Raw genomic sequence first — 102,204 nt, forward strand, 5'->3', positions numbered from 1 at the left:
ATTGCGCTCGCGCAAGGAGGCCAGCTGCTGGCGCAGGTTTTCCTGCGCGAAGCGCTGCAAAGGACCATCGAGCGTGCTGGCGACCTGCGCACCCGGCTGTTTCAGCAACTGCTGCGCCACTTGCGGCGCCGGCGCCAGCTCCGCGGCCAGCGCGTTGCGCTGCAAGGCCGTCTGCACGCGCTGGCCGATCAGCTGGCAGCTGCTGTCCATGCGCCACTCTTTCGCCAGCGCGCAAGCGCGCCGCGTGACGGTGGCCGGCGGCGCGTTCGGCGCGCGTACGAGGCTGGCCAGAATGATGGCGTCCGTCTGGTTCAGGCCGGACGGCGCCTTGCCGAACAGGCTGTACGAGGCGGACGCGATGCCCTGCAGCTCGCCGCGGAACGACACGAGGTTCAAATAGGCTTCAAAAATCTGCGCCTTGCTCCAGCTGTCTTCGATGGCCTGGGCCGCGCGCATCTGGTCCCACTTCTGGCGCAGGCTGCGCCCGCCCGAGGACGCCTGCAAGTCCGCATCGAGCTGGCCCGCCAGCTGCATGGTGATGGTCGAGGCGCCCCGGGCTTTCTTGGAAAACAGATTGTCCCAGGCAGCCGTGGCCAGCGCGGACACATCCACACCGCCATGCTGCATGAAGCGCTGGTCTTCCGCCAACAGCACGGCCTGTTGCACGGCCGGTGAAATATCGGCCAGCGGCACCCACGGCAGCCGCCGCACCTTCATGTCCACGCGCAAGGATTGCAGCGGCGCGCCGCTACGGTCCAGCAACTGCGCTTCCGAACTGCGGTAGGCCGCCTGCACCTGGGCCGGCGTCAGGACCGCCTCGGCGAAGACCGGGCTGGCCAGCAGGCAGCCTATCAGTAAAACCTTGCCTTTCACTGCCCCACCTTCACATTCGCGTTCGGCGACTCGCCAAACATTTCGGGCGAATACATGGCTTCGATGCGCGTGGCCGGCAGGCTGAAATCGCCAGCATTGTTCAGGCGCACCGTGTATTCCACGCTCCAGCTGCCCTTCGGCACAAACGCGTAATACGCGCGGAAGGCGTCGAACGCGCGTTCCTCGAACGTGGGCCAGACCCAGCCCGTGGATTTCTCGCCGGCCGTCATCAACTGCGAATCACGGCCCAGGCCGTTGCCCAGCACGGTGGCGCTGGCGGGGATCGGGTCGTCGACCACGACCCAGCTCATGTCCGCCTGCGCCGACAACTCCAGGCGCACGCGGTAGACGTCGCCGCGCGACCATGCGCCCGCCATCTTCTGTTCCACCGGCGTAACGGTTTTCTTGATCGTGTAGCCGCTGGACACGGGCGCCTTGAGCGGGATCGCCGCCAGGCTTTGCACGGTGGCCCACGGTTTGCCCGTGCCGCTGTGCGCCAGGCCCAGGGTGTCCGTGCCCTTCGGCCACGGTTGCAGCACGGGGCCCACTTTCGCCGCGCCGTTCCACACGAGCGCTTGCGTATCGCCGCCCAGCTTGACTGCGCTGGCGCCCGCCACCGGTGTGGATTCGAACTTGGCCGAGAACTTGTTAATGGCCAGGGTGCCCCAGGCGTTGGCTACCGTCGTATCCCAGCGGCCCTTCTTCTGGCGGCCCATGCTGCCGCGCACGAGGCGGCCGATGTCGTCTTTCCACGCCGGGTTGTCCATCACGGCCAGCAGCAGGCGGTTGGCGTTGACGTCGCCCGAGACCATCAGCCACCACCAGTTATCCTTGCGCTCGGTGGAAAAGCCCATGGTCGTGCCCTGGAAATTCAGGCGCGAACGCAGTATCTGCTGCGCCTCGGCCAGCAGCGCATCGCGGCGTGCCAGGTTTGGCGTGCGCTGCAGCAACAGGCTCCAGTCGATCACGGCCGAAGTCGGCCACAGGTTCGGGTTGATGCTGATGCTTTCCAGCGCATCGGGCGGCACTTTGTTCGAACGCGACAACGCTTCCAGTGCGGCGAGCTTGCGCACGGCCAGGTCCGTCGTATCCAGCGCGGAACGGCGCACGATGCGGCCCTGTACGAAGGCCGTCAAAGCCGCTTCCATGCGGTTTTTCGTCTGTTCGGGAATCGCATAGCCCGCTTCTTTCGTTGCCGACAACACGTAGGCCGTCAAGCTGTCGCTGCCTTGTTCCATGATGGGGAAGTATTTCAGCATGCCGTCGCCATCCAGGTAGGCGGGCAGGCTGGCGGCCAGCTTGTTCCACGCCTCCTGGTCTTGCAGCGCGATGGCCTTCGACGTGTTTTGCTCGAAGCAGGTGTACGGATACGCGGCCATGTACTCGCGCACACCTGGCAGCTCACCGCCGAGCTTGGCGACAAAGCTGGTCTGGATACCACCCCGGCCCGGCAAGGCGCCGACCGGCATTTGCACGGACATATTGATGGGCTTGTCGACTTGCTGCAAGGTGGCCTGGTAGGTGCGCACGGGCGTGGCCTGGCCTACCTTTTGCGTGATTTTCAGTTTATCGGTATGGTTGCCCGCTTTCGCAGCCACCTCCCACACGACCGTTTGCGCACCGAGCGGGACCTGGTAATCCCAGCCCGTTTCGCGCGCTTCGCCCGCCGCCAGGGTCAAGCTCTGGCGCGGCAAGGCCTTGCCGGCAGCGCTGGCGTTCAATTCCACATTCAGCGAGGCGGCCGAGGTGTTGCGCACGGTGAAACCGGCGCGCAACTGGTCGCCTTCGCGCACGAGGGTCGGCAAGCCCGACATCAGGATCAAGTCTTGCGAGCTGCGGATGTCCGTGCTGCCCGTGCCGAACAGTTCCTTGCCGGCGCTGGCGATGGCGACGATGCGGAACGCCGTCAATGAATCGTTGAGCGGCACTTGCACGGTCGCTTCGCCCTTGGCGTCGAGCTTGACCGTGCCCTTCCAGAACAGCAGGGTATCGAACAGCTCGCGGCTGGCGCCCTTGCCGCCGCCACCGCCGGCCGGGAAGGCCTTGCGGCCGAAGTGGCGCTTGCCGATCACCTGCATCTGCGCCGTCGCCGTTTCCACCTGCAGGCTGCGCTGCGCCATCATGGTGTCGAGCAATTTCCAGCTATCGTTGGGCATCAGTTCCAGCAAGCCCGTATCGACGGCCGCCAGCGCCACTTCGGCGCCGACTGGCAACGGTTTACCGTCGGCGCGGCGCACGCGCACGGACACCTCCGCCTTGTCACGCGTCTTGTACACCTCCTTGTCGGACACGACCATCACGTTCAGTTCATGCGCCTGCCACCCCACGTTCAGCGGTGCGATGCCCATCTTGTAGGCCGGCTTGCCCAGGTCCACCAAGGCCGTCGGTTGCACGCCATCGACCCTGCCCCGCACGACAAACACGGACACATACACATTCGGCGCGTAGTTCGATTTGACCGGGATATTCACCACCGGTTCCCGGCCATTGAGCTGGCGCACATAGGTGTCGAGGATGCCTTCGCGCTCGACCGTGATCAACGCAGTACCCGCGCGGAACGGCATGCGCACCTGTAAGCTTGCTTCCTGACCCGGTTCGTAGCGTTTCTTTTCAGGCAGCACATCGATGCGGTCATTGTCGCTGGCGTTGAACCACCAGTCGCCGCTGCCGGCCACCCACGTTTCGCGGTTGGCGACAGCCGCGTTGCCGGCACTGTCCTGCGTGCTGGCGCGCAGAACCAGATTGCCGCTGGCGGGCGCCTTCACGTCGCACATCAACAGGCCCTTGCCATCCGTCTTGCCCGAGCACGCCGGGCCCAGCTTGACCACTTCGCTGCTGTTTTCATATGCATAGAAGCCGCCAATCAGCCGACGGCGGTGCGAATAGCTGTTGCGCTGGAAGAAATCGACGGCGACCGGGGCATTCGCCACGGGCTTGCCATTGGTGCCGAGCACGGCCACGGTGAACTTGAAGGCATCCTTGCTCAAGGCCCAGGCGTCAGGCTTGATGCCGATCACATAGTTCGATGGCCACAGCGGGACGCGCGTGGCAACGGAAGCCGTCTCGCCATTCGCATCCTGGAACGCCATTTCCGCCACTAGGTCGCGCGGCGTGGACAGCTGCGGCAGCTGGTCGATGACGATGCGCGCGCCGCCCGCCTTGTCCAGGGTCAAGCTTTGCGTGCGCGCGGCCGCCGCGCCTGCACCGGCATGCCCGCCATTGCCCTCGTCCTGCCACCCACCCTCATCGTCGTCGTAGCCGGTGCCCTGTTTCACAAGACCTTCCTTCACGTCGCCATTGCTGAAACTGAAATCGGGATAATCGGCAAACGTCACGCTCTTGTCTTGCAGCACCGTGCGCAGCTTGACGGGCGCATTGGTGGCCGCGCCGCCGGCCAGATACGTGATTTGCGCATCGAGGGCCAGCTGCCTGGCCTGCACGGCGGGCGCTTTCGGTCCCTGCAGCACGGCTTTCATGGTCGGCACGCGGAACGCTTCCACGCGGAAACTGCCGGATGGTCGGCCCGCCATCGTCACGCTGTACTCGCCCTGCTTGGCGTCGGCGGGGATGACCCAGTCGCTTTCCGCCGTGCCGCTGGCGGACCAGCGCAGCGGCAATTGATAGTTCTGGTCGCTGCCCTGGTGCGTGATGACGACGGAGGTGGCGCTGCCGGGACCGTTGTTCTTCTCGACCAGGCTCATGCCTTCGCCCGTGTGCTTGCGGATGAAATGCTTCATGTGCACGGTTTCACCGGCGCGCAGCAAGGTGCGGTCAAATACCGTCGCCAGCAAGGTGTTGTCGGCGCGCGTGTCGTCCGTGGGCAAATTGAAACGCCACGCTTCGATGCCGCCCACCCAGTCCGACAGGGTGAACGTCATGTCGCCGCCGCTGCGCGCACTGATAAAGTAGCGGCCGTTGTTCTTGCAGCTGGAATTGGCCAGTTCGCCGGGAATGTGCGCCACGCCGTCCGCGCCCGTGGCGCCCTGCCACAGCAGCTTGCCGGCGCAGTCGCGCACGGCCACTTGCGCTTTCGCAACAGGCGCGCCCTTGTCGAGCGACGTCACCCACACGAGCGACGATTGCGCGCCATGCTTGAAGTGGGCCGCCAGATTCGTCACCAGCGCGGCCGTGCGGATATAGGCCGTCGTCGGTTTGCCCAGCAGCACTTTGCCGAGGATGGGGCTGGCCAGTTCGATCACGTAAAAGCCCGGCTTTTGCAGCGGAATGCCGATCACTTCAAAAGTTTTCTTGCCATCGGGACGGGGCAGGCTGATAGGACGCGTGCCGGCCGCGCCCGCCAAGACGGATTTGCTCATGTTGCCCGCATATTGCGCGTACGGCTGCCAGTATTCGCCCCCGTCGCCATTGCCGGCCAGGCGCTGCATCCACTCGATGATGAACTTGTCGTCATTGTCGGGCACGCGCAAGGTGGCTCCCGTGGCGGCTGCGGATGGCTGGGCGACTTCCTTGCCCGACAGCACGGGTTCGATATTGCGCACCGTCACGGGCAGCAAGCCGTCGCCCTTCGCTTCGATGATGCCGAACGGGGCCGGGAATTTGAGCAGCGGCGGCTGTTCGCCCGTACGCACCGTCATGGGGAAGCGCGCGCGATTGAGCAAGGCGCGGCCCGCGTCATCCGTCAGCTTCGGCGGCAGGCTCAAGACAAAACTCGCTTGCACGGGGAAGGGGCCGTTGAAGGCGGCGCTATACAGGAATTCCGCCTTTTCTTCCTCTTTTGAAATCGTCGGTACATACGTCTTGCCGCCGCCCTTCAGGGTCATGGCGCGCACCAGCGATGCTTTCACGGGCGCGGAAAACTGCACGCGCATGGGCAGGAAGGGTATGCATTGCTCCTTCGGGTTGCTGCGCTCGCAGCTGAATTTGGCCGTGAAGTCGGGACGCGTCTTGAACTGCAGGGTTTGCGCTTTCTCCGTGGCGATGCCGCTGGCACTGGCGATGCCCTCGCCCCACACGAGCGACACCTTGGCGTTGGCGGGGAAGCTGCGCTTGCATTGCAGCACGGTGACGGGCAACGGCGGCGCGCCCTTGCTGGCCACGGGCATGCCCACTTTCCATACGACGCCCCGCTTCTTGAAGTACACGGTCAGGTAGCGGTCGAGAAAGCCTTTGCGCAGGGCCAATACCTGCTCCAGTTCCTTGCCCTTGAACAGGCGCACGGGAATCTTTTCATTGATGCCATCGGCGCGGCAATACGCATTGACGGCCACGCTGGCCTCGTTCGGCGCGGCGTCCAGGCCCAGCACGAAGATCTGGTTTTCATCGATGTAGGGCTGGCCGTCATACGGTACGGCCTCGACGATGGCCGGGCCGCCCGTGGTGAAACGGTAGGACGTCGTCCCCTGCAAGGCCTGGCCCGCCTGGTCCTTCAGCCCCGGCTTCAAGGCGAAGCTGCAGGCCACGCCGGCCGGCAAGTCGCGCTCGAAATCGAAGTTCCAGTTGCGCTCGTCGGCCCAGCGCCCCGCGCCCGCCACGACGGCAGGCTCGGCCTTGCCGCAATCGATGGCGAACGGCGCGGGCAAGCCCATGTCGCCGAACGGCACCATCGGCGTGGCGAACTGCGCCCGTACCTGGCGTACGGCCTTGACCGTGCCGCTCGGTGAAAACACGGATACGCCGCTATCGGCCCAGGCTGGCGTCGCCGAGCCCAGCGACAGCAGCAGGCACAAGGCCCCCAGTTTGCCAGTCAGCGGGGAAGAAAAAATACGGGGCAGGTCAGGCACGGGTGACTCCTTGATGAAAAGTGGCGGAGCTGGCTGCGGCGCGCAAAAGTTGCTTGGCGGAAGCCTGGAAAAGCAACGGAACGCGGCAGGAATACAACATCAATGTAATATTAGTTATCAAGCTCATCATTGTTGCTAATATACAGTGGCATGCAGGTGACAAGTCGTACGATTGCCTCTTGCCGCGGCGCCAGGAAGTGGCGTGCTTGTAAAAGTTTCACCTAGCAAATTAGTTTTTTTCAACAGCAAAGTCGTTGTCGTGAATCTGCAACACCATTGATATACCGCAATGCTTTGTGCGCCAGCGCACCGACCACCTGAACCTGCAACCGTATTCTCTAGTCCAACAGCAGTGCATTTATCGCAAGAAAACGCACCTGGAAGTGTGGTCGATCTCTAGCAATAGCACGTGTAGCAAGATGTCGTTTTGATGCCGTAGAGAAAATCTCTTATCAACGTTGGGAGTTACTTGTGAATAATCTAAAAAAAATCGCCGTTGCCGCCGCAGTCCTGTGCTCTGCCCTCGGCGCACAGGCCCAGGAAATCAATCCCTCCTGGTATATTCAACCTAGCATCAACGCACTCAAGCCAGATTCCGACTTCGCCACGGATAAAACCGGCTATGGCGCAGGCTTGCGCTTCGGTAAGCCTGTTTCCCAGGACTGGGATATCCAGCTGGGCACCACGTATGCACGTTCCAAGGATGGCGGTCAGCGCTACCAGCAAAATACGCTGGGCGTAGACGGCTTGTACATGTTCTCGCGCAAAGCCTTCCGTCCCTTCCTGCTGGTCGGTGCCGGTATGCAACGCGACAAGGACACCAGCTTCGCCTTCGGTGAGCGCAGCAAGAGCTCGCCATACGCCAGCGTGGGCCTGGGTTTCCAGTCCAGCATCACCGATCAACTGTCCGTCCAGGCTGACGTGCGCAACGTCCACGGTTTCCTGCGCGGCAACACGTTCGACCCGAGCAGCAAGGCCAACAACTACTACGTCACCGTGGGCCTGAACTACGCATTCAACAAACCGCCTGCACCGCCGCCGCCACCGCCACCGCCGCCAGTGCGTGAAGAAGTGGTCGTGGTCGTGCCGCCGCCACCGCCGCCACCGCCACCAGCACGCTTTGAAAAAGTGACGATGTCGGCAACGGAACTGTTCGCGTTCGACAGCGCCAAGCTGGGTCCGACACAGACCAAGCTCGACGAAATCGCACGCGTGCTGACGGCAGCACCGGACGTCAACAACGTCGTCATCAGTGGTTATGCCGACCGCATCGGTTCGCCCAAGTACAACCTGAAACTGTCGCAGCAGCGCGCTGATGCAGTCAAGGAATACCTGGTCGCCCACGGTGTCGCCGCCAACCGCCTGACGGCCGAAGGCAAGGGCTCCACGAATCCTGTCGTCACGTGCAACAACAAGAAACGTGCCGACCTGATCAAGTGCCTGGAACCAAACCGCCGCGTTGAAGTGGAGCAAATCACCATCGAACGCCGCGTGCAGTAAGCTGAACAGTGGTACGCCACTTGTGAATTAAAAAAAAAGGGGCTCGCGCCCCTTTTTGCATTGAAAGCCACCATGAATTTCTCTACCCGCTATCCCAAACTGGCCAGCCTGGCGCCGTTCAGCAAGCAGATGCGCAGTGTCCTCTTCTGTTCCGTCACTGAATGGCTGGAACACCGCGCCTCGAGCAAGGGGGCCGCCCTCGCCTATTACACCCTGTTTTCCATCGCCCCCATCCTCGTGCTGGTGATCGCCATCGCCGGCTTTTTCTATGGCCCGGCCGCCGCGCGCGGCGAGCTGATGGGACAATTGCAGGGCTTGCTGGGCACGCAAGGCGCCGAAGCCATCCAGCTGGTGCTGGCCGGCGCGAAGAACCATGAACAGGGCCGCATCGCCACCCTCATCGCCAGCGCCCTGCTGCTGTTTGGCGCCACCAGCGTGTTTGCCGAGCTGAAAGCCAGCCTCGATGAAATCTGGCAAGTGCCGCCCTTGAAGGAAGCGGGCGCCTGGGACATGCTGCGCACGCGCTTGCTGTCGTTCGGCCTGGTGCTGGTACTGGCCTTCCTGCTGATGGTGTCGCTGGTGGTCAACGCGGCCATGGCCATCCTCGCCAACTTCTGGGAGGGCGTGTGGAAGGACACGGCCGTGCTGTTTACCATCCTGTCGAACCTGATCGGCTTTGCCGTCATCGCCAGCCTGTTTGCCGTCATCTATAAAATGCTGCCGCGCGTGCGCCTGTCCTGGCGCGACGTGCTGATCGGCGCCATCGGCACGGCTTTCATGTTTTCACTAGGGAAATATGCGATTGGCGTGTATATCGGCAACAGCGGCGTGGCCAGCAGCTATGGCGCGGCCGGCTCGCTGGTGGCGCTGCTGCTGTGGGTATATTACTCGGCACAAATCTTCTTCCTGGGCGCCGAATTCACGCGCCAGTTCGCCCTGCAACTGGGCAGCATGAAGGATATGCCGAAGACGGAAGACGGCGACCTGCAAGTGAAGATATTGAAACGCCACCAGTCGTAAGCGATCAGTCTGCATGCAACAACGGCGCCCGCGGGCGCCGTTTTTCTTATCCAGCCTCAACTTACTCGCCCAGCAATTCCGCTACCACTTCCATGCCCTGCACGCGCTCGGCCACGACCTTCACGATGACGATGATGGGTACGCCCAGCAGCAAGCCCCAGACGCCCCACAGCCAGCCCCAGAACAGCAGGCTGATGAAGACGGCCGTGGGGTTCATGCGGGCGATGCGCCCCGTCATCCACGTGGTGACAAAAGTGCCGACCAGGGTAGCGATGGCCATCGACGTGCCCGTCACCAGCAAGACCATTTCCAGCGATTCGAACTGCAAAAAGGCGACGAGCCCCGTGGCGATGGTGATGAGCAAGGGGCCGAAGTACGGCATGATGTGCAGCAAGCCGGCCACGATGGCCCAGGCGCCCGCGTTTTCCAGGCCGATCACGCGCAGGGCAATCCACATCAGGACGGCCAGCAAGCCATTCGTGACGAGCAGCATGAACATATAGTTCTGGATCGAGGTATTGATGTCTTCCAGGATGTGCACGGTGACCTTCTTGCGGCTCAGCGACGGTCCCGTCAGCTTGACGAGCTTGCGCTTGAAGGTGTCGCCCGACAGCAGCAGGAAAAACACGAGGAAGATGACCATGGTGGCCTGGCTGACAAAGCCCACCAGGCCCAGCGAGCCGGCCCAGACCCAATCCATGATCTTGAAATTGGGGCCTTCGGACGCTGCCGCGGCGCGGCGGTTGTTGCGGCGCGCTTCGGCGCCGGCGGCCACTTGCTCGATCTCATTGGCCACGGCCTGCATCTTCTGGAAGGTACTGTTCTTGCCACCCGTATTGGCGGCGATCAGGCGCGACAGTTTATGCGTGGCGGCTGGCAACTCTTCAACGATGGATTCGAATTCGCCCTGCACGCGCTCGACCACAACGATGGAGCCGAACAGGATCAGGGCCGTGACGACCGTGGCGCCGATGGCGCGCGGCAGGCGTAGCTTTTCCAGCCAGGCGACGACGGGATTGAGGGTGTAGGCAATGAAAATGCCGAAGATGACGGGAATGAGGAATTTCTGTGCCCACTGCAGCGCATAAATGAAGCTGACGGTGGCGATGATGCCCAGCGCCATGCCACGCGCATTGACATGCAGCGGCAAACGCAAGGATGCGTCCAAGTGCTCCACGGGCGTGCCGGGAGGTGGCCCGGCAGGCTCGGTGGAGGCAGCCGCCACCGGCTCGGGCGGGGTATCTGAAGGCTGGATATGCATGCGATTCCCGCGACGGTCGGTGGTGGGCCGCAGCGCCAGCCGTGGGGCTGGCCGCTGCGGCGGGTCAGGCCATTACTTGACGCGGATGTCGTTTTTCACCGACTTCACGCCCTTGACGCCACGGGCAACTTCACCCGCTTTGGCGGCATCGGCTGGCTGGGCAACGAAGCCGCTCAGCTGAACCACGCCCTTGAAGGTTTCCACGTTGATTTCCGTCGATTTCAGGGTAGGCTCATTGAAGATGCTCGCTTTCACTTTGGTGGTGATCGCGGCGTCGTCGATGTACTCGCCCGTGCCTTCCTTGGTTGGGGTCGAAGCGCAGCCTGCAACGGCGAACAGGGAAGCGACGAAAAGGCCAGTAGCGATAGATTTAGTGAATTTCATGGTTTTTTCCTTAGGAGTGGTCAATCAATGTGCTCACAATGAGCTTCTTATACCAGTGTGGTGACTGCGCGCCGGATGGAGCTCAGTAGCCAAACTGGGTTTTTGCAGCCTTGATACAGTCATCCTTGGCTGCGCCGGCTAATGCATCGCATTTTTCTGTCGCGACCTTGTACTCGGCTTTTCTTTTTGCTTCACGCGCATCGCTGCGCGCTTCGATGACTTTCTTGTCCGCCTTGGCATCGGCCAGGGCCGCCACCTTGGTGGACTTGGCCAGCTTGACGCAGACATCCTTGTCGTTGCCCGTCACCGCATTGCAGCGCGCCAGGTCGACGTCGTAATTGGCATCGGCAATCTTGATGCGGGCCTTGGTGTAGGCGCGCAGGGTATTCGTGTATTGCGCCTGGGCCACGGCTTCATCGTAGGTACGCACGGCCTTCGCTTCGGCGATGCAGACATCCTTCGGGTTGCCCGTGATTTTTTCGCACTCGGCATGCGCCAGCTTGTAGTTCAGGGCCGCCTGTTCATTGGCCGCCTTGTAGGCTGCTTTTGCTTCCGGCGTAGCGGCCACTGCCTGGCCGCCCCAGGCGGCGCATGCAAGGCTGACGACGATGGCGGTGAAAAGCTTATTCTTGTTCATATTGTATTTCTCCCTGGTGGTACCAAACATGTCTGCTTGGCATGACTACCGTTTTACGTGGATAGTCGCCGCTCTTCTGTACGCTGCCGTACACAAGTAATTTATTTTGAAAGCGAAAGGGATACAGGGAGAAATAACAACGTTTTCGTGGATCGCTACGGTAAAAAATACCATTTTTGGCAGCAAATAACTACGTGCGGCAGCGTACAGACCCGGGACGGGGGCATGACTAAGATGGCACTACACCCTCACCTCGTCAGGAGAATAAAATGAAAACCAACGCCACCTTGGCCGCACTGATGCTCGCCGCCACCGCCGTACTGAGCGGTTGTGCCACCGGCCCTTCCCAGTCACAACAGTATTACCCGGCCAACCAGCCTGAGTCCGCCATGTACGGCACCGTCGATTCCATCCAGATCGTGCAGGGTGGCGGCCAAACCAGCGGCGCCGGCGCCGTGGTCGGCGGCATCGCCGGCGCCCTGCTGGGCAATACCATCGGTTCGGGCAGCGGGCGCACGGCCGCTACCGTGGCGGGCGCCGTCGCCGGCGGCGTCGTGGGCAACCAGGTCGAAGGCCGCAAGCAGCAGGCACAGGCTTATCAGATCAGCGTGCGTCTCGACAACGGCGAATACCGTACCGTGGTGCAAGACAACGCCAATGATTTGCGCCCGGGCAACCGCGTGCGCGTCGTTGACGGCCGCGTCTACCGCTATTAATCCACTGGCCGGGCTTGCCAGCAAGCCTGCGCCGGACCATGCACCAACAAGGAGATACCATGGGCACCATCATTCTGATCATCTTGATCCTGGCCCTGGTCGGCGTCCTGCCCACCTGGCCGCATAGCCGCAACTGGGGTTACGGCCCCAGCGGCATCGCCGGCCTGGTCGTAGTGATACTGATCCTGCTATTACTGACAGGCAGGTTGTAGAAAAAGGCGCTACGGCGCCTTTTTTATTTCAAGGAGGAAATATCATGACTATCCACAACACACTCTTGGCGACCCTGTTCGCCTGCAGCCTGGCGCCGCTGGCACTGGCCCAGACAGCCACGCCGCAGCCAGGCGACCCGCAACGCTGGTACCAGGAAGACAGCACGGCGCAAGCCCAGCTGCGTACCCTGCGCAAGGAAATCGCCGCCGCCCTGGCCGAAGCCAAAAAAGCCTGCCGTACGGAACCGTCCGCCGCGCGCGCCACCTGCCTGAAGGATGCACAAGACACGTACCGGCAAGACATGGCGAATGCGGAAAAACTGCGTGCAGCGGCGCATACGCAGTGATGCAGCAATGCGCCGTACTCTTGCTCTGTACTCTTGCAACGCCTGGCAAAACCGACGCGCAGCAGGTTTTGACAGGCGTCACTAAGCAGCGTCGCGTTCGTAGGGTGGCAGTTCGTGCACCACGAGCGGCGTATCTTCCGTGACAAAAGCCAGCCAGCCGGCCGCCTTGATCGCGCGCAAGCCGTCCTGATAGCCCTGCTCCCAGCGCCATTCGATCGAGCCCTTGGAGAAATTGATATCCTTGGCCGCCATGTGCCAGTCGCGCCCCGCATACGGGAGGCGCACGATGTGCATGGTGCTGTCGCAACCGAGCGCCACCAGTTCTTCCGTCTGCTGGCGGTTGTGCTTGGTGTCGGGCAGGCCGGCATACAGTTCGCGCAATTTGCGCTGCAAGGTGTGCGTGTTCACATAATCGGCGATATGCCGCTTCGAGCGCGACGCGAAGGTGACATCCTTTTGCCGCGTCTGCACTTCATCGAGGGTGGTCGGTTCCGGCCCTTCCGAGCTCCACAGATCCACCATGAAGACCAGGGTGTCGACGTGGGGCGTGTCGTCGAGCACAGTTTCGAGCGGCGTATTCGAGTACAGGCCGCCATCCCAGTATAAATCGCCATCGACGCGCACGCCGGCAAAGCCGGGCGGCAAGGCGCCACTGGCGCGGATGTGATCGGCCGTCAGGGCTTGCTGCTGGCTGTCGAAACTGGTGAGGCTGCCGCATTTGACGCGCAGGGCGTTGACGGTCAGGCGCATGCCGCCCGGCTCGTTCAGATAATCGAAGTCGACCAGTTCCTCGAGGGTGCTGGCCAGTTCGCTGGTGTCATAAAAACTGGCCTCTTCCGGCTTGACGGCGATTCCGGCAGGAAACAGGCTGAAGGTGCGCGGCTTGAAGAAGCCGGGCACGCCGCGCAGCACCGTATCGAGCGTGGCCAGCCAGATGTTCGAGCGGCGCTGCTGGTCGGAGACCAGGTTCATGTCGATGCTGTCGCGGTGCGCAACGCGCTGCCAGAACTGTTTCAGGCGCACGAGCCGGTCTTCGTGCTTGTTGCCGGCCAGAATGGCGGCATTGATGGCGCCGATCGAGGTGCCCACCACCCAGTCGGGCGCCAGGCCATGTTCGTGCAGAGCGTGATAGACGCCGGCCTGGTAGGCGCCCAGTGCGCCGCCGCCCTGCAGCACCAGCACGATGCGCAGGCGCGAGGGATTTAACTGATTGATCGGTGTCTTCGAATGCGTCATCAAGATGGCCCCTCTGTCCGCCGCGCGGAATGCGGCGTGAATCATTGTAAGGGATTGCGTCAGTGCGCGCCGGACCTTGGGTGCAGGCAAAAAAAACGCCGTCAATGACGGCGTTCCTGTGCAACACGGCTGGCGTTCAGCGCTTGCGGCGCAGCCAGCTGGCGGCAACGGCGGCAACGGCCACGAGGACCAGGGCCGGCTTGACCAGCTTCTTGCGTCCGATAAACGATAGCGCCGTCAGCACATAGGGCATGGCGCCTTGCAGCCGCATGCCGCCCGGCGCCAGCAGGGACTCGACGCGGTGGCCGGCAAAGCCGACCGCCGTCTCGACCACGCCCTGCAGCATCGACTCGGGACGCAATGCATAGCCCACGTTGGCGCGCGCATGCACGATGCCCACGCGGTACATTTCGCCCTGGGCGATCAGCAGGCGCTTGCGGGCGGCTTGCGCCGCCAGTTTGTCGGTTTCCGACATGAATTCTCCTCGTGAGGCAGCTTACATCAGCATGTCGCGGTCGGCCTTCAATTCCGCCATGGTGGCCGGCATCGACAGCTTTCCTTGACGCAGCATGGCGCGCGCATACATGACCAGCGCGATGGCCAGCAGTACGAACACGACCGTCATGATCGCCAGGATCTTCCAGCCCAGGCTATCCCAGGCGAGAAAAACGATCAGCACGCTGCCGTAAGCGATGGCAAACAAGCCCGCCACCGTCGCCAGCGCGAAAATGACAATCAGCTGCAACATGTGATTGCGCACTTCCGACAATTCGATGGTGGCCAGTTCCAGCCGCGACAACATCAGTCCGACGGCGTTTTTGGCCAGGCCGGCGACCGAGCCGATCAATCCCGGCCCCTGGTGAGACGAAGCAGACTTGTCCATATCGCTCCTGTATGGGATTACTTGCGGCCCAGGATGAAGCCGACCAGCACGCCGACGCCAGCGGCAACGGCCACCGTGCGCCATGGGTTTTCCTTGACATAGCCGTCTGCCTGGGCAGCCATCTGCTTGGTGGCGACGATGGCCGACGCTTGCGCTTCATGCGCCTTGGCCAGGGCGGCGTCCAGGGTTTTCATGCCCTTGATGCGTACTTCATCGGCTTTTTCGCCAGTCAGGGCGGCAGCGGCGCTGAACAGGGCTTGTGCATCCTTGACCAGGGTTTTGACATCGTTATTAACGGTAGTGATATTATTTTCCAACATGGTTTAGCTCCTTAGCTGTGGATGAATGTAGTTACTATACCTACTTTACTCAAAAACACTATTCCATTAGATCGCGCATATCATCGGCGTGCTCTTCTTCAACAGCCATGATTTTGATCAACAAATGGCGTGTGGTCGGGTCTTTGTCGCCGATTTTCACGATCATCTGGCGATACGACTCGATCGCTACCCGCTCCGCGATCAGATTGGCACGCACCATGCTCTGCACGTCTTCGGAGTCATCATACTCGGCATGGCTACGCGCAAGCAATGTTGCAGGATTAAAATCTGGCTTGCCATTCAATTGCACGATGCGTTCGGCCAGCCAGTCCGCATGTTCCTGCTCCTGCTGCGCATGCTCGAGGAACTCGGCCTTGATGCTGCCATTGTCGCGTCCGCTTACGGTGTAGTAATGGCGTTTATAGCGTGCGATACACACCAGCTCGGTGGCCAGCGCCCCATTCAGCAGGGTAATTAACTCCTCGCGGTCGGCCTGGTAGCCGGCCGTCACGGCGCCATCGTCCAAATTTTTCGCGGCAGCGCGGATGGCCGCCGTATCGATGCCAGCTGGAATCTCAACAGATGTTGGTGTCATGATGCTTCCTTTCAATACTTGCGTGGGTATCCACCGGCCAGGTTGCGGCCGGTGCTGCCTTTGGCTTACAACGCCCCAAGGCGTTTAACGGCGGGCGGGAATCGCCGTGTTGTCCTCGGACAAGACGATTTCCACCCGGCGATTCAGTTGGCGGTTTGCCGCCGTGTCATTGCCGGCGGCCGGATAGGCGGCGCCATAGCCTTTCGTGGCGATGCGGTCGCGGCTGATGCCTTGCTCCAGCAGCGCATTGCGCACGGATTCGGCACGGCGTTGCGACAATTCCAGGTTGTGCGCGGAGCCGCCCGTGCTATCCGTGAAGCCTTCGATCAGCACGGTGCGCTGCGGGTTGTTTTTCAGCACATCAGCCAGCTTGCGCGCCGTATTCGCGCCATCGGCCGTCAGATTCGCCTTGTCCGTGCCAAACAGCACGTCGCCCAGGGTGATCACCATGCCGCGTTCGGTTTTCTTGGCGGCCAGGTCGGCCAGCTGCGCCTCGAGTCCGGCGGCGCGGGCTTGCGCATCGCGGGCCGACGCTTCGGCAGCTTGTGCCTGGGCCTTGGCCGCTTCCGCATCGGCCTGCGCCGACTGGGCGCGGGCCGTTGCCTGGTCAGCCTGCTGCGTGCGCGCATCGAGGCGCAATTGATCGCGCTGCTTGCCGGCGTTGGCGATATCGGCTTCTGCAGCTTTCTGCTTGGCGACTTCTTGCGCCGTGGCTATCTTTTGCTTGGCCAGGTAGGCCAGCTTGTCTACTTTTTCGCTATCTTCCTGGCGCGTGGCGGCCGCGTTCGCCGCTTCCAGGGCAGCGCTCGCTTCGCGGAATTCGCGTGGCGCATAGGTCGACACGATCGGGTTCGATTGCGCCGCCATGTAGTCGCCGCGGGTCTGGTCGAGCAGGCTGGTGGTGGTCGGTGCGGAGCTGCAGGCGGCGACAAAGGCGGCCATGGCCAGCAGGCCGGGAATGGTGGTGTAGGTAGCTTTTTTCATGATGGGGTCCTAGTTATTGTTATTAGTTATTGTTTTGGGGCTTGCTGATTGGCGCGGTCGAGCTCTTCGCGCATGACGCGAATGTTCTCGTTGATCTCGTCGGCGGCGCTGGTGGCCTTGGCCGAGTTGGCCTTGCTTTGCGCCAGCTTGGCATCGGCTTGCGCCTGGTCGGCCAGGTCGCGTGCCGTCTTGTAGTCGCGGTCTTTCAGCGCCTGGTTGGCCATGCGCATTTTTTCGCGGGCCGAACGCATTTCATCGGGCGCCAGGTCGGCGGCGCCGGCGCTGGCGGCGTTATCGACGGCGGCGCGCGACACGGCGACGTCGGCCGTGGCTGGCGTTTTCAGACTGGAACAGCCCGTCATCAGGACAACGGCGGTGGCGCAAGCGGCCAAGGCGGCCAACGGGGACATCTTGAAATCTCGGTTTGTCATTTTTCTTCTCCTGGAGAATGTAAGCAGTAAGGTTCATACGTCGGTGCATCTGGAATCAGGAACGGCGTTTGATGTAGACGTTATAGGCTCCGGCTCCCCGCATATCCGTTCGGTGCCGCACATAGGGTAGGAAATCGACAATACTTGCATGGGCAACGTGCGCTAGCGCACGTGCCCGACAGTAAAACCTGAAACAGCCCCGGCCTTAGGACGATTCCTGTAGCATCGCGACTACTTGTTCAGAAAGAATCCGCTCATGCCGCTCTCCCGCCGTCAGAAAATCGCCCTCGCCAGCACCGCCGTGCTCATCGCCCTGCCCGTCACGGCTTCCATCGTCCTGCTGAACATGGACTGGAACCGTGCCAAGCCCTGGCTCAATGCGCGCGCCAGCGAAGCGCTGGGCCGGCCGTTTGCCATCGAGGGCGACCTGGCGCTGACGTGGCAGCAGCCGACGGCTGGAGGGAAACAAGGCTGGCGCGACTATTTGCCGTGGCCGCACCTGCAGGCCAAGGATGTGCGCCTGGGCAACCCGAGCACCATGGCTGGGACGGATGACGAAGCGCAGCTGGCCAGCGTCAGCCAGCTGGCGTTCTCGCTCAATCCGCTGGCCCTGCTGGACAAGAAAATCATCATCCCGCAATTGCGCTTCGACACGCCGCAGGTGCGCTTGCTGCGCAACAAGGACGGCAAGAACAACTGGACCTTCGACAAGCAGGAACAGCCGTCGCCGTGGCAGCTGGAATTGCAAAGCGTGGTCTTCAGCAAGGGCACCGTGACCCTGGATGATGGCGTCAGCAAAACGGCCATGCGCGCCGATGTCGACACCATTGCGGGCGACGCGCGCTACGGCATCGCCTGGACGCTGTCCGGCAAATACCGTGGCGAAACCGTCAAGGGCGGCGGCAAGGCGGGCGGCGTACTGTCGCTGCAGCAGCAAGGCACGCCCTTCCCCATCCAGGCCGACATGCGCGCGGGCGGCAACAGCATGGCCATCGAAGGCACGCTCACGCGTCCGGCGAACCTGGCCGCGCTCGACGTGCGCCTGAAGCTGTCCGGCCCCAGCATGGCGCGCCTGTATCCCTTGACGGGCGTGCTGCTGCCGGAAACGCCGCATTTCAGTACAGAGGGCCATTTGACGGGCACCCTGGCGCCGCGCGGCGGCGAGTGGGTATACGACAAGTTCAGCGGCAAGGTAGGGTCAAGCGACATCAGCGGCAAGCTGGCTTTTTCCGCCAGCACGCCGCGCAAGCGCCTGACGGGCGAAGTCCACTCGCGCCTGCTGCAATTTTCCGACCTGGGTCCGCTGGTGGGCGCCGATTCCAGCGCCAGCAAGAAGGAACGGGGCGTGGCCTCGACGCAGCCGGCTGGCCGCGTGCTGCCGGTGGAAACGTTCAAGACAGAGCGCTGGACCAGCCTGGACGCCGACGTGCGCTACACGGCCGACAAGATCACGCGCGACGCCGAGCTGCCGATCAGCAAGCTCGACACGCATGTGGTGCTGACGGATGGCGTGCTGTCCCTGACGCCGCTCAACTTCAACGTGGCGGGCGGCACCCTGACGTCGCAGATCAAGCTAGACGGCAGCGGCAAGGTCATCGCCAACGGCATCGCCGCCGAACTCAAGGCAAGCGCGCGCCATTTGCACATCCAGCAACTGTTCCCCCGCCTGCCTGCCCTGCAGGCCAGCGTGGGCGAAATCAATGGCGACGCTTCGCTGTCGGCCACGGGCAATTCCGTCGCCACCCTGCTGGGCAGCTCGAACGGCGAAGTGCGCGCGCTGATCAATCGGGGCAGCATCAGCAAGCTGCTGCTGGAAGAAATGGGCTTGAATATCGGCAGCGTCGTGCTGGCCAAACTGTCTGGCGACAAGCAGGTCAAGCTGAACTGCATGGCCGCCGATTTCGCCGTCACCAAGGGACTGATGCGCACGCGGCAGTTCATCGTCGACACGGATGACGCCGTCCTGAATATCGACGGCACGGTGAACCTGGCCGATGAACGGCTGGACCTGACCCTGCGGCCGGACAGCAAGGGCTTGCGCGTCTTTTCGCTGCGCTCGCCCCTGTACGTGCATGGCACTTTCAGCAAGCCCGATGTGAGCGTCGACAAGGGCGTGCTGGCCCTGCGCGCCGGTGGCGCCCTGGCGCTGGCCGTGGTGGCGCCCGTGGCGGCGCTGCTGCCGCTGGTCAATGCCGGTCCCGTCGAGGATAGCGAATGCGCGGCACTGCTGGCCCAGGCGCGCGTGAAACCGGTGGCTCCCAAGCCGGGGAAAGCCGTACGCAAGGTGCGCTGAACGGGGCGTGGGTGCCTTTACAATTGTTACACACCTATGTGCGTTGCCGAACAGACCCTGCCTTGTCGCAATCCTATCCTGTAATCGTGCCTGAAACACACGGCGTCACGAAGTCATCCGGCCCATACCATGCCGGCGCCACGAGGTCCGAATTCATAGGAGAACTATCATGCAAATCATTAAAAAAATCGCCGCTACCACTTCCGTTGCTGCCCTTCTGCTGAGCCTGACGGCTTGCGCCAACATGTCCGGTCAGGATAAAAACACGGCCATCGGCGCCGGCGTCGGCGCCGTTGCCGGTTCCGTGCTGACGGGCGGCAGCGCTGTCGGCGCAGTCGGCGGTGCCGCTGTCGGCGGCGTGATCGGTAACCAGGTCAAGCCGAAGTAATCGATGATGAAAAAAGCGGGGTGGGTGCCCAGGCGCCCGCCCCGCTTTTTTGCGTCTGCGATATAAGCTTTAAAAAAACAGGAATCAGACGAAGACGTTGGCCATGCCGATGGTGCCGCTATCCTTGACCAGCTCGTAGCAGCGGCAGGAAACGGCTTCCAGGCCGGCCGAATCGAGGATCTCGATATTGCCGCGGCTGTAAGTGATGAGTTTTTGCTGTTGCAGCGCACTGGCCGCCTTGGTCACACCGACCCGCCGCACACCGAGGGTATGGGCGAGGAATTCATGCGTGAGGTGAAATTTTTCGGACTGCAAGCGGTCGCGCGTGATCAGCAGCGAACGGGCCAGGCGCGCCTCGAGCACGTGGAAGCGGCTGCACACGGCAATCTGGATGGCTTGTGCCAGCAGGGTGTCCGTGTAGCGGTACAGCAAACGCTGCAGGGACTCGAGCTGGGCGAACTCGGCGCAGAAATCGGCCCGCGCGATGCGGCTGGCCGTGCCGGAACGTTGCACGACTGCGCGCACTTGCGCCAGGTCATGACCGAGCGCGACGGAAGCGCCCAGGACGCCTTCGCGGCCGACGGAGCCCACTTCCAGGGTCATGCGGCCTTCCGCCACGGCCAGCAGCGAGATCAGGCAGTCGCCGGGGAAATAGATGTGGGCGATAGGCTGGCCAGGTTCGTACAGCACCTCGCCCACCTCGACGGTGACGGTATCGAACAGCGCCGTCAGGTGCCGCAAGTCGTGCTCGGGCAGGCTGGCCAGCAAGCGGTTGCCGGCGTCAGGCGCGCCCATGGGCGACCCCAGGCCGGATCGGCCTGTATCGCGGGACAGGGTCGTGCTGGCGTTCGTTAGTGGCATTGCTTTTCCTTGGTGTCGTTACAACTCGACATAATTTTTACCTAGCCTACGGTGCAGTACCGTCCCTGTATGTACGGTGACGCACGGAAGCGGGGCAAGCGGTACAGCACACTGGCCGCATGCACGGATAACACGCACTACCCATTTCATTATTTTAAAAACAAGGAGCCTTCCATGACCACCACCACCAAATCCCTCCATCCGCTGGTGCTTGCCGCCGCCGTCGCCGTCCTGCTGTTTTGCGGCGTCGGCACGGCGGCCCTGATGGGCTGGCTGCCTTCGTCCCAGGGCGATAGCCAGCCGCTGGCAGCCAGCACCTCGGCCGAGCAGATGGCCAGCCTGCAGGCGAACCAGCCGCCAGCGAACCTGCAGCCTGCCGGCGCACAGCCGCTGGCCGCCCTGCCGCCACAGCAACAGCAACAGCAGCAACCCGTGCGCCAGGCGCAACAGCAGCCACAGCAGCCACAGCAGCCACAGCAACAGTACGCGGCAGCCCCGGCGCCGCAAGTGTGCGGCAATTGCGGCGTGATCGAAGCCATCCATGAAGTCAATACGCGCGCCGAAGGCAGCGGCGTGGGCGCGGCCGGCGGCGCCGTCGTTGGCGGCTTGCTGGGCAACCAGGTAGGCGGCGGTCATGGCAAGCAACTGGCTACCGTGCTGGGTGCCGTTGGCGGCGCCGTGGCCGGCAACCAGATCGAAGGCAGCGTGCGCGCCACGCGCAGCTATAACATCGTCGTGCGCCTCGATAACGGCAAGACGCGCACCGTGCACCAGAGCGCCGCGCCGAACTGGCGCCAGGGCGACCGCGTGCGCATCGTCAACGGCGGCTTGCGCGCCATGGGCTAAGCGAACCGCGACGGCGCCGCTGCCGCGATTAGTTGCAAATTCAACACACGCCCGGCCCGTCCGGGCGTTTTCTTTTTGATAATGTTCGTTGGCGTACAGATGAGTTTGCCGTCCCGCGAGATGATGCATTCAAGAAAGTTCAACGGATGTCTTCAAGGAGATGCGATGGAAAACGACAAGACAGGCAGCCGCCGGATCTGGCTCGGCTTTATCGGTGGCGGCGCATTGGCCACCGCGCTGGGCTTCTGCGCGCTGGACCTGGCGCCCGTGCAAGCGAGCGCGCCCGTGTTTGGCGTGATGCTGTTGCTGACGGGCGGCATGGTCAGCTGCCTGGCCGGCGCCATCGGCCTGGCCGGCATGCTGGCCTGGATACCGGGCATGGATGGCGAACAGGAAACGCCACCGCTACGCGAGCGGAATTTGGCCAAATAAGCTGGCTAAATCAGGAATAAGTTGGGTAAATAAGGCTTGTGTACGGCACCGTACAGAAAATTTCAGAAACAAAGTAGACAATAAGTCATGGCATCAGCGTTCAGCGACCCAGTCGCCGCGCAATGACAAAAACCGATGACAGCGCCCGGCCAAGGCAGCCGCCGTCATCCACACATTACTCTCGGAGGACACATCATGCTGTATACAATCGCCGTCGTACTCATTATTCTTTGGCTGCTGGGCCTGGTAACTTCCTATACCATTGGCGGCTTCATTCACATTCTGCTGGTGGTCGCCGTGATCATGGTGCTGCTGCGTTTGATCAGCGGGCGCGGTTTATAGAGGCCGGCGCACTGGCCAGACAGGGCGGCGCGCGTGCAAACGGCGCCGCCTTTTTGCCGCCTTTTGCATACAGTGTGTGCGCACTGGCACGCCGCGGCATTTTGCAGTAACGTGTGCAGGTAATTCCTGGGTATGTCCCAATAACAAAACAAGGAGAAAATCCATGAAAGAAACATTCAAAAAAGGCCCTGGCGCCAAATCCCTGATCGGCATGCTGGTGATCGCATTGGCCGCCACCGGCTGTGCCGACATGTCCTCGACGCAGCGTGGCACGGCCACGGGCGCCGGCATCGGCGCGGGCCTGGGCGCCTTGATCGGCGGCACCACCGGTGGCGGCAGCAGTGGCCGCACGGCCGGCGGCGCCCTGATCGGTGCCGCAGCTGGCGCCGTGGTCGGCAATATCTGGTCGAACCGCATGGAAAACCAGAAGCGCGCGATGGAACAAGCGACACAGGGTACTGGTGTGCAAGTGTCGCAAACGGCCGATAACCGCCTGAAAATGGAAATCCCGAGCGACATTTCCTTCGATACCAACCGCGCCGACATCAAGGGCAACTTCCGCCCCATCCTCGACCGCTTTGCCGCCACCCTGAATGAAAACCCGAACACGACGGTCAGCATCATCGGCCACACGGACAGCACGGGCAGCGATTCCATCAATGAGCCGCTGTCGGTGGAACGCGCAGCCCACACGCGCGACTACCTGTCGATGCGCGGCGTCTCGCCGACCCGCGTCGTGACGGAAGGCCGCGGCGCCCGCGAGCCGATCGCCTCGAATGCCGATGCATCGGGACGCGCACGCAATCGCCGCGTGGAAATCTATGTAGCCGAGCTTGCCCCACGCTAAGCTGACACGCATCAATAAAAAACCCGCCGGCAAGGTAACTTGCCGGCGGGTTTTTTCCATGTAAAACAGCTTATTTCGACGTCGTTGCCTTGGCGCCGCTTTCACCCTCTTTCGCCACCTTGGCGAAGTCGCCCGCCACCACCACCGAGACGGCCGATGGCTTCAGGTATTCGCGCAGGCCCTGGTTCACTTGCGCCAAGGTCAAGGCCGCCACTTTCGCTTCCAGGTCCTTGTCGTACGCCATCGTGCGGTCCTGCGCCAGGTAGCCAGCCAGTTCGCGCGCCAGGCCCGCGTCCTGCGTGCGGCCCACTTCTTCCGATTGCAGCCAGCCTTTCTTCGCTTCAACCAGTTCGGCTTCCGTGAAGCCGTCGGCCAGCACCTTGGCGATTTCCTCGCGCAGGGCCGCTTCCACCTTGACCGTGTTTTGCGGCGCGCTGATCGCATACGCCATCCAGTAGCCGGCCGGCTCGCGCGACGGAATGCTCACTTGCGAACCGACGCCGTACGACAGGCCTTCCTTCTGGCGGATGCGGTCGGCCAGACGGCTGCGCAAGGCGCCGCCACCGAGCATGTGATTGGCCATCAGCAAGGCCGGATAGCTGGCGGCATCATCCTTGAGGGGAATCGGCTGGATGGCGAACAGCACGCTGTTGGCCTTGTCCGGCGTTTCCAGCGTGACTTTCTCGCCGCTGACAGGCTTGACGGCGTCAAGAATGCGTACATACGGCTGCTGCGCCTTCCAACTGCCGTACAGGCTGGCCACTTGCGCCTTCAGCGCGGCCGGATCGAAGTCGCCGACGGCGGCAAAGGTGGCGTTCGAGGCGCCATAGTAGGCGCCATGGAAGGCTTTCACATCGGCCACCTTGATGGCTTTCCATTGCGCCAGTTCCGCCGGCAAGGTGGCCACGTGGCGCACATGGCCTTCCGGCGTGGCGTCGAGCAGGCGGCGGAAGGCGTTCACGGCCAGCGGCTGCGGTTCAGGCAATTCCTGCTCCGCGCGGCCGACGCGCTCGCGCTGCAATTCCAGGAACTCCGTTTCGCTCAGGGCCGGCTTTTGCAGCACTTGCGCCAGCAGGTCCATGGCGGCCGGCAAGTTCTCGCGCTTGCCCGTCAGCATGGCGGTCACGCCCTCGGCGCCGCCCGTGATGGCCACTTGCGTACCCAGCTGGTCGAACTTGTCCTTCACTTCCTGGCGCGACAGTTTATCCGTGCCGCGCGACAGCAGATTGGCCGTGTAGCTGCCCACTTGCCCCTTGCCGCGCAAGCTCTCTTCGCTGCCGATCTGCAATTTCAACACGATGCTGACGGTATTGCCCTTGGTTTTCTTCGGCAGCAAGGCGCCCTTCAAGCCATTCGGCAAGGTAAAGCGCGTGGTGCGCGCTTCGATATTGTCGGGGCTCGGGTCGAACGCTTCGCCCTGCGCCACGACGGCGCGGCCCGTGTAGCCGGCCAATTGCGGCGCCACGTCGGCGTAGGCCGGCACGACGGTGCGGTCCGGCGCATCGGTAGGGATGAAACGGCCCAGGGTGCGGTTCGAGCTCTTCAGGTATTTCTCGGCCGCCGCCTGCACCTGCGCCGTCGTCAGCTTGTCGAGCTGGTCGCGCTGCAGGAAGAACAGACGCCAGTCGCCGGCCGCCAGCGATTCCGTCAGGGCGATCGTCATGCGCGCCGTGTTCGACGTGATCAGTTCGACCTGCTTGTTCAGCTGCTGTTTCACGCGCGCCACTTCCGCGTCCGTGACCGGCTGCGACTTCAAGTCTTCCAGCACTTTCAGCATGGCCGCTTGCGCCGCGTCGAGGTTGCCATCGACAGGCACCAGCGCGCCGAACAGGTTGTAGCCCGGCTCCAGGTTGCTTACCGAGTTGTATTCGATCTTGCTGGCCAGCTTGGTTTCCACCAGCGCCTTGTGCAGGCGGCCGGCCGGTGCATCCGTCAGCACGTGGCCGAGCACCTCGATGGCGACGGCGTCCGGATTGCCGGACGGCGCCACGTGGTAGCCGGCGCCGACGAACTGCGTGCCGCCGCTGCGGCGCACCGTCACGGCGCGCTCGCCATCCTGCACCGGTTCGGCCGTGTAGGTCGGTTCGATCACGCGCGTCGGTTTCGGGATTTTGCCGAACAGTTCATTGATCTGCTTCAAGACCTTCGCCTCATCGAAGCGGCCCGCCACCATCAGCACGGCGTTATCGGGCTGATAATATTTATGGTAAAACGCGCGCAGGCGGGGAATGTTCACCTGCTCGATGTCGGAACGGGCGCCGATGGTCGACTTGCCGTAGTTGTGCCAGTCGTAGGCGATGGCCTGGATGCGCTCGCTCGTCACGCCGATCGGGTCGCTCTCGCCCATCTCGAACTCGTTGCGCACGACCGTCATTTCACCCTTCTGTGTCTTCGGATTCCACAGGTCGTTCTGGTCGATGGCCGCGTTGACCATGCGGTCCGCTTCCATGGCCAGCATCTGGCGCAGGTTGTCGTCGTTGGCGGGGAAGGTGGCGTAGTAATTGGTGCGGTCGTACCAGGTGGTGCCGTTGAACTGCGCGCCCGTCGAGTTCAGGATCTCGACCGGGGTTTTCGTCCCCTTCTTGATGCCGAAGTTGGCGCTGGGCTTGAACAGCAAGTGCTCGAGCAAGTGGGCCATGCCCGTTTCGCCATAGTTTTCATGGCGCGAACCGACCAGGTAGACGATGTTGGTGGTCAGGGTCGGCTTGCTGGCATCGGGGAACAGCAGCACGCGCAAGCCATTGGCCAGCCGGTATTCGGTAATGCCTTCGACGGACGTGACCTTGACGGCGGCGGCGCGATTCGGCGCGGCCTTGCCGGTTTTCTGGGTCGGCGCCGCTTCAACGGGGGTGGCGGCCAGGATGAACGACGGCGACAGGATGCCGGCGGCAAGCAGGAGGGCGGTAATTGGTTTCAAGGCAGAGTCCTGGTAACACTACATGATTGGGCAAGGCGCAACAGCAAGCGCCATGGAATACATACTGAGTGCAAGAATGATCACGGAGCTTGCGCTGCGTCTTCGCCACTACGTGAAATTATTGCCATTTCACAATTTACGTCATGCTTGTCACTTGCGCAAGTCCCTGTCATCAAGCTGTTATCTGCCCGTGTTATACTCCACGGTTCCAGAACTATCTGCCTGTATATGAGACGAGCTCTCGTCCTGCTCTGCCTTTTTGTTTTCATCGCGTTACCCCAGGCGTTCGCCAGCATGGCTTACGCCAGCCCCTCCCCATTCCAGCACCTTGATGTCGCCGGCGTTACCGCCACGCCTGCCGCCGATTGCCACGATGCCGGCCAGCCCGGCGACAGCTGCGACGCCAACGAATGCGACAACGATCCCATCACGCTGTACCCGAGCTCGCGCCAGGCCGTACCGTTTTACGCCATCATTTGGCAAGCGGGACCGGGCGCACTTTCCGAAGCGGACGTGCGGCTGGCCACCCGGCCGCCGCGCGTCCGCCACTGAGACGAACACGGCAGCACCCATCACGCCCGGGGCGCCAGCCGCCAGGCAAGCTTGATACTTACTGACTTTACAAGGTTACACACATGGAATGGTTATTTGACCCGACAATCTGGGTCGGCCTGCTGACGCTGGTCGTACTGGAAATCGTACTGGGTATCGACAACCTGATTTTCATCGCCATCCTGGCCGAGAAGCTGCCGCCGCACCAGCGCGACAAAGCCCGGGTGCTGGGCCTGACCCTGGCCCTCGTCATGCGCCTGGGCCTGCTCTCGCTGATTTCCTGGCTGGTCACCCTGACGACGCCATTGTTTTCCATATGGACATTCTCGTTCTCGGGGCGCGACCTGATCCTGCTCCTCGGCGGCCTGTTCCTGCTGTTCAAGGCCACCAGCGAGCTGCACGAACGCCTCGAAGGCGTCACGCACGCCCAGACGGGCCCGAAAGTCTACGCCGGCTTCGGCCTCGTGGTGGCGCAGATCGTCGTGCTCGACGCCGTCTTTTCGCTCGACGCCGTCATCACGGCCGTCGGCATGGTGGAAAACCTGTACGTGATGATGGCGGCCGTCGTCATTTCCATCGTCGTCATGATGCTGGCCTCGAAAGTGCTGACGCGCTTCGTCAACGCCCATCCCACCGTCGTCGTGCTGTGCCTGAGCTTCCTGCTGATGATCGGCCTGTCGCTGGTGGCCGAAGGCCTGGGCTTCCACATTCCGAAAGGCTATCTGTACGCCGCCATCGGTTTCTCGATCGTCATCGAGTTCTTCAACCAGCTGGCGCGCCGCAACTTCCTCAAGCTGCAATCGAACGCCCCGCTGCGCGACCGCACGGCGCAAGCGGTGCTGAGCCTGCTGGGCGGGCGCAAGGGCCGCGAAACCGTCGAAGAGCACGAAGTCAAGGAATTGCCCGACGTCTCCGCCTTCGGCGTGGAAGAGCGCAACATGGTCAGCGGCGTGCTGACCCTGGCCGAGCGCTCGATCCGCTCCGTGATGACGCCGCGCGGCGACGTGTCGTGGGTCAACCTGAACGACAGCAGCGACAAGATGCTGCAGCTGCTGCGCGACACGCCGCACAGCATGATTCCTGTCTGCAATGACGACCTCGACAATGTGGTCGGCATCGCGCGCAGCAAGGACCTGATCGAGGACCTGGTGTCACACGGCAAGATCGACCCGGCCAGCATGCGCGAAGCCGTCGTCGTGCCGGAAGCGGCCGGCGTGCTGAAAGCCATGGAAACCCTGAAGCGCTCGCGCGGCCAGCTGGTGCTGGTGGTCGACGAGTTCGGCACCGTGCAAGGCGTGCTCACGCCGATCGACATCCTCGAAGCCATCGCCGGCGAATTCCCCGACGAGGACGAGCAGCCCGACGTGGAAGTGCTGGGCCCCGGCCACTGGCGCATCGACGGCGCGACGGACTTGCATTACCTGGAGCAAGTGTTCGAGACGGAAACCCTGGTCAGCGAAGACGGCGAATACAACTCGCTGGCCGGCTTCCTGCTGGCGCATTTCGAAAACATGCCGGCCGTGGGCGAAGTGCTGGAACTCGACGATCTGCGCTATGAAATCCTCGAGGCCGACGAGCGCCGCATCGCCAGCGTCGACGTGCGCCGCATCGAGCCTGATCACAGTTTGTAACACAATGGCAAGCGTGCCCCGCTTGCCATGCCGTATGCTGGGGTCTGCCTTTTTTGGAGACGCCAACATGAAACATTCTTTGCTACGCTTGAGTCTGCTGGCTTGCGCCGCCCTGGGCGGCCAGGCCAGCGCCCTGGCCGCCTCGCCATCCACCACCATCAAGCCGGGCCTGTGGCAAGTCGACAGCAAAATGGCATCGCCCGACGCCGCCACCGACAACGCCATGTCCATGGTGCTGCAGCAACTGGGCAACCTTCCTCCCGATCAACGCAAGCAGCTGGAAAGCATGGCGGCCAGCCGCGGCATGGCCATGCCCACCGTGGGCGCCGACGGCGCCGTGCGCGTGACGGCGTGCGTGACGCCGGAAATGGCCGCGCGCAAGCAAATTCCCACGGGCCAGCCCGGCGATTGCACCTCGAAGAACAAAGACATCGCGGGCGGCATGCAGGTGTCGTTTACATGCGCGAATCCGAAATCGAGCGGCGAAGGCAAGGTCTTGTTCAGCGGCGACCAGGCGTTCAACATGCAGCTGGCGGTGACGACCAGCGCGCGCGGCACGCCGGAACAGGTGAATGTGACGAGCAACGGCAAGTGGCTGGGAGCTAGCTGCCCGGCCCCTTCAACCGCTGCTGGTCAGAAACCGTGACGGAAGCCCATGTTGAAGGCGGCGTCGCCACGGCCCGCGTCGCTGGCATTGCCCACCGTGTAGCGGGCGCCATTCTTGTTGTGGATCTTCGCGTAGGACGCGTAGAAATCGCTGCGTTTTGACAACGAATACGTGAGGCCGACGGCCACCTGTTTGGCATCGCGGTTGGCCAGGTCGCGGTCATCCTTGCGCACGTACGAGGCCAGCAGCTTGAAGCCGCCCACGGGCACGGACACGCCCAGCAAGGTGTCGCGGCTGTCCGACGACGACATCGACAGGGCCAGCGAGCTGTAGGCATTGTTCGGGTCCCACGGCGAACTGCCATAGCCCTTGTTCACGCCCACGGCGGCAAAGGCGGTGGCCACTTTCAGGTCGATATTGGCCGCGATCAGGGTGTTGCGGGCCGACATGTCGATGGCGGGCAAGGTGCCCGAGGCGAGGATGAAGTTGTTCTTGCGCTGGTGCGACACGCTGACATTCACGGCGCCGGACGAATAGCCGAGGGTGGCGCCATACGCGCGGTTGTTGGCGCTGCTGTACGGCGACTCGCCGAAACTGTAGATGGCGCTGGCGGTCATGCCGCGCAAGGCTGGAGTGACGTATTTGACGGTATTGTCGTAGCGTTTCACGCTGTAGCCGGCCAGATTGCCGGCGCTGCCGGCCATGCCGCCCTTGAACGGGTCGGCCACGTCGGTCAGGGTCAGGTATTGCAGGTTGTACTGGCGCCCCAGAGTCAGTGCGCCCAGGCGGCTGTCGAGGCCCACGTAGGCCTGGCGGCCGAACAAACGGCCCTCTTCCGACTGGCCCGTGTCATTCTGGATGCCCGCTTCCAGGGTAAACACGGCGGAGACGTCATTGCCCAGCGCTTCGCGGCCCTGCACGCCCAGGCGCGAGCCGGACGCGACGCCGCCGGACACCTTGGCGCCGGCGCAATTGGCGGTGCAGCCGCGTTCGGCCACGATGCCCGCGTCGAGCACGCCGTACACGGCAACGTTACTGGATGCGGCACTGCCTGCGCCATCGGCAGCCTGGGCCGTCGCGCCCAGCGCGAAAGGCCCCATCCCTATCACAGCAAGCGCAAAATACGAGGTCTTCATGATAAATATCTCGGTAACGTGAGTTGAAACTTCCCGGTATTGATCAGGACATGCGCTGTGTGTCTGATCTCAGTGTTACCTTATCCCCGCTTTTTGTCCAGCCATCCGTGCGTTGTACAACAGAAACTTCAGCTTAGCCCCAAGAAATGCGTCGTACACTGACAACACGCAAGATTGACCATGATTGGTGGCAATTTGCGGCAAAATGGCGTGAATTGCAGGCCCTGCCGTAAAGCAATGTTCGGTGGCGAACGTTGCGCGATCTGACGCAGGCGGTACACTACTGGTTTTACCGACAGCGGCTCGCCCGTTTTTTCTGCATGCTAGCTATCCTCGAACGCATTGACCCCAACTCCAGCAATATCGACTTGCTGGTGGAATTATTCAACTCACTGCGTCCCAAGCGCTCCCACGACAGCGCTACCGCGATTGCCAACGTGCGCACCCTGCGCCAGCTACTCAAAGGTAACCCCGCGCAAGCGCGCGCCCTGCACGAATACGTGCTGCGCGTGCTGGCCGCGCGCCGCCACGCCAGCCTGTACACCGATATCGGCGTGCTGTCGAACAGCGGTTTTTTCACGGAATTGAAACGCCGCATCGCCTACCGCATGCTGCCGCCCGCCTTGGGCGACGAATACCTGAACGACGCGCTCGACCAAGTGCTGTACCTGAAGACCGATTATTTGTGGATCAGCAACGTGCCGGCCACGGACTGGCTGGAACTGTTCGACGTATTGACCAGCGACGATATCGAACTGGCCGTCGGCGATGGCAACATCATGCTGCCCGGCATGCTCGACGCCATCCGCACCCTGTCCTACCGCGTCTGCGCCATGGGGCTGGAACCGGAACTGACGCGTTTCCACAATGAAATCGAAGTGTTCCAGTCGCCGTTCATGGTGCAGAACACGGAAGTGAACGCCTACCTGGACGCCTACACGAGCCTGCTGCACGGCGAGATCGAGCACATCGAGGACGCGCGCCATTTGCTGGTGATGCTGGACCAGTGCGACGCCGTCATCGCCAAGATCCGCAAGAAGGCGCTGTACCAGGGCACCAGCATTCCCCTCACGTATCTATTGGTGGCCTTGGCGCAAAGCATCGAGCGCCTGCGCAAGCTGCTGTTCCTCGTCGACACGAGCGGCGAATTGCCCGCATCGAACAACGTGGACATCGCCGCCATCACGGTCGACGCCACGCAAGACTTGCTGCACCCGCAGCCCGTCAGCCGCCGCCGCGCGGGCGCCGTCGGGCTGGCGCTGGAACTGATACGCGCGCATAACCACAAGTACAAGGTCAGCGACCTGTTTTCCGACAATATCAACTTGCTGGCGCGCAATGTGACGGAAAACGCCAGCCGCACGGGCGAGCACTACATCGCGGAAAACCGCCGCGAGATGGGCGCCATGTTCCTCTCGTCCGCGGGCGCCGGCATCATCATCGGCTTCATGGCCCTGTTCAAGATACTGATGTCGTATCTGCGCTCGGCACCGCTGGTCGAAGCCTTCATGTTCAGCATGAATTACTCGATCGGCTTCATGTTCATCCACTTGCTGCACTTCACGGTGGCCACCAAGCAACCTGCCATGACAGCCTCGCGCATCGCCGCGGGCCTGCACAGCAAGGATGGCAGGAATATCGACCTCGACAGCATGGCCGAACTGATCAACAAGGTCTTCCGCACGCAAAACATGGCCGTGCTGGGCAACCTGGCCACCGCGATTCCCACGGCCTGGCTGATCGCGCTCGGCTACAAGGCGATCACGGGGCACAACCTGGTGACGCCCGAAAAGGCCATGCACTTGCTGCACGATATCGACCCCATCGGCAGCCCCGCCATCTTCTACGCCATGATCGCCGGCGTGTGCCTGTTCGTCGCGGGCCTGATTTCCGGCTACTATGACAACCAGGCCCTGTACACGCGCTGGGCGCAGCGCATCGCGCAATTGCGCGGTCTGGGCCGCGTGATCGGCCAGGAGCGCTTGCAACGGCTGGGTCTGTATCTGGAAAACAACCTGGGCGGGCTGATGGGTAACTTCTATTTCGGTATCTTGCTGGGCTCCATCGGCACCCTGGGCTTTTTGATCGGCTTGCCGATCGATATCCGCCACATCACCTTCTCGGCCGCCAACTTCGCCACGGCCCTGGTGGGCCTCGACCACAACATGAGCTGGCAACTGGCCGTCAAGTCGCTGTCGGGCATCTTCGCCATCGGCACGGCCAACCTGCTCGTCAGCTTCGGCCTAGCCCTGTGGGTGGCCCTGCGTTCGCGCCAGGTGCGCTTCAAGCACGGCATGCAATTATTGAAGATTCTGGGCAAGCGCTTCCTGCGCTCGCCCATCGTCTTTTTCTTCGGCTCGAAAAACCCGCCACCGCTGGCACTGGTCGACGAGTCGGCAAACCTGTCACTGACAAACAAGGCTCAAAAATGACCGCTAGGCGCATGCAACCCTGCCTCACCGCCCTACTGCTGTGCTGGACCCTAGCTGCATGCGCCTCGCTGCCCGATGTCAAGAACCTCAACACCACGCTGGAACCTGTGGCCAAGCCCAAAGTGATCACGGGCAAGGGGGCCGTGCTGAACGTCAACAGCCGCGCGGCCCTGCTCAACAAGCGCTGGGCCAAGTCCGGCATGGACTTGAAGACCCAGGCCGCGCTGGAAGAGGCGGCCACGGGCGTGCCTTTGATCAAAGGCAACAAGGTGACCCTGCTGTTTGACGGCCCGCAAACCATGGCCGCCATGTTCCAGGCCATCAGCGACGCGAAGACCAGCATCAACCTGGAAACGTATATCTTCGACCAGGATCCGCTGGGCCTCAAATTTGCCGACATGCTCATCGAAAAGCAAAAAGCGGGCGTGACGGTCAACATCATCTACGACAGCGTGGGCACCATCGGCGTGCCGCAAGCGTTCTTTGACCGCATGCGCGCGGCCGGCATCCACCTGGTGGCCTTCAACCCCGTCAACCCAGCCAAGCTCAAGGGCGACGACTGGAAGATCAACAACCGCGACCACCGCAAGGTGCTGATCGTCGATGGCAAGATGGCGTTTACGGGCGGCATCAATATCAGCGATACCTATGCGAAAAGCTCGCTGTTCCGCTCGAAATCGAAACCCACGGACAAGAAGGACGTAGGCTGGCGCGATACCCACGTGAAAGTGGAAGGCCCGGCCGTGGCCGCCTTCCAGTGGCTGTTCATCCGCACCTGGGCCCAGCAAGACCAGGCCGACCTGCCTGACGCCAATTATTTCCCCGTGCTGTCGGAAGTGGGCGACAAGCTGGTGCGCGTCGTGGCCAGCGAGCCCGAGGGCGGCTTTGAAATCTACAAGGCGTATATCCTGGCCATCCAGGAAGCAAAGAAATCGATCCACATCACGTCCGCCTACTTCGTGCCCGACCAGCAGACGGTCGACGCCCTGATCGCGGCAGCCAAGCGGGGCGTGGACGTGACCGTGGTGCTGCCCGGCGTGTCCGACAGCGGCCTCGTGTTCCATGCGGGACACGCGCTGTACGACCAGCTGCTGGCCGGCGGCATCCGCATCTTCCACTTGAAACTGGCCGTGCTGCACGCCAAGACGGCCGTCATCGACGGCGCCTGGTCGACCGTCGGCTCGACCAACATCGACATGCGCAGCTTCCTGCACAACAGCGAACTGAACGTGATCGTGCTCGGCGACAGCTTCGGCCGAGAGATGGAAAACGCCTTCCAGGAAGACTTGCGCGACTCGGAAGAAATCACCAAGGCGAAATGGGAAACGCGGCCGCTCTCCGACCGCATGAAGGAGTGGGCGGCGCGTTTCATGAATTACTGGCTGTAAGCACCGATGGGGCAACTGGATATTTGCATGGATATGCACTATATTGCACCAATAGTATGACAATCGTCGTGCTGCTCATCTCTGGAGTTGACTACCATGGCTACCGTGCGCAAGACCATTACCTTGACGGACCAGCAAGACGACTGGATCAAGGCGCAGATTGATGCGGGGCGCTATACCAACGACAGCGAATACATCCGCGACCTGATCCGGCGCGAACAGGAAGGCAGCGCCGAACTCGATGCGATCCGCGCGGCGCTGATGGAAGGAGAGGCAAGCGGCGAACCCCAGCCTTTCGACGCCAAGGCGTTCAAGCAGAGAATGCTGGCGGCGCATGGCTGAATACCGGCTGACGCCTGCCGCCGAGCATGACCTTGAGGCGATCTGGGCTTATACGGTACAGCGCTGGGGCGTACAGCAGGCCAGTCATTATCTTGACAGCATGACGGCGGCCTTTGATGACCTGGCAGGCGCGCCAGGGACCGCGCCGGCATGCGAGCAGATTCGGCCCGGCTACCGGCGCCGCAAAGTCGGACGGCACATGATTTATTTTGGCTCTGTCATCGGCAAGTAGGGGAATGTCGGAATTTTCCCTTGGCCATGCTGTCTGACTCTGCATATCAATCACGCAGGGAGCAGATCATGCGGCCAGCCGAATGGATCACCTTGATTGCGCAGTTTGCTCAGTTGAGTCAGCGTCAGCGGCAAGCAGGCATTGCCCTGCTACGTGGCAGCGTGCCACACGACGCGACCGTCGCGCTGCTGGAAAGTGTCGCGCAGCCGCGATTGGCCTGTCCCGCCTGCCATTCGGACCACTTGCACCGACATGGTCACGCGCACGGTCTGCAGCGCTACCGCTGCGCTCCCTGAGGGCGCACCTTCAATGCGCTCACCGGCACGCCGCTGGCGCGCTTGCGCCATAAATCGTTGTGGCTCGACTATGCCGATTGCCTGCTGGCATCGGATTCCGTGCGCAAGGCAGCGTCACAGCTAGGTGTGCACCGCAACACCACGTTTCGCTGGCGTCACCGGTTTCTATCGCTGGCCAAGACGGACCGGCCGCATGGCCTGCATGGCATCGCCGAGGCAGACGAGTTATATCTGCTGGAATCGGAAAAGGGATCCAGAACTATGACGCGTCCGCCCCGGCGCCGGGGCGGCCATGCCCATAAACGAGGCATATCGAACGAACAGGTCTGCATCCTGGTGGCGCGCGACCGCACGGGACAGACCCTCGATTTCGTCACGGGAAAAGGAGCGCTAACCAAAGCGCAGTTGCACCACTGTTTGTTGCCCATGATCGACAAGGATGTGCTGCTGGTCACCGACGGCCATGCTGCCTATCGGGCTTTTGCCAGGGAAGCGGGGATCAGCCACCAGGCCGTCAACTTGCGCGCCGGCATCCGCGTGCAGGGCGCCGCCCACGTGCAGAACGTCAACGCCTATCACAGCCGTTTGCGACAATGGATGGGGCCGTTTCACGGCGTGGCGACGCGCTACCTGCCGAACTATCTGGGATGGCGCTGGATACTCGACGCCAGGCGCATCCGCTCATCGGAAACATTATTGAAAGCAACTTTGGGCGCATTCCCACATCTAATGGTGACATAGCCTTTATTTTCGCATCACGAACTATGGCATTGCCATCGTGCGTATTCTGCATGACCGCATGGATGCGGCACGCCATCTTTAATGAAATCACCATCCGACGCGACGCGACGCCTCACAGCGGCCGCAAACTGGCCCACACGCCGCCCTGGCGCTCGAACGCTTCCGTGCTGACTTTTTCAAAGTCGGCGCGGTCTTCATTCCAGCTATAGCGCTCGACGCGGATACAACTGTTTTCCACGCGCAGCACGTTGAAGGAGTTCGACTCGCCCCTGCCCCGCGTGGACGTGGCCGTGCCCGCCTGCACCATCAGGGCCGCGTAGCCGGCGATCTTGTAGCGCTCGGCTGTGTTGCCCGCCACGCTCGCATGCAAATGACCCGCCAGCAATAAATCCACGCCGCATTCGGAAAACATCTGCAAGGCTTGCGGGGCGCGGTCGACCAGGTCGTCTTCATCGAAGTTTTCCGGCAAGTCGAATGGATGGTGGGTGACGATGATGCGCGTCAGGCCGGGCGGCAAACTGCCCAGGCGTTCACGCAGAAAATCGATCTGCTCGTGGCTGATGCGGCCATCCTTGAACGTAAGGGAACGGGCCGTGTTGATGCCCAGCACAGCGATTTCCTCGTCCACATATTCGGGCGACAAATCGTCCGTCACATGGCGCCGGTACTTCACCAGCGGCGTCAGGAAGCGGGAAACGACGTTGTACAGCGGCACGTCATGGTTGCCCGGCACCACGATCTGCGGCCCTGGCAAGCTGTCGAGAAATTGCCGCGCCTGCTGGAACTGAGCGCTGCGGGCGCGCTGCGTGAGGTCGCCCGAGACGACGACCACGTCCGGTTCCAGGCGTTCGATCAGCGCGCGCAAGGGCGCCAGCAGGTCCGCATCGACCCTGCCAAAATGCAAGTCGGACAAATGCACGATGGTACGCATGGCCTTACTCCCCAGAAAGTGCCGGCGCAGGCACCAGCACGGCCAGCGCGGCCTTGCGGATGCGGTACTGCAGCGGCGTATTCATGATCGTCACTTCGCCATCGGTGGCCACGCGCAGGCGGCGGTGGTGCGTGGCCACCTCCAGGTCGGTGGCCGTCAGCACATCAAAATCCTTGGCCTGCGACAACTTGCCGAACAGCGCGTGCAAGGCCAGCTTCAGCAAACCCAGGCGGCCAGGACGCTGCGCCACATACAAGCTCAGCTGGCCGCCATCGAGCCGTTCGCGCTCGCCGATATTCAAGCCTTCCATCATGTATTCATTATTACCGATGAAGACGAATGGCGTGCGCCGCGCATGCACGGCGTCGTTGAGTGTCAATTGCACGCTGAGGAAAGGATAGCGGCGCAAGGCCGCCAGCAGGGCCCAGCTGAAGGCCAGCCACTTGCCCCGTCCCAGCCGGCGCTGCTGCTTTTCGCGGTCGCGCACGATATCGGGATACAGGCCCAGGCTGGAATTGTTCAGGAAGATACGGCCATTGACTTCGCCCACGTCGACCTGGTGCGGCACGCCTTGCGCCACGTTGGCAATCGCCGCATCGAGTTCGAGCGGAATATTCAAATCCTTGGCGAAATGGTTCAAGGTACCCAGCGGCAAGACGCCGAACGGCGTGCCGCTGCCCACGACAACGGACGCGACGGCGTTGATGGTGCCGTCGCCGCCGCCGGCTACGACGATGGGCGCGCCATCGCGCAGGGCTTGTTCGGCCGTGGCGATCATCTCGGTGCCGCTTTGCGCCAGGGTAATGTCGGCGTCGAGGCCCACGGCGGCGAATTTCGCTTCGAGCTGCTGCGCCCAGTCGGGCGCATAGCCGCAACCAGCGCCTCCATTGATGATGACTGCAATTTTTCTCAGAACAGTTTCCCCTTATTTGGTTTGCCGGATATGCCGGCGCCGGCGCAAGGTCGACACGCCGGCGATGCAGATGGCCAGCCAGCCATAGCTTTCCGCCATGGCCGCCAGCACATCGCTCAGGTAATGCGCGCCCAGGTAGATGCGGCTGAAACCCACGAGCGCCGCCATCAGGAAAGCGCCCAGCGCGATGGCAATGCGCTTGCCCGAGGCGCCCGGCGCCGTCTGGCAAATCAGGTAGGCGGCCAGCAAGCCGTACAGGGCTGTCGAGGTGGCAGTATGGCCACTCGGAAAGCTGTAGGTGCTCAGGGCCGTCTGCAGGATGGGCTCGTCAAAGCTGGGCCGCGCGCGGACAAAAATGTACTTTAGCAGCAGGTTCAAAAACATGACGCCCGGCATGGTGATGACGAGGGTAAACAGCCAGTAATCGGCGCCCTTGCGGTGCAGATACCAGCCCAGCAAGACGGCCAGAGTAATGGCGCCGATCACGCCATGCATGTGCGTAACGACCAGCAGGCAAGTGGTGATCCACGGCACGGCATGCTGGTTGAACCACTGCGCCACCTGCAAGTCGATTACGGTAATTTGCTGCATGCCCATCACGGCTTCGGCGATCTCGTGGAAGACGACGATGGCCACCAGCATCAGGACCACGCCCACCGTCATATGCAGGCCCAGCTCGCCCTCGGGCGACAGGCGCGCCTCGACGAAGCGGCGCAGTTTCGTGGTCCAGCCCGTGGTCATGCCCATGTCATTTTTCTCTTGCAAACTCATCTCTCTTTCCTGTTCCCGGTGATGATCAAAAAAACCACACCAGTAAAAAAATACTGTTTATTCATACAGTAGCTGTGTATTCATACAGTAGTTATGCTATTCTGATGACTCGTTCAACACATCTCCCTCAAAGGAATTGTCATGGCAACATTGAATAGCGGTTTTGGCTCACGGTTCGGCCTGGAATACGCCCCAAGCTCTTTCCTCGTCCGCATGGGCAAGCGCGAAATCCTCGTCTGCCGCGACTTCCGCAAGCGCTACTACACCGTCAATCCCCTGATCGAGTGCGGTACGGGCATCGAGCCGGGCTATGTTGAAGTGCTGCTGATGCGCCGTTGGTTGCTCATTCTATCCAAGGCACATTAAGAATGACTTTAAAACAAGGTACTCGTACCCTGTTGTAAAGTCAGCTCCGTCCGGCCACGCCGGGAGCGCGCCAGTACCGGCCAGCGGCAACGCTGGCCGACCCCTCATTACTGTGTGCGTTCCGGTGCGGCCGGGCTGGCAGGTGTTTGCACTGGCAGCGTCGTGTCAAACACGTTCGCTTCGTACCACAAGGTCACGAACAACACCATCACGACGGGGCCGATGAACAAGCCCACGAGGCCCAGGGTTTCCACGCCACCCAAAATGCCGAACAGCACGGCCAGGAAAGGCAAGCGGGTGGCGTTGCCGATCATGCCGGGGCGTACGAAATGGTCGGCCACGAATAGCACCACGGTGCCCCACGCGGCTACGCCGATGGCGGCGCCCACACTGCCCTGGAAGACCAGCAAGGCGGCCGCGCACAGGTAAGCGAGCGGCGCGCCGAACGGGATGATGGCCAGGATGCCCGTGGCGAACGCCCACAGGGCCGGCGACGGCAAGCCGGCGATGGCGTAGGCGATGCCGATCAGCACGCCTTCGGCCAGGCCCACCAGCACCAGGCCGTTGACGGTCGCGCGGATGGCGGTGGGAATCTTTTGCGCATAGCGGGCCCACCGTTCGGGGCGCAGGAAATGGCTGCCGACGGCCGTGATCTGGCGCGTCAGCGCTTCGCCATCCTTATAGAAGAAAAACAGACATAAAAACGCCAGGCCGAAGTCGACCAGGCGGTGGAACACGTCCGCGCCCAGCACCTTGAGCATGTCGCGCGCGGAATGAAAGCCGCCCACGGCGCTGCCAGCAAAGAAGTGGCCGAGGCCGTGGGGCTGGCTCAAGGTCGCTTGCCACCAGTCGCCGATGGCGCTGCCGGCCAGCGGAATATGCGCCACCCAGTCCGGCACGGGCAAGCCGTCCGTATTCGCGTGCACGACGAAATTGGCCAGCACGGGCACTTCGCGCGCCGCCTGCGCCACGCCGAACAGCACGGGAATGATGAAGATGCAGGCGAACGCCAGGGTCAGCACGGCCGCCGCCACGATGGGGCGCTGGCCCAGCGCCGCGCGCACGCGCAAATACAGGGGCCAGGTCGCCACGCACAGGATGCCGGCCCACACGAGCGGCAAAAAGAAACGCTGCATGACGAACGCCGTCACGGCGATCAAGGCCAGGGAAAAGCCTGCGCTGACAATATCGCGCTGGGTATCGTTCATGCCACTCCATTCGTGCCCGGCGCCATAGAGCGCCAGTATTGGCTACGCGCCAGTTGCGCAGGCGTAGCGTAACACGGCGGCATTCCGCTTTAGACGAGGCCCAGTTCCGCAGGCTTGACGCCGGCAAACACGTGGTCAAGCTGCGCGGGGGTCAAGCCGAAGGTGCGGCGCAGCAAGCCGCCCAGCACGGCACGGTATTCGTTGAGTACGGGCATGTCGCGGTTCTGGAACAGCGTCGCCTGCGAAATCGCCACCTGTTCGCCCGCCACCTGCTTGCCTTTGATGCCGCCGCCCAACACCCAGAACACGCTGCCATGGCCATGGTCCGTGCCGCGGTTGCCGTTTTCGCGGAAGGTACGGCCAAATTCGCTGACCACGACGACGACGGTATTGCGCCACTCGCTGCCCATTTCCTGCGAGAACGCGGCCAAGCCACGCCCCAGCTCATCGAAACGCCCGGCCAGGTAGCCGTTGGCGCCGCCCTGCCCCACGTGCGTATCCCAGCCGCCCACGTCGACGAAGCCCAGGTTGTATTTATCCTTCATCAAGCGGGCGATACGCTGCGCCTCCAGTTCAAAGCCCTTGGTACTGATGGCGTTGCGGTTGGCAGCCTGCATCTCGCCCGTCAATTCCTTCGTCACATCGTCGCGCACGGCAAAGCCCGCGCTGACCGGTTGCTGCAGGGGCGTGCCACGGTACATGGCGGCGATGACCTGGCTTTGACGCGCATCAATGCCCGACTTGCCCACCGAGCGCAATCCCATGTTCGGCACTTGCACGCCGCCCTGGAAGATCAGCGGCAACTGGTCCGTGAAGGAAATGGCGTGGTTGCCTTGCTTGGCATTCAAGCTTTGCGCCAGCCGGTTCAAAAAGCCTGAGCGGAAATCGCGGCGCCCGCCGATCTCTTGCCCCAGTTCGATGCTGTCCTGCGTCTCGAAGTGGCTGCGCGTCAAATCCGTCGTGCCCGCAAACGGAATGAAGGCCGCCTCGCCACCCATAAACATGGGATAGATGGTTTCGCGCAAGGCCGGATGCAGGGCCCAGTCGGTCGTCAAGGCCAGCGCGCCGTTTTCCTCGCCCGGTTTCGCGATGGCGATATTCGGCCGCGAGGCATAGTAAAAATCGCTGCCGATGGGCACCAGCAGATTGTTTGCGTCATAGCCGCCGCGCAAAAAGACGAACAATAGCTTCGCATTCGTGGCGGGCGCGGCCAGCAAGCTGCCCGCATGCGACAACAACGGCGCGGCGGCCAGGGCTTTCAACAAGTCACGACGGTTCATGACAATTCCTTTCAGCGGTGCATCATTTCGGGCGACGAGAGCAGGAAGGTATTCCACTCCTGCGGCGAAGCGGCCTGCTCCAGGGCTTGCCGCGTGGCCGGGCTCAAGGTCGGCTGCAGCGACTGGTAATACAGGGCGCTGGCCAGCTGGGGAAACGCCACCTTTTCCTGCGGCTGCGGGCCATCCGTCTTGAACAGGCCGGCGCTGCCCGAGCCGATAGTGCGGGCGATATCGAAGCGCGTCGTCATCTGGCCGGGGCTGGCCCAGGAGGCGTCCGTCAGAGGATAACCGTCCGGCGTCTGGCGCCCGTACAGAGGCTGGCCCATGCGCGAGAGCCAGCTCAGCATGGGGCCCGCATTCAGGATGGGCTTGTCGTCATAGCTGAGGCGCACGGCCGACACCACGTAATGCATGGGGTCCTTGAATTTCTTGCCCAGCGACTGCTTGAATTCGGGACTGTTGAACATGGTTTGCAGCACGTCGGCGATCATGCCATCGCTCTGCTGGAAGGTGGCGGCCATGCGCGCCACCAGAGGCGCGGGCGGATTATCGCCGACGAAATACTGGGCCAGCTTGCCGCTGATGAAATGGGCGGTGGCGGGACTGCGGCTCAAACGATCCAGCGCTTCATCGAGCTCGGCCAGTCCCCTGCCCTTCACCGTTTGTCCTAGGAATTGCTTGTCACCGTAATCGTGGCGGTTCGGGTTGAATTCAAACAAGCCCCTGCGCACGTATTGCGACTGCAGCGCCGGTTTCACCTTTGGCGTATCCGGTCCCAGGTTCACGCCCACGCCTGTCAGGATGCGCGCCAGTTCCTGCACGTCCGTCTGGCTATAGCCGCCGTTCACGCCCAGCGTATGCAGTTCCATCAGCTCGCGCGCATAGTTTTCATTGATGCGCTTGGCGGCATTGGCTTCATTGTCCAGATAGCGCAGCATGGCCGGATGGTGGACGGTCGCGCCCAGCAAGTCGCGGAACTTTCCCAGCGCGTGCGGCGCGATGGCGTTCGCCTCGTAATCGCCAACCATGGCGCGCAAGTTGTGCTTGCCCTGGTGCACGCTGAAATGGTTGAGCCAGAACCAGCTCAGCTGCTGCTGCAGCTGATTCGGCGAATACACGTCCAGCAGCAAGGAGCGCGTGGCCGCTTCGCGCGCCAGGCGGTTGAGCTCCTGCTGGTAATCTTTTTGCGCCTGCTGCTTGGCCATGTCGTCCATGACGGCAGCCGACTCCTTGCGCTTTTGCTCCACGGACATGACGAGCTGATCGAGCGGCACCTGGCTGATCGTCATGGCGTCGATCTGGGCCTGCACGGCGGATGGCAGGCTGGCTTTACCCGGGTGCAATTGCGCCTGCAGATAACGCTGCCAGCCTTGCGCCTGCATCTGGCGCGCGCTGCCGGCGTTCACGCCCCAGCTAACCCTTTCCAGCAGGGCAATGTCCTGCGCGGAACTGGTCTGCGCGCGATGATCGGCCTGGACGGCAGGTCCGGTGGCGGCACAGCCGGCCAGCAACAGCAGGGAAATCAGGGTTGTCGGCAACAGTCGGTTGGGGGTCATGGCGGTCCTTCAAGCGGTTTCAACCAGAATGCCTGAGGGTACGCCCAGGTTGACCTGCGCATGATTGCCATTTGCAACGAGTTGTAATCAATAATGTTATTTATGCAATTCCGCGCACTTGTCGCGCAGGAAGTCGCGCAGCTGCAGCACCAGCGGCGTCACTTGCGCCCGGTGCATGCACAGCAGTTGCAAGGGCACGGCCTCGCCCGCCACCTCGGGCAGCAGCACGTGCAGGCGGCCGGCGGCCACGTCGCCGGACACATCGAGCCGCGATTTATAGGCGATGCCCAGGCCTGCCACGGCCCAGCGGCGCACCAGGTCGGCATCGTCGGCGCTGCGGTTGCCGCTCACATCTATCGTCACCTGCTCGCGCTGCGGCAGGCGGTAAAAGGTCCAGCGGTCGTGCAAGCCATCTTCCAGCGCGAAGCGCAGGCAATTGCGCTGCGACAAGTCTTCCAGCGCCAGCAGGGGACCATGTTCGCGCAGGTAGGCGGGCGACGCCACCAGCACCCGGTCGTTGGCGGGCGCGACCGGCATGGCGACCATGCTCGAATCGTCCTGCTGGCCATAGCGGATGGCCACATCAACTTGCTGGCGCACCATGTCGGCCACCCGGTCGCTGACGCTGAGCTGGTAATGCAGCTTCGGATGGCGCGACTGGAATTCATCGAGCCAGCCCAGCATCAGATTGCGACCCAGGTCGGAAGGCATGGCAATTTTCAAGGTTCCGCCGAAACTGTCCTTGCCGGCGAGCAGCGCATCGTGGCCGGCGCGCAGCAGGCGCAAGGCTTCGCGCGCGTGTTCCAGGTATTGCGTGCCTTCCGCCGTCAGGCTCAGCGAACGCGTCGTGCGGGCCAGCAGGCGCAAGCCCAGCTCCCCTTCCAGGCGCTTGACGGCGGCGCTGGCCAGCGCGGGCGAAATGCCGATCTCGCGCGCGGCCGCCGACAAACTGCCGCGGTCGGCCGTGCGCACAAACACCTGCAAGTCATCGAGTCGCAGCAATTTTCAGTATTCCTTTGAAAGTGTTTCGGTACGCGCCCCCTGTTTCCAGGGCGAGAAAATGGCCATGATACGTCAAGCCCGTATCGCCACGCCAACAATGGTGTCGGATTACGGTCCTTCGGACCTGATCCGACCTACCCCTAATCCATCACTGTTTTACCAAAGGAAGCACATGAAAGCCATCGCCTACCACCACAGCCTGCCCATCACGGATGCCGACGCCCTGCTCGACATCGAGCTGCCCGTGCCCGTCGCCACGGGGCGCGACCTGCTCGTCGCCGTCAAGGCGATTTCCGTCAACCCCGTCGACACCAAGGTGCGCAAGAACCGCGCGCCGAAAGACGGCCAGCCGGAAGTGCTGGGCTGGGATGCGGCCGGCGTCGTCACGGCCATCGGCCCCGACGTGACCCTGTTCCAGGTCGGAGACAAAGTCTGGTACGCAGGCGCCATCAACCGCCCCGGCAGCAACAGCGAATTCCAGCTGGTCGACGAGCGCATCGTCGGCCACATGCCGGCCAGCCTCGACTTCGCGCCAGCCGCAGCCCTGCCCTTGACCGCCATTACGGCCTGGGAATTGCTGTTCGACCGCCTGCAGATCCGCCGCGACAAGAATCTCACCGGCAAGTCCCTGCTGGTGATCGGCGCGGCCGGCGGCGTCGGTTCCGTGCTCGTGCAACTGGCGCGGCAGTTGACGGGCGTGACCATCATCGGCACGGCCTCGCGCGCGGAAACGGTCGATTGGGTCAAGGAACTGGGCGCCCACCACGTGATCGACCACAGCCTGCCGCTGGCGCAGGAAATCACGCGCCTGGGTTTGCCGCCCGTCGATTACGTGATCAGCCTGAACCAGACCGACAAGCATTTCGAGCACATCGTCGAACTGATCGCGCCGCAAGGCAAGTTTGCCCTGATCGACGACCCCGAGCACATCGACGTGCGCAAGTTCAAGGGCAAGAGCGTGTCGCTGCACTGGGAACTGATGTTTACCCGTTCGCTGTTCCAGACGGTCGACATGGTCAAGCAGCATGAATTGCTCGAGGAACTGGCGCAGCTGGTCGATGCTGGTATCATCAAGACGACCCTGGCCGAACGCTTCGGCACGATCAATGCGGCAAACCTGAAACGCGCGCACGCCCTGCTGGAAAGCAATACGGCAAAAGGGAAAATCGTCCTGGAAAGTTTTAATTAATCAGGTAATCAAAATGGCCCGGAAATCATTGACGTTGGTTAATGTCGGGCCCGTGATCACGGCATCTCCCAGCGCCTGGAAGAAGCCGTGGCCATCGTTGTTATCGAGGCTGTCGCGTGGCTTGATGCCTTGCGCCCAGGCCCGTTGCAGGGTGTCGGGCGCCAGGACCGCGCCGGCGATGTCTTCCTGGCCGTCGACGCCATCCGTGTCGCCGGCCAGCGCGTGGATGCCCTCGTGGCCGTCCAGCGCGATGCCCAGCGCCAGCAGGAATTCCACATTGCGCCCACCGCGGCCGTTGCCGCGCACGGTGACCGTCGTTTCGCCGCCCGACAGCAGCACGCACGGGGCGGGAAACGGCTGGCCCCGCAAGGCCGTTTGCAGCGCGATGCCGGCCATCACCTTGCCCACGTCGCGCGCCTCGCCTTCCAGGCTGTCGCCCAGGATATACGGCGTGACGCCGGCCGCGCGCGCCACGTCGGCCGCCGCTTCCAGGGCCATCTGCGGCGTGGCGATCAGGGTCGTGCGCGTGCGCGCCAGCCGTGGGTCATCGGGTTTTACGGATTCGCCGCGCCCGCTTTCCAGGGTCTTTCGTATGCTGTCCGGCAAGTCCATGCCATAGCGGCGCACGATGGCCAGCGCATCGTCGCACGTCGTGGCGTCGCCCACCGTGGGGCCGGAAGCGATGTCGCCGAGCTTGTCGCCAGGCACGTCGGAAATCGCCAGGGTCACCACTTGCGCCGGATGGCAGGCGGCCGCCAGTCTGCCGCCCTTGATGGCGGACAAATGGCGGCGCACGCAATTCATTTCGCCGATGGTGGCGCCCGACGCCAGCAGCGCGCGGTTCAGCGCCTGCTTGTCTTCCAGACTGATGCCGTCAAGTGGCAAGGCCAGCAGCGACGAGCCGCCGCCCGAAATCAGGCACAGCACGGTATCGTCAGCGTGCAAATTGCCGACCAGTTCGAGCATGCGGCGCGCCGCGTTCATGCCGGCCGCATCGGGCACGGGGTGCGACGCTTCGACGATCTCGATGCGTTCGCACGGCACGGCATAGCCGTAGCGCGTCACCACCAACCCAGACAGCGGCCCCGGCCAGTGCCGCTCCACGGCTTGCGCCATGGCGGCCGACGCCTTGCCGGCGCCGATGACGATCAGCCGGCCCTTGGGCGCGGGCGGCAGATGGGGCGGGATGCAGTGCGATGGCTGGGCTGCGGCGATGGCGGCCTGGAACATCGCTTGCAGCAAGGCCCGCGGTGGCGGTGGCAGGGTCGTCGTCATGGTCAATTCCTCCGGTTCGATCAGCGGTTCACTTAGCGATTAACGATGCGCGCGGGAACGCGCAGCACCAGTATGGCGCCCAGCAGCATCACTGCGGAAAGAATATACAGGGCCACGTCGGTGCCGCCCGTCGCATCCTTGATCCAGCCGACGAGGAAGGGGCTGACGAAACCGGCCACCTGGCCCAGCGAATTGATCAGCGCCAGGCCGCCGGCCGCCGCGGCGCTACCGAGAAACGCCGTCGGCAAGGGCCAGAACATGGGCAGGCCGGACAGCGCGCCCATGGTCGCCAGCGACAGGCCGATCAGGGCGACGACCACGTTGCCATGCGCCTGTGTCGCCAGCAGCAAGCCGCACAGCGCCATCAGCAAAGGGCCGCTCAAATGCCAGCGGCGTTCCTTGTGCTTGTCGGCCGAACGGCCTACCCAGATCATGAAGATGCTGGCGCACAGGTAGGGAATGGCGCTGACCCAGCCCACGGCCACGGGGCTGGCGAAACCGAGCGACTTGACGATGGTGGGCAGCCAGAAGTTGATCGCGTACACGCCCATCTGGATGCAGAAATACACGAGGCCCAGCATCCACACATGCTTGTTGCGCAGCACGCTGGCGAAGGTGTCGGCCGTATTCGCGCCGTTGCGGCGCTGGCGTTCGTCCTCGTCAAGGTCGGCGCGCAGCAGCTGCTTTTCTTCGGCATTGAGCCACTTCGCCTGGGCGATGCCATCGTTCAGCAGCACGTAGACGAGAAAGCCCAGCAGCACGGTGGGAATGCCCTGCAGCAGGAACATCCATTGCCAGCCGGCCAGGCCGCCGTGGCCCGCGAACGATTGCATCATCCAGCCCGACAAGGGGCTGCCCAGCAAGCCGGAAATGGGGATGGCCGACATGAACAGGCCCATGATGCGGCCCCGGCGCGACGCGGGATACCAGTTCGTAAAGTACAGCACGATGCCGGGGAAGAAGCCCGCCTCGAACACGCCCGTGATGAAGCGCAGCGAATAGAACGCGGCCGGCGTGGTGACGAACATCAGGCAGGCCGAGGCGATGCCCCAGGCGATCATCAGGGTACCGATGACCTTGCGTGCGCCCAGGCGGTGCAGCAGCAGATTGCTGGGCACGCCGCTGGCCACGTAGCCGATGAAGAAGATGCCCGCGCCCAGGCCATACACGCTTTCGCTCCATTGCAGCGCATCGAGCATTTGCAGCTTGGCAAAGCCGACATTGACGCGGTCCAGGTAATTGAACAGGTAGCAGATGAAGATGAAGGGGATCAGATGCAAGGTGACCTTGCGGTAAGCGCCTTCGCGCACGCCGTCCTGCGCGGACGCGCCGGCGGACAGGCTGGCGCCTGGATGGGTGGTCATGGGTGTCTCCTGACTATTTTTTATGGGATACGGCCAGCCCATCGTACAATCGCTCACAGAATCAGTCATCGTGCGGATGCATGAAGAAATATGGTGCTTTATACGATGATTCCATGCAGATGCACAAGACGGACCACCACATGCCGAATATTGATCTTCCCCTGGCGCAGGACATCGTCCAGCGCACCATGCACATCATTCCCTTCAGCGTCAACGTCATCGATGCGCGCGGCGTGATCCTGGCCAGCGGCGATCCGCAGCGCGTGGGCGACCTGCATCCGGGTGCGCAACTGGCGCTGGCCCGGCGCGCCAGCGTGGAAATCGGCGCGGCCGACATGGCCAGGCTGCCCGGCACGCGGGCCGGCATCAACCTGCCCCTGACGGTGCGCGGCGAGATTTGCGGGGTGCTGGGCCTGACGGGCGAACCGGACGCCGTGCGCCAGTTCGGCGAACTGGTGCGGGCCATGGCGGAAATGATGCTGGAGCAGGCGCGCCTGGTCAGCGAATTGCAGCACGAAAAGCGCTACCGCGAGGAATTCGTGTTCCAGCTCGTCTACCGCACGGGGATTTCGGACGCCAGCATGCAGGCGTGGGCGGCGCGTCTGGCGGTCGATTTGCGCGTGCCGCGCGCCATGTTCGTGCTGGAAATACCGGATGCGGGCGAAGGCCCGGGCGAGCGGCTCGACCAGGTGCTGACGCAGTTGCAGCAGGTGCAGTCCGACCTGTCGTCCCGCTGGCCTTCCCTGCTGATGGCCGTCGTCTCGCCGGGCGAACTGGTGCTGCTCGACGCCTTTCCCGCCAGCGGCCCGCAGCAGGCGCGCGCGGCGCAAGCCAGGCAGCGCCTGCTCGAACTGCACCAGGTGGCACAGCAGACGCTCACGCCACCGGCCACCCTGGCCATGGGCGTGGCCTTGCCGGGCCTCGATGGCGCCACGGCTTCGTATGAATCGGCGAAGCAGACGGCGCGCGTGGGCCGCACCCGCGATGGCGGGCAAACTACTTTTTCCTATCTGGAACTGAGCCTGCCCGTGCTGCTGTCCGGCCTGCAAGCGGGTTGGCAGGCCGAGCAATTGCGCCAGACCCTGGCCCGTCTGCAGGCGCACGACCGCAAGTCGGGCACCCTGATGCGCACCCTGGCTACCTGGTTCCGCCACCACAGCCACCCGATGGCCACGGCCAGGGCCCTGCACATCCACCGCAACACGCTCGATTACCGGCTGCAAAAGATCGCCGAATTGACGGGGCTGGACCTGGACGACACGGATGACCGCCTGCTGCTGTATGTCGCCCTGCAACTGAATTGACAGATGCCCGTCTACAATGTCGGCTGACCGCACAACAGGAATAGCATGAACGACGCCATCGAATGGACCAGTCTTGCCCGCACTTTCGGGCTGTTTACCGTCACGGCCGTGGCCGAACTGCTGGGCTGCTACCTGCCCATGCTATGGCTGAGCAACAAGGGCAGCGCCTGGCTGCTGCTGCCGGCCGCCCTCAGCCTGCTGGTCTTCGTGTGGCTGCTGACCTTGCATCCGGCCGCCAGCGGCCGCGTGTATGCCACGTATGGCGCCATCTATATCGCCACGGCGCTGGGCTGGCTGTGGCTGGTGGATGGCGTCACGCCCGCCTGGACCGACGCCGCCGGCGTGGGCCTGGCCCTGGCCGGCGCCGCCGTCATTGCCATGGGGCACAAGGCGCAGTAATTACGCCGCATGCCGGCGGAAGTTCGTTTCCGCCGACCACGCCGCACTGGCGCGGGCCAGCAGGACGGCTTCGCCATCGGCCAGCCAGTCGTCCGCATCGGCGATCTTCCACATGGCTTGCAGCAACTGGCGGCGCAAGTCCGGCTCGGTGATTTCATCGAGCAGGCTGTCGATCACGCCATTGGCCAGTTGCACGGCGCCATGCACGGTCGACGTCAGCATGTCGTCGCACAGGTCTTGCAGCAATTGCTGGAAGGCGGCCGGCTCAAGGTCGATATGCTCGAGGATTTTGCTGCGGTGCATCGCTTGCAGCTCGGCACTGGCCAAGTTGCCATCGACCACCATCATCAGGGCCAGGATACGTCCCGCTGCCTGGGGACTGTTCATTGCATACGTACGCATAGTTCACTTTCCATTGTCAGTTTAAAAAGCGCGCCCCGCCATTGCAGGGCGCGCGGTACGGCATTTACTTCTTGTCGCTGCGGGTGATGAACACGCTGGCCACGCAGCTCGACACGATCAGGACCGCCACCACCAGCAACGACGCTTCCACCGGCACGTGGTACCACGGCATGATCAGCATCTTGGCGCCGATGAACACCAGCACCATCGCCAGGCCATACTTGAGCATGTGGAAGCGGTCAGCCACGTCCACCAGCAGGAAGTACAGGGCACGCAATCCCATGATGGCGAACAGGTTCGACGTGAAGACGATGAACGGGTCCGTCGTGATGGCGAAAATCGCCGGGATCGAGTCCACCGCGAAGACCAGGTCCGTCACCTCGATCAGGATCAGCACGAGGAACAGCGGCGTGACATAGCGCAAGCCACCCTTTGCCACGAAGAAACGCTCGCCGTGGTCGCCGTCGGCCACCCGCAAGTGGCGGCGGGCAAAGCGCAGCACGGGGTTGTTCGCCACGTCCGGTTCCGCATCGGCCGCCACCAGCATGCGCATACCGGTCACCAGCAGGAAGGCGCCAAACAGGTACAGCACCCAGCTGAACTCGCTCACTACCCACGCACCGGCCATGATCATCACGGCACGCATGACGATCGCGCCCAGCACGCCATAGATCAACACGCGGCGCTGGTACTGGATCGGCACCTGGAAGGCGCTGAAGATCAGCAGGAAGACGAACACGTTATCGACCGACAGGGCTTTCTCGATCAGATAGCCGGAGAAAAATTCCAGCGCCTTCTGGTTGGCGATCTCGGGACCGGCCGTGCCGTTCAGGTACCACCACAGCCCGCCGTTGAACAGCAGGGCCAGGCTGACCCATACGAGCGACCACGTGGCCGCTTCCTTGACGCCGACCTTGTGCGCCTTGTTGCCGCCAAAGACGAACAAGTCCAGCGCCAGCATCACCAGGACAAAGGCGATGAAACCGGCCCACATGGGTGCCGTCGCAATACTTTCCAGGCCGTTCATCGGCGGCCTCCGCAACTGTCTGTTTGTATCCAGAAGTCCATGACACTCTCCTTGCATGAATTGAGCAGCCATCATAGTCTGAATATAAACATCGAACAAATCGAATATAATTTAAGAATACATCGAAAAACTCGATGCATTAATCCGCCGGGAAAAACCATGTCGACACTCAACTTCAAGCACTTGCGCTATTTCTGGATGGTGGCCAAGACGGGCAGCATCGCGCGCGCGGCCGAGCAGCTGCACCTGACGCCGCAATCGATTTCCGGCCAGCTCAGCGAGTTTGCCGACACCCTGGGCGTGGAACTGTTCCGCCGCAGCGGGCGCCAGCTGGAATTGACGGACACGGGCCGGCGCATCCTCAGCCATGCCGAAAGCATTTTCAGCACGGGCGATGAATTGCTGGAAATCGTGCGCGACCAGTCGCGTACGACGACGACGACCTTCCGCGTGGGCTGCGCCGATTCCGTCTCGAAACTGATCGCCTGCCGCCTTGTGGAGCCGGCGCTGGGACTGGCCGAGCCGCTGCGCATCATTTGCCGCGAAGGCCGGCTGGCCAGCCTGCTGGCGGATCTGGCCGTGCACCGGCTCGACCTGATCATGGCGGACCGTCCCATGCCGGCCCACTTGAGCGTGCGCGGCTTTAACCATTTGCTCGGCGAAAGCGGCATGACCCTGTTCGGCACGCCAGCCCTGGCCGCCACGCTGAACGGAGGCTTCCCGCAATGCCTGGATGGCGCGCCGCTGCTGCTGCCCGGCGAAGACTTCGCCATTTACGGGCGCTTGCTGCAATGGCTCGGCGACAACAACCTGCACCCGCGCATCGTCGGCGAGTTCGACGACAGCGCCATGATGAAGGCGTTTGGCCAGTCCGGCGCCGGCCTGTTCTTCGCCCCCACCGTCATCGCGCCCCAGGTCTGCGAGCAATACGCGGTCGTGGCACTGGGCCGGGTCGACAGCCTCGTCGAGCAAGTGTATGCGATCACCACGGAGCGGCGCTTGCGCCACCCGGCCACCATCGCCATCAGCCAGAGCGCGCGGCGCGAGCTGTTTGTGTAAGCCCTGCTCAGTCGCTGACGACGATCTTGCCCGGCTGCCCGCCCCGCTCCAGCAGCGCATGCGCGCGCCGCAGGGTAGCCGCATCAAACGGCGACAAACGCTGCCGCACGGTATGGCGCAACACGCCCTCGTCCAGCAGCCGCGCCACGCGGTTCAGGATGCGGTGCTGCTCGATCATGTCTTCGGTGGCAAACAAAGGCCGCGTAAACACCATTTCCCAGTGCAAGGAGATGCTCTTGCCCTTCAGCGGCGCCGCATCGAAAACATCGTGGTCGTCGATGACGGCCAGCTTGCCGTGCGGCGCGATGAGCTCCACCAGTTGCGCGATATGTTGCGCCGTGTGCGACAGCGCCGCGATATGGCGCACGGGCGCCACGTTCAATGCCGCCACCTGCGCCGACAACGGTTGTGTATGGTCGATCACGTGGTGCGCGCCCATGGCGCGGCACCAGTCGCCGCTGTCGCCGCGCGAGGCCGTGGCAATCACCGTAAAACCCGTCAGCTGGCGCGCCAGCTGGATCAGCAGCGAGCCGACGCCGCCCGCGCCGCCCAGCACCAGCAGGCTGCCCCGCTCCTGCCTGTCGCCAGGCGCGATGGCAAAACGCTCGAACAGCAGCTGCCACGCCGTCAGCGCCGCCAGCGGCACGCTGGCCGCCTGCGCAAAGTCCAGGGTCGCCGGCATACGCCCCGCGATGCGCTCATCGACCAGGTGATATTCGGCATTCGCGCCCGCGCGGTCGAACGAACCCGCGTAATACACGGCTTGCCCCGGCGCGAACAGGGTCACTTCGCTGCCCACCGCATGCACGACGCCGGCCGCATCCCAGCCCAGAGTCGTGACGGCATCGGATACCGTCACCAGCCCCGCGCGCACCTTGGTGTCGAGCGGATTGACGCCCACGGCGCGCACCTGCACCAGCACATCGCGCGGGCCGGGCACGGGCATCGGGCCTTCCATGTCGAACAGGCCGCCTTGTTCGTCCACACTGCTTCCTTTCTTGAAACCAATCATCTTCATTGCATGCTCCAGGTAAATCCGCATGGTAAGCAGCCACGCGAGAAAGAAAAATATGCTTCAATGCGTTTCACACCTGACCAAACTGTCATGAATCATGCAAGACATCGATAATCTCTCCGGAGTGGCTCTGTTCGTGCAACTGGCGCAGGCGGGGAGCTTTGTCGCCGCCGCACGCCAGGCCGGCATTTCGCCGTCGGCCGTCAGCAAGAGCCTGGCCCGGCTCGAGCAGCGGCTGGGCACGCGCCTGTTCCAGCGCAGCACGCGCCAGCTGAGCTTGACGGCCGAGGGCAAGCTGTTCCTCGCGCGCAGCGAACGCATCCTGGCGGAAATGCAGGCGGCGCAGGAGGAACTGGCGGGCACGCTGGCGCCGCGCGGCCGCCTGCGCCTGGGCTTGCCGGAACTGGGCAGCGTTTTCCTGCCCGCGCTGGCTGATTTTTCCCAACGACACCCAGCCATCGCCCTCGACCTGGACTTTTCGGACGCGCTGGCCGATGTCGTCGGCGATGGTTTCGACGCCGTCATCCGCATCGGCGCGCCGCGCGATTCGCGCCTGGCCGCCCGCAAGCTGGGCCAGTTCCGCTCCTGCCTCGTGGCCTCGTCCGCCTATCTGGCGCGCCACGGCACGCCCAGCCATCCCCTTGAACTGCAACAACATGCTTGCCTGCACTACCGCTTCCGCCACAGCGGCAAGGTGGAACAATGGCAGTTGCGCCAGGAAGCCGAGGCGCCGGCGCCGGATTTGCCACTCTCCATGGTCTGCAACAACGTCGAAGCGCGCCTGCACTTCGCCCGGCAAGGCCTGGGTATCGCCTGGCTGCCCGACTTTTATGTGCGCTCCGCCATCGACGACGGCAGCCTCATCGAAGTGCTGAGGGACTACGCAATCACCGGGCATCCGGCCCACAGTTGCTGGCTGCTGTGGCCATCCGGGCCGCACCTGGCGCCGAAAGTACGGGCGCTCGTCGATTTCCTGGCCGAAACAGACATACTGTTGTCAGCCGCCCACGGAAGATGAGGCTCAAATACATTTGAGCAAATACATCTATATAATGGCAAGTCTCCCCGACGCCCTGCGCGCCCCTTCCTGGACTTGCCGCAATGAAGCACTTGCACGATATTCCCTCTGCCTTCAAGCATGAATTTGCCAACCCGCGCCTGTGGTGGTCGCGCGCCGTCGTCGTCGGCATGGCCGCCATCGCGGGGCTCGTCGTCGTGGGCTTCACGTGGCTGGCGGAGGAAGCGCTGGACCTGTTTCTCTTTTTTGACGGCAAGGCCTGGTGGTTCGCCCTGCTGTGGACGCCGGCCTGCGCCGCCCTGCTCGTCTGGCTGACGCGCCGCTACGCGATGGGCGCGGCTGGTTCCGGCATCCCGCAAGTGATGGCGACCTTGGACCCGGCCGTGGCGCCCGAGCAGCGCTCGCTGTTCGTGTCGCTGAAACTCAGCGCCGCGAAAATCGTCCTGACGGCGGGCGGCTTGCTGGGCGGATTGTCGCTGGGGCGCGAAGGACCGTCCGTGCAGATCGCCGCCGGCGTGATGCTGGCCGCGCGCCGCTGGCTGCCCCGTCACTCGCAGGTGAGCGCCCATTCCCTGCTGGTGGCCGGCGGCGCGGCCGGCATCGCGGCTGCCTTCAACACGCCGCTGGCCGGCGTCATGTTTGCCATCGAGGAACTGTCGCGCTCACCCGAGCAGCGCAACAGCGGCCTCATCGTCGCCGGCATCGTGCTGGCCGGCATGATGGCCGTGTCGATCCACGGCAACGCCACCCACTTCGGCATCATCCACCCGGGCCCCATCGGCCTGGCGCTGGCCTTGCCAGGCTTGCTCGTGACCCTGGTCGCGGGCGTGGCGGGCGGCCTGTTCGCGCGATTGCTGCTGGCGTCCGCCCGGGGAAATCCATTAGGAAAATTGTCTGCGTGGAGAAAAGGCCGGCCCGTGCTATTCGCCGCCGTCTGCGGTGTGCTGGTGGCGGCCATCGGCATCGCCAGCCACGGCGCCACGTTCGGCAGCGGCACCGTGGCTACGCGCGCCATGCTGGAAGGCTCGTCCGATGTGGCGCCCGCCTTTGTCGCCTTCAAATATGTGGCGACGTGGCTGACCGTCTGGTCGGGCGTGCCGGCCGGCATTTTTGCGCCCTCCTTGGCCATCGGCGCCGGTATCGGCCACGATATCGCCGTGCTGCTGCACTACCCGCACGCGCCGGCCCTGATCGCACTGGGCATGGTGGGCTTCCTGGCCGCCGCCACGCAGGCGCCGCTGACGGCGTTTATCATTGTCATGGAAATGGTCGACGGCCACGGCATGGTGCTGAGCCTGATGGCCTGCGCCGTCGTGGCCAGCACGGTATCGCGCGTGCTGAGCGAACCGCTGTACGGGGCGCTGGCGCAGCTGCAGTTGCAACGGCTACCGCAAGCAGGCAGGGAAACTACATCGTAAACGGAAACGGCTGCATGCCCGCCTGCGTGTCATCGGGGGCGACGACGGCCAGCAAGGCACTCAAACCCTGGTTCAGGTGGGCCAGGCTGGCGGCGTCCAGCTGGGCCAGGGCGCTGGGCAGCAAGCCGCGTGCCGGCTGCGGCGCGCCGGCGATCACGGCCTGCCCTTCCGCCGTCAGGGTCAGGGTGACCACGCGCTGGTCGGGCTGGTCGCGCGCCTTGCGCACATAGGATTTTTTCACCAGCGCCTCGACCAGGTTGCTGGCCGTCGTCTGGTGGATCGACATCTTGCCGGCCAGCTCGCCCATGCGCAGGCCCGGCCGCTCCAGCAATTCCTGCATCACCCACAATTGCGCGCCCGACACACCGCATTGCTTCTCGATCTGCGCCGAATGCCGCTGCGCCGCGCGCATGACGACGCGCATGTTTTGCAAGGCCATGCCCTGCGCCTTGGCTATCGCCGATACTTCCGCTTCCGCCACCATTGCCTCCAGTTATCCCGCCGGCTTCGCGCCTGCTGGCGGGCCGGAATCCGTATATGATACCTGCAATGGCGGGCGCCCCCTACTGCCTATTGACCGGCAGACAGGTGCACTCCGGCCTGCCAAGTCTTCTCCCACACCTGTTTGCCCCGCTTATCCCAGCGGCGCTCGATGCCGTGCTTCTTGCCATGCTCATACGGCACAAGCTGCAGCAGACTCCCGTCACTCGCCCATACTTGCAGCAAGCCATGGCGCTGGCCATCGCGCATCGGAATGACCTTGGCGCGCACGCCGTTGTCATACCATTCCGTGACATCGCCCTGCTCGCGCCCCTGTGCGTCCTGCTGCCAGGCGATCGACGGCTTGCCGTTGCGGCTCCACTTCTGCATGCTCAGCAGCTTGCCCTTGCGGTACAGGGCCTTTTGCGCCAGTTGGCCATTGTCATGGCTTTCAAACAACCAGCCATCGGCTTCGCCACCCACCCAGACCTTGCGCGCGAGCACCTTGCCATCTTCGGCAAGAGTAAGGAATTCGCCATCCTGCTTGTCATTCATAAAATGACTGCGCTGGAACAGCTTGCCATCGGCGTAAAACACTTCCTGCAAGCCATGCATCTTGCCGCCTTTCAGGAAGGCGCGGCTGCTCATCCTGCCATTCGGCCCGTACGATACGTACTCGCCATCGGCCATCTGCTTGCCGTGGTAGCGGATACGGTTCATCAGCTGGCCATTTTCATGGTAATTCTCGGAGATGCTGTCGCGCCCGTTCGTCAGCACGGTCACGCGCTGCTTGACCTGCCCGTTTGCATAGAATGACGTGCTGCCCGTCAGTACATTGCCCTGGGCATCGAGCCGCTCATCGCGGGCCAGCTGTCCATTCGGGTAATACCACTTGCGCAAGTGGAGGAAGCTGGCCTGGCTCAGATCGGGGCCGGTGGCGTAGGTTTCCAGCGCCACCGTGCCCGGTGCATCGGGGAACTCCAGCAGCACATGCCAGGCGCCCAGCGCCTCGTCGCGCACGGGCGCCGTGCGCAGCGCATACGCGGCGTGGCGCACATCGCTCGCCGCATAGTCTTCGTCCAGATAGACGCTCTTGTCCTGCGCCTGCTGTTGCCCCTGTGCCGGAGCCTGCTCCTGCGCCGCCAGCGGCACCGCCGTCATGAGCGCAGCCAGCAGCACCAGGCGCATGGTCCGTCGATATGGCTGGCCGGTCCCAATATGCATGTTAGCCACTACTTCGCCGCCACCGGCTGGCCATCCTGCCACGCCTGTTCCAGCACCAGCTTGCCGGCCTTGTCCCACTGGCGCTCGATGCCGTGCTTCTTGCCGTGCTCGTACGGCACGATCTGCCGCAGGCTGCCATCGCTGTACCAGGTTTGCAACAAGCCGTGGCGCTGGCCTTTGACGAACGGGGTCACGCTGGCGCGCACGCCGTTGGCATGCCAATCCGTCGTATCGCCGTGGTCACGCCCCTGTGCATCTTTATGCCACGCAAAAATGGGATGGCCATTCGCTCCCCACTTTTCCAGGCTGAGCACGTTACCTTTCTGGTACAGCGTCTTGTTCGACAGTTTTCCATTGCCATGGCTTTCAAACGACCAGCCATCGGGCTGGCCGTGCACCCAGACGGTTTTGGCCAGCACCTTGCCGTCCTGCGCATACGTGACAAACTCGCCCTCGCGCTGGCCATCGACGAACTGTCCCCGTTGGAACAGCTTGCCATCGTCATAAAACGATTCCTGCACGCCATCCATCTGGCCATTGCGTTGATACGAGCGGCTGCTGACGGCCCCGTTCGCGCCATACGACACGTGCTCGCCATCGGCCATCTCGTCGCCGTGATACAAGATGCGGCTCATCAGCTGGCCATTCTCGTGATACGTTTCCGAGATGCTGTCGCGCCCGTTCGGCAGCGCCGTCACCTTCTGCTTGACCTGGCCGTTTTCAAAGTACACGCAGCCGCCGAGCAGCTCCTCGCCCTGGTCATTGAAATAGGTTTCGCGCAGCAACTGGCCATTCTCGTAGTAGGACTTGCGAAAACGCACGAACCTGACCTGGCTCAGGTCCAGGTCCGTGGTGTAGGTTTCAAAGGCCAGCACGCCCGGCGTGTCGGGAAATTCGAGGCGGATATGCCAGACGCCCAGCGCCTCGTCGCGCACGGGCGGCGTGCGCAGCGCATAGGTGGCGCGGCGCTGGTTGCTCGGCATGAAATTTTCATCCAGATACATAGTCTGGTCTTCCTCCTGTAGGGTTGGCGTTGGCGTTGGCGTTGGCGCTGCCTGCTGCTGCGCCGCCAGCGGCAAGGCTGCGCACAGCGCGGCGGCCAGCAGCCAGCGCATCGTTTGTCGATTTTTCATGTTGTTCCATTGTTCATGTTGCTTTGCGGCCACCATCATAAAGGCAAGCACCATGCGCCATGGGCACGATTGCCGCCCCATGAAAAAAGGCCGGGACGGACCTGCTGGTCCGGCTCCGGCCCGGCGGATGCGCTGGCGCGCCACACCTCAGCCCACGCTGTCCTTGACGGGCGACAACTGGCTCGCATGCAGGCGCGCATACGCGCCGCCCTGCTGCAGCAAATCCCCATGGCTGCCCGATTCCACCAGGCGCCCGCCCTGCATGACGACGATGCGGTCGGCGCTTTCGATGGTCGACAAACGGTGCGCGATGACGATGGTGGTGCGGTTGCGCATCAGCACTTCCAGCGCGGCCTGCACGGAACGCTCCGACTCCGTATCGAGCGCGCTGGTTGCTTCGTCCAGAAGCAAAATCGGCGCGTCCTTGTACAGGGCGCGCGCGATGGCCAGGCGCTGGCGTTGTCCGCCCGACAGGCGTGAACCGTTCTGCCCCGCCTGGGTGGAGTAGCCTTGCGGCAGTTGCATGATGAAGTCATGCGCATAGGCGGCGCGCGCCGACGCTTCGATGCGGGCCTGGTCCGGGGCCGGGTCGCCGTAGGCGATATTGGCCGCCATCGTGTCGTTGAACAAAATCACATCCTGGCTGACGAGGGCAAACTGGCGCCGCAGGGCCAGCAAGGCGTAGTCGCGCACGTCGACGCCGTCGAGCAGGATCTGGCCGCCGCTGACGTCGTAGAAGCGCGGCAGCAGGCCCAGCAAGGTCGTCTTGCCGCCGCCGGAACCGCCCACCAGGGCCACCGTCTCGCCGGCGCGAATGTCGAGCGTGATATCGCTCAAGGCCGTGGGCGCATCGGGGTCGTCGCTGTTGTAGCGGAACTGCACGTTCTGCAGGGACAAATTGCCCTGCACGGCCGCCGGGGCCACTGTGCCCGGGTCCGGTTCCAGCGGCGTGTCGATCAGGCCGAACACGGACTCGGCCGCCGCCAGGCCCCGCTGCAGCGGCTCATTGATCTTCGTCAAATTCTTGATCGGCGACTGCATGGCCATCAAGGCGCCCATGAAGGCAACGAAGGCCCCTGGCGTGATGGCGCCGCTTTGCGCGCGCAGCATGGCGAAATAGATCACGGACGACAGGGTAATACCGACGAGCATCATGATGAAGCCGGAATTCATGGCCGACGTGGCCGCATGCTTGACGGCCAGCTGGCGGTTGCGCTTGACCACGTCGACGAAGCGCGCCTGCTCATAATCCTGGCCGCCGAAGATTTTCACCACGCGCTGGCCGGCGATGCTTTCGTCGAGCACGGACGTCAGCTCGCCCACGGCTTGCTGCGAACTCTTGCTCAAATGGCGCATGCGGCGTCCCGCCAAGGTCACGACGATGGCCACGATGGGCATCGACGCCATGCAGAACAGGGCCAGTTTCACGTCGATGCTGAACAGCAGGATCAAATAGCCGACGGTGGCGACGGAATCGCGCACCATCACGTTGAGCACGTTCAAGCCCGCCTGCGACACTTGGCTCGCGTCGAAAGCCACGCGCGACTGCGTCAGGCTGGTGGTGGTGGTGTCGAAGAAGCGGCTGGGCAGGCGCATGATGGTGGCAAACATTTTTTCGCGCAAATCGGCCTGCACCCGGCTCGATAGCCAGACGGAACCGTAATCGCCGGCAAAGCTCGACACCATGCGCAGCACGGCCAGGCCCAGGATGGTGGCGGGAATCACCCACAAGTCCACCTGCCCCGCCTGTGCCGGCAAGAAACGGTCGACCCAGCCCTGCAGCATGCCCATCACGCCGGACGCGGGCGCGACCTGCGTGCTGGCCGTCGTACGCATGGCGTCGACGACGTTTTGCAACTGGCGGATTAACAACACATCGGTGGCGGACGCCACGCCCACGGCCAGCAAGGTGGCGGCAACGATGGCGCCATAGCGGCGAAACTGGCCGGCCAGGCGGAAAAACAGGAGGCGACTTTGCTGCATGCAGGTGAGAAAAGTGAGGGTAAAGCGTGATTCTAACCGCTGCCAGACTTACCTAGAGGAAAGTCGCACCTTGCCGGTGCAGAACCGGCAAGGGAACAACACGGACGATCAGCTCTTCGCCACTTTCCACGCGGCCGCGCCGGCCTTGCAGACCCTCAGCTTGAGCGTCTGTTCCTGGCCCTTGGCGCTCAAGGCTACCTGCACCTTGCGGCAGGTTTGCGCATCCGTTTTTTCCGTGTCGCTGGCCGTGATTTCGGCGGCGATGCGCACGGAATTGCGCAAGCCTTCATTACTCCATTGCACGGTTTCGCCATCCTTCTTGTCATTGAGCACGTCGGTGACGGCCTTGACGAAGACGGGCTTGTCGTTCTTGTTCAGGTAAGCCATCGGCGTATCGGCCAGGAAACCCAGGCCGACGGCGGAGGCGGAAGCGCTGAAGACGACGCTGCCGAAGATCAGGGCGGACAGCAAGGTGGCGGGACGAATACGCATGAAAAACTCCTAGTAAAAGTAAAAATCGGAACCGCCGGGGCGGCCCTTAGCCGGGATCCGCCGGCGAAATACCCACGGTCAGCAAGGCATCGATGCTGGGCACGAAATAGATCGCCGACGACAGCGCCGTGGAAAAATCCAGCAGCCTGTCCGTCTTGGTGACGCCATCATAGCCTACACCGTACATTTGCCGCAGCATGCCCATGGTCACCGTGATGTCCTTGCAAAAACCGACAAACATGACACCCGCCTCGCTGGCATTGGCGTAATTGGCATTGCGGCGCACGATATCGACTTCCTCGCCATCGCGGATGAACTGATTGCGGCCCACGTGGGAATCGACGGGCAGCGGCGACAATTCATGGCTGCCTGCCTTGGTGCGGCCCCACACCTGCTCCGCCGCGTGCACGGGCAAGGCGCGCAGGCGTTCCACGTCCATGCGCCATTTCTGCAGCAGCACGGTCGAGCCGCCCGCACCCGCCTCGCCGTCCGGAATGATGGCCACGCCGTTGGCACGAAACGGATTCGGATTGGCGACGCCGTCTGCAAAGCCGTCGAAGGTCACGTTATTGTGATACGGAAAACACACCTGCTCGCTGGCCAGCTCTGCAAACGGACTCAGCAAAGTGAGCGTCGTGCGCATGCTGTCGTACAGGTTGGCCGCGTTCGACTGCGTGATCCAGACCCAGAAATCGTGCTGGGTGGCCGGCGCCGTCTTGCCGTTGGCGCCCACCAGGTCTTGCGCGAACGATGCCATGTTGTCCGGCACGCAGCCGGGGCAAGCGGCGCGCCACAGCTCGGGCTTGAATCCCAGTACCACGTTGGCCGTGCCACCCGTCAACTGATGGTGGCGGTTCAGGGTGGGGTCGAGGATGCCCGTGACTTCGGATTCCCACAGCTTGCCCAGCAGCTTGAACAACTGCCGCATATCGACGCCGGCCTTCACATTGAACTGCAAATGCACTTCGTCGCGCGCGACGACAGACAGCATGCTTTGTGGGATTGCCATCAAATGTTCCTTTTTTACTTTCTGTGTGGATATTAAACCAGAACTGCCGAACGACAGTTTCATTTCGACAACATGCGGTGGCCGCAGCCATACCGCCTCCATGAATTGGACGATAATGCAATGACGTAGAGCAAGAATCAAAGAATGGATACCAATGAAATTGTATGAAAAGCTCGTCAGCGAGATCGAGCAACTGGTGGCCAAGGGCGTGCTCTTGCCCGGCGAACGCATTCCCTCCGTGCGCCAGACCAGCCAGCAGCACAAGCTGAGCATCACCACGGTGCTGCGCGCCTACGTCAAGCTGGAAAGCATGGGCGTGATCGAAAGCCGGCCCCAGTCCGGCTACTTCGTGCGCCCGCGCGCCGGCGATGTGCAGACCGCCGACCTGTGCATGCAGGCCTCCCAGCCCAGTCCCGTTCCGGCGGAAGTGCACGTCAGCCGCCTGGTGCTGTCGACATTGCGCTCGATTGGCTTGCACGATGCCATCCCGCTGGGCTCGCCCTACCCCGACCCGTCGCTGTTTCCCTGGGAACGCATCAACCAGTATGCGGGTGCCGTGGCGCGCCGCAACCGCGTGTGGAACATGACGGACGACCTGCCGCCGGGCAACCCGCAGCTGATCCGCGAAATCGCCCGCCGCTACATGGAAAACGGTCTGGCCGTCGATCCCGATGAAATCATCGTCACCGTGGGCGCCACGGAAGCGATCAACCTGTGCCTGCAAGCCGTGGCCAAGCCGGGCGACACCATCGCCGTCGAGTCGCCCACCTTCTATGCCATGCTGATGGCCGTCGAACGGCTGGGCATGAAGGTGGTGGAAGTGTCCACCGATCCGTACGACGGCATCAGCATCGAAGCGCTGGCCGACATCATGGCCCGGCAGCCGATCGCCGCCGTCATGGTGATGCCGAACTTCCAGAATCCGCTGGGCTTCCAGATGTCCGACCAGCGCAAGCGCGCCCTGGTCCAGCTGCTGGAGCAGCACGACGTGCCCGCCATCGAAAACGGCGTCTACAACGAACTGTATTACGGCGACGCCCACCCGTCCTCGCTCAAGTCGTACGACCGCAAGGGCATGGTGCTGCACTGTTCCTCGTTTTCCAAGAGCCTCAGTTCCGCGCAGCGCGTGGGCTGGGCCCTGGCTGGGCGCTACCGGGGCAAGGTCGAGGAACTCAAATTCCTCAACACCCTGGCCACATCGTCGTTTCCGCAGCTGGCCATCGCCGAATACCTGCAAAACGATGGCTACGAACAGCATCTGCGCCGCACCCGCAAGGCCTATGCCCAGCAAGCGCGCATCATGGCTGCCGCCGTGCAGCGCTTCTTTCCTGCTGGCACGAAAATCTCGCACCCGCAGGGCGGCTACGTGCTGTGGGTGGAATTGCCCGGCGGCATAGACTCCATGCAGCTGTACCGGCGCGCGCTGGAATGCAAGATCACGGTGGGTCCGGGGCGCATGTTTTCCGTCAGCCAGGCCTACAAGCATTGCATCCGCCTCAACTACAGCTATCCGTGGAGTGTGGGCGTCGAGCAAGCCATTATCCTGCTCGGCAAACTGATCACCGAATTCCTGTAGATCACTCACCCGCCCACCAGCGACATGCGCACGGTGGGATACTGCTTGCGCCCGCCAAGCTGGGCCAGCGCACCGCGCACTTCCGAATAGCGGTCGCCACGCCGCTGCCAGTGCTGGCGCAGCAGAGTTTCCAGGCCTTGCGCCGAGTCCAGCTGGGGCCGCAGGTCGAGGCCGTCCTGGGCGAACAGGCAGGTAAACAGCTTGCCATCGGACGACACGCGCACCCTGCTGCAGTTGCCGCAGAACGGCTGGGACACGCTGGAAATGAAACCCACTTCGCCTCCGCCATCACGGTAACGGTAGCGGCTGGCCGTCTCGTGCAAGACAGGCTTGCCTTCGGCCAGCGGCACGAGGGGGAATTCGGCCGCGATCAGCGCGCGCGCCGCCTCGGACGTGACGACATGCGTGCGCGACCAAGCGCCGATGCCGCCCACGTCCATGAATTCGATCAGGCGCAGGATCACGCCCGTGTGGCGGAAGCGGCGCGCCAGCGGCACGATCTGGCTGTCGTTGACGCCTTTCTGCACGACCATGTTGACCTTCACGGGGTTCAATCCCACGGCTTGTGCCACCTCTATGCCGTGCAGCACTTTCTCGACGGGAAAGTCGACGCCATTCATGCACTGGAAAATACCGTTGTCCAGACTGTCGAGACTGACGGTGACCCGGTCCAGGCCTGCATCCTTCAACGAACGCGCCTTGGCCGCCAGCAAGCTGCCATTCGTCGTCAGCGCGATGCTCACGGCGCGCCCGTCCGGCGTTGTGAAGCGCGCCAGGCGCTCGATCAGCTGCTCCAGGTTCTTGCGCAGCAGCGGCTCGCCGCCCGTGATGCGGATTTTATTCACGCCGAGGCGCACGAAGGCGCGCGCCATCGTTTCGATCTGCGCGAAGGACAGGCGCTCGCTGGAGGGAAGAAACGGATAATCGCTCGGGTACAGCTCGGCCGGCATGCAATAGGTGCAGCGGAAATTGCACTGGTCGATGACGGAAATGCGCAAGTCCGTCAGGGGGCGGCCCAGCATGTCCACGCACGGCTCACTATGGTCTGGCTGCGGATACCTGATGGTGTTCATTGTGCTTCCCCTTGATGTGCGTTCGTCTGGAAGTAGCATAGGACGAAAGCAGGCACTCAAGGAGGTACAGTCCGGCGCCAGGCGATAGAGTACAGATTCGGCTTTACTCTCCTGGTGGCGCGAACATGCTGGCGCACAGCTCGGCGCCCGCCGTACTCAGCGAAGCGCTGCCGCCGCCACCCTCCGCCGTGGCAACGGTCACCAGTCCCGCGCTGGACAGCGCATTGAGCTGGCGCAGCAAAGTGCTCATCTGTACTCCTGCCCGCTTGGCCAGCTTGGCCAGCGACCACGGTTTTTCCGACGCCTCCTGCCGCGCTTGCCACAGCAGCGCCAGCAGGGCTATCAGTGCCGCGTCGACTCCCACTTCCTTGTCTTCCTTGTGCATGTTTTTCTCCTTGTCCACATCATAAATCACGGCCGGCGCCGGCGCGACCGGCATCGTCGTCTTGCCATCTGTACTCTGTTTTTTTAGCCGGAACTGTGCGCCTATGGGGCTGTCCGCCGCCCCTACCATGTGATTGTCCCATCGCATATCACCAGGAGAGTCATCATGAGCAAGCCAAAGTCCGACGCGCGCATCGCGCCCTACACCCATGCCGCGGCCGGTTGGGGTGCCCTCAAGTACGTGGCCATCAATCTGTTCAAGGAAAAAGTCAGCGCGGGCAATTACCGCTCGCTGTTCGAGCAAAACCAGCCCGATGGTTTCGACTGTCCCGGCTGCGCCTGGCCCGACCGCGAACACGCGTCGACGTTTGAATTCTGCGAAAACGGCGTCAAGGCCGTGGCCGCCGAATCGACGAGCAAGCGCGTGCGCCCCGAGTTTTTCCAGGAGCACACGGTCACCGAACTGATGGGGCAGTCAGACTATGATCTGGAGCAACATGGCCGTTTGACGGACCCCATGGTGTACGACGCCGCCAGCGACAAATACCAGGCCATTTCCTGGGACGACGCGTTCGCCCTCGTGGCGCACCACCTGCACGCGCTGGACGACCCGAACCAGGCCGCCTTCTACACATCGGGGCGCGCCAGCAACGAAGCGGCCTTCCTGTACCAGCTGTTCGTGCGCGCCTACGGCACCAACAATTTTCCTGATTGCTCCAACCTGTGCCACGAAGCGACGAGCCGTGGCTTGCCGGAAACGGTGGGCATCGGCAAGGGCACGGTGCTGCTCGACGACTTCGAGCATGCGGACACCCTGCTGCTGTTCGGCCAGAATCCGGCCACCAACCATCCGCGCATGCTGGGCGAACTGCGCGAAGCATCGCGCCGTGGCGCCACCATTGTTTCCATCAACCCATTGCACGAACGGGGCCTGGAGCGCTTCACGAGTCCGCAGCATCCGCTGGAAATGCTGACGGGCGGCAGCACGAACATCTGCTCGCTGTTCATCTGCCCGACCCTGGGTGGCGACTTCGCGCTGATCAAGGCCATGGCCAAGCGCGTCGTCGAGCTCGATGACGAGGCCATCGCCCACGGCCAGGAGCGCGTGCTCGACTGCGCCTTCATCGCCGAACACACGACGGGCCTCGACGCGTTCGCGGCCGACCTGCGCGCGGAAAGCTGGGATTTGCTGCTGGCCGAATCGGGCGTGGCGCGCGACAAGATCGAAGAGCTCACGCAGATCTATGTGAAAGGCAAGGCCGTCATCGCCACCTGGGGCATGGGCGTGACGCAGCACAAGAACTCGCTGGCCACCGTGCAAATCCTGTCGAACTTGATGATGATGCGCGGCAATATCGGCAAGCGCGGCGCGGGCCTGTGTCCCGTGCGCGGCCACTCGAACGTGCAGGGCGACCGCACCATGGGCATCGAGGAACAGCCGACCAAGGAATTCCTCGACCGCCTGGGCCTCGTCTTCAACTTCGAGCCGCCGCGCCACCACGGCTACGACGCCGTCGGCACCATCGCGGCCATGCTGGAAAAGAAAGTCAAAGTATTTGTGGCGCTCGGCGGCAACTTCTCGATGGCCACGCCGGACACGCCGCGCACGTGGGGCGCGCTGCGCTCGTGCGACCTGACCGTGCACATCGCCACCAAGCTCAACCGCAGCCACCTCGTGCATGGCAAGGATGCGCTGATCCTGCCCACCCTGGGCCGCACGGAGATCGACGTGCAGGAAGGCGTGGCGCAAGGCGTGACGGTGGAAGACTCGATGAGCATGGTGCACATCTCGTTCGGCATGAACCAGCCCGCCTCGCCCAATCTGCGTTCGGAAATCGCCATCGTGGCCGGCATGGCGCAAGCGACCGTGGGCAGCGAAAAGATCGACTGGCTGCGCTATGCCGGCAACTATGCGCTGCTGCGCGACTCCATCGAGCAAGTATTCGATGACTTTTTCGACTACAACTTGCGCATAGCCAAGCCGGGCGGTTTCCACCTGAAAATCGCCTCGCGCGAACGGGTATGGAAGACGGACAGCGGCAAGGCGCAATTCATCGTCAACGCCGTGGAACTGGACACGCCGATCCACCGTGCGCGCCAGCAATATGGCGAGCGCCTGATGGTGCTGATGACCACGCGTTCGCACGACCAGTACAACACGACGATCTACGCCATGGACGACCGCTACCGCGGCGTGTTCGGCCAGCGCCGCGTGGTCTTCATCAACAAGGACGACCTGGCCATGCTGGGCTTTGCGGCCGGCGACTGGGTCGACCTGATCGGCGTGTGGCATGACGGCATCGAACGCCGCGCCGACCGCTTCCTGCTGGTCGAGTACGACATCCCGCGCGGCTGCATCGGCGCCTACTACCCGGAAACCAATCCGCTGGTGCCGCTCGACAGCGTGGGCGAAGGTTCGCGCACGCCGACCTTCAAATCCATCCCCGTGCTGCTGTCGCCTTCGGCCGCCCTCAGCTGATCAGGAGAACGCCATGTTCGGTTTCGATACCCTGGACCTGTCGCGCGCGCAATTTGCGATGACGGCCATCTTCCACATCCTGTGGCCCATATTGACGATCAGCCTGTCGCTGTTCCTGTTCGTTGTCGAGGCGCTGTGGCTGCGCACCAGCGACCCCGTCTACTATCGCCACGCGCGCTTCTGGAGCAAGCTGCTGGTGCTGAACTTTGCCGTCGGCGTCGTCAGCGGCATTCCCCTGGAATTCCAGTTCGGCACCAACTGGGCGCCGTTCTCGCACCACTCGGGCCAGTTCATCGGCAACATCCTCGGCTTCGAGGGCGCCATGGCCTTTATGCTGGAAGCGGGCTTCATCGGCGTCATGATGTTCGGCTGGGGCCGCGTACCGAAAGGCGTGCACCTGTTTGCCACCGGCATGGTGGCGCTCGGCTCCAGCATTTCCTCGTTCTGGATCATGGTCGCCAATTCCTGGATGCAGACGCCGGCCGGCGTGCGCGTGGTCGACGGCAAGATCATCGTCACCGATTACGTGGCCGCCATCTTCAATCCCGACATGGCCTGGGCCGTGGGCCACATGTGGGTGGCCGCCGTGGAAACGGGCTTGTTCGTCATCGCCGGTATTTCCGCCTGGTATATGTTCAAGCGCCGCGAACCGGCCTTCTTCGCCCGCTCGTTCAAGCTGGCGCTGATGCTGCTGCTCATCATCGCGCCGTTGCAGGTCTGGCTCGGCGATTCGAGCGGCGTCGATGTTTTCAAGACCCAGCCCGCCAAGGGTGCGGCCATCGAAGGCCACTGGCACACGAACCGCGATGGTGAAGGCGCGGCCTGGTCCTTGCTGGCCTGGCCCAACCAGCTTGAACAAAAGAATGACTGGTCGATCGAAGTGCCCGGCATGCTCAGCGTGATCGCCACGCATAGCGCCACGGGCAAGATCACGGGCCTGGCCGACATCGCCCGCGAAGACCAGCCGCCCATGCTGCCGCTGCTGTACTACGCGTTTCGCGCCATGGCCGGCATCGGCATGTGGTTCGTGCTGCTGTCGTTCTGGACCTTCGTGGTCTGGCGCAAGGCGGGCGGACGGGTGGAAGAGTTCGTACGCAACCGAAAGCTGCTGCTGGCCTGGGTGCTGACAATACCGCTGCCCTACATCGCCGTCGAGTGCGGCTGGATCGTGCGCGAAGTGGGACGCCAGCCGTGGGTCGTGTACGGCCTGCTGCGCACGCGCGACGCCGTCTCCGACGTGGCGGCCCATGCCGTGGCCGGCAGCATGCTGATGTTCTTCGTGTTTTACATCGTGCTGTTCGTCACTTTCTTTGTGTTTGCCAAGAAATGGCTGCAACAAGGCCCGGACGTGGCACTGCCGCTGCCGGACGCTACTCATGCCGTGGGCTACTGAAATGCGCCGCTACCAATCAAGGAGTTTGTAATGGAGATGAATTCGCATGCCATGCTGGGCAATGCCTGGTTCGGCCTGATCGGCCTGATGCTGATCTTTTACGTCGTCACGGACGGTTTCGACCTGGGCGTGGGCATCCTCAGCCTGTTCACCCGCCGCGAACAGGAACGCAACCTGATCTTCCAGTCCATCGAGCACGTGTGGGACGCCAACGAAACCTGGCTGGTGGTGGTGGGCGGCGCCCTGTTCGGCGCCTTTCCCAGCGCTTACGCCACTTTGCTGGAACAGCTGTACATCCCCATCATGCTGCTGATCGCCAGCCTGATCATGCGCGGTGCCTCGATCGAGTTCCGCCATGCGGCCGGCAACAAGCGCCTGTGGGACCTGGTCTTTGGCGTGGGCAGCCTGCTGGCCGCCGTGGCGCAAGGCGTGGTGCTGGGCGAAATCATCACGGGTTTGCAGCCGGGCTGGCTGAGCGGCATCTTCACGGCGTGCACGGCGCTGGGCGTGGTGGCCGGCTATTGCCTGCTGGGCAGCACGTACCTGATCAAGAAGACGGGCGGCCAGCTGGAAGCGGCGGCGCGCCGCTACGCGACGGCCAGCGTGCTGGCGACTGTCGCAGCCGCCATCGTGCTGTCGGCCGGCACCATGGTCTTCAGCGCCATCGGCCACGACCGCTGGGCGCAGCCGGGCGTGTTCGGCGTGCTGCTGGCCCTGGCCGCCATCGCCGCCAGCGCTTTTATTTACATCCTGTGGGCCGTGCACGTGAACGGCGTGCGCGGCCCGTTCCGCGGCGCCATCGTGCTGTTCCTGGCCTCGTTCGCGGGCCTGGCCATCAGCTTTTTCCCCGACCTCGTACCGGGCAAGCTGAGCATCGCGGCGGCCGCCTCGGATGAGCCGACCCTGATCTTCATGCTCATCGGCATGGGTGCCATGCTGCCGATCATGATCGGCTACAACCTGTTCCAATACTACGTCTTCGAGGGCAAAGTCGTGCCCCGGAAACATTAACCGGCATCACGGCATGCGTCTTCCATCATGATTATCCGCCCCACCACCAACTGGTTTCGCATGCTGTTCGTATGGGATGGCTCGGTGCTGCAAGCCATCATCCCGCAATTGCTGCTGATGCTGGTCGTCAGTTCGCTGGCCTTGCTGACGGATGGCCGTATCTTCGGCGTCAAGATTCCGCTCGATACGGCGCCATTTCCCATGGTCGGCATCAGCCTGGCGATCTTTCTCGGCTTTCGCAACAACGCCAGCTATGCGCGCTTTGTCGAGGCGCGGCATATCTGGGGGCAATTGCTGATCGCCGCACGGGCCCTGGCTTCGCAGGCGATCACGTATCTGCCGCAGGAAACGAGCGGCCTGGACCGCGAGTTGCTGCTGCGCCGCCTGACCGCCTTCGTCTACGCGCTCAAGCACCAGCTGCGCCAGACAGATCCGCAGCAAGACCTGGCGCGCTACCTGCCGGCCGAGGAAGTGCAGCGCTTGCAAGGTATCCACTTCAAACCCGTCGCCGTGCTGCATGCGGTACGGGCCATGCTGTACGACGCCGTGCGGCGCCAGCCGGGCCAGACGCAGCTGCTGTGGATGCTCGACACGCAGCTCAACGACCTGGCCGCCACCGTGGCCGGCTGCGAGCGCATCAAGAACACGCCGATTCCATATCCGTATGGCGTGCTGGTGCACCGCACCGTCTACATGTACTGTTTTTTACTGCCGCTGGGCCTGGTGGACGCCATCGGCGTGGCCACGCCCCTCATTTCCGTCTTTGTTGCCTACACCCTGTTTGCGCTGGAAGCCATCGCGCAACAGATCGCCGAACCGTTCGGCCTGGCGCCCAACTGCCTGGCCCTGAACGCCATGACGCGGGAAACAGAACGCTCGCTGCTGGAATTGAACGGCGACCCGCTGCCGCCATCGATCCAGCCCTGCCCGCGCTATCAAATCAATTAACGGGAGAACAGCATGGACTTTGATACCACTACCACCGAACGCGACGGTTTCCTGGAAGTTCCCATGGTGCGCCACCAGGCCGGTGTGGCCACGGCGGGCCACGACATGGTGGCCGAGGAGTATCCCGTAGCCCTCGTCTACAACGGCATCGCCCACGCGGTGATGATGGCTACGCCGCGCGACCTCGAGGAATTCGCCGTCGGCTTTACCTTGACGGAGGGCATCGTCGGCAGCGTACGCGACATCTACGACCTCGACGTGTGCTGCGGCGAGGACAGCGCGGAAGTGCGGCTGACCATTGCCCAGCCGGATTTGATGCGGCTCAAGGGCCGCCGCCGCGCGATGTCCGGGCGCACCGGTTGCGGCGTGTGCGGCATCGAAAGCCTGGCCCTGCTGGACCTGGTGCCGGAAAAGATCACGCGTCCCCTACCGCCGCTGGTCGCCAGCAGCGCCATCCTCGGCCGCGCCGCGCGCGAACTGCTGCCCTACCAGGAGCTGATGCACAAGACGGGCGGCGTGCATGCCGCCGCCTGGTGCACGGCCGAGGGCGCCATCGTGAAAGTGTTCGAGGATGTGGGCCGGCATAACGGCCTGGATAAACTGATCGGCTACCTGGCCCTGCACCGCATCGCCATGCACGACGGCTTCGTCTTCCTGTCGAGCCGCGCCAGCTATGAACTGGTGCGCAAGTCGGCGCGCATGCATATCGGGCTCGTCGCCACCATCTCGGCGCCCACCTCGCTGGCCATCCGCATCGCGCGCCAGGCCGGCATGCAACTGGCCAGCTTTTGCCGCCGCGACGGTTTTGTCGATTACACGGCAGACGAGGTGCCACCGGTGGGCTGAACATTGGCAAGCCCGCACGGCTGCCGCATAATGCGGGCATGTTCAAACTGACTTTTCTCGGCACCTCTTCCGGCGTGCCCACGCGCTACCGCAACGTCACGTCGCTGGCCCTGCAAACCACGCACAACCGCGACTGGTGGATGATCGATTGCGGCGAAGCGACGCAGCACCGGCTGCAGCGCATCCCCCTGTCCGTGCACGACCTGGTCGGCATCTGCATCACCCACGTGCATGGCGACCACAGCTACGGTCTGCCGGGCCTGCTGGCCAGCGCCTCGATGACGGGACGCAAGAGGCCCCTGCTGCTGATCGCCCCGGCCGCCATCAAGGCCTGGATCGATGCCACCTTGCTGCACACGGAACTGTTTTTGACGTACCCGCTGATCCATATCGACGTGGACAGCGCGCAAGTCGTGCATGAAGCAGCGGGCTTGACCATCGAGCGCCACGCGCTGTCGCACCGGGCGCCAAGCGTTGGCTACCGTTTTGCGCTGGAAACAAGCAGGTGGAAGCTGGACAAGCCGGCCCTGCTGGCGGCCGGCGTACCGCCCGGTCCCGCCTGGGGACTCTTGCAGGCGGGCCAGGATGCGACACTCGACGATGGTACGGTACTAGCGGCCGGCGCTTTCCGCCAGACGGAAACGCAGCGCGCCACGGTGGTGATCGGCGGCGACAACGACACGCCGTCGTTGCTGACGGACGCCTGCGCCGGCGCGCAACTGCTCGTGCATGAAGCCACCTACACGGAAGCGATGCTGCAGAAAGTGGGTCCCGGCCCCACGCACAGTTCCGTGCAGCGCGTGGCGCAGTTCGCCGAAGCGGTGCGCTTGCCAAACCTGATCCTCACCCACTTCAGCGCCCGCTATCACCATGCGGAAGGCATGGCCGAGCTGGAAGCGGAGGCCCGGCTGCACTATTCAGGCAAGCTGTTCCTGGCGCGCGATTTCGACAGCTATGAACTCGATGCGGCCGGCGAGCTGATCAAACTGCCGTTAAAACCGGATTAACAACGCCTGACAAAACCGTAGCGAGCGGAAGGAAGTTGTGGTCGAGAAGCGCAACTGTACGAAGGTACAGTGAGCATCGCAGACCGCAAATTACGACGCGCAGTAGGTTTTGTCAGGTGTTATTTTAGTGGGGATTGACGCCATATTGGGCCGCATACTCGGCCGCCAGCGCCCGCGCCGCTTGCTGCTGTGAGGGCGTAAGGATTTCCAGCAACTGGTCGCGGTTCTTGATCGATTGCGTACTGCCCGCCTCGGCCGGCATGGCGATCCACGCGTACGCTTGCACATAATCAAGTTCCACGCCCTGCCCTTGCGCGTACAGCAAGCCGTATTCATTCTGCGCCGACAGGGAACCGGCTTCGGCCGCCTGCTTGTACCAGAACGCCGCCTCGGCATAGTCTTGCGGTACGCCATCGCCCTTGCGGTACGCCTGCGCCAGGTTGAATTGCGACTGGCCATCGCCCGCCTCGGCCGCCTGGCGTCCGTAAGCCAGCGATTGCGCCATGTCTTGCGCGACGCCATCACCGCTCGCATACATCAGGGCGAGGTTGGCCAGCGACGGCGGAAAACCCGCTTGCGCGGCGGCCGTGAACAATTCCACCGCTTTCGGCAAGTCTTGCGTCACGCCATGCCCCTGGTAATACAAGCTGGCCAGTAAATGCTGGCCGGCCGGGTCGCCAGTGCGCGCGGCCGCGTCGAATTGCCTGAACGCCTCGGCGTGGTTATCGTCGTTATAAGCGAGGATGCCCGCTTCATTCAAAGATTCGGGAGAGGATGTCATCAGAATTCCTTATTCGGGGATTTTTTGGCATTGTACACAGCACTGTTCCGCGCAGAATGCACGATAGGGAATGGTGTGGCGCGTTGCCCAAATCATGCGTTATGATCATTCTCCGCATGATGCAATCGTGGCATTGCGCCCCAATACCCGCCCAAGAATATCGCCATGAAACTGATTGCTCTGCTTTTATCCCTGATTTCCACCTCGGCTTATTGCGGCACCTTGCACCTGGACAAAGCCGCGACAGGCAAAGTACGGCAAGCCACGGATATCCGCTATGCGAATCACGATGAAAAACAGACCTACCAGCTGAAAATCGGCAAGCAGTGGATCAATGGCAGTTGCAGCAGCAGTGGCACGGGCAATTTGCACGCGCTGCTGCTGGACATGAATTTCGACGGCCAGGCCGACCTGTGGGTCACCGGCTACACGGATAGCCAGGGGCGCATCCGCTGTTCCGATGTGTGGCTGTGGGATTCGCCGGCGAAGCAATACCGTTTCAACAAACCACTATCAGCCATTCCGAATCTGGATATCAGCATGGCCGATCGAGCAATCCAAGGCGGCATCCCCAATTGCGGCTGCGCGGCACAATGTTTTTATGAAGACAGCTATAAGTGGCGGGCTGACAAATTAATCGCCACCGCCCGGCGCGAACAGGATTGCGAACGCTACCGTGAATATCGCTTGAATGAAAAAAACGACTTGATCATCGTCAAGGATGAAATCATCGATAGCGGTAATCCTGGCCAGCAAGCCATCGAAAAGAGAAATGTAGTTGACTGGCAGCGCCATGCGCACATCATGCGCAAATCCTGGGAGTGATATTTACCCCCAATCCGACACCATCGAACAACACATATGACGACACATCCAGCATCGATTACTTTTCATGCCGCCAAAGCCGAAGACACGCCGGCCTTCATCGAATTGCGCGGCAAGACGCGGCAAAATGCCATCCCAAAAGAACGTCTGGCGGAAGTCGGTATCACGGCCGATTCCTGGGCGGAAATGATGCGTTCGGGCAGCCTGCCTGGCCAGGTCTGCCATCACGACGGCCAACTGGTCGGCTACTGCTTTGGCGAGCGCGACACGGGCGAAATCATCGTCCTGGCCCTGCTGCCGGAATTCGAAGGCTTAGGCATCGGCAAGACCTTGCTGGAACTGGTAATGGCGGAACTGCGGGCCCAAGGCCATCAGCGGCTGTTCCTCGGCTGCTCCAGCGATCCCGCCTCGCGCTCCTACGGCTTTTACCGCTACCTGGGCTGGACGGCGACGGGCGAGACGGACAAGTATGGCGACGATGTGCTGGAGTTTCGCTTTACGGCCTAGGCGGTCAAGCGGTTGGCATCCCACACGCGCATCAACTGCGTGATGGCAACGTCAAACACGGCGTAGCCAACGCCATCGCGAGCCTGAATCGACACGCCCGATAAAAAGCTGTCGAAGACGGATGCCAGAGCCGCTGCATCCGTATCTGCGGGCAATTCGCCGCTGGCCATGCCCCGCTCCACGCAGTGCACAAAGCCAGCGCGCGTGCGGGCGCGCGACGCCGTCAGCGGTGCAGCCACGGCCGCATGCTCGGCCGTCGGCGCGCTCATGCAGCCGAGCGCCACCATGCAGCCGGGCGGATGTCCCGCATCGGACTGCATGCGGGCCGACTGGCGCAAGGCCTGCTCGATGGCCGCGCGCGGCGCCAGGCCATCGTCCCACAAGCATTCCGTCACGCGTGCAAACGTGTCCAGATAGCATTGCGCCGCTTCGCGGAACAGCGCTTCCTTCGAACCAAACGCCGCATAAAAGCTGGGCGCGGAAATGCCGCCGCCCAGGCTCGCCTTGAGCTGGCTCAAGGACGTCGATTCATATCCCTTCTGCCAGAATAAATACATGGCCTGTTCGACCGCTGCCTGCCGGTCGAACGTGCGCGGCCGTCCCATTTGCGCCATCGATCGCTCCCTTTCATATACTTACATACTACTCGATACAGAAGTCGTTGACAACGCGGTGCACCATCGCCTATATTTATACCGATCGATACATATGTACCGCCATAACGGTCGGGGGATTCCTGCGCCCGATCACTTGACAAGGATGTTTGCCGTGAATCACGCTACGCTCACCACCGGAACCAGCCCTGCGCTGGCCGACCGCCTCCCCGTCGCCGGGCTGCTGGCCCTGGCCATGACGGGTTTTATCTGCATCGTCACGGAAACCTTGCCTGCCGGCTTGCTGCCGCAAATCAGCGCGGGCCTCAACATCAGTGCCGCGCTGGCCGGGCAAATGGTCACAGCCTACGCGCTCGGCTCCCTGCTGGCGGCCATTCCGCTCACCATCGCCACGCGCGGCTGGCGCCGTCGCAACGTGCTGCTGCTGACCATCGTCGGCTTTCTCGTGTTCAATACCGTCACGGCCCTGTCGTCCCACTACTGGCTGACCCTGGCGGCCCGCTTCTTTGCCGGCATGGCGGCCGGGCTGGCGTGGAGCTTGCTCGCCGGCTATGCGCGGCGCATGGTGGCGCCGCACCAGCAAGGCCGCGCCTTGGCGCTGGCCATGGTGGGCGCGCCCGTCGCCCTGTCCCTGGGCGTGCCGCTGGGCACCTTGCTCGGTTCGCTCGTCGGCTGGCGCGCCGCGTTCTGGATCATTTCCGCCCTGACATTAATCCTGATTGCCTGGGTACTGGCGAAGGTGCCCGACTACCCGGGCCAGTCCGTCCATGAACGCCTGCCCCTGCGCCGCGTCTTCACGACGCCGGGCGTGCGCCCCGTGCTGGCCGTCGTCATCGCCTGGATGCTGGCGCACAATATTCTCTACACCTACATCGCCCCGTTCGTCGCGCCGGCAGGATTGGCAGAGCGAGTCGACCTGGTCCTGCTCGTCTTCGGCGCCGCCGCCATGGCCGGCATCTGGATCACGGGCAAGCTGGTCGAACGCCACCTGCGCGCCACCGTGCTGGCCAGCCTGGCCGTGTTCGCCACGACGGCCCTCGTGCTGGGCTTCGCGTCGCACATCCCCACGGTGATCTACGTGGGCATGGCCGTCTGGGGCTTGTCCTTTGGCGGCGCGGCAACGCTTTTACAAACGGCGCTGGCGGACACGGCCGGCAGCGGTGCCGACGTGGCCTTGTCGATGAATGTGGTGGCGTGGAATGGAGCGATTGCGGCCGCGGGCGTGGCGGGCGGCGCCCTGCTGGAAACCTGGGGCGCGGGCGCTTTCCCGTGGGCGATGGTGAGCTTGCTAGTGCTGGCCTTCCTTGTCGCCTGGTCGGCCCGCGAACACGGTTTCCGGCAGGGACGACGCAGCGGCGGCGCGCCCGTGACCGGCCATTAAAAAGACGCGCTAATCAGCCGCCGGTACGCTCAGAATGCGGGGCACGTGGCCCGTATGTGCAAGGAAACGGACCAAAGTGGCATGCGACAACGCCACCGTGGCCGTGTTGCGCAGCGGGTGGGCTTGCACTGAATCAGCGTCCCACACGGCTTGGTCCAGCACCAGTTCCACCGCCTGCGCGCTGTCGTGGATCAGCGCAAACAGACTGACGGACCCAGGCGTGATGCCCAGGTGCTGCAGCAGGCGTTCGGGCGAAGCCATGCTCAGCTTGCTGGCGGGCAGCAAGCGACCCAGCGCCGCCAGGTCGATGCGCTTGTCGAAAGGCACGATGACGAGAAAATGCCGGCGCCCTTTCTCGTCGCGCACGAACAGGTTCTTCACCATCAAGCCAGGCATGGCTGGCACATGGATGAGCGCTTCGGCGATCGTGTGCACGGCCGGATGCTCGATGAATGGGCAATCGCCGGCATGGCTTTCAAGCCAGCGGGACAGGGTTTCTTGCATGGGTATTTCCTCGGCGCGGATGCGATGAGGAATTGTAGCGGGTCAATGCGTGCTGGGGGTTGCCATCACGGCTTATTCTCTTGCTCTTTGTCGGCCTTGTCGGCAGCCGCCAGCCCCCAGTCATTCCAGCCTTCCCCAAACAGTTCGATCGGGTGCTGCGTGCGCTCGGAACCATTGCCACAACGCATGGCGTCCGGCGGGCAATACTTGTCGCAGCCCCAGCAGATGCGTTCGGGGTTCTTGGGGTTTAATGGAAAGGGCTTGGCCATGGGAGGCGATCGTGGTCGGTTGAGGGTTCCTTGTTGACTCTAGACCTGGCGCGAGGGGCGGTCAAACGAATTCCAGTGAGGAATTTGTCCGAGGTCAATTCTATGCAGATGGCTCGTGTGGCTGAAAGACACAATACCCTTCCAACACGATACGCGCCACATTGACACTACCGTCGGCGGCCGGCTGCTCCTTGAGTTCGTCCAGCGCATACACCATCGTCACCATGGCGCCAGGCACGAACAGCTTGGTGTCCTGCTTGCGGTGCGTGTAGATGCTCTCGTCGAATGTCGAGCCATCCGCCAGGCGCAAGGTAAAACTGTTGACTTGATCGCCACGCCGGCTATCCTGGCCCGCGAAATACGTGCGCTCGATCCTGCCCGTCACCGTTTGCGTCTGGATGCGCCCGGCTTTGATGCTTTCCCACCACTCGTCCGAAGCGAACAGGCCTTGGCTGCCTTTCAGGCCCATGCGGGGCCTGGAACTGTCGAGAGTGAGGGATCGGGTCTTGGCGATGCGGGCCGGGTCTTGTGCCAGGGCTTCGGCGAGGGTGTAGACGGGTTTCATCAGGGCGCAGGAATGACTTGAAGCGCTCACTCAATGTTCGCGCCGAATGACGTAAGCATTGCCGGCAGGCTCAAAACCAAGTGTCGGATAGTAGGACATGGCATCGGGGGCGGACAGCAATATCAAGGACACTTCCTCGCCGATGATGGCCTGGGTGCGTTTGACAAGTTCTTTGCCGATACCGAGGCCCTGGTACTGCTTGTCTACGGCCAGGTCCGAGAGATAGCAGCAATACGCATGGTCGGTCAGCGAACGGGCCAGCCCCACAAGCTCGCCATCCACCCATGCCGACAGCACCAGGCAAGGCGCGGCAAACATGCGCGCGATTCGCGGAAGGTTGCTGGTGGGCCGCTTGATGCCGGATTGCTCGAACACACGAACAACGTCCAGCGGATCAAGGGGAAAGTTATGACGATATTCGATAGTGGTGTTTTTCATTGGTTCACGGGGGTAAGAAGATTGCGCATGGGAGACCTTTGCCATGGGGATAGTATCACCAGCGATGATTGAGGCATATGGACGCTACGGCATTAGTGAACAGCCTGGGGGCCCTCTTGGCCTTGCGCCGATGCTTGGCCGCCTGTACTGCGGGCGGAGGCGGCACCGCATCGCCGGGATGTCCATTCAGTTATTAGGGCGCCTCCAATCTGTTAAAATAGTTGAAAATTTTAATGATCAAATCATGAATAATCTGAACTTTTCAAATACAAAGAATGTGCTGAGCAAATGAAAGCCATTATATTCTGCACCAGCTTTATAAAAGATGCCCCATCATGGGAAAGTCGGTATCAGCGGTGGCTCGATTATTACAAAGATGTTCCTATCAATGCAGTAAAGAAGATAATGATCGATGACGGATCGCCATTTCTTCCACCTGCCGAAATCATCAATACAGTTTCCCATAGCGCTCCGCTGGCGTCGAATGGCGATAAAAAACTCATCATTCGCTTCGATAACAATCTGGGACGACAAAGCGGGGCCGACTACCCTGGCTGGTGGCGCAGCTTTCTCCACTCGGTCAAGGTGGCAAATGAATTAGGCGTGGATAAGATCATCCATATCGAGTCGGACGCCTATATCATGACGCCGCGCCTGGTGAATTTCATCAATGAAATCGAATCAGGCTGGAACGTCCTGTGGTCCCCGCGCTATCGCTTTCCGGAAACTGCCATTCAAGTTATCTGCAGAGATCAATTTGAAATTTTTGAGAAATTCAAGGAAAACCATCCCGATTATTCATTCCCGGATATTGCGGAAAGGTTGCTTCCTTTCACCACTGTGCACAAGCAGTTCAAAGGCGACCGCTACAGCGATTTCACGAAAAACAGATGGATATTCCGCTCGAAAAAATTCAACAAAATCCCCATTTTTAAACATGTGTTTTTCTGGGAAACCATACCGCCGGATGCGGACTTTGTTACGCAGGGTATTGGCCGTCAGGAGTTTGTTTATAGACGCGGTGAAGTGGCTTGATTTTGTGAGGGTGGGTGGGCGGAGTCGCCGAATTGCCCGTGCCAGGTTGATCGTCCCTGCCAGAGTGAGGCTCTGCCAGGGACGAGACCAAGCACCTTGCGGGGCAGCACTACTCCGCCGTAGTCGGATCAATGACCGAAATAACCTCCGACACGCGGTTCGCAGGGAAGCCGCCTAGCTGGGCATGTTCGCGAACCAGCTCTTCATTTGCAGCGATGTAAACACAGTAGATTTTATCGCCGGTCACATAACTTTGGAGCCATTGAATTTGTGGTCCCATCTTGTTTAGTACACCGCATGACTTCTGCGAAATGGCTTGAAGCTCTTGCTCTGATAACTTTCCAGCCCCGGGAATATCACGCTCAATAACATACTTTGGCATAGCGCTCTCCTTATGAGGTTTCCGGGCGAGTACAGCACTCGCCGGTGCCATACGTCACACATGCCGTGACGTCTATTCGTTATACACCACGCTGGCTGGTTAGTGTTATTTGAATTGCCACAAAATGCCGATACGCGTCCATGCGGCGCGCGGGGCTAGCCACTAGCCGCATCGGGGAATGGCTGCCGCATCACTCGATATCGGCCGCCTATTCTTTGCCATCATGGGAGGGTCATGTCCAAACCGACCATCCTGACAACGACGAAGGTGACGAGTCCCAGGCCCATGAGCAATAGCACGAAACCTGCGACCACCTTCCCACTCGCGCGCAGCACAGCGCGATTCTGCTTCGCCTTGTCCTTATCCTTCTTCCCTTGATCGTAATGCCACTTGATGGCGAAGAACATGCCCGTGCCGAGCACGAGAGCCTTAAAGGTAACGAAAACTATAGGGGTCCAATCCAGCATTTTAAGTATTTCCAGTCTATTACTTGACACTATCTATCGTGAGGAGCACTGCCTCAAAACGCTGCTTCAGCAGCTTCTGCTCCAACCATCCCCCAGGCATCCTGTTTGACTCTTTCATTATAGCCAGCTATGAAATAACCATGGCATCAAGCGCAGCGACGTGCCGAATGCAGATGAGAGAGGAGAAACGTCAGCGACTGCCATGCAAGATTGGTGTTGCTGCACGTTATGATGCATACTACCTCAAAACAATCTCCATACATTGAGACAAAATGTCCCAGTTGAAAACCATACAAGATGAACATATGACTATCTGGTTGCCGCGATTACTGCCGCACGGGGGGCCACGTTTTTTGCAGATTGCCGACGCCTTGCAGGCGGCGGTGGCGGATGGATCGTTGACACCGGGCGACCGTCTGCCTCCGCAGCGCCACCTGGCAGCACAGCTGGACGTCGATCTGACGACGATCACGCGCGCCTACGACGAAGCCAGGCGCCGCAACTTGCTGGAGGGTCGCGGCGCCCGCGGCACGTATGTCGCGGCGCCGAAAGTCGAATTGACCGCTATCCTCGACCTCTCCATGAATACCCCACCACCGCCCGATGGCGTGGCCTTCGACGACATGCTGAAACAAGGTTTGTCGCAAGTATTGATGCGAGCAGACAATGAGTTACTGATGACTTACCACTTGGGCGGAGGAAGCGACTCCGACCGTCAGGCTGGCGCCAAATGGCTGGCACCGATGTTTGGACATCTGGATTCTCGACAGGTTGTCGTCTGTCCCGGTGCGCAAGCGGCAATCGCCGCACTGATCCTTGCGCTGACGGAACCTGGCGATGTCATCCTGGCAGAACCGACGAGTTATCCCGGCTTGCGTGCCGCAGCGACCCAATTCGGCCGGCACGTCATTGCCGTGGAAGCGGACAAGCACGGGATGCTGCCCGAGATGCTTGAGCAAGCATGCAGCCAGCACAAGCCCCGGCTGGCCTACCTCAATCCGACATTACAGAATCCGACCGCCATCACCATGCCGGAACGCCGGCGCAAGGAGCTCGCCAGCATCGCGCAGCGCTGCAATGTACGCATCGTCGAGGACGATCCCTACTGGCTGCTTGCCGATGCCCCGCCGCCGCCTGTCGCCACGTTTGCCCCGGAACAGGTGGTCTACATTTCCACCCTGTCAAAATGCCTGACGCCCGGCTTGCGTGTCGCCTTCGTGCTGATACGCGACCCATACGAACGCGAACGCTTCCTGGTCGCGCTCAGATCATTTGCGCTGATGGTCGCTCCTTTGACGGCCGCACTGGCCACGCAGTGGATACTCGACGGTTCGGCTGACGGATTGCTGGCAGGCGTACGCAAGGAGGCGCGCCTGCGCCACCGGATGGCCCGCGATATTCTGGCGGGACGCTACAGCGGCGCTGGAGATGGCCTGCATGTATGGCTCGAGTTGCCGGCATATTGGAACTCATCACAACTTGCGCATGCAGCCGCCAGCTACGGCATCGCAGTCACGCCGGCGGAGGCATTCGCCACTGGCAGCGTATCCGTGAATGCCATTCGTATCTCTTTGGGCAGCATCAAGGACCGTGGACGCTTGCAGGCGGGTCTGCAACGACTGTCTCATCTGCTTGCGCGGCGACCCGAGTCATTTAGTGCTGCTGTGGTTTAAGTGCTCCGGAAACACCGTACGGCACCTGGGAGTTATCTCGATGCGATCGCACATCGGTTTGCTGCCTAGGTGTTTATTTATCGTGAGATCAAGCGCGAAAGCGAACCGTGCGAGGGTCAAGTCCGGCCATTCAGATACGGACAGATACGTTAGGTACTGTGAAAGCTGGCTCAGTCAGAAGGCTGATTGAAACCACGAACAGTTTAACCCGTCGCCAGTTTTCAAGTCCGCGAAATTTTAGATTTATATCAATAACTTAGAATAAATTTCATTCCGCATTCAACATTTTTCTAGCGCCTTGCACTCCCCAGCTAGCGACACAGCACACAGGCAATACGGAAACGATTTGCTCCGAGCAATGACTCTAGGGTGCATTGCAAGGACTGCAACCACCTTGATACTGCCACCATTGAAAAATCACGTGTACGGCTCCGTTATTGCTTCCCTTTTTCTTGTTGCTAGTGCCTCATCTGCATTAGCTACCAATCTTGAAGAAGATCGGACCCGAGGTGACGTACATGGCTTATTTGAAATAAGGGATGCTGCTGTAAAATTCATTGCAACAGAAAATCTAAAAAATGGCACAAGGTGGCAAGTCTTGATGCAGAACCGGAAGATTTTGGTGCCAAAATGTGCGGTATCTTTGCGTGTGGAATGGGTTCCCCGGAGCCATGGCATGTCTGGACCGAATGTTGCTGTGATTTGCGCCAAGACCGTAAGACCTACAACACAAAAAAAATGGGAAGTGTTTGTACCAATCGATAAGGGTCCGGTCGCTCAAAAATGATTGGTTGCGACGCCCCTACCACTAGATTCAGAGCGAGCAACATGGCAGTCTGCTGCTCTGACCCCGGTTGCTCCTCCCCCGCTTTTGTCGGCACTGACCACGCTGTTTTTGTTGGCAATGCTAGCGCCGCGTAGAGATCTTGGTGAAAACAAACAGCCTAGACCAAGCATTCCACCATTCGTCGCAAATCCAGGGAGCCTCGGACCACGCTCGATAAGATTAGTCCATTCAATTAATGAAAGGGAAACTTATGCGCATTCGTCTATGGCTATTGCCAGTCCATGCTTCAGGCCGCGCGCTACGCCTGGGAGCCTTAGTGGGGGTGGCGGCATGTAGCGTATCCGCCCACGCGGGCGAGTCCGATATAGCCGGGCGTATCGCTGGCGGGCTGCGGCAGCGGGTGGACATCGCAGGCGAGCCGGCGCAGACCTTCGATATCCAACAGCGCCTGCGCCGCTATAAGGTCTCCAGCGTCAGCGTGGCAGTCATCCGCGACGGCAAGATCGCTTGGGCCGGCGTCTACCGGCAACCGTCCGCACCTGCGGCCAACACCGACACGCTGTATCAGGCCGCGTCCATCAGCAAGGGCGTAACCGGCGCGCTGGCGCAGCGGCTGGCGGGCAGCGACAAGCTCCAGCTCGACGGTCCGGTGGACGCCTGCCTGCGGCCATGGATCCTGCCCGCTGGACAGCAAAGCCCCGAGCATCCGGTGACCTTGCGCAATTTGCTCAACCACACAGCAGGGGCGACCGTGTCCGGCTTCCCCGGCTATCCACCGTCCCAGGCGATCCCTACAGACCTTCAGGTAATCAAGGGCAAGCCGCCATCGCTCACGCCGGCGGTCTCGATCCAGACCATCCCGGGTGCTGCCTATGCGTATTCCGGAGGCGGCTACACCATCGCCCAAGTCGCCATACAGCAATGTCTGCACACGCCTTTTGCGGAGTTGATGCGCCAGCAAGTACTGCAGCCGCTGCAGATGCGGCGCAGCACATTCGCGCAGCCATTGCCAGCGACAGAATACAACTACGCGCGCGGCCACTACGCCGACGGCAGCGAAGTCGAAGGCGGGGCCTTCGTTTATCCCGAACTGGCGGCCGCCGGCCTATGGACCACGGCCAGCGACCTAGCGCGCTTCGCCATCGGTGTCCAGCGGTCGTGGAAAATCGGCACAGCCTTTCTGAGCGTCGCCAAGGCGCGCGATCTGCTGACGCCGGCGCTGAACAATTATGCGCAGGGCTTGTTCGTGGTCGGCGATGGCGAGCATAAGCGCTTCATGCATTCCGGTGGCAACACCGGCTTCAAGAGCACCTACGCGATGTATCTCGACAGCGGCGACGGCGTAGTAGTAATGACCGACGGCGACAACGGCAGCTATCTTGGCGGCGAGATCGTCAAGGCGGTGGCGTCTGCCTACGACTGGCCAGACTTCAAACCTCGCCTGGCCCAGGCGGCGCCGCTGGACCTGGCAACGGCCACCCGCCACGTCGGCATCTACCAGCTCGACAACTTCGAAGGCCGTTTCGCCAACCGCTACGAACTGCGCTTCGACGGCAAGGACTGGACGATGGTGATGCCGGACATCGGCGCCACCCGGCTGGTGCCGACCGGCAAAACCAGCCTGGTGTCCCCCGAGACCGGCAACATCATCGAACTGACGCAGGATGGCGCCCAAGAGCTGCTATTGATCGGGGGGCGCAAGGCCCACCGCAGCCCGGACAGCTGAATCAGCAACGGTAGCGCCAACCCGGAAAGAGCGTACCAGGCAGCAGTACGAGGGATAAGTCCGGCTTTCAGACACGGACTAATGCATTGGGCGCTGTGGAAGCTGGCGCAGCCGAAAAGCTGATTAGAACCACGAACGCGCCTGCGGCGCGCGGGGCTGCCGCACAGCGGCAGCAGGTGGAGGATTCGGGGCGGGCTGGGCCGGTAGGCCCAGCCCTTCGAATCTCACACGCAGGGCGCGCAGGCGCCCTGCTCGCTTCCGCCAGGCAATAAAAAACCGCCCGAAGGCGGTTTCTTTATTTCCTGGCGGAAGCGGTGAGATTCGAACTCACGAACAGTGTAACCCGTCGCTAGTTTTCAAGACTAGTGCCTTCAACCACTCGGCCACGCTTCCAGATGGCAGCATTATACATAAAGGTCCGTGGCTTACCAATGGCTAGCACCGTTTGCCCGACAGGAAAGAGCGGGCACGCTTGCCTTACACGCCCCAGTTTTCCCGCAGCGCCTTCTCGAACTCCACCGCTGGCAATGGCCGCGAGAACAGATAGCCCTGCACTTCGTCGCAGCCTGAGCTCTTCAGGAAGGCCAGTTGCTCGGCCGTTTCCACGCCTTCGGCGATCACTTTATGGTGCAGTTGCTGGGCGATGCTGATGATGGTGCTGGCGATGGCGCAGTCGCTGGCGTCGGTGGGGATGCCGGTGGTGAAGGAACGGTCGATCTTTAACGTATCGATGGGGAAGCGTTTTAGATAGGACAGGCTTGAGTAGCCGGTACCGAAGTCGTCCAGGGACAGGGCCACGCCCAGCGCCGTGATGCGGTCCATGATGCCGATGACTCTCTCGATGTTGTGCATCAGGGTGCTTTCCGTGATTTCCAGTTCCAGCCAGGCCGCTTCCAGGCCGTAGCGGGCCAGGGTCGCCGCCACTCTGGCGGGCAGCGCTGCCGTGAATTCGCGGGCGGACACGTTGACGGCCAGGCGGATCGGCGGCAGGCCGGCCAGTTTCCACGCTTGCGCCTGGGCGCAGGCCGCTTCCAGCACCCATTCACCCACTTGCACCACCAGGCCAGTCGATTCGGCCAATGGGATGAACTCGGCGGGCGGGATCATGCCGTGCTGCGGGTGGTGCCAGCGCACCAGCGCTTCGGCGCCGATGATGCGGCCGCTGCCCAGGGCGTATTTCGGCTGGTAGTGCAGCAGCAGTTGCTGTTCCGACAGTGCTTGGCGCAAGCCTGTTTCCAGGCGCATGCGTGCCTGCATGCCCAGGTTCATGTCCTGGCTGTAGAACGCCACGCTTTCCGCTTCGCCGCCGCTGTCCTGCTTGGCGCGGTACATCGCGATGTCGGCCAGGCGCAGCAGGGTTTCCGCGTCCTGCGCGTCTTGCGGGTAGACGCTGATGCCGATGCTGGCACCCACGCGCAGGTCGTGGCCTTCGATCAGGAACGGCTCCACCAGCGAGGCCAGCAGCTTTTGCGCCACCATGCTCGCTTCGAAATGCTGGCCGATGTCGAACAGGCCGACGGCGAACTCGTCGCCGCCCAGGCGCGCCACCAGGTCCTGGTCGCGCAATACCTGGCGGAAACGCAGGGAGACCTGGCGCAGCAGTTCGTCGCCGATGCGCCGGCCCAGGGTGTCGTTGATCAGCTTAAAACGGTTCAGGTCGATGAACAGCACGCAGCCGAGCATCTTGCTGCGCTGCGCCACGGAGAGGGCCTGGTCGACCAGCTTGGCCAGCAAGGTGCGGTTGGGCAGGCTGGTCAGCGGGTCGTAATAGGCCAGGTGGTGCAGCCGCTCTTCGGCCAGCTTGCGTTCCGTGATGTCCGTCAGGTAGGCGATGAGTCCAATGGGTTTGTCGTCCAGATCTTGCAGCGGAGACAGGGACAGGCTGGCCCAGAAGACCTCGCCCGACTTCTTTCGGCGGCGCACCTCCATCAGGCGCCCTCCCTGCTCCAGGAAGGCGTCGTGGAAACCCGTGTCTTCGTCGTCGTACAGGAACAAAATGTTGCGCCCCACGGCTTCCACCGAGGTGTAGCCGAACAGGCGCTCGGCGCCCTTGTTCCAGCTGGTGATGTAGCCCGTCAAGTCCATCGTCAGCACGGATTCGTGCAACTGGTCGAGGATTTGCGTCTGCTGCGCCAGCAAGGCTTCGACTTGCGCGTAGGCATGGGTCGAGCGTTGCGCCAGCGAATGCACTTGCAGGACGCCGGCCGTCAACGATGCCAGGCTGGCCAGGTGGCGGCGGTCGGCGTCGTTATACAGCGGGCGGCCGGCCACGCTGTAATGACCGAAACAGTGGCCGTCGAAACTGACTTCCTGCAGCAAAGCGGGCGTATCGCGGGGAAACGATGCGGCCGGCGCGGCGGCATCCATGCCGGCCGCGGGCAGGAACTGGCCATGCGGGCTGGCCATCACCGTGCTGGCGATACGGCCCAGCTCAGCGACCAGCGCGGGGCCGCGCAAACGCACGACGGCGTCGCACAGGGCGGCGCTGTCACCGAGGAAATCCGACACCGGAAACAGGGCCATGCTAGAGGTTCCGGCTGACCTGGATGGCCCATTGGTAGGCCTGCAGCAGGCTGCGCCAATAGGTTTCTCCATCGATGCCGGCGCGGCGCAAGCCCTCGGGCGGCGGCGTGGCGCTTTCGACCAGCGCCAGCAAGGTGCCCAGCTCGCCATTGCGTTCCAGCAAGGCGGCGCTGACTTCGGGCGCCAGGTTCAGGGTGGCGATGATCTCTTGCATCGGCATGCCCAGCAGGACGTCAAGCAGCGAAAATACGCCTGCCATGAAGGCTAGGTCTTGCGCGTCGCGGTCGCCGCCGCGCAACTGGCACAGCGCTTCCATCTGCGCCGCGCGCACGGCCGCCAGCGGCAGCAGCGCGTGGATCTTGCCATCGTCCTGTTGCCGCGCATACAGCAGCAGTTGCAGCCAGCGCTGCAGCTGGCGCCGGCCCAGCAGGGTGATGGCCTGGCTGAAGCTGGTAATCGGCGCCGTGAAACCGAAGGCGGCTGAATTGACCAGTTTCAATAAATGATAGCTGAGGGCCGGGTCTTGCTTGAGCGGCACTTCCAGCTCGTGCGCGTCGGCATCGCGGGCCAGCAGGCCCAGCAGCGACATCAGCCGGCGCCGCGACGTGGCGTCTTCCGGCTCGCCTTGCTGGCGCGCATGCTGCAAGGCGTAATCGCCGGCAAACCAGCTGACGCCAAGTTCTTGCAATGCGGCAATCTGCCCCCCATCGGCGATGTTGTAGGCCAGGTGCGGCCCCGGCAAGGGCAGCAGCTGATGCAGGGCCGGGTGTGCGCCTGCCGCGTCAAAGCTCAGCGCGCGCGCGTCGACTTGCGCCGCCACCACGGGATTGGCGTCGGCGCCATCGAGAAGGATGCGGTAGCCGGCATCGCGCCATTGCCGGCATTTTTTCTGGAGTTGCTTGTCGCCGGCAAGCTGGGCCGGCAAACGGAAGATGGTGCGTTGCGGCGCCAGTTGCGCCAGCACGGCCTCGTCCACGCCATGCGGGTCGGCCAGGGGAATGATGCAGTCGAGCGGCGCCAGGAAGGCATACGCATCGGCAGCGGCCAGCGCCGCCAGCAGCGGCGCCGTCGAGGCCTGCGGTACATGCACGGTGACAGCGACCCACTCGTTATGAGCATTGGCCACTGCTTGTAATCCCACCAACGGAAACAGGTTTGATTCAGACGCTGACATCGGTATCTCAGTGTGGGTAGGGCGCCATAGTAAATAAACTGACCAGCATTGGCAACCTTGGCCCGACAGGGATGCCCTCGACAGCGAGAATCATTCTATCTGAATCTCACCCACGAAACAGTTTAATTTTGGCAATAGATGTTCAAAAAGAACATTCCCCCGCGAGACCCGCCTGCCATGCGGGTCAGCCAAAAACCCGGTACCGCGCACGCATGCTCAGGCGCTGCCGCCATGCGCGTGCTCGACCGCGTATTTGATCAATTCAGCCTGCCCTTCGATGCCGAGCTTGCGCTTGATGTTCAGCCGGTGCGTCTCCACCGTGCGCACGCTCAGGTCGAGTGCGCGGGCGATCTGCTTGTTCGACTGGCCTCCCGCAATGTGCTGCAGCACCTGCTGCTCGCGCGTGGTGAGGAAGGAATCGTGGACTTGCGGGCGCGACAGTTGCCGCGCCAGGGCGGCGCTGTAATAAATGCCGCCGGACATCACGGTCTCGATGGCAAACACAATATCTTTACCTGGAGCATCTTTGAGCACATAGCCGCGCGCCCCGGCGGCGATGGCTTGCGACACGTATTCGAGCTTGTCGTGCATGGACAGAATCAGTACGGCAATCTGCGGAAACGCCTGCTTGAACAGGGCCGTCGCTTCAATGCCATTTGTGCCGCGCATATTGATATCCATCAGCACGAGGTCCACCTGGTGCGTGCGCGCCTGGCTCAACGCTTCGTCGGCACCGCCCGCCTCGGCCACGACGTCGAAATGCGCGACCGCTTCCAGGCGCGCGCGCAAGCCGTCGCGCACGAGGGGGTGGTCGTCCACCAGCAGGATGTTGATCTTCTCGGTCATGGTTCTCTATTTTAATGTGGAGGAAAGCTCGAGCCGCGCCAGCACCACGGTGCCGGCCAGGGACGAGGTGATGTGCAGGCTGCCGCCGATGGCTTCCATGCGTTCCGTCATATTGCGCAGGCCGATGCCGCGCTGCGGGTGCAAGGCGATGCCGTCGAAATCGAAGCCGCCGCCATTATCCCGGATGCGCAACTCCACGGCCTTGCCCGTCTCGTGCAGGTTCACTTCCACGCCGCGGGCGTGGGCATGGCGCTCGCAATTGGTCAGCGCTTCCTGTGCAATGCGGAACAGCACGGTATTGACCATATCGGGCAAGCCCTCGCCCGCCGCCGCGGGGCTGGCCGTGAAACTGGCTTGCGCGCTGCTGCTGTCGTTGAATTCATGCACGAGGTGGTCGAGCGCGGCGGCCAGACCCAGGTCATCCAGAATGGCCGGGCGCAGGTTGTGCGAAATGCGCCGCACCTCGCCCAGCACCTTGTTCAGCTGGTCGGCCGCCCGCTCGAACGTGGCGGGCGCCTTGTCTTTCTGTTCCGCATTGCCGCCCAGGCGCGCGATGCCCGCCTCGATCTGCAGCTTGATCGACACCAGCCACTGGCTGATGCCGTCATGCAAGTCGCGCGACAGCCGCGCCCGCTCTTCTTCCTGCGATTCCACCACGCGCTGCGCCAGCACTTTCAGCTTGGCGTCGGCCACCCTCAATTCGCGCAAGTTCAGCACGAGGCCGCAGGCGGCCACCAGCAGGGAACCGAGGATGGCGATGGCGGCGATCAGCTCCATGGTCGAGCGGATATTGCGCGACTGCTGGGCGTCGACCTTGGCCAGCGCCTGGTCCACGTCATCCATATAGATGCCGGTACCCATCATCCAGCCCCATTCCGGCATCAGGATCACATAGCCGAGCTTGGGCGCGGACTTGTTCGTCGACGGCTTGATCCAGTTGTAGCGCTCGAAACCGCCGCCGCTCTTGGCCCGCTGCATCAGGCGCTGGATGGTCAGATTGCCTTCGGCGTCGCGCAATTGCCACAGGTTCTGCCCCACCAGTTCGGGCTGGCGCGGATGCATCAGCGACTTGCCCTGAAGATCATAGATGAAGAAATAGCCATCGTCGCCATAGCTGAGGGCGGACAGGATGCGCTTGGCCTCCTCTTGCGTGGCGTCATCCTTGCGCCCCGACTGGTACAGCGAGGCGATGGAATGGCTGGCCAGGGTCACGTAATGCTTGAGCTCGGCTTCCTTGCTGGCCAGATACGCTTGCTGAATGGTGGCGCGCTGCTGCTCGGCCAGGGTAATCGCCTGGTGTCGCACGGCAAACGCGATGGCGCACAGGGCGAGGATGAGCGGCGTAATGGCCAGGAAGATGACTTTCTGTCTGAGTTTCATGGCCTTGCGCGCTCCGGCGGCGTCGATGCTGGTGGGAATGCGTGATTTTACGTCGCGGCGCGGCGATCGGCCTGCGTAGTAATACTGAGCGTTACTGCGTAGTGCTGCGCTTGCGGCAATTATACGATTCCTGAATACTCGCCATAAGCTGCAGATACCACGAATTCACACCCAAACTGGCGACGACCAGGCTCGGCAGCACACATCATCGCACGGCACAGCGCCCGTCACATCTCTGGAGGAAGCATGAACCGCATTTTCAAACAGCTCGGCTGGGCAGCGCTTGCGCTGGCAGGCGCCGGGTCCCTGGGCGTCGTCGCCCTGCAACGCGGCGAATCGATCAGCGCGATCTGGATCGTCATCGCCGCCGTCTGCGTCTATCTGATCGCCTACCGTTTCTACAGCCTGTTCATCGCCGACAAGGTGCTGGGCCTGGACTCGCGTCGCATGACGCCGGCCTTCAAGCACAACGATGGCCTCGACCATGTGCCAACCAACAAATATGTGCTGTTCGGCCACCATTTCGCGGCGATCGCCGGCGCCGGTCCCCTCGTCGGTCCCGTGCTGGCCGCGCAGATGGGCTATCTGCCCGGCATGCTGTGGATCTTGGCTGGCGTCGTATTTGCCGGCGCCGTGCAGGATTTCATCGTGCTGTTCATTTCCATGCGCCGCGATGGCCGCTCGCTGGGCGACCTGATCAAGGCTGAACTGGGCGAGATTCCCGGCATGATCGCCTTGCTCGGCTGCTTCATGATCATGGTCATCATCCTGGCCGTGCTGGCATTGATCGTCGTCAAGGCGCTGACTGGCTCCCCATGGGGCAGCTTCACCGTGATGGCGACGATCCCCATCGCCCTGTTCATGGGCGTGTACTCGCGCTTCATCCGCGTGGGCCGCATCGGCGAAATCTCCATCATCGGCTTCGTCTTGCTGATGCTGGCCATCATCGGCGGCCAGTACGTGCAAGAACACGCGGTATTGGGCCCGATGTTCACGTTTACCGGCACGGAACTGACGTGGATGCTGATCGGCTACGGCTTCATCGCCTCGGTCCTGCCCGTGTGGCTGCTGCTGGCGCCGCGCGACTACCTGTCCACTTTCCTGAAGATCGGCACCATCCTGGGCTTGGCCATCGGCATCATCGTCGTCGCGCCTTACCTGAAAATGCCGGCGATGACCAAGTTCATCGATGGCTCCGGCCCTGTCTGGTCGGGCAATCTGTTCCCCTTCCTGTTCATCACCATCGCCTGCGGCGCGGTCTCCGGCTTCCACGCGCTGATTTCCTCGGGCACCACGCCGAAGATGATTGAAAACGAAAGCCATGCCCGCTTTATCGGCTATGGCGCCATGCTGATGGAATCGTTCGTCGCCATCATGGCCCTGGTGGCCGCCTCGACCATCGAGCCAGGCATCTATTTCGCCATGAACAGCCCGGCCGCCCTGATCGGCACCACGGCCGAGTCCGCCGCACAGGCGATCTCGCAGTGGGGCTTCTATGTCACGCCGGAAATGTTGACGCAAACGGCCAAGGACGTGGGCGAGCACAGCATCATCTCGCGCGCCGGCGGCGCACCGACCCTGGCCGTCGGCATGGCGCAGATTCTCTCGGGCGCCATCGGCGGCAAGGCCATGATGGCCTTCTGGTACCACTTCGCCATCCTGTTCGAAGCGCTGTTCATCCTGACGGCCGTCGACGCGGGCACGCGTGCCGGCCGCTTCATGCTGCAAGATTTGCTGGGCAGCTTCGTGCCAGCCTTGAAACAGACGGAAAACGTCATCGCCAACCTGCTGGCCACGGGCCTGTGCGTGGCGGCCTGGGGCTACTTCCTGTACCAGGGCGTCGTCGATCCATTGGGCGGCATCAACACCCTGTGGCCGCTGTTCGGCATCGCCAACCAGATGCTGGCCGCGATTGCGCTGATCCTCGGCACGTGCGTGCTGTTCAAGATGAAACGTGGCCAGTACGCATGGGTCACCATCACGCCGACGATCTGGCTGCTGCTGTGCACCCTGACGGCAGGCTGGCAAAAGATTTTCGACGCCAATCCGCGCGTCGGCTTCCTCGCCCATGCCAAGAAATATTCGGCGGCACTCGATGAAGGCACCCTGCTGGCGCCGGCCAAGTCGGTGGCGCAGATGCAGCAGATCATCTTCAACGATTACCTGGACGCGGGCCTGGCCGCCTTCTTCGTGGTCGTCGTCGTCAGCGTGCTGTTCTTCGGCATCCGCACCATCATGAAGGCGCGCGCCGACAGCAAGCCGAGCACCAAGGAAACGCCATTCCAGGCCATGCCCACGGTGCAATGATGATCGACGAAATCATCAAGGCTGGACGGTATCTGGGGCAAAGCATGCGGCTCATGTGCGGCTTGCCCGAGTACGACACCTATGTGGCGCACCGGGAAGTCACCCATCCCGGCGAGCCGATGATGACGTATGAAGAGTTCTTCCGCGAACGGCAGGAAGCCCGCTACGGCGGCGCCGGCAAGCGTGGCGGCTGTTGTTAGCGGACACCTGCCCCAGCCTACTGCGCGTCGGTATAGGTGGCCTGCGATGCTCACCGTACTTTAGTACGGTTGCGCTTCTCGGCCACCTCTCCCTTCCGCTCGCTACGGCTGGATCAGGTGTTGTAGCTCAGCAATAATTTGAGGGCGGTCTTGCAGGACCGCCCTATTTGTTTCATCTCGTATAAGTTTCCCTCCCCTCTCCTTCCTTAGACCCACATCAATATCGTGGTGTGTCTTCGCGTCTATATTTTTCCAATAGGAAATTAAAAAAACAGTCAACAGGCCGACCGGAGAAGCGCCGCAACCATGTTCAATTTTCAACGCTCCAGCATCAGCCAGAAGCTGACCATGATTTCGGTACTCTCGTCTGGCTGCGCGCTGCTGCTGGTGTTCGTGGCGTTTGCGCTGACATCCGTGCTCAGCCACAAGGACGATGAAGGCAAGCAACTGTTGTCGCTGGCGGGCGTGATCGGCGCGGCCGGTGCGGCGCCCTTGCTGGCAGGCAAATCGGCGCAGCCGCAGGCGGAACAGGTGCTGGCCGCGCTGGCCGCGCGCGATGAGGTCGCCCAGGCAGCGCTGTTCGACCGGGGCGGGCGCCTGTTCGCCCTGTACCGCGCGCCGCAGCATGCCGATGGCCTGGCCTCGCCGGAAGACCTGGACCCGGCAATGCTGGCCGACATGGCCGTGCAGCCCGTCACGCAAGGCACGGGCACGGCGCTTGCGCCCGCCATGCGTCTGTACCGTCCCGTCTACCGGCCAGGCGAGCCGCAGCAGCTGATCGGTGCCGTGCTGATCGAGGCGGACCTGAACCACATGTGGCGCGACATCGGCCGCCACGTGGGCGCCATCGGCGGCGCCACCGTGCTGTCCTTCCTGATCGCCGTGTTCCTCGCGCGGCGTTTCAAAAGCGTGATCGCCGAGCCGATCACCAAGCTGATCGATACGGCGCAAAAAGTGTCGAGCAGCCAGACCTACAGCCACCGCATCGCGCACCAGCGCAGCGACGAGCTGGGCGTGCTGATCGACAGTTTCAACGACATGCTGGCGCAGATCGACAGCCGCGACAGCACCCTGGCCAGCTACCGCGACCAGCTCGAGCGCCAGGTGGGCGTGCGCACGGCGCAGCTGGAAAAGGCCAAGGATGCGGCCGAGGCAGCCAGCCAGGCGAAGAGCGCGTTTCTTGCCACCATGAGCCATGAAATCCGCACGCCGATGAATGGCGTGCTGGGCATGACGGAACTGCTGCTGGCCAGCCCTTTGAGCCCGCAGCAGCGCCACTACACGAGCATGGTGCAGCGTTCGGGGCAGAATTTGTTGGTGATCATCAATGACATCCTCGACTTTTCCAAGATCGAGGCGGGCAAGCTGAGCGTGGAATACATCCGCTTCAATTTCCGCGAATTGCTCGACGATATAGAACACGTGTTCGCGCCGCAGGCGCAAGCGAAAAACATCAGCCTGGAATTCGACATCGCGTTTGACATTCCCATCGCCATCTGCGGCGACCCGAACCGTTTGCGCCAGATCATCGTCAATCTGCTGGGCAACGCCATCAAGTTTACGGAAACGGGCAAGGTCACCGTGAAAGTGACCGTGTGCAGCGAAGACGCGCCCAGCGTGGGCTTGCGTTTCGAAGTGCACGACACGGGCATCGGCGTGTCGAGCGAGGCGCAGACGCGCATCTTCGAATCGTTCTCGCAGGCGGACGGCTCGACCACGCGCAAGCACGGTGGCACGGGCCTGGGACTGACGATCTCGAAACAGCTGGTGGAACTGATGGGCGGCACTATCGGCGTTGATAATGCTTTAACGCAAGGATCGATCTTCTGGTTCGAAGTAAATTTCGATAAGCGGCGAGTCGACAGCGACGACCCGTCCTTCAACCTGAAAACCACGCGAGGATTACGCGCCTTGATCGTCGACCACACACCGGCCACGCGCGCCGTGCTGGAGCGGCAACTAGCCAGCTGGCACATCATCAGCGACAGCGCCGGCACGGCCAGCGACTGCCTGGCCAAGCTGCACGCGGCCGCGCAGGCGGGCACGCCGTATGGCGTGGCGCTGCTCGACATGGAATTGCCACGCACCAGCGGCCTGGCCCTGGCCGCCACCATCAAGAGCGACCCGCTGCTGGCCGAGCTCAAACTGCTGCTGCTGAGTACCGAACAGGCGGCGGCCGACCCGGTGCAGCGGCGCGAGGCGGGCGTGGCCTTCCAGCTGATCAAGCCGGCCCGCGAATGCGACCTGTTCGACTGCATCGTCACGCCGCCGCGCGCCAGCGAGGGCATGCGCATCCATCCGCCGCATGCGACGCGGCAAGTGGGCCGGCGCCAGCGCCGCCGCGTACTGCTGGCCGAGGACAATCCCGTCAACGTGGAAGTGGCGCTGGCCATGCTCGACAGCCTGGGCCTGGACGTGGTCTGCGCGCGCAACGGCGAACAGGCCTTGCAGGCGGCGCAGGCCGAGGATTTCGATTTGATCCTGATGGATTGCCAGATGCCCGTAATGGATGGCTTTGCCGCCACGGCGGAAATCCGCCGCCACGAACAGCAGTGCGGCCACGCGCGCGTGCTGCCCATCGTTGCCATCACGGCCAATGCGCTGCAGGGCGACCGCGAAGCGTGCCTGGCGGCCGGCATGGACGACTACCTGAGCAAACCGTTCACGCAGCAGGACCTGGGCCACACGATCGCCCGCTGGATCACCCTGCCGCGCGCGGCCACCGTACACCACAGCGAAGCGCCGGAGCGGCAAGCGCCGCCAGAAGTGCCGCCGCCCACGCCAGAAGCCTCGGCCGCCGGCCAGCCGCTGAACCAGCAGGCGCTGGAAAACATCCGCGCCCTGTCCGGCTCGGATGGCGATGCGCTGCTCGAGCGGGTCATCCTCGCCTTTACCAGCGAGACGCCGCGTCAGTTGAGCGCGATGCGCGCGGCGATTGTCGGCGCCGATGCGGAAGCGCTGCGCAAGGTGGCGCACAGCCTCAAGTCGGGCAGCGCCAACGTGGGTGCCGATAGCCTGGCGCAGCTGTGCAAGGAAATGGAAAAACTGGGCCGCGCCGGCGGCACCGAGGGCGCGGCTGCCCTGCTGCAGCAGATGCAGCAAGCCTTCCTGACCGTACGCGAATCGCTGAACGCCATCCTCGTGAAGGAACACTGACATGACAGCGCCCCTCTCCCCTCCCCGCGGCTTGGTGCTGGTGGCCGACGACGATCCCGTGATGCGCTTGCTGATGCGACAGATGCTCACGCAGGTGGGCCTGGACGTGATCGAGGCCGAAGACGGCGTGCAGGCGCTGGCCAGCTACAAGCACAGCGGGCCGGACCTCGTCATGCTCGACGTCGACATGCCGGCCATGGACGGCTTTGCCGTGTGCCGCGAAATCCGCCACCAGGAAGTGGGCGGCACGGTACCCATCATCATGGTCACGGGCGGCGACGAGCTGGAAGCCGTCACGCGCGCCTACGAGGTGGGCGCGACGGATTTCATTTCCAAGCCCATCAACTGGCCCATCCTCGGACACCGCGTGCTGTACGTGCTGCGCGCCAGCGACGCCATCGCCCGCCTGCGCATCGCCGATGCGCACAACCGCGCCGTGCTGGCCGCCATCCCGGACACCTTCTTTCGCCTCAACAGCGAAGGTTTTTATCTCGACTACGAACAGGGGCACGACGCCAGCGCCGGCTTTTCCATCACCGACTGCGTGGGCAGCCATATCCGCGACGTGCTGCCGCCCGAAATCGCCGCGCGCCTGCTCGACCAGGCGCACGCGGTGCTGGCCACGCAGCACATCGGCTCGGTCGACTACACGCTCACGCACGAAGACAGCACGCGCCATTTCGAAGCGCGCCTGGTGGCGACGGGGGCCGATGAAGTGCTGGGCCTGGTGCGCGACATCAGCGAGCGCAAGCGCACGGAAGAACAGATCCGCCGCCTCGCCTATTGCGACAGCCTGACGGGCATCCCCAACCGGCAGGCATTCCTGGAAACGCTGGAACGCGAACTGGTGCGCTCGAAAGAGCACGACAAGAAATTCGCCGTGCTGTTCATGGACCTCGACGCCTTCAAGCGCATCAACGACACCCTGGGCCACGACGTGGGCGACCATTTGCTCAAGGTGGTGTCCGAGCGCTTGCGCGAAACCATCCGCCCCAGCGACCTGGTGCTGCGCGCCGAATACGAGCTCGATGGCGTCTTTGGCGGCAGCAACCTGGCGCGCCTGGGCGGCGATGAATTCACGATTTTGATACCCGACCTGGAGCGTGTGGAAGATGCGCTGAACGTGGCGCACCGGGTCAAGGAAGCCATGCGCCGGCCGTTCATGATCGAGGCGCACGAGATTTTCGTCACGGCCAGCATCGGCATCTCGTTGTATCCGGAAGATGGCGAGGATTGCAATTCGCTGCTCAAATATGCGGACACGGCCATGTACCACGCAAAGAACTGCGGCAAGAACAACGCCAAGCTGTACAGTTCTTCGCTGACGATGGAAATCATGAGCCACGTCAAGATGGAAGTGGGCTTGAGGAAAGCCTTGCAGAACAACGAACTGTATTTGCTGTACCAGCCGCAGATCGACGTGCCCAGCACGCAGATCGTCGGCGTGGAAGCGCTGGTCCGGTGGCGCCATCCGGAACGGGGCATCATTTCGCCCACGGAATTCATCCCGCTGGCCGAGGAAACGGGGCTGATCGTGCCCATCGGCGAATGGGTGCTGCGCACGGCCTGCAACCAGGCCAAGGCGTGGCAAAACGGTAGCGGGCGCGCCATCCGCATGGCCGTCAACCTGTCGGCCAAGCAATTCAAAGATGAAAACCTGATGCAGATCGTGCTCTCGGCCCTGGCCGACACGGGCCTCGATGCGCGCCTGCTGGAACTGGAATTGACGGAAGGGACCTTGATGGACGATGCGCGCGCCACCATGGTGACCCTGGAGCAATTGCGCGGCATCGGCGTGTACCTGTCGATCGACGACTTCGGCACAGGCTATTCGTCAATGAATTACCTGAAACGCTTCGACGTGCGGGCCTTGAAGATCGACAAGAGCTTTATCGCCGGCTTGCCGCAGGATGCGGAAAACGCGGCCATCACGCGCGCCATCATCGCCATGGCGCATGGCTTGAAGATGGTGGTGGTGGCCGAGGGCGTGGAAACGGACGAGCAGCTGGTGATGCTGGAAGAATACGGCTGCGACATGGTGCAAGGCTATTTCCTGGGCCACCCGTCTCCGCACGACACGATCACGGCCATGCTGGCCAGGCAGACGAAGCAGCTGGCCAGCGTGGAAACTAGAGCACTTCGAAGGCAAGGATTTGCGTGACTTGCAGCGGATTAAAATTGTCGTCGGAAATCAACACGAGGCTGCGGCGGCCGTTTTCCAGGCGCGGCCCCCAGCTGATGCCTTCGATATTGTCGACCCGTGCCAGGCCGATCTTTTCCAGGTCCAGCAGCAAACGCTTGCGCGCCGGCACATAGGACGCGCCCGCCAGGGCCGGCAGCGCCTGCACATCGGTGGCGCCCTGCGTTTCCATTTCGTAGATGCGCACGTGGTTCGTATAGACGCCGTCCGCGTTGGCCACGCCGGCCCGCTCTACCACCAGCACCTGGTGATCGTTGACGGCGAGGATTTCGGACACGCCATTGTCCGCTTCGCGTCCGGGCCCGGGCCGCGAAGCGACGGGCTCAATCGGATACGCATACTGGCCCAGCACCTTGCCGGCACGGTCCAGGCGCGTGATGCGCACGACGGAGCCGTTATCGGGCGTGGCCAGCGGGCCATCCTGGTACAGGGCCGCTTCCATGCCCAGCCACAGGCTCTTGCCATCGCTGGCAAACGACAGCGCTTCAAACGTCATGTTGTTGCGCGAGCCAACCTCGTCCTTCGAGACATTGAACATGGCCGGTGTCGGCAAGGTGGCCAGGTAGTGGCCGTCGATGTCCGCATGGCGTACGAACGGATGCAAGCCCACCTTGCGGTTGCCTTCGCTGCCGTACCACAGACTGCCATCCTGCGGATCGACGCGGATGGTTTCGATATCGGCCACCTGGTCGCCCTGCTCCAGCTTGGCATGGGCCAGGTTCGGATAGCGGCTGCCGTCAGGCTGCGTGAAGAAATGCACGCTGTTCAAGGTCACACTGGTAAACGCCTTGCTGTCAAAGTTCAAGGCAGCGCGGTAGAAGCGGGCCGGATTGATTTCCGAGCGGTCATCGCTTTCCATCACCCAGCTCTTGTTGGCCGCATCGTAATCGATGCCGGACAAGCCGCCCACCGTGGTGCCCTCGAACGCCTGCCTGAGCGCGATGCGCTGCTCGCCGATCAGGCGCAGGCCCGTAATCGGCGCGTCATGCTGGAAGCTGGCGCAGGCGGAGAGGAGGATAGTGCTGGATGCCAGGACAAGCGCACGGTAAAAAAAACGATGCATGATAGATATCAGATGAGTTGCGTAGGTCGGCTTAGCGCGAAGCGCGTAAGCCGACAACATTGTTAACTTGGCCGGTGGTGGCGTCGGATTACGCGGCGTGCCGCCGCTAATCCGACCTACCTTCCCGACATCATTCCACTACACCACCCCATCGGCCTTCAGCCGCGCGATGGCCGCCGCATCGTAGCCGAGCGACGCCAGCACCTCGTCGTTGTGCTGGCCCAAAGTCGGCCCCAGCCACTGCGTCTTGCCCGGCGTGGCGGACAGTTTCGGGCTGATGGCGGGCAATTTGACGGGCGTGCCGTCGGCAAACTGGTGCTGCTCGAACATCTCGCGAGCGAGAAATTGCGGGTCGCTCATCATGTCGCGCACGGAGTAGATTTTGCCGGCCGGCACATCCGCCGCCTTGAGCACGGCCAGCGCGCTGTCTATCGTGTGCGTGGCGCACCAGGCGCCGATGGCGTCGTCGATCTCCTGCGTGCGCGCGACCCTGCCGTCGTTGCGCGCCAGTTGCGCGTCGCCCGCCATGTCGATGCGGCCCATGGCCAGCATCAAACGCTTGAAGATGGCGTCGCCGTTGCCGGCAATCACGATATTTTCGCCGTCGCCCGTCGTGTAGGTATTCGAGGGCACGATGCCGGGCAGCGAGCCGCCCGTGCGCTCGCGTACCACGCCCGCCTGGTCGTATTCTGGCACCAAGGATTCCATCAGGTTGAACACGGATTCATACAGGGCCACATCGACCATCTGGCCTTCGCCGGACGCCGCGCCGCCCGTCACGTCGCGGTGGCGCAAGGCCATCATGGCGCCGATCACGCCGTGCAGGGCCGCCACGGAGTCGCCGATCGATACGCCGACGCGCACGGGCGGACGGTCGGCAAAGCCGGACACATAGCGCAAGCCGCCCATCGATTCGCCGATGGCGCCGAAACCCGGCAAATCCTTCATCGGCCCCGTCTGGCCAAAGCCGGACAGGCGCACCATGATGAGGGACGGTTTGATCTGCTTGAGCTGTTCGTAGCCAAGATCCCACTTTTCCAGCACGCCGGGGCGGTAGTTCTCGATGATGATGTCCGCTTCCAGGGCCAGCTGGCGCGCGATGGCGCGGCCTTCGGGCGACTTCAGGTTCAGGGTGACGCTTTTCTTGTTGCGCGCCTGCACCGACCACCACAGCGAGGTGCCATCCTTCAGTACGCGCCAGGTACGGATGGGGTCGCCGCCATCGGGCGACTCGATCTTGATCACGTCGGCGCCGAATTCAGCCAGCATGCGGGCACAGAACGGCCCCGCGATCAGGGTGCCCAGTTCCAGCACTTTAATGCCTTGCAATGGACCAGTGGTCGCGGAGGATTCTGTCATGTTGTAATCAGGTTGCCCTGCGGTCGAGCATCGCGCGGGCAATCGTGCCCGCGTCGACGTATTCCAGTTCGCCGCCCACGGGCACGCCGCGGGCCAGGCGGCTCACGCGCAAGCCCCGCGCCTTCAGCATTTCGCTGATGTAGTGGGCCGTCGCTTCGCCTTCATTCGTGAAGTTGGTGGCCAGCACCACTTCGCCGACCACGCCATCGTTGGCGCGGTTCAATAATTTTTCAAGGTGGATGTCTTTCGGGCCGATGCCGTCCAGCGGAGAGAGCCGTCCCATGAGGACGAAATACAGGCCCTTGTAGGTCAGCGTCTGCTCGATCATCAGCTGGTCGGCGGGCGTTTCCACCACGCACAGCAAGCGCTTGTCGCGCTCTTCGTCGAGACAGGTCTCGCACACTTCATGTTCGGTAAAGGTGTTGCACAGGCCGCAGTGATGCACGGCATCGACGGCCTGGAACAGGGCGCGCGACAGCATGGCCGCGCCTTCCCTATCGTGCTGCAACAAATGAAACGCCATCCGCTGCGCCGACTTGGGGCCGACGCCGGGCAGGCGCCGCAGCGCCTCGGTCAAGAATTCAAGCGACTTGGACATGGATCAACCTTGCCCCGTGCCATAGATCGAGCGCATGCGGCAGTGCATCAGAATGGCATTTTGAAGCCAGCTGGCAAGTTCATGCCGCCAGTCAAGCCTGCCATTTTTTCAGCGGACGTCGCTTCCGCCTTGCGCACGGCGTCGTTGAAGGCGGCAGCCACCAGGTCTTCCAGCATGTCCTTGTCGTCGGCCAGCAGCGACGGGTCGATGGAGACGCGCTTGACGTCGTTCTTGCACGTCATGACGATTTTCACGAGGCCGGCGCCGGACTGGCCTTCCACTTCCACCAGCGCCAGTTGTTCCTGGGCTTTTTTCATGTTGTCTTGCATTGCTTGCGCCTGCTTCATCAGGCCAGCCAGTTGATTTTTCATCATGAGAATGCTCCGTTCAATTCAGTTTATGAGTTTTGTTAATCATTAATGCAGGGTCGGCGCGGCGGAGCCGGCCGGTGCAGGGGTAATCGTTCCCGGCACAACAAAAGCGTCGAATGCACGCTTCATGTCGAGCACGAAGGGATCGCTGGCAATGGTTGCTTCCGCTTGCAGCTGGCACGCCTCTCGGTGGGCCTGCGCCTCCGCGCTGGCCGTGTACCAGACGGCGCCCAGTTCCGTGTCGACATTAACCTTGCGGCCGAAACGCTCGCTGAGCACGGCTGCCAGTTTTTCCACGTTGGCCGGACTGCGCCACGTATCGATGGGCACGCGCAGGCGGAACGTGGTGCTGTGGCCGTCGTGCAGGCATTCGATGAGCTCGGCCTGCACGGCCAGCTGCTGGGCGATGCCACGCAGGGGCAGCACGGCGGCAACGGCTGGCCAGTTGCCGTCCCAGTCCAGGCCCGGCACGGGTGTAATCACATATGGCCCGCTGGGCGCGGCTTGCTTGGCGGCACGCTGCGGCATGATGACGGCCGGCTGTTCGCTGCTTTGCGCGGCCGGCGCCGACACGGCAGCCGAAGCGCTGTCGTCGGAAAATTCGGTGACCCACGGCGGCAAGTCGTCGTCGGCGGGTGCCTGCTGTGGCGGCGGCGCGGCAGGACGCGCCTGCTGCACGGGTGCCGTAGCGGCCACTGGCGCTTCCATCACGGCGACCGGTGGCGCATCGTCCCACGGCGCAGGCGCTTTCGCGGCGGCGGGTGGTGGCGCTGCTGCCTGGACAGGTGCAGCCGGTGCCACTGGCGCTGCGGAGACAGGTTCCGCTGCCGGTGCGGGGGCAGCCGGCTTGGGCGCCGACGATGGCGCCGATGGCGCGCTGCCCGGACGGCCTTTCGATGCGGCGCGGGCCGCTTCCAGCGCCGCATTGATGGCGGCGCGGGCGGAACTGATCGGGGCGCCCGATGCTGCCGGGGCGGCCGCAGCAGGAGCGGCAGGCGGCGCCGCTGGTGCCGGCGCCGGGGCTGCTACAGCTCTGTCTCTTATAAACATCACCGAGCCCACCAGACCCGGTAACACATCGCGTATGCCGTCGTCTGGGTGTAAACAGGGGCGGG

At 62.7% G+C, this 102,204-nt stretch carries 94 protein-coding genes, 1 tRNA gene and 2 pseudogenes (1 of these 97 only partly in view); 44 read left to right on the forward strand and 53 right to left on the reverse strand.

All coding sequences use genetic code 11. From position 1 onward, the window contains the following. Together pbpC and KO538_RS21915 are read right to left on the reverse strand one after the other, a co-directional pair. Positions 1-873: the beginning of a penicillin-binding protein 1C gene (gene pbpC / locus KO538_RS21910; protein ID WP_374106872.1), read on the reverse strand. It extends 1,233 nt beyond the left edge of the window; 873 of the gene's 2,106 nt are visible here — the first part of the coding sequence; its start codon is at positions 871-873; its stop codon lies beyond the left edge, outside the window. Further along, on the reverse strand, positions 870-6,614 hold the full coding sequence (locus KO538_RS21915) for an alpha-2-macroglobulin (RefSeq protein ID WP_374106873.1): 5,745 nt from the start codon (positions 6,612-6,614) through the stop codon (positions 870-872). The genes pbpC and KO538_RS21915 overlap by 4 nt, the downstream gene beginning before the upstream one ends. Positions 6,615-7,085: 471 nt before the next feature. Here KO538_RS21915 and KO538_RS21920 point away from each other — a divergent pair, with 471 nt between their 5' ends. Next, a complete protein-coding gene (locus tag KO538_RS21920) occupies positions 7,086-8,114 on the forward strand; it encodes an OmpA family protein (protein ID WP_070304100.1) in 1,029 nt (342 codons plus the stop codon). A gap of 72 nt (positions 8,115-8,186) precedes the next feature. Further along, on the forward strand, positions 8,187-9,134 hold the full coding sequence (locus tag KO538_RS21925; RefSeq protein ID WP_219329637.1) for a YihY/virulence factor BrkB family protein: 948 nt from the start codon (positions 8,187-8,189) through the stop codon (positions 9,132-9,134). Between the two features lie 61 nt (positions 9,135-9,195). Here the strand turns inward: KO538_RS21925 and KO538_RS21930 are convergent, their stop codons facing one another. The 3 genes from KO538_RS21930 to KO538_RS21940 all read right to left on the reverse strand — a co-directional run bounded on the left by KO538_RS21930 (position 9,196) and on the right by KO538_RS21940 (position 11,416). Continuing rightward, the gene (locus KO538_RS21930) at positions 9,196-10,395 is read right to left on the reverse strand and encodes an AI-2E family transporter (protein ID WP_374106874.1); all 1,200 of its coding nucleotides are present in this window, start codon (positions 10,393-10,395) and stop codon (positions 9,196-9,198) included. 72 nt (positions 10,396-10,467) lie between these two features. Further along, entirely contained in the window at positions 10,468-10,779 is a 312-nt protein-coding gene (locus KO538_RS21935) for a BON domain-containing protein (protein WP_034758914.1), read from the reverse strand. Positions 10,780-10,861: 82 nt separating this feature from the next. Then, entirely contained in the window at positions 10,862-11,416 is a 555-nt protein-coding gene (locus KO538_RS21940) for a hypothetical protein (protein WP_034758917.1), read from the reverse strand. A 269-nt stretch (positions 11,417-11,685) separates the two neighbouring features. Here KO538_RS21940 and KO538_RS21945 point away from each other — a divergent pair, with 269 nt between their 5' ends. From KO538_RS21945 to KO538_RS21955, 3 genes are read left to right on the forward strand one after another with little or no spacing between them, the layout of a single operon-like run. Then, positions 11,686-12,132, forward strand: a complete 447-nt coding sequence (locus KO538_RS21945; protein ID WP_034758920.1) for a glycine zipper 2TM domain-containing protein — start codon at positions 11,686-11,688, stop codon at positions 12,130-12,132. Between the two features lie 59 nt (positions 12,133-12,191). Beyond that, positions 12,192-12,344: a DUF3309 family protein gene (locus tag KO538_RS21950; RefSeq protein ID WP_010396415.1), complete on the forward strand. Its 153-nt coding sequence runs from the start codon at positions 12,192-12,194 to the stop codon at positions 12,342-12,344. A gap of 44 nt (positions 12,345-12,388) precedes the next feature. Continuing rightward, positions 12,389-12,691 (forward strand): hypothetical protein, encoded by a 303-nt coding sequence (locus KO538_RS21955; protein WP_219329638.1) that lies wholly within the window; start codon positions 12,389-12,391, stop codon positions 12,689-12,691. Positions 12,692-12,772: 81 nt separating this feature from the next. On the opposite strand, the gene KO538_RS21960 is transcribed toward KO538_RS21955, so the two are convergent. The 7 genes from KO538_RS21960 to KO538_RS21990 all read right to left on the reverse strand — a co-directional run bounded on the left by KO538_RS21960 (position 12,773) and on the right by KO538_RS21990 (position 17,140). Beyond that, complete coding sequence (locus KO538_RS21960; RefSeq protein ID WP_139090914.1) at positions 12,773-13,927, reverse strand: patatin-like phospholipase family protein; 1,155 nt, start codon at positions 13,925-13,927, stop codon at positions 12,773-12,775. A 136-nt stretch (positions 13,928-14,063) separates the two neighbouring features. Next, the gene (locus KO538_RS21965) at positions 14,064-14,402 is read right to left on the reverse strand and encodes a hypothetical protein (RefSeq protein ID WP_034758933.1); all 339 of its coding nucleotides are present in this window, start codon (positions 14,400-14,402) and stop codon (positions 14,064-14,066) included. A 21-nt stretch (positions 14,403-14,423) separates the two neighbouring features. Beyond that, positions 14,424-14,810: a phage holin family protein gene (locus KO538_RS21970; protein ID WP_034758936.1), complete on the reverse strand. Its 387-nt coding sequence runs from the start codon at positions 14,808-14,810 to the stop codon at positions 14,424-14,426. A gap of 17 nt (positions 14,811-14,827) precedes the next feature. Beyond that, on the reverse strand, positions 14,828-15,130 hold the full coding sequence (locus KO538_RS21975; protein WP_034758939.1) for a YqjD family protein: 303 nt from the start codon (positions 15,128-15,130) through the stop codon (positions 14,828-14,830). Between the two features lie 58 nt (positions 15,131-15,188). Further along, positions 15,189-15,725, reverse strand: coding sequence for a bacterioferritin (locus KO538_RS21980; protein WP_070304102.1), 537 nt, complete (start codon positions 15,723-15,725; stop codon positions 15,189-15,191). Between the two features lie 84 nt (positions 15,726-15,809). Next, the gene (locus KO538_RS21985) at positions 15,810-16,709 is read right to left on the reverse strand and encodes an OmpA family protein (protein WP_034758945.1); all 900 of its coding nucleotides are present in this window, start codon (positions 16,707-16,709) and stop codon (positions 15,810-15,812) included. 26 nt (positions 16,710-16,735) lie between these two features. Next, the gene (locus KO538_RS21990; protein WP_051992010.1) at positions 16,736-17,140 is read right to left on the reverse strand and encodes a DUF4398 domain-containing protein; all 405 of its coding nucleotides are present in this window, start codon (positions 17,138-17,140) and stop codon (positions 16,736-16,738) included. Positions 17,141-17,396: 256 nt separating this feature from the next. Here KO538_RS21990 and KO538_RS21995 point away from each other — a divergent pair, with 256 nt between their 5' ends. Further along, the gene (locus KO538_RS21995) at positions 17,397-19,433 is read left to right on the forward strand and encodes an AsmA family protein (protein WP_034758951.1); all 2,037 of its coding nucleotides are present in this window, start codon (positions 17,397-17,399) and stop codon (positions 19,431-19,433) included. A 169-nt stretch (positions 19,434-19,602) separates the two neighbouring features. Then, on the forward strand, positions 19,603-19,821 hold the full coding sequence (locus KO538_RS22000; protein WP_034758955.1) for a glycine zipper 2TM domain-containing protein: 219 nt from the start codon (positions 19,603-19,605) through the stop codon (positions 19,819-19,821). A gap of 84 nt (positions 19,822-19,905) precedes the next feature. Here the strand turns inward: KO538_RS22000 and KO538_RS22005 are convergent, their stop codons facing one another. After that, complete coding sequence (locus KO538_RS22005) at positions 19,906-20,682, reverse strand: Crp/Fnr family transcriptional regulator (RefSeq protein ID WP_081368341.1); 777 nt, start codon at positions 20,680-20,682, stop codon at positions 19,906-19,908. A gap of 174 nt (positions 20,683-20,856) precedes the next feature. On the opposite strand from KO538_RS22005, the gene KO538_RS22010 reads away from it, so the two are divergent. The 4 genes from KO538_RS22010 (at position 20,857) to KO538_RS22025 (ending at position 23,149) form a co-directional block, all read left to right on the forward strand. Next, the gene (locus KO538_RS22010) at positions 20,857-21,528 is read left to right on the forward strand and encodes a glycine zipper 2TM domain-containing protein (RefSeq protein WP_219329639.1); all 672 of its coding nucleotides are present in this window, start codon (positions 20,857-20,859) and stop codon (positions 21,526-21,528) included. 165 nt (positions 21,529-21,693) lie between these two features. After that, entirely contained in the window at positions 21,694-21,960 is a 267-nt protein-coding gene (locus KO538_RS22015; protein ID WP_219329640.1) for a hypothetical protein, read from the forward strand. Positions 21,961-22,155: 195 nt separating this feature from the next. Next, entirely contained in the window at positions 22,156-22,302 is a 147-nt protein-coding gene (locus KO538_RS22020) for a lmo0937 family membrane protein (RefSeq protein WP_010396376.1), read from the forward strand. 211 nt (positions 22,303-22,513) lie between these two features. Further along, positions 22,514-23,149 carry an OmpA family protein gene (locus KO538_RS22025; RefSeq protein WP_070304156.1) on the forward strand — a complete coding sequence of 212 codons (636 nt, stop codon included), beginning with the start codon at positions 22,514-22,516 and terminating at the stop codon, positions 23,147-23,149. Between the two features lie 70 nt (positions 23,150-23,219). Here the strand turns inward: KO538_RS22025 and KO538_RS22030 are convergent, their stop codons facing one another. After that, positions 23,220-26,066: a pitrilysin family protein gene (locus KO538_RS22030; RefSeq protein ID WP_219329641.1), complete on the reverse strand. Its 2,847-nt coding sequence runs from the start codon at positions 26,064-26,066 to the stop codon at positions 23,220-23,222. A 294-nt stretch (positions 26,067-26,360) separates the two neighbouring features. On the opposite strand from KO538_RS22030, the gene KO538_RS22035 reads away from it, so the two are divergent. The 3 genes from KO538_RS22035 (at position 26,361) to KO538_RS22045 (ending at position 28,895) form a co-directional block, all read left to right on the forward strand. Continuing rightward, positions 26,361-26,618 (forward strand): hypothetical protein, encoded by a 258-nt coding sequence (locus KO538_RS22035; RefSeq protein WP_034758969.1) that lies wholly within the window; start codon positions 26,361-26,363, stop codon positions 26,616-26,618. A gap of 83 nt (positions 26,619-26,701) precedes the next feature. Then, entirely contained in the window at positions 26,702-28,249 is a 1,548-nt protein-coding gene (locus KO538_RS22040; protein WP_072456421.1) for a TerC family protein, read from the forward strand. A gap of 67 nt (positions 28,250-28,316) precedes the next feature. Then, complete coding sequence (locus KO538_RS22045) at positions 28,317-28,895, forward strand: DUF3617 domain-containing protein (protein WP_219329642.1); 579 nt, start codon at positions 28,317-28,319, stop codon at positions 28,893-28,895. On the opposite strand, the gene KO538_RS22050 is transcribed toward KO538_RS22045, so the two are convergent. Beyond that, positions 28,883-29,992 (reverse strand): porin, encoded by a 1,110-nt coding sequence (locus tag KO538_RS22050; RefSeq protein ID WP_219329643.1) that lies wholly within the window; start codon positions 29,990-29,992, stop codon positions 28,883-28,885. The two genes, KO538_RS22045 and KO538_RS22050, sit on opposite strands and share 13 nt — an antisense overlap. Positions 29,993-30,312: 320 nt before the next feature. On the opposite strand from KO538_RS22050, the gene KO538_RS22055 reads away from it, so the two are divergent. From KO538_RS22055 to KO538_RS22075, 5 genes and pseudogenes are all read left to right on the forward strand, one after another. Next, a complete protein-coding gene (locus KO538_RS22055) occupies positions 30,313-32,424 on the forward strand; it encodes a site-specific recombinase (RefSeq protein WP_219329644.1) in 2,112 nt (703 codons plus the stop codon). Between the two features lie 11 nt (positions 32,425-32,435). Then, positions 32,436-33,812: a cardiolipin synthase gene (gene cls, locus KO538_RS22060; protein ID WP_374106875.1), complete on the forward strand. Its 1,377-nt coding sequence runs from the start codon at positions 32,436-32,438 to the stop codon at positions 33,810-33,812. 96 nt (positions 33,813-33,908) lie between these two features. Further along, positions 33,909-34,154 (forward strand): type II toxin-antitoxin system ParD family antitoxin, encoded by a 246-nt coding sequence (locus tag KO538_RS22065; RefSeq protein ID WP_219329646.1) that lies wholly within the window; start codon positions 33,909-33,911, stop codon positions 34,152-34,154. Then, complete coding sequence (locus KO538_RS22070) at positions 34,147-34,386, forward strand: type II toxin-antitoxin system RelE/ParE family toxin (RefSeq protein WP_070304110.1); 240 nt, start codon at positions 34,147-34,149, stop codon at positions 34,384-34,386. The genes KO538_RS22065 and KO538_RS22070 overlap by 8 nt, the downstream gene beginning before the upstream one ends. Positions 34,387-34,454: 68 nt before the next feature. Beyond that, positions 34,455-35,423: pseudogene (locus tag KO538_RS22075) on the forward strand (IS1595 family transposase). 112 nt (positions 35,424-35,535) lie between these two features. On the opposite strand, the gene KO538_RS22080 reads toward KO538_RS22075, so the two are convergent. The 3 genes from KO538_RS22080 to KO538_RS22090 are packed head-to-tail and all read right to left on the reverse strand — an operon-like array spanning position 35,536 to position 38,038. Then, the gene (locus KO538_RS22080) at positions 35,536-36,354 is read right to left on the reverse strand and encodes a metallophosphoesterase (protein ID WP_219329647.1); all 819 of its coding nucleotides are present in this window, start codon (positions 36,352-36,354) and stop codon (positions 35,536-35,538) included. A 4-nt stretch (positions 36,355-36,358) separates the two neighbouring features. Next, on the reverse strand, positions 36,359-37,267 hold the full coding sequence (locus tag KO538_RS22085) for a diacylglycerol kinase family protein (protein ID WP_219329691.1): 909 nt from the start codon (positions 37,265-37,267) through the stop codon (positions 36,359-36,361). A gap of 12 nt (positions 37,268-37,279) precedes the next feature. After that, positions 37,280-38,038 (reverse strand): phosphatase PAP2 family protein, encoded by a 759-nt coding sequence (locus KO538_RS22090; RefSeq protein WP_257620496.1) that lies wholly within the window; start codon positions 38,036-38,038, stop codon positions 37,280-37,282. 141 nt (positions 38,039-38,179) lie between these two features. On the opposite strand from KO538_RS22090, the gene KO538_RS22095 reads away from it, so the two are divergent. Next, complete coding sequence (locus KO538_RS22095; RefSeq protein WP_010396348.1) at positions 38,180-38,404, forward strand: hypothetical protein; 225 nt, start codon at positions 38,180-38,182, stop codon at positions 38,402-38,404. 107 nt (positions 38,405-38,511) lie between these two features. Here the strand turns inward: KO538_RS22095 and KO538_RS22100 are convergent, their stop codons facing one another. From KO538_RS22100 to KO538_RS22115, 4 genes are all read right to left on the reverse strand, one after another. After that, a complete protein-coding gene (locus KO538_RS22100) occupies positions 38,512-39,612 on the reverse strand; it encodes an AI-2E family transporter (protein ID WP_219329648.1) in 1,101 nt (366 codons plus the stop codon). An 89-nt stretch (positions 39,613-39,701) separates the two neighbouring features. Continuing rightward, on the reverse strand, positions 39,702-40,892 hold the full coding sequence (locus tag KO538_RS22105) for a DUF1501 domain-containing protein (RefSeq protein ID WP_219329649.1): 1,191 nt from the start codon (positions 40,890-40,892) through the stop codon (positions 39,702-39,704). An 11-nt stretch (positions 40,893-40,903) separates the two neighbouring features. Next, positions 40,904-42,448, reverse strand: a complete 1,545-nt coding sequence (locus tag KO538_RS22110) for a DUF1800 domain-containing protein (protein WP_219329650.1) — start codon at positions 42,446-42,448, stop codon at positions 40,904-40,906. 96 nt (positions 42,449-42,544) lie between these two features. Further along, a complete protein-coding gene (locus KO538_RS22115; protein WP_219329651.1) occupies positions 42,545-43,450 on the reverse strand; it encodes a LysR family transcriptional regulator in 906 nt (301 codons plus the stop codon). Between the two features lie 172 nt (positions 43,451-43,622). Between KO538_RS22115 and KO538_RS22120 the strand changes: the two genes are divergently transcribed. Continuing rightward, a complete protein-coding gene (locus tag KO538_RS22120; RefSeq protein ID WP_219329652.1) occupies positions 43,623-44,639 on the forward strand; it encodes a zinc-binding alcohol dehydrogenase family protein in 1,017 nt (338 codons plus the stop codon). Here KO538_RS22120 and KO538_RS22125 read toward each other — a convergent pair whose 3' ends face one another. Both KO538_RS22125 and KO538_RS22130 read right to left on the reverse strand, forming a co-directional pair. After that, a complete protein-coding gene (locus KO538_RS22125; RefSeq protein ID WP_219329653.1) occupies positions 44,640-45,914 on the reverse strand; it encodes a glycerate kinase in 1,275 nt (424 codons plus the stop codon). Positions 45,915-45,946: 32 nt separating this feature from the next. Then, positions 45,947-47,278, reverse strand: a complete 1,332-nt coding sequence (locus KO538_RS22130; RefSeq protein WP_219329654.1) for an MFS transporter — start codon at positions 47,276-47,278, stop codon at positions 45,947-45,949. 113 nt (positions 47,279-47,391) lie between these two features. On the opposite strand from KO538_RS22130, the gene KO538_RS22135 reads away from it, so the two are divergent. Together KO538_RS22135 and KO538_RS22140 are read left to right on the forward strand one after the other, a co-directional pair. Next, on the forward strand, positions 47,392-48,582 hold the full coding sequence (locus KO538_RS22135; protein WP_257620497.1) for a sugar diacid recognition domain-containing protein: 1,191 nt from the start codon (positions 47,392-47,394) through the stop codon (positions 48,580-48,582). Positions 48,583-48,627: 45 nt separating this feature from the next. Further along, positions 48,628-48,981, forward strand: coding sequence for a YnfA family protein (locus KO538_RS22140; RefSeq protein WP_219329655.1), 354 nt, complete (start codon positions 48,628-48,630; stop codon positions 48,979-48,981). Here the strand turns inward: KO538_RS22140 and KO538_RS22145 are convergent, their stop codons facing one another. Together KO538_RS22145 and KO538_RS22150 are read right to left on the reverse strand one after the other, a co-directional pair. Beyond that, positions 48,982-49,383, reverse strand: coding sequence for a TerB family tellurite resistance protein (locus tag KO538_RS22145; protein ID WP_034759008.1), 402 nt, complete (start codon positions 49,381-49,383; stop codon positions 48,982-48,984). 64 nt (positions 49,384-49,447) lie between these two features. Then, positions 49,448-50,410 (reverse strand): TerC family protein, encoded by a 963-nt coding sequence (locus KO538_RS22150; RefSeq protein ID WP_034759011.1) that lies wholly within the window; start codon positions 50,408-50,410, stop codon positions 49,448-49,450. 159 nt (positions 50,411-50,569) lie between these two features. Between KO538_RS22150 and nhaR the strand changes: the two genes are divergently transcribed. Continuing rightward, positions 50,570-51,469, forward strand: coding sequence for a transcriptional activator NhaR (nhaR, locus tag KO538_RS22155; protein WP_034759014.1), 900 nt, complete (start codon positions 50,570-50,572; stop codon positions 51,467-51,469). Positions 51,470-51,476: 7 nt separating this feature from the next. Here the strand turns inward: nhaR and KO538_RS22160 are convergent, their stop codons facing one another. Next, positions 51,477-52,487 (reverse strand): zinc-binding alcohol dehydrogenase family protein, encoded by a 1,011-nt coding sequence (locus tag KO538_RS22160; RefSeq protein WP_219329656.1) that lies wholly within the window; start codon positions 52,485-52,487, stop codon positions 51,477-51,479. Positions 52,488-52,581: 94 nt separating this feature from the next. On the opposite strand from KO538_RS22160, the gene KO538_RS22165 reads away from it, so the two are divergent. Together KO538_RS22165 and KO538_RS22170 are read left to right on the forward strand one after the other, a co-directional pair. Continuing rightward, the gene (locus KO538_RS22165) at positions 52,582-53,502 is read left to right on the forward strand and encodes a LysR family transcriptional regulator (RefSeq protein WP_257620498.1); all 921 of its coding nucleotides are present in this window, start codon (positions 52,582-52,584) and stop codon (positions 53,500-53,502) included. 83 nt (positions 53,503-53,585) lie between these two features. Further along, positions 53,586-54,920 carry a chloride channel protein gene (locus KO538_RS22170; RefSeq protein WP_219329657.1) on the forward strand — a complete coding sequence of 445 codons (1,335 nt, stop codon included), beginning with the start codon at positions 53,586-53,588 and terminating at the stop codon, positions 54,918-54,920. Here the strand turns inward: KO538_RS22170 and KO538_RS22175 are convergent. From KO538_RS22175 to KO538_RS22200, 6 genes are all read right to left on the reverse strand, one after another. Further along, entirely contained in the window at positions 54,910-55,359 is a 450-nt protein-coding gene (locus KO538_RS22175) for a MarR family winged helix-turn-helix transcriptional regulator (RefSeq protein ID WP_257620499.1), read from the reverse strand. The two genes, KO538_RS22170 and KO538_RS22175, sit on opposite strands and share 11 nt — an antisense overlap. Positions 55,360-55,490: 131 nt before the next feature. Beyond that, on the reverse strand, positions 55,491-56,588 hold the full coding sequence (locus KO538_RS22180) for a toxin-antitoxin system YwqK family antitoxin (RefSeq protein ID WP_219329659.1): 1,098 nt from the start codon (positions 56,586-56,588) through the stop codon (positions 55,491-55,493). A gap of 44 nt (positions 56,589-56,632) precedes the next feature. Then, positions 56,633-57,757, reverse strand: a complete 1,125-nt coding sequence (locus KO538_RS22185) for a toxin-antitoxin system YwqK family antitoxin (RefSeq protein WP_219329660.1) — start codon at positions 57,755-57,757, stop codon at positions 56,633-56,635. A 147-nt stretch (positions 57,758-57,904) separates the two neighbouring features. After that, positions 57,905-59,740: a lipid A export permease/ATP-binding protein MsbA gene (gene msbA / locus KO538_RS22190; RefSeq protein WP_070304123.1), complete on the reverse strand. Its 1,836-nt coding sequence runs from the start codon at positions 59,738-59,740 to the stop codon at positions 57,905-57,907. A 108-nt stretch (positions 59,741-59,848) separates the two neighbouring features. Continuing rightward, entirely contained in the window at positions 59,849-60,232 is a 384-nt protein-coding gene (locus KO538_RS22195; RefSeq protein WP_219329661.1) for a hypothetical protein, read from the reverse strand. Positions 60,233-60,278: 46 nt separating this feature from the next. Continuing rightward, entirely contained in the window at positions 60,279-61,241 is a 963-nt protein-coding gene (locus KO538_RS22200; protein ID WP_219329662.1) for a Dyp-type peroxidase, read from the reverse strand. Between the two features lie 154 nt (positions 61,242-61,395). Here KO538_RS22200 and KO538_RS22205 point away from each other — a divergent pair, with 154 nt between their 5' ends. After that, positions 61,396-62,817: a PLP-dependent aminotransferase family protein gene (locus KO538_RS22205; protein WP_070304125.1), complete on the forward strand. Its 1,422-nt coding sequence runs from the start codon at positions 61,396-61,398 to the stop codon at positions 62,815-62,817. A gap of 5 nt (positions 62,818-62,822) precedes the next feature. Here the strand turns inward: KO538_RS22205 and moaA are convergent, their stop codons facing one another. Both moaA and KO538_RS22215 read right to left on the reverse strand, forming a co-directional pair. Then, complete coding sequence (moaA, locus tag KO538_RS22210; protein ID WP_257620500.1) at positions 62,823-63,890, reverse strand: GTP 3',8-cyclase MoaA; 1,068 nt, start codon at positions 63,888-63,890, stop codon at positions 62,823-62,825. Positions 63,891-63,993: 103 nt separating this feature from the next. Further along, entirely contained in the window at positions 63,994-64,275 is a 282-nt protein-coding gene (locus KO538_RS22215; protein ID WP_070304164.1) for a helix-turn-helix domain-containing protein, read from the reverse strand. A 165-nt stretch (positions 64,276-64,440) separates the two neighbouring features. Here KO538_RS22215 and KO538_RS22220 point away from each other — a divergent pair, with 165 nt between their 5' ends. The 6 genes from KO538_RS22220 to KO538_RS22245 are packed head-to-tail and all read left to right on the forward strand — an operon-like array spanning position 64,441 to position 71,958. Continuing rightward, positions 64,441-66,753, forward strand: coding sequence for an FdhF/YdeP family oxidoreductase (locus KO538_RS22220; protein WP_070304127.1), 2,313 nt, complete (start codon positions 64,441-64,443; stop codon positions 66,751-66,753). A gap of 13 nt (positions 66,754-66,766) precedes the next feature. After that, complete coding sequence (locus KO538_RS22225; RefSeq protein ID WP_219329664.1) at positions 66,767-68,146, forward strand: cytochrome ubiquinol oxidase subunit I; 1,380 nt, start codon at positions 66,767-66,769, stop codon at positions 68,144-68,146. A 30-nt stretch (positions 68,147-68,176) separates the two neighbouring features. After that, positions 68,177-69,157 (forward strand): cytochrome d ubiquinol oxidase subunit II, encoded by a 981-nt coding sequence (locus tag KO538_RS22230; RefSeq protein ID WP_034759042.1) that lies wholly within the window; start codon positions 68,177-68,179, stop codon positions 69,155-69,157. A 27-nt stretch (positions 69,158-69,184) separates the two neighbouring features. Further along, entirely contained in the window at positions 69,185-70,105 is a 921-nt protein-coding gene (locus KO538_RS22235) for a bestrophin family protein (RefSeq protein WP_034759046.1), read from the forward strand. A 12-nt stretch (positions 70,106-70,117) separates the two neighbouring features. Further along, positions 70,118-70,951: a formate dehydrogenase accessory sulfurtransferase FdhD gene (gene fdhD / locus KO538_RS22240; protein ID WP_034759049.1), complete on the forward strand. Its 834-nt coding sequence runs from the start codon at positions 70,118-70,120 to the stop codon at positions 70,949-70,951. A 38-nt stretch (positions 70,952-70,989) separates the two neighbouring features. Further along, positions 70,990-71,958: a ribonuclease Z gene (locus KO538_RS22245; protein ID WP_219329665.1), complete on the forward strand. Its 969-nt coding sequence runs from the start codon at positions 70,990-70,992 to the stop codon at positions 71,956-71,958. A gap of 124 nt (positions 71,959-72,082) precedes the next feature. Here KO538_RS22245 and KO538_RS22250 read toward each other — a convergent pair whose 3' ends face one another. Continuing rightward, the gene (locus tag KO538_RS22250) at positions 72,083-72,739 is read right to left on the reverse strand and encodes a tetratricopeptide repeat protein (protein WP_070304131.1); all 657 of its coding nucleotides are present in this window, start codon (positions 72,737-72,739) and stop codon (positions 72,083-72,085) included. Positions 72,740-72,904: 165 nt separating this feature from the next. On the opposite strand from KO538_RS22250, the gene KO538_RS22255 reads away from it, so the two are divergent. Beyond that, complete coding sequence (locus KO538_RS22255; protein ID WP_219329666.1) at positions 72,905-73,564, forward strand: hypothetical protein; 660 nt, start codon at positions 72,905-72,907, stop codon at positions 73,562-73,564. A gap of 36 nt (positions 73,565-73,600) precedes the next feature. After that, on the forward strand, positions 73,601-74,071 hold the full coding sequence (locus KO538_RS22260; RefSeq protein ID WP_219329667.1) for a GNAT family N-acetyltransferase: 471 nt from the start codon (positions 73,601-73,603) through the stop codon (positions 74,069-74,071). On the opposite strand, the gene KO538_RS22265 is transcribed toward KO538_RS22260, so the two are convergent. Further along, complete coding sequence (locus KO538_RS22265) at positions 74,068-74,685, reverse strand: TetR/AcrR family transcriptional regulator (RefSeq protein ID WP_219329668.1); 618 nt, start codon at positions 74,683-74,685, stop codon at positions 74,068-74,070. The two genes, KO538_RS22260 and KO538_RS22265, sit on opposite strands and share 4 nt — an antisense overlap. Positions 74,686-74,830: 145 nt before the next feature. Here KO538_RS22265 and KO538_RS22270 point away from each other — a divergent pair, with 145 nt between their 5' ends. Further along, positions 74,831-76,066, forward strand: coding sequence for an MFS transporter (locus KO538_RS22270; protein WP_374106876.1), 1,236 nt, complete (start codon positions 74,831-74,833; stop codon positions 76,064-76,066). Between the two features lie 9 nt (positions 76,067-76,075). Here KO538_RS22270 and KO538_RS22275 read toward each other — a convergent pair whose 3' ends face one another. The 4 genes from KO538_RS22275 to KO538_RS22290 all read right to left on the reverse strand — a co-directional run bounded on the left by KO538_RS22275 (position 76,076) and on the right by KO538_RS22290 (position 77,887). Further along, a complete protein-coding gene (locus KO538_RS22275; RefSeq protein ID WP_219329669.1) occupies positions 76,076-76,570 on the reverse strand; it encodes a prolyl-tRNA synthetase associated domain-containing protein in 495 nt (164 codons plus the stop codon). A 65-nt stretch (positions 76,571-76,635) separates the two neighbouring features. After that, positions 76,636-76,839 (reverse strand): DUF3079 domain-containing protein, encoded by a 204-nt coding sequence (locus KO538_RS22280; RefSeq protein ID WP_034759072.1) that lies wholly within the window; start codon positions 76,837-76,839, stop codon positions 76,636-76,638. A gap of 100 nt (positions 76,840-76,939) precedes the next feature. Further along, positions 76,940-77,434: a hypothetical protein gene (locus KO538_RS22285; protein ID WP_200873074.1), complete on the reverse strand. Its 495-nt coding sequence runs from the start codon at positions 77,432-77,434 to the stop codon at positions 76,940-76,942. After that, positions 77,435-77,887 carry a GNAT family N-acetyltransferase gene (locus KO538_RS22290; protein ID WP_257620501.1) on the reverse strand — a complete coding sequence of 151 codons (453 nt, stop codon included), beginning with the start codon at positions 77,885-77,887 and terminating at the stop codon, positions 77,435-77,437. It lies immediately after the preceding gene. A gap of 243 nt (positions 77,888-78,130) precedes the next feature. Here KO538_RS22290 and KO538_RS22295 point away from each other — a divergent pair, with 243 nt between their 5' ends. After that, complete coding sequence (locus KO538_RS22295; protein ID WP_219329670.1) at positions 78,131-78,877, forward strand: hypothetical protein; 747 nt, start codon at positions 78,131-78,133, stop codon at positions 78,875-78,877. 109 nt (positions 78,878-78,986) lie between these two features. Here the strand turns inward: KO538_RS22295 and KO538_RS22300 are convergent, their stop codons facing one another. Further along, complete coding sequence (locus KO538_RS22300) at positions 78,987-79,259, reverse strand: DUF4242 domain-containing protein (RefSeq protein ID WP_034759082.1); 273 nt, start codon at positions 79,257-79,259, stop codon at positions 78,987-78,989. Between the two features lie 221 nt (positions 79,260-79,480). Continuing rightward, a complete protein-coding gene (locus tag KO538_RS22305; protein WP_034759085.1) occupies positions 79,481-79,726 on the reverse strand; it encodes a hypothetical protein in 246 nt (81 codons plus the stop codon). 272 nt (positions 79,727-79,998) lie between these two features. On the opposite strand from KO538_RS22305, the gene KO538_RS22310 reads away from it, so the two are divergent. From KO538_RS22310 to KO538_RS22320, 3 genes are all read left to right on the forward strand, one after another. Further along, on the forward strand, positions 79,999-81,399 hold the full coding sequence (locus KO538_RS22310) for a PLP-dependent aminotransferase family protein (RefSeq protein WP_219329671.1): 1,401 nt from the start codon (positions 79,999-80,001) through the stop codon (positions 81,397-81,399). A 421-nt stretch (positions 81,400-81,820) separates the two neighbouring features. Continuing rightward, positions 81,821-82,186: a hypothetical protein gene (locus KO538_RS22315; RefSeq protein WP_219329672.1), complete on the forward strand. Its 366-nt coding sequence runs from the start codon at positions 81,821-81,823 to the stop codon at positions 82,184-82,186. 250 nt (positions 82,187-82,436) lie between these two features. Beyond that, entirely contained in the window at positions 82,437-83,912 is a 1,476-nt protein-coding gene (locus KO538_RS22320; RefSeq protein ID WP_219329673.1) for a serine hydrolase, read from the forward strand. Between the two features lie 303 nt (positions 83,913-84,215). On the opposite strand, the gene KO538_RS22325 is transcribed toward KO538_RS22320, so the two are convergent. From KO538_RS22325 to KO538_RS22345, 5 genes are all read right to left on the reverse strand, one after another. Then, a tRNA-Ser gene (locus tag KO538_RS22325) sits at positions 84,216-84,305 on the reverse strand. A gap of 84 nt (positions 84,306-84,389) precedes the next feature. Next, positions 84,390-86,435, reverse strand: coding sequence for a bifunctional diguanylate cyclase/phosphodiesterase (locus KO538_RS22330; RefSeq protein WP_070302439.1), 2,046 nt, complete (start codon positions 86,433-86,435; stop codon positions 84,390-84,392). A 1-nt stretch (position 86,436) separates the two neighbouring features. Beyond that, positions 86,437-87,561: an EAL and HDOD domain-containing protein gene (locus tag KO538_RS22335; RefSeq protein WP_374106877.1), complete on the reverse strand. Its 1,125-nt coding sequence runs from the start codon at positions 87,559-87,561 to the stop codon at positions 86,437-86,439. 264 nt (positions 87,562-87,825) lie between these two features. Next, a complete protein-coding gene (locus tag KO538_RS22340; protein WP_046682340.1) occupies positions 87,826-88,455 on the reverse strand; it encodes a response regulator transcription factor in 630 nt (209 codons plus the stop codon). Positions 88,456-88,461: 6 nt separating this feature from the next. Then, a complete protein-coding gene (locus KO538_RS22345) occupies positions 88,462-89,835 on the reverse strand; it encodes a cache domain-containing protein (RefSeq protein WP_219329675.1) in 1,374 nt (457 codons plus the stop codon). A gap of 246 nt (positions 89,836-90,081) precedes the next feature. Here KO538_RS22345 and KO538_RS22350 point away from each other — a divergent pair, with 246 nt between their 5' ends. The 4 genes from KO538_RS22350 (at position 90,082) to KO538_RS22365 (ending at position 97,659) form a co-directional block, all read left to right on the forward strand. Beyond that, a complete protein-coding gene (locus KO538_RS22350) occupies positions 90,082-92,142 on the forward strand; it encodes a carbon starvation CstA family protein (protein ID WP_219329676.1) in 2,061 nt (686 codons plus the stop codon). Then, positions 92,142-92,342: a YbdD/YjiX family protein gene (locus tag KO538_RS22355; RefSeq protein WP_010396213.1), complete on the forward strand. Its 201-nt coding sequence runs from the start codon at positions 92,142-92,144 to the stop codon at positions 92,340-92,342. Before KO538_RS22350 ends, KO538_RS22355 begins: the two co-directional genes overlap by 1 nt. A 306-nt stretch (positions 92,343-92,648) precedes the next feature. Continuing rightward, positions 92,649-95,498 carry a response regulator gene (locus KO538_RS22360; protein WP_219329677.1) on the forward strand — a complete coding sequence of 950 codons (2,850 nt, stop codon included), beginning with the start codon at positions 92,649-92,651 and terminating at the stop codon, positions 95,496-95,498. A 1-nt stretch (position 95,499) separates the two neighbouring features. Next, positions 95,500-97,659: a bifunctional diguanylate cyclase/phosphodiesterase gene (locus tag KO538_RS22365; protein ID WP_072456361.1), complete on the forward strand. Its 2,160-nt coding sequence runs from the start codon at positions 95,500-95,502 to the stop codon at positions 97,657-97,659. Here KO538_RS22365 and KO538_RS22370 read toward each other — a convergent pair. The 5 genes and pseudogenes from KO538_RS22370 to KO538_RS22390 form a co-directional block, all read right to left on the reverse strand. Beyond that, a complete protein-coding gene (locus KO538_RS22370) occupies positions 97,628-98,761 on the reverse strand; it encodes an esterase-like activity of phytase family protein (protein WP_219329678.1) in 1,134 nt (377 codons plus the stop codon). The two genes, KO538_RS22365 and KO538_RS22370, sit on opposite strands and share 32 nt — an antisense overlap. A 138-nt stretch (positions 98,762-98,899) precedes the next feature. Beyond that, positions 98,900-100,120 carry a CaiB/BaiF CoA-transferase family protein gene (locus KO538_RS22375; protein ID WP_219329679.1) on the reverse strand — a complete coding sequence of 407 codons (1,221 nt, stop codon included), beginning with the start codon at positions 100,118-100,120 and terminating at the stop codon, positions 98,900-98,902. A 7-nt stretch (positions 100,121-100,127) separates the two neighbouring features. After that, complete coding sequence (gene recR / locus KO538_RS22380; protein ID WP_034786598.1) at positions 100,128-100,718, reverse strand: recombination mediator RecR; 591 nt, start codon at positions 100,716-100,718, stop codon at positions 100,128-100,130. Positions 100,719-100,765: 47 nt separating this feature from the next. Continuing rightward, positions 100,766-101,092, reverse strand: a complete 327-nt coding sequence (locus tag KO538_RS22385; RefSeq protein ID WP_034759121.1) for a YbaB/EbfC family nucleoid-associated protein — start codon at positions 101,090-101,092, stop codon at positions 100,766-100,768. A gap of 42 nt (positions 101,093-101,134) precedes the next feature. Then, a pseudogene (locus tag KO538_RS22390) lies at positions 101,135-102,204 on the reverse strand (DNA polymerase III subunit gamma/tau); the annotation flags it as partial.

The organism is Janthinobacterium sp. NKUCC08_JDC, from assembly GCF_019345575.1.
Taxonomy (GTDB): Bacteria; Pseudomonadota; Gammaproteobacteria; order Burkholderiales; family Burkholderiaceae_D; genus Janthinobacterium; species Janthinobacterium aestuarii.

What these genes read in the sequence shown, in the direction of transcription:
- KO538_RS21925 (WP_219329637.1), top strand. Translation starts at nt 8,187, where the DNA reads ATGAATTTCTCTACCCGCTATCCCAAACTGGCCAGCCTGGCGCCGTTC.
- KO538_RS21930 (WP_374106874.1), bottom strand. Translation starts at nt 10,395, where the DNA reads ATGCATATCCAGCCTTCAGATACCCCGCCCGAGCCGGTGGCGGCTGCC.
- KO538_RS21935 (WP_034758914.1), bottom strand. Translation starts at nt 10,779, where the DNA reads ATGAAATTCACTAAATCTATCGCTACTGGCCTTTTCGTCGCTTCCCTG.
- KO538_RS21940 (WP_034758917.1), bottom strand. Translation starts at nt 11,416, where the DNA reads ATGAACAAGAATAAGCTTTTCACCGCCATCGTCGTCAGCCTTGCATGC.
- KO538_RS21945 (WP_034758920.1), top strand. Translation starts at nt 11,686, where the DNA reads ATGAAAACCAACGCCACCTTGGCCGCACTGATGCTCGCCGCCACCGCC.
- KO538_RS21950 (WP_010396415.1), top strand. Translation starts at nt 12,192, where the DNA reads ATGGGCACCATCATTCTGATCATCTTGATCCTGGCCCTGGTCGGCGTC.
- KO538_RS21955 (WP_219329638.1), top strand. Translation starts at nt 12,389, where the DNA reads ATGACTATCCACAACACACTCTTGGCGACCCTGTTCGCCTGCAGCCTG.
- KO538_RS21960 (WP_139090914.1), bottom strand. Translation starts at nt 13,927, where the DNA reads ATGACGCATTCGAAGACACCGATCAATCAGTTAAATCCCTCGCGCCTG.
- KO538_RS21965 (WP_034758933.1), bottom strand. Translation starts at nt 14,402, where the DNA reads ATGTCGGAAACCGACAAACTGGCGGCGCAAGCCGCCCGCAAGCGCCTG.
- KO538_RS21970 (WP_034758936.1), bottom strand. Translation starts at nt 14,810, where the DNA reads ATGGACAAGTCTGCTTCGTCTCACCAGGGGCCGGGATTGATCGGCTCG.
- KO538_RS21975 (WP_034758939.1), bottom strand. Translation starts at nt 15,130, where the DNA reads ATGTTGGAAAATAATATCACTACCGTTAATAACGATGTCAAAACCCTG.
- KO538_RS21980 (WP_070304102.1), bottom strand. Translation starts at nt 15,725, where the DNA reads ATGACACCAACATCTGTTGAGATTCCAGCTGGCATCGATACGGCGGCC.
- KO538_RS21985 (WP_034758945.1), bottom strand. Translation starts at nt 16,709, where the DNA reads ATGAAAAAAGCTACCTACACCACCATTCCCGGCCTGCTGGCCATGGCC.
- KO538_RS21990 (WP_051992010.1), bottom strand. Translation starts at nt 17,140, where the DNA reads ATGACAAACCGAGATTTCAAGATGTCCCCGTTGGCCGCCTTGGCCGCT.
- KO538_RS21995 (WP_034758951.1), top strand. Translation starts at nt 17,397, where the DNA reads ATGCCGCTCTCCCGCCGTCAGAAAATCGCCCTCGCCAGCACCGCCGTG.
- KO538_RS22000 (WP_034758955.1), top strand. Translation starts at nt 19,603, where the DNA reads ATGCAAATCATTAAAAAAATCGCCGCTACCACTTCCGTTGCTGCCCTT.
- KO538_RS22005 (WP_081368341.1), bottom strand. Translation starts at nt 20,682, where the DNA reads ATGCCACTAACGAACGCCAGCACGACCCTGTCCCGCGATACAGGCCGA.
- KO538_RS22010 (WP_219329639.1), top strand. Translation starts at nt 20,857, where the DNA reads ATGACCACCACCACCAAATCCCTCCATCCGCTGGTGCTTGCCGCCGCC.
- KO538_RS22015 (WP_219329640.1), top strand. Translation starts at nt 21,694, where the DNA reads ATGGAAAACGACAAGACAGGCAGCCGCCGGATCTGGCTCGGCTTTATC.
- KO538_RS22020 (WP_010396376.1), top strand. Translation starts at nt 22,156, where the DNA reads ATGCTGTATACAATCGCCGTCGTACTCATTATTCTTTGGCTGCTGGGC.
- KO538_RS22025 (WP_070304156.1), top strand. Translation starts at nt 22,514, where the DNA reads ATGCTGGTGATCGCATTGGCCGCCACCGGCTGTGCCGACATGTCCTCG.
- KO538_RS22035 (WP_034758969.1), top strand. Translation starts at nt 26,361, where the DNA reads ATGGCTTACGCCAGCCCCTCCCCATTCCAGCACCTTGATGTCGCCGGC.
- KO538_RS22040 (WP_072456421.1), top strand. Translation starts at nt 26,702, where the DNA reads ATGGAATGGTTATTTGACCCGACAATCTGGGTCGGCCTGCTGACGCTG.
- KO538_RS22045 (WP_219329642.1), top strand. Translation starts at nt 28,317, where the DNA reads ATGAAACATTCTTTGCTACGCTTGAGTCTGCTGGCTTGCGCCGCCCTG.
- KO538_RS22050 (WP_219329643.1), bottom strand. Translation starts at nt 29,992, where the DNA reads ATGAAGACCTCGTATTTTGCGCTTGCTGTGATAGGGATGGGGCCTTTC.
- KO538_RS22055 (WP_219329644.1), top strand. Translation starts at nt 30,313, where the DNA reads ATGCTAGCTATCCTCGAACGCATTGACCCCAACTCCAGCAATATCGAC.
- cls (WP_374106875.1), top strand. Translation starts at nt 32,436, where the DNA reads ATGCAACCCTGCCTCACCGCCCTACTGCTGTGCTGGACCCTAGCTGCA.
- KO538_RS22065 (WP_219329646.1), top strand. Translation starts at nt 33,909, where the DNA reads ATGGCTACCGTGCGCAAGACCATTACCTTGACGGACCAGCAAGACGAC.
- KO538_RS22070 (WP_070304110.1), top strand. Translation starts at nt 34,147, where the DNA reads ATGGCTGAATACCGGCTGACGCCTGCCGCCGAGCATGACCTTGAGGCG.
- KO538_RS22080 (WP_219329647.1), bottom strand. Translation starts at nt 36,354, where the DNA reads ATGCGTACCATCGTGCATTTGTCCGACTTGCATTTTGGCAGGGTCGAT.
- KO538_RS22090 (WP_257620496.1), bottom strand. Translation starts at nt 38,038, where the DNA reads ATGAGTTTGCAAGAGAAAAATGACATGGGCATGACCACGGGCTGGACC.
- KO538_RS22095 (WP_010396348.1), top strand. Translation starts at nt 38,180, where the DNA reads ATGGCAACATTGAATAGCGGTTTTGGCTCACGGTTCGGCCTGGAATAC.
- KO538_RS22100 (WP_219329648.1), bottom strand. Translation starts at nt 39,612, where the DNA reads ATGAACGATACCCAGCGCGATATTGTCAGCGCAGGCTTTTCCCTGGCC.
- KO538_RS22105 (WP_219329649.1), bottom strand. Translation starts at nt 40,892, where the DNA reads ATGAACCGTCGTGACTTGTTGAAAGCCCTGGCCGCCGCGCCGTTGTTG.
- KO538_RS22110 (WP_219329650.1), bottom strand. Translation starts at nt 42,448, where the DNA reads ATGACCCCCAACCGACTGTTGCCGACAACCCTGATTTCCCTGCTGTTG.
- KO538_RS22120 (WP_219329652.1), top strand. Translation starts at nt 43,623, where the DNA reads ATGAAAGCCATCGCCTACCACCACAGCCTGCCCATCACGGATGCCGAC.
- KO538_RS22125 (WP_219329653.1), bottom strand. Translation starts at nt 45,914, where the DNA reads ATGACGACGACCCTGCCACCGCCACCGCGGGCCTTGCTGCAAGCGATG.
- KO538_RS22130 (WP_219329654.1), bottom strand. Translation starts at nt 47,278, where the DNA reads ATGACCACCCATCCAGGCGCCAGCCTGTCCGCCGGCGCGTCCGCGCAG.
- KO538_RS22135 (WP_257620497.1), top strand. Translation starts at nt 47,392, where the DNA reads ATGCAGATGCACAAGACGGACCACCACATGCCGAATATTGATCTTCCC.
- KO538_RS22140 (WP_219329655.1), top strand. Translation starts at nt 48,628, where the DNA reads ATGAACGACGCCATCGAATGGACCAGTCTTGCCCGCACTTTCGGGCTG.
- KO538_RS22145 (WP_034759008.1), bottom strand. Translation starts at nt 49,383, where the DNA reads ATGCGTACGTATGCAATGAACAGTCCCCAGGCAGCGGGACGTATCCTG.
- KO538_RS22150 (WP_034759011.1), bottom strand. Translation starts at nt 50,410, where the DNA reads ATGAACGGCCTGGAAAGTATTGCGACGGCACCCATGTGGGCCGGTTTC.
- nhaR (WP_034759014.1), top strand. Translation starts at nt 50,570, where the DNA reads ATGTCGACACTCAACTTCAAGCACTTGCGCTATTTCTGGATGGTGGCC.
- KO538_RS22160 (WP_219329656.1), bottom strand. Translation starts at nt 52,487, where the DNA reads ATGAAGATGATTGGTTTCAAGAAAGGAAGCAGTGTGGACGAACAAGGC.
- KO538_RS22165 (WP_257620498.1), top strand. Translation starts at nt 52,582, where the DNA reads ATGCAAGACATCGATAATCTCTCCGGAGTGGCTCTGTTCGTGCAACTG.
- KO538_RS22170 (WP_219329657.1), top strand. Translation starts at nt 53,586, where the DNA reads ATGAAGCACTTGCACGATATTCCCTCTGCCTTCAAGCATGAATTTGCC.
- KO538_RS22175 (WP_257620499.1), bottom strand. Translation starts at nt 55,359, where the DNA reads ATGGCCTTGCAAAACATGCGCGTCGTCATGCGCGCGGCGCAGCGGCAT.
- KO538_RS22180 (WP_219329659.1), bottom strand. Translation starts at nt 56,588, where the DNA reads ATGCGCCTGGTGCTGCTGGCTGCGCTCATGACGGCGGTGCCGCTGGCG.
- KO538_RS22185 (WP_219329660.1), bottom strand. Translation starts at nt 57,757, where the DNA reads ATGAAAAATCGACAAACGATGCGCTGGCTGCTGGCCGCCGCGCTGTGC.
- msbA (WP_070304123.1), bottom strand. Translation starts at nt 59,740, where the DNA reads ATGCAGCAAAGTCGCCTCCTGTTTTTCCGCCTGGCCGGCCAGTTTCGC.
- KO538_RS22195 (WP_219329661.1), bottom strand. Translation starts at nt 60,232, where the DNA reads ATGCGTATTCGTCCCGCCACCTTGCTGTCCGCCCTGATCTTCGGCAGC.
- KO538_RS22200 (WP_219329662.1), bottom strand. Translation starts at nt 61,241, where the DNA reads ATGGCAATCCCACAAAGCATGCTGTCTGTCGTCGCGCGCGACGAAGTG.
- KO538_RS22205 (WP_070304125.1), top strand. Translation starts at nt 61,396, where the DNA reads ATGAAATTGTATGAAAAGCTCGTCAGCGAGATCGAGCAACTGGTGGCC.
- moaA (WP_257620500.1), bottom strand. Translation starts at nt 63,890, where the DNA reads ATGAACACCATCAGGTATCCGCAGCCAGACCATAGTGAGCCGTGCGTG.
- KO538_RS22215 (WP_070304164.1), bottom strand. Translation starts at nt 64,275, where the DNA reads ATGCACAAGGAAGACAAGGAAGTGGGAGTCGACGCGGCACTGATAGCC.
- KO538_RS22220 (WP_070304127.1), top strand. Translation starts at nt 64,441, where the DNA reads ATGAGCAAGCCAAAGTCCGACGCGCGCATCGCGCCCTACACCCATGCC.
- KO538_RS22225 (WP_219329664.1), top strand. Translation starts at nt 66,767, where the DNA reads ATGTTCGGTTTCGATACCCTGGACCTGTCGCGCGCGCAATTTGCGATG.
- KO538_RS22230 (WP_034759042.1), top strand. Translation starts at nt 68,177, where the DNA reads ATGGAGATGAATTCGCATGCCATGCTGGGCAATGCCTGGTTCGGCCTG.
- KO538_RS22235 (WP_034759046.1), top strand. Translation starts at nt 69,185, where the DNA reads ATGATTATCCGCCCCACCACCAACTGGTTTCGCATGCTGTTCGTATGG.
- fdhD (WP_034759049.1), top strand. Translation starts at nt 70,118, where the DNA reads ATGGACTTTGATACCACTACCACCGAACGCGACGGTTTCCTGGAAGTT.
- KO538_RS22245 (WP_219329665.1), top strand. Translation starts at nt 70,990, where the DNA reads ATGTTCAAACTGACTTTTCTCGGCACCTCTTCCGGCGTGCCCACGCGC.
- KO538_RS22250 (WP_070304131.1), bottom strand. Translation starts at nt 72,739, where the DNA reads ATGACATCCTCTCCCGAATCTTTGAATGAAGCGGGCATCCTCGCTTAT.
- KO538_RS22255 (WP_219329666.1), top strand. Translation starts at nt 72,905, where the DNA reads ATGAAACTGATTGCTCTGCTTTTATCCCTGATTTCCACCTCGGCTTAT.
- KO538_RS22260 (WP_219329667.1), top strand. Translation starts at nt 73,601, where the DNA reads ATGACGACACATCCAGCATCGATTACTTTTCATGCCGCCAAAGCCGAA.
- KO538_RS22265 (WP_219329668.1), bottom strand. Translation starts at nt 74,685, where the DNA reads ATGGCGCAAATGGGACGGCCGCGCACGTTCGACCGGCAGGCAGCGGTC.
- KO538_RS22270 (WP_374106876.1), top strand. Translation starts at nt 74,831, where the DNA reads ATGTTTGCCGTGAATCACGCTACGCTCACCACCGGAACCAGCCCTGCG.
- KO538_RS22275 (WP_219329669.1), bottom strand. Translation starts at nt 76,570, where the DNA reads ATGCAAGAAACCCTGTCCCGCTGGCTTGAAAGCCATGCCGGCGATTGC.
- KO538_RS22280 (WP_034759072.1), bottom strand. Translation starts at nt 76,839, where the DNA reads ATGGCCAAGCCCTTTCCATTAAACCCCAAGAACCCCGAACGCATCTGC.
- KO538_RS22290 (WP_257620501.1), bottom strand. Translation starts at nt 77,887, where the DNA reads ATGGCAAAGGTCTCCCATGCGCAATCTTCTTACCCCCGTGAACCAATG.
- KO538_RS22295 (WP_219329670.1), top strand. Translation starts at nt 78,131, where the DNA reads ATGAAAGCCATTATATTCTGCACCAGCTTTATAAAAGATGCCCCATCA.
- KO538_RS22300 (WP_034759082.1), bottom strand. Translation starts at nt 79,259, where the DNA reads ATGCCAAAGTATGTTATTGAGCGTGATATTCCCGGGGCTGGAAAGTTA.
- KO538_RS22305 (WP_034759085.1), bottom strand. Translation starts at nt 79,726, where the DNA reads ATGCTGGATTGGACCCCTATAGTTTTCGTTACCTTTAAGGCTCTCGTG.
- KO538_RS22310 (WP_219329671.1), top strand. Translation starts at nt 79,999, where the DNA reads ATGTCCCAGTTGAAAACCATACAAGATGAACATATGACTATCTGGTTG.
- KO538_RS22320 (WP_219329673.1), top strand. Translation starts at nt 82,437, where the DNA reads ATGCGCATTCGTCTATGGCTATTGCCAGTCCATGCTTCAGGCCGCGCG.
- KO538_RS22330 (WP_070302439.1), bottom strand. Translation starts at nt 86,435, where the DNA reads ATGGCCCTGTTTCCGGTGTCGGATTTCCTCGGTGACAGCGCCGCCCTG.
- KO538_RS22340 (WP_046682340.1), bottom strand. Translation starts at nt 88,455, where the DNA reads ATGACCGAGAAGATCAACATCCTGCTGGTGGACGACCACCCCCTCGTG.
- KO538_RS22345 (WP_219329675.1), bottom strand. Translation starts at nt 89,835, where the DNA reads ATGAAACTCAGACAGAAAGTCATCTTCCTGGCCATTACGCCGCTCATC.
- KO538_RS22350 (WP_219329676.1), top strand. Translation starts at nt 90,082, where the DNA reads ATGAACCGCATTTTCAAACAGCTCGGCTGGGCAGCGCTTGCGCTGGCA.
- KO538_RS22355 (WP_010396213.1), top strand. Translation starts at nt 92,142, where the DNA reads ATGATCGACGAAATCATCAAGGCTGGACGGTATCTGGGGCAAAGCATG.
- KO538_RS22360 (WP_219329677.1), top strand. Translation starts at nt 92,649, where the DNA reads ATGTTCAATTTTCAACGCTCCAGCATCAGCCAGAAGCTGACCATGATT.
- KO538_RS22365 (WP_072456361.1), top strand. Translation starts at nt 95,500, where the DNA reads ATGACAGCGCCCCTCTCCCCTCCCCGCGGCTTGGTGCTGGTGGCCGAC.
- KO538_RS22370 (WP_219329678.1), bottom strand. Translation starts at nt 98,761, where the DNA reads ATGCATCGTTTTTTTTACCGTGCGCTTGTCCTGGCATCCAGCACTATC.
- KO538_RS22375 (WP_219329679.1), bottom strand. Translation starts at nt 100,120, where the DNA reads ATGACAGAATCCTCCGCGACCACTGGTCCATTGCAAGGCATTAAAGTG.
- recR (WP_034786598.1), bottom strand. Translation starts at nt 100,718, where the DNA reads ATGTCCAAGTCGCTTGAATTCTTGACCGAGGCGCTGCGGCGCCTGCCC.
- KO538_RS22385 (WP_034759121.1), bottom strand. Translation starts at nt 101,092, where the DNA reads ATGATGAAAAATCAACTGGCTGGCCTGATGAAGCAGGCGCAAGCAATG.